General features: G+C 35.7%; 104 protein-coding genes, 1 tRNA gene and 2 pseudogenes (2 of these 107 running past the window's edge). 27 read left to right on the forward strand and 80 right to left on the reverse strand.

Annotation, left to right across the window (positions count from 1 at the left end; all coding sequences use genetic code 11):
* The 8 genes from JHT90_RS09885 to JHT90_RS09920 all read right to left on the reverse strand — a co-directional run.
* Positions 1–416, reverse strand: partial view of a hypothetical protein gene (locus tag JHT90_RS09885; RefSeq protein ID WP_201090613.1) — the 5' portion only. 373 nt of this gene lie to the left of the window's left edge; only the first 416 of its 789 coding nucleotides appear in the window; it begins with the start codon at positions 414–416; the stop codon falls past the left edge of the window.
* The gene (locus JHT90_RS09890) at positions 406–630 is read right to left on the reverse strand and encodes a Bbp19 family protein (protein ID WP_201090614.1); all 225 of its coding nucleotides are present in this window, start codon (positions 628–630) and stop codon (positions 406–408) included. Before JHT90_RS09890 ends, JHT90_RS09885 begins: the two co-directional genes overlap by 11 nt.
* 11 nt (positions 631–641) lie before the next feature.
* Positions 642–2,201, reverse strand: coding sequence for a portal protein (locus JHT90_RS09895; RefSeq protein ID WP_201090615.1), 1,560 nt, complete (start codon positions 2,199–2,201; stop codon positions 642–644).
* A gap of 4 nt (positions 2,202–2,205) precedes the next feature.
* Entirely contained in the window at positions 2,206–2,442 is a 237-nt protein-coding gene (locus tag JHT90_RS09900; protein ID WP_201090616.1) for a hypothetical protein, read from the reverse strand.
* The gene (locus tag JHT90_RS09905; protein WP_201090617.1) at positions 2,442–2,693 is read right to left on the reverse strand and encodes a hypothetical protein; all 252 of its coding nucleotides are present in this window, start codon (positions 2,691–2,693) and stop codon (positions 2,442–2,444) included. The genes JHT90_RS09900 and JHT90_RS09905 overlap by 1 nt, the downstream gene beginning before the upstream one ends.
* Before the next feature lie 75 nt (positions 2,694–2,768).
* Positions 2,769–3,233: a DUF3592 domain-containing protein gene (locus tag JHT90_RS09910; RefSeq protein WP_201090618.1), complete on the reverse strand. Its 465-nt coding sequence runs from the start codon at positions 3,231–3,233 to the stop codon at positions 2,769–2,771.
* Positions 3,234–3,313: 80 nt separating this feature from the next.
* The gene (locus JHT90_RS09915) at positions 3,314–3,685 is read right to left on the reverse strand and encodes a hypothetical protein (protein ID WP_201090619.1); all 372 of its coding nucleotides are present in this window, start codon (positions 3,683–3,685) and stop codon (positions 3,314–3,316) included.
* Between the two features lie 218 nt (positions 3,686–3,903).
* Positions 3,904–4,539: a toxin-antitoxin system YwqK family antitoxin gene (locus tag JHT90_RS09920; protein ID WP_201090620.1), complete on the reverse strand. Its 636-nt coding sequence runs from the start codon at positions 4,537–4,539 to the stop codon at positions 3,904–3,906.
* A gap of 137 nt (positions 4,540–4,676) precedes the next feature.
* Here JHT90_RS09920 and JHT90_RS09925 point away from each other — a divergent pair, with 137 nt between their 5' ends.
* Positions 4,677–5,318 (forward strand): toxin-antitoxin system YwqK family antitoxin, encoded by a 642-nt coding sequence (locus JHT90_RS09925; RefSeq protein WP_201090621.1) that lies wholly within the window; start codon positions 4,677–4,679, stop codon positions 5,316–5,318.
* A gap of 86 nt (positions 5,319–5,404) precedes the next feature.
* On the opposite strand, the gene JHT90_RS09930 is transcribed toward JHT90_RS09925, so the two are convergent.
* From JHT90_RS09930 to JHT90_RS09940, 3 genes are read right to left on the reverse strand one after another with little or no spacing between them, the layout of a single operon-like run.
* Positions 5,405–6,250, reverse strand: a complete 846-nt coding sequence (locus tag JHT90_RS09930) for a hypothetical protein (RefSeq protein ID WP_201090622.1) — start codon at positions 6,248–6,250, stop codon at positions 5,405–5,407.
* A gap of 11 nt (positions 6,251–6,261) precedes the next feature.
* Positions 6,262–7,128: a pilin gene (locus JHT90_RS09935; protein WP_201090623.1), complete on the reverse strand. Its 867-nt coding sequence runs from the start codon at positions 7,126–7,128 to the stop codon at positions 6,262–6,264.
* A gap of 43 nt (positions 7,129–7,171) precedes the next feature.
* The gene (locus JHT90_RS09940) at positions 7,172–8,017 is read right to left on the reverse strand and encodes a toxin-antitoxin system YwqK family antitoxin (protein WP_201090624.1); all 846 of its coding nucleotides are present in this window, start codon (positions 8,015–8,017) and stop codon (positions 7,172–7,174) included.
* A 189-nt stretch (positions 8,018–8,206) separates the two neighbouring features.
* Between JHT90_RS09940 and JHT90_RS09945 the strand changes: the two genes are divergently transcribed.
* A complete protein-coding gene (locus tag JHT90_RS09945; RefSeq protein ID WP_201090625.1) occupies positions 8,207–8,509 on the forward strand; it encodes a YceK/YidQ family lipoprotein in 303 nt (100 codons plus the stop codon).
* A 64-nt stretch (positions 8,510–8,573) separates the two neighbouring features.
* Here the strand turns inward: JHT90_RS09945 and JHT90_RS09950 are convergent, their stop codons facing one another.
* The 5 genes from JHT90_RS09950 to JHT90_RS09970 form a co-directional block, all read right to left on the reverse strand.
* On the reverse strand, positions 8,574–8,936 hold the full coding sequence (locus JHT90_RS09950) for a hypothetical protein (protein WP_201090626.1): 363 nt from the start codon (positions 8,934–8,936) through the stop codon (positions 8,574–8,576).
* Positions 8,937–9,072: 136 nt separating this feature from the next.
* Positions 9,073–9,321: a hypothetical protein gene (locus JHT90_RS09955; protein ID WP_201090627.1), complete on the reverse strand. Its 249-nt coding sequence runs from the start codon at positions 9,319–9,321 to the stop codon at positions 9,073–9,075.
* 17 nt (positions 9,322–9,338) lie between these two features.
* The gene (locus tag JHT90_RS09960; protein ID WP_201090628.1) at positions 9,339–9,683 is read right to left on the reverse strand and encodes a Mor transcription activator family protein; all 345 of its coding nucleotides are present in this window, start codon (positions 9,681–9,683) and stop codon (positions 9,339–9,341) included.
* Between the two features lie 38 nt (positions 9,684–9,721).
* Complete coding sequence (locus tag JHT90_RS09965; RefSeq protein ID WP_201090629.1) at positions 9,722–10,411, reverse strand: replication protein P; 690 nt, start codon at positions 10,409–10,411, stop codon at positions 9,722–9,724.
* Positions 10,335–11,084 carry a DnaT-like ssDNA-binding domain-containing protein gene (locus JHT90_RS09970; protein WP_201090630.1) on the reverse strand — a complete coding sequence of 250 codons (750 nt, stop codon included), beginning with the start codon at positions 11,082–11,084 and terminating at the stop codon, positions 10,335–10,337. Before JHT90_RS09970 ends, JHT90_RS09965 begins: the two co-directional genes overlap by 77 nt.
* A gap of 288 nt (positions 11,085–11,372) precedes the next feature.
* On the opposite strand from JHT90_RS09970, the gene JHT90_RS09975 reads away from it, so the two are divergent.
* Positions 11,373–11,996 (forward strand): tetratricopeptide repeat protein, encoded by a 624-nt coding sequence (locus tag JHT90_RS09975; protein ID WP_201090631.1) that lies wholly within the window; start codon positions 11,373–11,375, stop codon positions 11,994–11,996.
* 107 nt (positions 11,997–12,103) lie between these two features.
* Here the strand turns inward: JHT90_RS09975 and JHT90_RS09980 are convergent, their stop codons facing one another.
* The 4 genes from JHT90_RS09980 to JHT90_RS09995 form a co-directional block, all read right to left on the reverse strand.
* Positions 12,104–12,295 carry a hypothetical protein gene (locus JHT90_RS09980; protein WP_201090632.1) on the reverse strand — a complete coding sequence of 64 codons (192 nt, stop codon included), beginning with the start codon at positions 12,293–12,295 and terminating at the stop codon, positions 12,104–12,106.
* Positions 12,296–12,411: 116 nt separating this feature from the next.
* Positions 12,412–12,735 carry a hypothetical protein gene (locus tag JHT90_RS09985; protein ID WP_201090633.1) on the reverse strand — a complete coding sequence of 108 codons (324 nt, stop codon included), beginning with the start codon at positions 12,733–12,735 and terminating at the stop codon, positions 12,412–12,414.
* Positions 12,736–12,833: 98 nt separating this feature from the next.
* The gene (locus JHT90_RS09990) at positions 12,834–13,601 is read right to left on the reverse strand and encodes an XRE family transcriptional regulator (protein WP_201095832.1); all 768 of its coding nucleotides are present in this window, start codon (positions 13,599–13,601) and stop codon (positions 12,834–12,836) included.
* Between the two features lie 205 nt (positions 13,602–13,806).
* The gene (locus JHT90_RS09995) at positions 13,807–14,220 is read right to left on the reverse strand and encodes a hypothetical protein (RefSeq protein ID WP_201090634.1); all 414 of its coding nucleotides are present in this window, start codon (positions 14,218–14,220) and stop codon (positions 13,807–13,809) included.
* A 414-nt stretch (positions 14,221–14,634) separates the two neighbouring features.
* Here JHT90_RS09995 and JHT90_RS10000 point away from each other — a divergent pair, with 414 nt between their 5' ends.
* The 8 genes from JHT90_RS10000 (at position 14,635) to lysC (ending at position 18,561) form a co-directional block, all read left to right on the forward strand.
* Positions 14,635–15,294 carry a hypothetical protein gene (locus tag JHT90_RS10000; protein ID WP_201090635.1) on the forward strand — a complete coding sequence of 220 codons (660 nt, stop codon included), beginning with the start codon at positions 14,635–14,637 and terminating at the stop codon, positions 15,292–15,294.
* Between the two features lie 123 nt (positions 15,295–15,417).
* Positions 15,418–15,606 (forward strand): Com family DNA-binding transcriptional regulator, encoded by a 189-nt coding sequence (locus tag JHT90_RS10005; RefSeq protein ID WP_201090636.1) that lies wholly within the window; start codon positions 15,418–15,420, stop codon positions 15,604–15,606.
* Positions 15,554–15,874, forward strand: a complete 321-nt coding sequence (locus JHT90_RS10010) for a phage holin, lambda family (protein WP_201090637.1) — start codon at positions 15,554–15,556, stop codon at positions 15,872–15,874. Before JHT90_RS10005 ends, JHT90_RS10010 begins: the two co-directional genes overlap by 53 nt.
* Positions 15,871–16,290: a structural protein gene (locus tag JHT90_RS10015; protein WP_201090638.1), complete on the forward strand. Its 420-nt coding sequence runs from the start codon at positions 15,871–15,873 to the stop codon at positions 16,288–16,290. Before JHT90_RS10010 ends, JHT90_RS10015 begins: the two co-directional genes overlap by 4 nt.
* Positions 16,291–16,390: 100 nt before the next feature.
* Positions 16,391–17,128 carry a hypothetical protein gene (locus JHT90_RS10020; RefSeq protein WP_201090639.1) on the forward strand — a complete coding sequence of 246 codons (738 nt, stop codon included), beginning with the start codon at positions 16,391–16,393 and terminating at the stop codon, positions 17,126–17,128.
* A 359-nt stretch (positions 17,129–17,487) separates the two neighbouring features.
* On the forward strand, positions 17,488–17,847 hold the full coding sequence (locus tag JHT90_RS10025; RefSeq protein WP_201090640.1) for a DUF1353 domain-containing protein: 360 nt from the start codon (positions 17,488–17,490) through the stop codon (positions 17,845–17,847).
* Positions 17,848–17,987: 140 nt separating this feature from the next.
* Positions 17,988–18,338, forward strand: a complete 351-nt coding sequence (locus JHT90_RS10030) for a hypothetical protein (protein WP_201090641.1) — start codon at positions 17,988–17,990, stop codon at positions 18,336–18,338.
* Complete coding sequence (gene lysC / locus JHT90_RS10035) at positions 18,325–18,561, forward strand: Rz1-like lysis system protein LysC (RefSeq protein WP_201090642.1); 237 nt, start codon at positions 18,325–18,327, stop codon at positions 18,559–18,561. The genes JHT90_RS10030 and lysC overlap by 14 nt, the downstream gene beginning before the upstream one ends.
* A 70-nt stretch (positions 18,562–18,631) precedes the next feature.
* Here lysC and JHT90_RS10040 read toward each other — a convergent pair whose 3' ends face one another.
* The 3 genes from JHT90_RS10040 to JHT90_RS10050 form a co-directional block, all read right to left on the reverse strand.
* Positions 18,632–19,654 (reverse strand): DUF4272 domain-containing protein, encoded by a 1,023-nt coding sequence (locus JHT90_RS10040; protein ID WP_201090643.1) that lies wholly within the window; start codon positions 19,652–19,654, stop codon positions 18,632–18,634.
* 36 nt (positions 19,655–19,690) lie between these two features.
* Positions 19,691–21,298 (reverse strand): glutamate--cysteine ligase, encoded by a 1,608-nt coding sequence (gene gshA / locus JHT90_RS10045; protein ID WP_236253907.1) that lies wholly within the window; start codon positions 21,296–21,298, stop codon positions 19,691–19,693.
* 226 nt (positions 21,299–21,524) lie between these two features.
* A complete protein-coding gene (locus JHT90_RS10050; protein WP_201090645.1) occupies positions 21,525–21,929 on the reverse strand; it encodes a DUF2388 domain-containing protein in 405 nt (134 codons plus the stop codon).
* Between the two features lie 212 nt (positions 21,930–22,141).
* On the opposite strand from JHT90_RS10050, the gene JHT90_RS10055 reads away from it, so the two are divergent.
* From JHT90_RS10055 to JHT90_RS10070, 4 genes and pseudogenes are all read left to right on the forward strand, one after another.
* Complete coding sequence (locus JHT90_RS10055; protein ID WP_201090646.1) at positions 22,142–22,774, forward strand: FMN-binding negative transcriptional regulator; 633 nt, start codon at positions 22,142–22,144, stop codon at positions 22,772–22,774.
* A gap of 606 nt (positions 22,775–23,380) precedes the next feature.
* Positions 23,381–25,324, forward strand: a pseudogene (locus tag JHT90_RS10060) (TonB-dependent receptor); the annotation flags it as partial.
* A gap of 307 nt (positions 25,325–25,631) precedes the next feature.
* Positions 25,632–26,693 (forward strand): catalase family peroxidase, encoded by a 1,062-nt coding sequence (locus JHT90_RS10065; RefSeq protein ID WP_201090647.1) that lies wholly within the window; start codon positions 25,632–25,634, stop codon positions 26,691–26,693.
* An 8-nt stretch (positions 26,694–26,701) separates the two neighbouring features.
* Positions 26,702–27,268 (forward strand): cytochrome b, encoded by a 567-nt coding sequence (locus JHT90_RS10070; RefSeq protein WP_201090648.1) that lies wholly within the window; start codon positions 26,702–26,704, stop codon positions 27,266–27,268.
* Between the two features lie 127 nt (positions 27,269–27,395).
* On the opposite strand, the gene JHT90_RS10075 is transcribed toward JHT90_RS10070, so the two are convergent.
* Complete coding sequence (locus tag JHT90_RS10075) at positions 27,396–28,124, reverse strand: hypothetical protein (protein WP_201090649.1); 729 nt, start codon at positions 28,122–28,124, stop codon at positions 27,396–27,398.
* A gap of 203 nt (positions 28,125–28,327) precedes the next feature.
* Between JHT90_RS10075 and JHT90_RS10080 the strand changes: the two genes are divergently transcribed.
* Positions 28,328–28,912 carry an ATP-binding protein gene (locus JHT90_RS10080; RefSeq protein ID WP_236253909.1) on the forward strand — a complete coding sequence of 195 codons (585 nt, stop codon included), beginning with the start codon at positions 28,328–28,330 and terminating at the stop codon, positions 28,910–28,912.
* Positions 28,913–29,022: 110 nt separating this feature from the next.
* Here JHT90_RS10080 and JHT90_RS10085 read toward each other — a convergent pair whose 3' ends face one another.
* The 3 genes from JHT90_RS10085 to JHT90_RS10095 all read right to left on the reverse strand — a co-directional run bounded on the left by JHT90_RS10085 (position 29,023) and on the right by JHT90_RS10095 (position 31,760).
* Positions 29,023–29,427, reverse strand: coding sequence for a hypothetical protein (locus JHT90_RS10085; protein ID WP_201090650.1), 405 nt, complete (start codon positions 29,425–29,427; stop codon positions 29,023–29,025).
* Positions 29,408–30,643, reverse strand: a complete 1,236-nt coding sequence (locus JHT90_RS10090; RefSeq protein ID WP_201090651.1) for a hypothetical protein — start codon at positions 30,641–30,643, stop codon at positions 29,408–29,410. Before JHT90_RS10090 ends, JHT90_RS10085 begins: the two co-directional genes overlap by 20 nt.
* Positions 30,644–31,238: 595 nt before the next feature.
* Entirely contained in the window at positions 31,239–31,760 is a 522-nt protein-coding gene (locus JHT90_RS10095) for a cysteine hydrolase family protein (RefSeq protein ID WP_201090652.1), read from the reverse strand.
* Positions 31,761–31,911: 151 nt separating this feature from the next.
* On the opposite strand from JHT90_RS10095, the gene JHT90_RS10100 reads away from it, so the two are divergent.
* Positions 31,912–32,286: a winged helix-turn-helix transcriptional regulator gene (locus JHT90_RS10100; RefSeq protein WP_379971679.1), complete on the forward strand. Its 375-nt coding sequence runs from the start codon at positions 31,912–31,914 to the stop codon at positions 32,284–32,286.
* A gap of 81 nt (positions 32,287–32,367) precedes the next feature.
* Here JHT90_RS10100 and JHT90_RS10105 read toward each other — a convergent pair whose 3' ends face one another.
* The 3 genes from JHT90_RS10105 to JHT90_RS10115 all read right to left on the reverse strand — a co-directional run bounded on the left by JHT90_RS10105 (position 32,368) and on the right by JHT90_RS10115 (position 34,212).
* Positions 32,368–33,363, reverse strand: a complete 996-nt coding sequence (locus JHT90_RS10105; protein ID WP_201090653.1) for an MBL fold metallo-hydrolase — start codon at positions 33,361–33,363, stop codon at positions 32,368–32,370.
* Between the two features lie 118 nt (positions 33,364–33,481).
* Entirely contained in the window at positions 33,482–33,862 is a 381-nt protein-coding gene (gene yecR / locus JHT90_RS10110) for a YecR family lipoprotein (RefSeq protein ID WP_201090654.1), read from the reverse strand.
* A gap of 47 nt (positions 33,863–33,909) precedes the next feature.
* Positions 33,910–34,212 (reverse strand): hypothetical protein, encoded by a 303-nt coding sequence (locus JHT90_RS10115; protein ID WP_201090655.1) that lies wholly within the window; start codon positions 34,210–34,212, stop codon positions 33,910–33,912.
* A 200-nt stretch (positions 34,213–34,412) separates the two neighbouring features.
* On the opposite strand from JHT90_RS10115, the gene JHT90_RS10120 reads away from it, so the two are divergent.
* Together JHT90_RS10120 and JHT90_RS10125 are read left to right on the forward strand one after the other, a co-directional pair.
* Entirely contained in the window at positions 34,413–35,810 is a 1,398-nt protein-coding gene (locus tag JHT90_RS10120) for a M48 family metallopeptidase (RefSeq protein ID WP_201090656.1), read from the forward strand.
* 165 nt (positions 35,811–35,975) lie between these two features.
* Positions 35,976–36,596 (forward strand): hypothetical protein, encoded by a 621-nt coding sequence (locus tag JHT90_RS10125; protein WP_201090657.1) that lies wholly within the window; start codon positions 35,976–35,978, stop codon positions 36,594–36,596.
* 15 nt (positions 36,597–36,611) lie between these two features.
* Here the strand turns inward: JHT90_RS10125 and JHT90_RS10130 are convergent, their stop codons facing one another.
* From JHT90_RS10130 to secA, 6 genes are all read right to left on the reverse strand, one after another.
* On the reverse strand, positions 36,612–37,616 hold the full coding sequence (locus JHT90_RS10130) for an asparaginase (protein ID WP_201090658.1): 1,005 nt from the start codon (positions 37,614–37,616) through the stop codon (positions 36,612–36,614).
* A 50-nt stretch (positions 37,617–37,666) separates the two neighbouring features.
* Positions 37,667–37,981: a putative quinol monooxygenase gene (locus tag JHT90_RS10135; RefSeq protein WP_201090659.1), complete on the reverse strand. Its 315-nt coding sequence runs from the start codon at positions 37,979–37,981 to the stop codon at positions 37,667–37,669.
* Positions 37,982–38,143: 162 nt separating this feature from the next.
* Complete coding sequence (locus JHT90_RS10140; protein WP_201090660.1) at positions 38,144–39,091, reverse strand: Nudix family hydrolase; 948 nt, start codon at positions 39,089–39,091, stop codon at positions 38,144–38,146.
* A 34-nt stretch (positions 39,092–39,125) separates the two neighbouring features.
* The gene (locus tag JHT90_RS10145; RefSeq protein ID WP_201090661.1) at positions 39,126–39,434 is read right to left on the reverse strand and encodes a hypothetical protein; all 309 of its coding nucleotides are present in this window, start codon (positions 39,432–39,434) and stop codon (positions 39,126–39,128) included.
* A gap of 42 nt (positions 39,435–39,476) precedes the next feature.
* Positions 39,477–40,700, reverse strand: a complete 1,224-nt coding sequence (gene argJ / locus JHT90_RS10150; RefSeq protein ID WP_201090662.1) for a bifunctional glutamate N-acetyltransferase/amino-acid acetyltransferase ArgJ — start codon at positions 40,698–40,700, stop codon at positions 39,477–39,479.
* A gap of 84 nt (positions 40,701–40,784) precedes the next feature.
* On the reverse strand, positions 40,785–43,541 hold the full coding sequence (secA, locus tag JHT90_RS10155) for a preprotein translocase subunit SecA (RefSeq protein ID WP_201090663.1): 2,757 nt from the start codon (positions 43,539–43,541) through the stop codon (positions 40,785–40,787).
* 465 nt (positions 43,542–44,006) lie between these two features.
* On the opposite strand from secA, the gene JHT90_RS10160 reads away from it, so the two are divergent.
* Positions 44,007–44,552 (forward strand): TIGR00645 family protein, encoded by a 546-nt coding sequence (locus tag JHT90_RS10160; RefSeq protein ID WP_201090664.1) that lies wholly within the window; start codon positions 44,007–44,009, stop codon positions 44,550–44,552.
* 84 nt (positions 44,553–44,636) lie between these two features.
* Here JHT90_RS10160 and JHT90_RS10165 read toward each other — a convergent pair whose 3' ends face one another.
* From JHT90_RS10165 to JHT90_RS10195, 7 genes are all read right to left on the reverse strand, one after another.
* Entirely contained in the window at positions 44,637–45,125 is a 489-nt protein-coding gene (locus tag JHT90_RS10165; protein WP_201090665.1) for a hypothetical protein, read from the reverse strand.
* Between the two features lie 166 nt (positions 45,126–45,291).
* Positions 45,292–45,663, reverse strand: a complete 372-nt coding sequence (locus JHT90_RS10170) for a hypothetical protein (RefSeq protein WP_201090666.1) — start codon at positions 45,661–45,663, stop codon at positions 45,292–45,294.
* 629 nt (positions 45,664–46,292) lie between these two features.
* Positions 46,293–46,733: a hypothetical protein gene (locus JHT90_RS10175; RefSeq protein WP_201090667.1), complete on the reverse strand. Its 441-nt coding sequence runs from the start codon at positions 46,731–46,733 to the stop codon at positions 46,293–46,295.
* The gene (locus tag JHT90_RS10180) at positions 46,730–50,212 is read right to left on the reverse strand and encodes a peptidoglycan DD-metalloendopeptidase family protein (RefSeq protein WP_201090668.1); all 3,483 of its coding nucleotides are present in this window, start codon (positions 50,210–50,212) and stop codon (positions 46,730–46,732) included. Before JHT90_RS10180 ends, JHT90_RS10175 begins: the two co-directional genes overlap by 4 nt.
* A gap of 82 nt (positions 50,213–50,294) precedes the next feature.
* Entirely contained in the window at positions 50,295–50,765 is a 471-nt protein-coding gene (locus JHT90_RS10185; protein ID WP_201090669.1) for a hypothetical protein, read from the reverse strand.
* Between the two features lie 20 nt (positions 50,766–50,785).
* Complete coding sequence (locus tag JHT90_RS10190; protein ID WP_201090670.1) at positions 50,786–52,888, reverse strand: type VI secretion system Vgr family protein; 2,103 nt, start codon at positions 52,886–52,888, stop codon at positions 50,786–50,788.
* A gap of 157 nt (positions 52,889–53,045) precedes the next feature.
* Positions 53,046–54,269 carry a DUF3426 domain-containing protein gene (locus JHT90_RS10195; protein ID WP_201095836.1) on the reverse strand — a complete coding sequence of 408 codons (1,224 nt, stop codon included), beginning with the start codon at positions 54,267–54,269 and terminating at the stop codon, positions 53,046–53,048.
* Between the two features lie 156 nt (positions 54,270–54,425).
* On the opposite strand from JHT90_RS10195, the gene ttcA reads away from it, so the two are divergent.
* Positions 54,426–55,250: a tRNA 2-thiocytidine(32) synthetase TtcA gene (ttcA, locus tag JHT90_RS10200; protein ID WP_201090671.1), complete on the forward strand. Its 825-nt coding sequence runs from the start codon at positions 54,426–54,428 to the stop codon at positions 55,248–55,250.
* Here ttcA and hemH read toward each other — a convergent pair.
* From hemH to JHT90_RS10215, 3 genes are read right to left on the reverse strand one after another with little or no spacing between them, the layout of a single operon-like run.
* Positions 55,247–56,281 (reverse strand): ferrochelatase, encoded by a 1,035-nt coding sequence (hemH, locus tag JHT90_RS10205; RefSeq protein WP_201090672.1) that lies wholly within the window; start codon positions 56,279–56,281, stop codon positions 55,247–55,249. The genes ttcA and hemH overlap by 4 nt on opposite strands.
* Before the next feature lie 59 nt (positions 56,282–56,340).
* Positions 56,341–56,655 carry a BolA family protein gene (locus tag JHT90_RS10210; protein WP_201090673.1) on the reverse strand — a complete coding sequence of 105 codons (315 nt, stop codon included), beginning with the start codon at positions 56,653–56,655 and terminating at the stop codon, positions 56,341–56,343.
* Between the two features lie 9 nt (positions 56,656–56,664).
* Positions 56,665–57,225 carry a DUF2059 domain-containing protein gene (locus tag JHT90_RS10215; protein WP_236253911.1) on the reverse strand — a complete coding sequence of 187 codons (561 nt, stop codon included), beginning with the start codon at positions 57,223–57,225 and terminating at the stop codon, positions 56,665–56,667.
* A gap of 312 nt (positions 57,226–57,537) precedes the next feature.
* On the opposite strand from JHT90_RS10215, the gene pgsA reads away from it, so the two are divergent.
* The 4 genes and pseudogenes from pgsA to JHT90_RS10235 all read left to right on the forward strand — a co-directional run bounded on the left by pgsA (position 57,538) and on the right by JHT90_RS10235 (position 59,976).
* Positions 57,538–58,140 (forward strand): CDP-diacylglycerol--glycerol-3-phosphate 3-phosphatidyltransferase, encoded by a 603-nt coding sequence (gene pgsA, locus JHT90_RS10220; protein ID WP_201090674.1) that lies wholly within the window; start codon positions 57,538–57,540, stop codon positions 58,138–58,140.
* A 48-nt stretch (positions 58,141–58,188) separates the two neighbouring features.
* A tRNA-Gly gene (locus JHT90_RS10225) sits at positions 58,189–58,264 on the forward strand.
* A gap of 346 nt (positions 58,265–58,610) precedes the next feature.
* Positions 58,611–58,850 (forward strand): annotated as a pseudogene (locus JHT90_RS10230) (tyrosine-type recombinase/integrase); the annotation flags it as partial.
* A gap of 199 nt (positions 58,851–59,049) precedes the next feature.
* Positions 59,050–59,976 (forward strand): DUF6602 domain-containing protein, encoded by a 927-nt coding sequence (locus tag JHT90_RS10235; RefSeq protein WP_201090675.1) that lies wholly within the window; start codon positions 59,050–59,052, stop codon positions 59,974–59,976.
* Positions 59,977–60,014: 38 nt separating this feature from the next.
* Here JHT90_RS10235 and JHT90_RS10240 read toward each other — a convergent pair whose 3' ends face one another.
* Together JHT90_RS10240 and gapS6a are read right to left on the reverse strand one after the other, a co-directional pair.
* Complete coding sequence (locus tag JHT90_RS10240; protein ID WP_201090676.1) at positions 60,015–63,266, reverse strand: tetratricopeptide repeat protein; 3,252 nt, start codon at positions 63,264–63,266, stop codon at positions 60,015–60,017.
* 20 nt (positions 63,267–63,286) lie between these two features.
* Positions 63,287–63,613 (reverse strand): GapS6a family protein, encoded by a 327-nt coding sequence (gene gapS6a / locus JHT90_RS10245; protein WP_201090677.1) that lies wholly within the window; start codon positions 63,611–63,613, stop codon positions 63,287–63,289.
* A gap of 181 nt (positions 63,614–63,794) precedes the next feature.
* Between gapS6a and JHT90_RS10250 the strand changes: the two genes are divergently transcribed.
* Positions 63,795–64,280 carry a hypothetical protein gene (locus tag JHT90_RS10250; protein WP_201090678.1) on the forward strand — a complete coding sequence of 162 codons (486 nt, stop codon included), beginning with the start codon at positions 63,795–63,797 and terminating at the stop codon, positions 64,278–64,280.
* A 37-nt stretch (positions 64,281–64,317) separates the two neighbouring features.
* On the opposite strand, the gene JHT90_RS10255 is transcribed toward JHT90_RS10250, so the two are convergent.
* The 15 genes from JHT90_RS10255 to JHT90_RS10320 all read right to left on the reverse strand — a co-directional run bounded on the left by JHT90_RS10255 (position 64,318) and on the right by JHT90_RS10320 (position 82,771).
* On the reverse strand, positions 64,318–64,818 hold the full coding sequence (locus tag JHT90_RS10255; protein ID WP_201090679.1) for a hypothetical protein: 501 nt from the start codon (positions 64,816–64,818) through the stop codon (positions 64,318–64,320).
* Positions 64,819–65,183: 365 nt separating this feature from the next.
* Positions 65,184–65,729 carry a recombinase family protein gene (locus tag JHT90_RS10260; protein WP_201090680.1) on the reverse strand — a complete coding sequence of 182 codons (546 nt, stop codon included), beginning with the start codon at positions 65,727–65,729 and terminating at the stop codon, positions 65,184–65,186.
* Positions 65,730–66,253: 524 nt separating this feature from the next.
* Complete coding sequence (locus JHT90_RS10265; RefSeq protein WP_201090681.1) at positions 66,254–67,078, reverse strand: hypothetical protein; 825 nt, start codon at positions 67,076–67,078, stop codon at positions 66,254–66,256.
* A gap of 11 nt (positions 67,079–67,089) precedes the next feature.
* Positions 67,090–70,431, reverse strand: a complete 3,342-nt coding sequence (locus tag JHT90_RS10270) for an N-acetylmuramoyl-L-alanine amidase (protein ID WP_201090682.1) — start codon at positions 70,429–70,431, stop codon at positions 67,090–67,092.
* A gap of 49 nt (positions 70,432–70,480) precedes the next feature.
* Positions 70,481–72,628, reverse strand: coding sequence for a type VI secretion system Vgr family protein (locus JHT90_RS10275; RefSeq protein WP_201090683.1), 2,148 nt, complete (start codon positions 72,626–72,628; stop codon positions 70,481–70,483).
* A gap of 215 nt (positions 72,629–72,843) precedes the next feature.
* Positions 72,844–73,170, reverse strand: coding sequence for a hypothetical protein (locus JHT90_RS10280; RefSeq protein WP_201090684.1), 327 nt, complete (start codon positions 73,168–73,170; stop codon positions 72,844–72,846).
* 116 nt (positions 73,171–73,286) lie between these two features.
* A complete protein-coding gene (locus JHT90_RS10285) occupies positions 73,287–73,508 on the reverse strand; it encodes a helix-turn-helix domain-containing protein (RefSeq protein ID WP_201090685.1) in 222 nt (73 codons plus the stop codon).
* A 135-nt stretch (positions 73,509–73,643) separates the two neighbouring features.
* On the reverse strand, positions 73,644–74,036 hold the full coding sequence (locus JHT90_RS10290; RefSeq protein WP_201090686.1) for a hypothetical protein: 393 nt from the start codon (positions 74,034–74,036) through the stop codon (positions 73,644–73,646).
* A gap of 3 nt (positions 74,037–74,039) precedes the next feature.
* The gene (locus JHT90_RS10295; RefSeq protein WP_201090687.1) at positions 74,040–74,216 is read right to left on the reverse strand and encodes a helix-turn-helix transcriptional regulator; all 177 of its coding nucleotides are present in this window, start codon (positions 74,214–74,216) and stop codon (positions 74,040–74,042) included.
* 446 nt (positions 74,217–74,662) lie between these two features.
* A complete protein-coding gene (locus JHT90_RS10300) occupies positions 74,663–75,934 on the reverse strand; it encodes a tyrosine-type recombinase/integrase (protein ID WP_201090688.1) in 1,272 nt (423 codons plus the stop codon).
* A gap of 1,229 nt (positions 75,935–77,163) precedes the next feature.
* The gene (locus tag JHT90_RS10305; protein ID WP_201090689.1) at positions 77,164–79,752 is read right to left on the reverse strand and encodes an autotransporter outer membrane beta-barrel domain-containing protein; all 2,589 of its coding nucleotides are present in this window, start codon (positions 79,750–79,752) and stop codon (positions 77,164–77,166) included.
* Positions 79,753–79,996: 244 nt separating this feature from the next.
* Positions 79,997–80,188, reverse strand: a complete 192-nt coding sequence (locus tag JHT90_RS15225) for a hypothetical protein (protein WP_236253913.1) — start codon at positions 80,186–80,188, stop codon at positions 79,997–79,999.
* Positions 80,113–80,646 carry an MBL fold metallo-hydrolase gene (locus tag JHT90_RS15415; protein ID WP_407926492.1) on the reverse strand — a complete coding sequence of 178 codons (534 nt, stop codon included), beginning with the start codon at positions 80,644–80,646 and terminating at the stop codon, positions 80,113–80,115. The genes JHT90_RS15225 and JHT90_RS15415 overlap by 76 nt, the downstream gene beginning before the upstream one ends.
* A 482-nt stretch (positions 80,647–81,128) precedes the next feature.
* Positions 81,129–81,920: an aldo/keto reductase gene (locus JHT90_RS10315; RefSeq protein WP_201090690.1), complete on the reverse strand. Its 792-nt coding sequence runs from the start codon at positions 81,918–81,920 to the stop codon at positions 81,129–81,131.
* Positions 81,921–82,159: 239 nt separating this feature from the next.
* A complete protein-coding gene (locus JHT90_RS10320; protein WP_201090691.1) occupies positions 82,160–82,771 on the reverse strand; it encodes an NAD(P)H-dependent oxidoreductase in 612 nt (203 codons plus the stop codon).
* A gap of 280 nt (positions 82,772–83,051) precedes the next feature.
* Between JHT90_RS10320 and JHT90_RS10325 the strand changes: the two genes are divergently transcribed.
* Entirely contained in the window at positions 83,052–83,819 is a 768-nt protein-coding gene (locus JHT90_RS10325; protein WP_201090692.1) for an AraC family transcriptional regulator, read from the forward strand.
* Positions 83,820–84,315: 496 nt separating this feature from the next.
* On the opposite strand, the gene JHT90_RS10330 is transcribed toward JHT90_RS10325, so the two are convergent.
* The 17 genes from JHT90_RS10330 to JHT90_RS10410 all read right to left on the reverse strand — a co-directional run.
* Positions 84,316–85,419: a DUF6708 domain-containing protein gene (locus tag JHT90_RS10330; protein WP_201090693.1), complete on the reverse strand. Its 1,104-nt coding sequence runs from the start codon at positions 85,417–85,419 to the stop codon at positions 84,316–84,318.
* Positions 85,409–89,149, reverse strand: coding sequence for a toxin VasX (locus JHT90_RS10335; RefSeq protein ID WP_201090694.1), 3,741 nt, complete (start codon positions 89,147–89,149; stop codon positions 85,409–85,411). Before JHT90_RS10335 ends, JHT90_RS10330 begins: the two co-directional genes overlap by 11 nt.
* An 11-nt stretch (positions 89,150–89,160) precedes the next feature.
* The gene (locus tag JHT90_RS10340; RefSeq protein ID WP_201090695.1) at positions 89,161–90,036 is read right to left on the reverse strand and encodes a DUF4123 domain-containing protein; all 876 of its coding nucleotides are present in this window, start codon (positions 90,034–90,036) and stop codon (positions 89,161–89,163) included.
* Between the two features lie 19 nt (positions 90,037–90,055).
* Entirely contained in the window at positions 90,056–90,553 is a 498-nt protein-coding gene (locus JHT90_RS10345) for a hypothetical protein (protein ID WP_201090696.1), read from the reverse strand.
* Positions 90,554–90,570: 17 nt separating this feature from the next.
* The gene (locus JHT90_RS10350) at positions 90,571–91,494 is read right to left on the reverse strand and encodes an alpha/beta hydrolase family protein (RefSeq protein ID WP_201090697.1); all 924 of its coding nucleotides are present in this window, start codon (positions 91,492–91,494) and stop codon (positions 90,571–90,573) included.
* Positions 91,494–94,079, reverse strand: coding sequence for a type VI secretion system tip protein TssI/VgrG (gene tssI, locus JHT90_RS10355; protein WP_201090698.1), 2,586 nt, complete (start codon positions 94,077–94,079; stop codon positions 91,494–91,496). Before tssI (JHT90_RS10355) ends, JHT90_RS10350 begins: the two co-directional genes overlap by 1 nt.
* A gap of 1,566 nt (positions 94,080–95,645) precedes the next feature.
* The gene (locus JHT90_RS10360; protein ID WP_201090699.1) at positions 95,646–95,804 is read right to left on the reverse strand and encodes a DUF2283 domain-containing protein; all 159 of its coding nucleotides are present in this window, start codon (positions 95,802–95,804) and stop codon (positions 95,646–95,648) included.
* 989 nt (positions 95,805–96,793) lie between these two features.
* The gene (locus JHT90_RS10365; protein WP_201090700.1) at positions 96,794–97,099 is read right to left on the reverse strand and encodes a toxin C-terminal domain-containing protein; all 306 of its coding nucleotides are present in this window, start codon (positions 97,097–97,099) and stop codon (positions 96,794–96,796) included.
* A gap of 136 nt (positions 97,100–97,235) precedes the next feature.
* Positions 97,236–97,601 carry a hypothetical protein gene (locus JHT90_RS10370; RefSeq protein ID WP_201090701.1) on the reverse strand — a complete coding sequence of 122 codons (366 nt, stop codon included), beginning with the start codon at positions 97,599–97,601 and terminating at the stop codon, positions 97,236–97,238.
* Positions 97,602–97,801: 200 nt separating this feature from the next.
* Positions 97,802–98,362, reverse strand: coding sequence for a hypothetical protein (locus tag JHT90_RS10375; protein ID WP_201090702.1), 561 nt, complete (start codon positions 98,360–98,362; stop codon positions 97,802–97,804).
* Positions 98,362–102,531, reverse strand: a complete 4,170-nt coding sequence (locus JHT90_RS10380) for an RHS repeat-associated core domain-containing protein (protein WP_201090703.1) — start codon at positions 102,529–102,531, stop codon at positions 98,362–98,364. The genes JHT90_RS10375 and JHT90_RS10380 overlap by 1 nt, the downstream gene beginning before the upstream one ends.
* Before the next feature lie 27 nt (positions 102,532–102,558).
* Entirely contained in the window at positions 102,559–103,008 is a 450-nt protein-coding gene (locus tag JHT90_RS10385; protein ID WP_201090704.1) for a DcrB-related protein, read from the reverse strand.
* Positions 103,009–103,030: 22 nt separating this feature from the next.
* Positions 103,031–104,971 (reverse strand): type VI secretion system tip protein TssI/VgrG, encoded by a 1,941-nt coding sequence (gene tssI / locus JHT90_RS10390; protein WP_201090705.1) that lies wholly within the window; start codon positions 104,969–104,971, stop codon positions 103,031–103,033.
* Positions 104,972–106,153: 1,182 nt separating this feature from the next.
* The gene (locus JHT90_RS10395; protein ID WP_201090706.1) at positions 106,154–110,332 is read right to left on the reverse strand and encodes an RHS repeat protein; all 4,179 of its coding nucleotides are present in this window, start codon (positions 110,330–110,332) and stop codon (positions 106,154–106,156) included.
* Positions 110,325–113,435 carry an Ig-like domain-containing protein gene (locus JHT90_RS10400; RefSeq protein WP_201090707.1) on the reverse strand — a complete coding sequence of 1,037 codons (3,111 nt, stop codon included), beginning with the start codon at positions 113,433–113,435 and terminating at the stop codon, positions 110,325–110,327. Before JHT90_RS10400 ends, JHT90_RS10395 begins: the two co-directional genes overlap by 8 nt.
* 151 nt (positions 113,436–113,586) lie before the next feature.
* Complete coding sequence (locus JHT90_RS10405) at positions 113,587–114,441, reverse strand: hypothetical protein (RefSeq protein ID WP_201090708.1); 855 nt, start codon at positions 114,439–114,441, stop codon at positions 113,587–113,589.
* 173 nt (positions 114,442–114,614) lie between these two features.
* A protein-coding gene (locus tag JHT90_RS10410; RefSeq protein WP_201090709.1) for a calcium-binding protein crosses the window boundary here: on the reverse strand, positions 114,615–115,343 show its 3' portion. Its footprint extends 3,423 nt past the window's final position; the window shows 729 of its 4,152 coding nt (coding positions 3,424–4,152); the start codon falls outside the window, past its right edge; the stop codon is at positions 114,615–114,617.

Genomic DNA, 115,343 nt, shown 5'->3' on the forward strand with positions numbered 1-115,343 from the left:
ACCAGTTCAGGCAATCGTTTTGCATATTCACCTAACACAAACTCCACTTGTTTTTGAGTCATTCCCAGTTCATGGGCTTTACCTAAGAACTCACGATTCTCTGGATCTTGTTTAAAATCATCAAAGGTGAATAGTTCAGACTGTAGATCAACATCATATTCATCCACTGAGCGAGGTGGAATATCACCTGTGCCTAAACGTCTTTCTAAGTGGCTATAGCCTTCTGATAATTTACGGGCGCTTTGTTCTAGGTCTACACTACCATCTTGGTTAAAGACTTGGTATTTTTCAGGTAAAAAACCTTCTGGTTGTGCAACTTCGCTAGTGGCTAGTACAGAGCCTGCGCTCATTGCCTCGCCTAAAGCATCATCACTGTAGGCTTCGTTTTGGTAGAAAGTGATTAGTTTATTCATCATGTTCAGATACTCCATTCGCTCTGTTAATACGGGAAAGAATAAAATCGATAACGCTACGTTGCCCTGCTCGGTAGTAGGTTTTGATTTCTGCATTATGTTCATCAAAAGAAGGCGGCAATGAGAAACGAGTGACAAGGTCTTCTAAAATTGCCTCACCGCCTACCGTCTGCTCAAAAAGCCGCTGGTAATCAAATTCATCCACTGGTTTATTCATTATTCACCTGTTTACTGTTGCGCCATTGCTTGTTGTGCTAACTGTGCTTGCAGCGCTTGTTGCTCTGCTTCTATACGTTGTTGCCTTAAATCTGCCACCTCTTGTTCGGTACGAATCAACTGGGCAGGTACGCCTAATGCTTCGCCTGTAAAGCGTGTGGCTTTATCAAAATCAATGTTATCTAACACTTCTTGGTTAACCTGCGAGTTCTGCAAAGTCATTTGTACAAAGTTGCTTATAGCGGTGACTTCATCAAACTTTTGAGCGCGCGCCATTGGGCTAACATATTTAATACTGATATATTTATTTTGCAGGGTTTCAGGCGCTTCTGAAAAAATACCTGCTCGAAAGGCAATACCAAAACAACGCTCTACCAATGGCTGTAGATATTCAGCCTGCATCCGTCCATAGATAGGCCCTAATAACTGCCTAATCAATTGTTGTCGCATATTCACTTCGGTGGCTGTCATGGCTGGGCCATTTTGCGGTTGTAGTTGATCCGCCAGCATAATTTTACGAATAGCCGCTTGTAGCTGCTCACATTTGGTAAACGACACATTAAAGTCAGCACCACTGTGCAATGGCCGCATACTATCCACACTATTAGCCACAATCACTTTACGCGGCCCTACAGTAATGGTACGCGGATTTAGCACACCATCATCTTGCGCAATCCACATGCCGCTAATCGCCAAATCAGCATTGGCTAGCTCCATGCGTTTAATTTCATTAAGTGTTTTCGCATCTGGCAAGGCATCGGAAACAGGGCCAATGGCATAAACACTTTGTGGAATTTGCATCCAACGGGGTACGACTACAGGCATTTCGTTATAGCCACTTTCCCGTACAATCAGTTTGTTATCTAAATCCACATGCACTGAAGCAATCGGTAATTTTTTAGCCACCTCGCCTAGCTTACCCCCTTTGCGCGGATAGATGGCATGTACAAATTTAACTTTACTACTGGGATCACGCTGCGCCTGCTTTCTCACTTTTTCTGATAAACCATCAGCAAATTCATTAACCGCTTGTTCTGCCGTTAACTCATAACTGTGATAAACAATATCAATTTGCTCGTCGGCACGACTACTATCACAGTAGACACTGGCAATAGGCCATAACTGAAAAATAAAACCACCCTTTTCTCGATCACTATCCACATAGAGGGCAAACCATCCTGCACTCATTAAATCGAGGTTGCCTTCGTAAGCGGCTGAATCAAAATTGGAGTTGTGAATATTACGCCACAATACATCAGCGGATTCATCTAACCAGCGTTTTTCTTCATCAGTAGCACGGTCTACATCCAAACCAAACCAACGGGAATTAGCAGGAGTAAGGCCGCTAATAATGGCGCTTGCTTGGGTGCGTGCTGCGTCCGTTAAGGTGGAGTCGAGTAACTGTGATTTCTTACGTTGAATAGTGGCAGAATTCACAACCTCACTATTAAAGCCTGTGCCACGTACAGGAAATGAAAAATCAAAACACTCTTTCCACACTTGCTCATGGGGTTTACGGAGTGATTTTAGTGTTTCTAAGCGACTATTGATTTTATTTGCTAAATTATCCATCGTATTAGCCACCTAATGTCTGTTTAGCGTTACCTTTTTCTCCACCTGTAGAAAGTAAACTGTTTGCTCTACGTTGTTTTTTCTTTTGCGCCAGTTCTACATTGGCCTTTTCAGCAGCTTTGTTAGCAGCTTCATCAGCTTCTTTTTGCGGATCACGTTGTACTACCTCAGGTGTTTTTGGTGAACCACCTAAGCCCACTAAGCCTGCTGCTTTTTTTAATGCTTTTTTTGCTCCACCCATTATTTTTCTCCTGTATTTAACCAACCCTCTTTTGTCAGGGTAAAATGGAATTTGCGAGCTTTATTAGAAACCATTGAATTGGTTGCTTTCACAACCTTTGGTTGGTTATCAGATTGAATTTGTTGATTAAGTTGTTCAGCTTTGACAATGGCTTGCTGTTTTGACCCCAAAAAATCTGCCAACCATTGATTACTAGGAGTAAGCACACCATATCGGCCACGTGCTTTGTGCTTTGCTTGATATATAGACATAAAAAAACCCTCTTGTGAGGGTTTTAGTGTGGATTAACTATCTGGTCAGTTTTCCAACTGTCCTTAATATATTTTTTATTCCAATCCACCTGATACTTTATAGCGAAAATGACCCAACCAAAATAAAATAATCCCCATTACCATACACCAACCAAACAACGGCCAATTTAGCTCCATTTCTTCCTTTGGAGCTATTCTAGCTTGTTGGGTATTTTCTGGGTTGTACACAATATTAACCAGATCCCCTTCGTTGTAAGCTATTTTAGTTAATAAGATATAGGCTTCTGCTCGTTTACCTTCTTGCGTAAAAAACTTAACCAATAAATTACGCGCTAATTCTGACTCATTAATCACAGCAGATACCACCGCTTTAGTGGCTATTCCAGCTTCTTCTAACTGTTGGTAAATAGTGCTTTCATACAGTTTTCTTTGTTCAAAACTAGAAAAGCGCATTGGTTTACTGATAAACAATGACACCATAGCTATAATCATAAATAAAATACCAACCGCTTGTAAAAGATGGCTTACCCTTGCTTTCATCCTATCTGCATACTCCTACTTTTTTATCTTGCGCTATAAACAATCATTGAAACTATCTAACTTGCTTATTTTATATTAAATCAAAAAGGATTAAATAAACTAATAGCAAAACTAATTAACATATTAAAAAAGAAAGACATCCCAACAAAAATAACAATATTTTTATTGCCCTCTATTCCTAGTTTTTGAACTAATTTATACATTACCCAACTTATAATACCCAACCAAAGCAACATACCAAAAAAACCATTTAGTGCATTGCCTGTTTTGATTATCACTAAAACAATCAGAAAAAAAACTATATATCCCCAAAAAATAGTCTTAAATGTCTTACTATAATCTGGGTATTCTGCTTCTGCTAATGCAGCAGCCCAATGAGCAGCTAAAGCATTTATAGCACTAGCTATGGCTGCAACAATAGCAATAATCAAACAACCGAATATAAATCCCATTACCCTTTCCTTATAAATCTATTTTTCCTGTGTATTTCTATACCAACATATTTGTTGTCAAACACAGAATAATTATATATTTCACATGTAAAAATGTAAATTGATTACATGTAAAATATTTCAATAAATTTATTTAGCTGAATAAGAGTAAAAAACTTCATCAATAAATGGCTTAATAATAAATAACTTGCTTTAAAATAGCTGACTTAAGAACCACTTTATTCCTCATCAAAACTACTCCACTGGGCTATTTTCTCATCCTGCTGGAATTGCATTTCTCGTTCTTTAACACCATTAACTTTCCATACAGTCCATAAGCCTTGCCGTTTTCCGTTATCAAATCCACCTTGCCAACGTTTGTTACCATTTTCATACCAACCTGTCCAAACGCCGTTTCTTTCGCCTTGTTGAAAATAGCCCTCCAATCCTTTTTGACCATTTCTGTGCCATCTTATAATGGATTGTATTTGACCATTTTGATAATAGCTTTGCTCTTTTTTAAGGCCATCCTTAAACCATACCACTACCTCTCCTTTATTGGGTTTAATATGGCCATGCAAAATATCAGCTTTATTAACCACTAAAATCGGATCTGTTTGCTTGGTATGGGTATCACTATAAAAATCCTGTATCCAATACCCTTGCTTGTCATCAATAGCGATTAATTTACGATAATAGAATGCTTTTTTATGGGCGGGCACTTGCTGCCAATCCCTGTTGTAATAGGCAATAATGCTGCCTTGTTGCAAAGTAGTATCTGCTACAAAATCAGTCTGATTAATTGGGGAAGCCTGTTCAGCGGCTACGCTAACAATACTCACTAAAAATAATATAACTAATAAAGCGTTTTTCACTCTATACCCTGTCATTCAATTAAATTTTATACTGAAGTATAACCAATTTTAGCCCACCCATGCCTACTCTTTATTTAATTTACTTGGCTTTTTCTGTTAGCATAAGTCAACTAGCCTGAATAAATGGAAAATTTACTATGCTAACACTATTATTTCGCTCTGTTGCCTTGGGCTGTATTGCGTTGCTTATAACCGCTTGTACTCAAATACCACAACTGGTAGAAAATACCACTATTGCTTATTTTGATGAGCGTGGAAATAACATCAGCAAACCCTCACCTAGAGGCAGCTACCGCCAGCTGTTAAAAATTCAATCCAATGGTTATTTAGTGCAAAGCTTTTTTGTTAACACCAATACTAAACAAACAGATCCTTTTATCATTCATAATAAAGAAGATCTTACTGCTATTGATCCTCTAAGTATTGATGGTTTTTTTGTGCAATGGCATAGAAATGGGCAGAAAGCAGGTTCAGGCCACTTTATCAATGGTAAACGTCAAGGCACATTTACGGAATGGACAGAGCAAGGAACTAAATGGGCAGAAATGCAATTTGAAAACGATTTAGCCAATGGTAAAGCAAACCTCTGGTATGAAGATGGCAGTAAATATATTGAGGGACAATACTTAGCAGGCAAAGAAGAAGGCGAATGGAGAATTTGGCAGCAAAATGGTCCTATACGTTTTAAAGCAACCTTTGTGCAAGGCAGCATTATTTCAGCAGTAGATGCCAATGGCAAACCCATCAACCTTAGCAAAGACGATTTTACTACCAAATAATGGATCCAATGGCTAAGTTATCCTAATTAAAGAGCTTAGCCATTATTTACTGTTGTTATTAACGAAACTAATAATTTAGCAATCCCTTATTGTTTTAAAAATAACTGCAATACTAATACAGTTACCATTGCTACTAACAAATAATAAATAACTAACACACCCACTGCACTAATAGAACTAATAAAAAAATGGCTAAGCGCTAATAGCGCCATATCTGCTAATAGCATAATTAACCAAATAGTTATACTAACCCATACTAAGCGTTGTACTTTTTCAAACCATTTTTCCTGATAAAATACCGCAATGGCTATTTTAATAAGGATAAAAACAGCGATTAATCCTCTATATAGCCACTGTACTCCATTTTCATTGCTAATAGAGAATAGATTCGCCATATCAAAGCTTAAGGTTTTTAAGAGGGAGGGTGTCAGATAGCAATCTAGGCCCATAGTCCAAGCACTAAAACCAACCCATATAGCCCATGGCGACAGCTCATAAAAACCAAATACTACAAAGCGTTTCATCAGCCTTAATAATAACCAACAGGTTGCTATTAACAATAAAAGCGCCAATAACGCCCAACACGTTAGGTAATAAACACGACTAGGCTCAGCCATGATTGACCAATAACGTTGCCGCCCTATTATATCGATAAATAAAGGATCCCAATATTTTAACAGTAGCTGACAACAGATACTCAGTATTATGGCAATAATAAATACACACCATCGCGGATAGGCATATTCGCTATTTTGTATCCGTGTAAATAATGATAACAATAAAACACCTATTACTAACAAGCTAACTAATGCACCATTAGTTATTAAGTGATAGGTGGTGGGTATTAAATAGACTGTTAGATAGCTTATTGCAGTAATAAGCCCTATTAAACCTAGCAACCACACAATGGATTGTTTGTGACTATTAATCATCTATTAAAATCCTACAACGATTGACATTGTTTAGGTAAAAATTTAAGCGCTGCATCTGAGCCACATTGCCAGTTAAAAATACCTTGTTGTTGAGTGGGTACCATTCTTAGAATTAAAGACTTTCCCTGTAATTCTGGAAATAGGTTTTTTTGTTTTTTTAATGTTGCAATTATATCGCATCCCTCAACACTAACACTTTCCACAAAAGCGCCCTTGATTTCCATAGCAGGTAAAATACCTAATACTTGGTTGTTTTTAGGACATTGACCATGTTTAATATAATAATTGGTAAGCTGTTGTTTTTGCTCATAGGCAAGTATTACTGCCTCATTCATAGGGGCCTTAAGGCTAGGAACTGCTCCTTGCTCACTGTACAGTTTACTGTACCAAGTGCCTAATGCTAATATTTGTGGTGTCAATGCTGCTTGTTGCTTCGCTGTTAATTGACAGTCCTTAGCAGGTGCATAACGACTATCACCATTAAAACTACATTCCCCTGTAAAACTTTGCTGCTCTTTACCTGAGGTCATCGCTTCTTTAATGGTTAATGTTTTACCCCGTAAGCCTTCTGCAATCGTCGCATCTTTTTTATAGTGAATAGACAGGGTACATTGTTTAGTAACACTCACTTTCTCTAAAGGACTATCCGCAAAGAAATTCATATCGGGTAAGTTTAATACCTGAATATCTTCTGGACATTGTTGATAATAACTATAATAGTTATGTAACGCATAAGCCACAACACTACCTAGCACAAAGCCTGTTACAAACTGCTGGTCGCCTTTATCTTGTATAGTAGGGGGATTAACAGCTGTCCAACTATTGTTAGCTACCAATAAACAACTCGCCACTACCATTAGAGATCGAATGAGTCCCATATTTCACTACCACTATCTTGTTCTGTTTATTTTAATTAGTTGCTTATAGTTTCTGAGGCCACAATACATGGCCATTTTTATAACGATGAGTATAAAGCAAATTACCTTGTTTATCCCAGCCTTTTGCCTCGCCTATTATTTTGCCCGCTTTATAGGTTTTTTGCGAAGCAAGTTGTCCATTATCATGCCAGGTTTTGTATATCCCCTCAATCTCACCATTAAGACGTATATATTGTTCCTTAAGCTGACCATTCTCATACCAAAAATTTACTGTGCCAGACTCATGGTCATTCTCATAGTTGGCTTCATAAGATAACTGACCTGAACGATACCATTCTTTATAACTGCCATGTAAGTTATCATCCACATAAAAAAATTCTTCTTCTTTTTCTCCTGTTTCATACCAAAAAGTATAGCGCCCTTGTAGCTTATCCGCTTTATAAAAGCCTTCTGAACGCAATGAGCCTGAGCTATACCAAGTTTGATAAGTACCTTCTAACATCCCTTGTTGATAAGTTGTTTCAGCCTCTTTACTACCATCAGTTCTCCAATAGGTTATTTTGCCCTGTATACTTTTTGGTTGCCAACTATAGGCATCTGTGACATCAGTTAAAGTAATTGGACTTATTTGCTTGGCATTATTTTTTGTGTAAAAATCTTGTACTTGATAGCTTTCTGTATTATTTAGTTTGAGCAGTACACGGTAATACATACTTTCTGAACGAGCATAAGTACGCTCCCCATTCTTTTTAAAATATGCAATAACCAATCCTTGTTTTGCTGTCAACTCTCGCCACGCTTTGTTATCATTATTTTGCGCCATAACTAGAGAACAAAACAACACGCATAAACAGATGATTAATCTTGTATACTTTTTATATAACACCATTGATACATTCCTTTACTTACTACTTACCACTGCGTAAGTTTAGCTGATTTACTGATATTATAAATAACACTATTTTTTTATGCGCGAGAATAAATTATATTTAAGAGGATGCGACCTTTGATTATACTGTTAAAGACAATTAATTAATGGATAATGAAAGAAATAATTTAAACACTGAGCGATCATGCTATGCGCATTTTTTTACACAGCCTTTTATTAATGCTGGTTTTATCACTTGTGGGGTGCGCCAGCTCTATTACCCATGGTATTAATTATTCTTCAGGTAACTACCAACCACCCTTTTATTCTGGCATTGCTGCTGATGCCAAAATTATTAATGAAGGGGTGCAATGTACTTGGAATGATGACTGTGCTAACCGAGATACTGTTATGATATCCTTGGCCCCTTTGGCTGTATTAGATTTTCCTTTATCTTTAATTTTAGATACTTTATTGGTGCCTATCGATGCACTGATTTACTATAACAAATAATTGATTTAAATTTAGCAGCTTAATGTGTTATTTACATTAAGCTACTAAATTCTTAATCAAAGAATTATAAAATTCCTTGTGAGGCCATCTCTAATTCACTTTTAAAATTTAAGGCTGCTTTGTTTACACAAGCAGTATTTTGCTTACCACTATTTGGATCATTCATAGCAATATCTATTGCTTGTGAAATTTCGCTAGCCAATTTTAATAACCAATGTTTAGAAAAAGCTGTTAATCCTCCAACAGTAGAGTTTAAGGTAGAAAATAATTCCTCAATTTGTTTAGAACAATTCTCTATAGCCTGTAAAACTTTATTTACTACATAGACTACATCATCGTTAACATTTATTTTTTTTGCCACTGTATCTGACCAAATTACAGTGATAACAGCTTTTATAGCTTGTACTTCTTCTGCTGTATAACTCATAATAATATCCCATTATCATAAGGTACTCATGGAACTCAATTAATTGAAAATTTACTTAGTACAACCATTACTAAGTCCTAGTATCATAAACAATACACAACGAAATATATGCTTGCTTCAACAAAAATATACTCAATCAAAAATGGTAGCTCCACCAAGCATCTTTACTAATTCCTGGTAGATCAGTCCGTGAACCACCCGTTACGCTACACCACAACTTCACCAACTTTTCGCCATCACCGTGCTTTGGCTCTGCACCTTGTTTCCAGCCTACAATGGTAGGCTTGGGTACTTGGATTATATTAGATATAGCTTGCAGGGAAAGATTGAATTTATTTAAATCACAAATCACTCGGAACCAATCAGTATCACAACGTTTAGACATTTTATATCACCTCTTTGTTAGTTATTAGTGGTATCTGTTTGTTGTTGCTTATTGCGTAAATGCTCTCTGTTCCAACGGTATAAAATATTTTCAGAGATTTTATATTTACGTACTATTTCGGTGCTATTACGACCATTAAACTCCGCTAAAATCTTAGTTTTTAACTTTTCCATATAGCGCTGTGGATTCATTGGAAAAACAATCGAAAGTCCTCGCCAATTTTCATAAAGGTTAAAAGTAATCTCTTCAGCTTTTTGTCCAGCTTCATTTTCAGCCAATCCTGTTTTCATCAATTCGAATTTGATATTTTCGGCTAGCTCACTAAAAAGTTCATTTTTACGCTGTGCTTGAATGGATGCCATTGTTATGCTTCTCCTTTTATTCATTCAATATGCTTGTACTAGTGACGCTTAATACCTAGTAATGCTAAACAAGTTGCTCTTGCATTCTGTTCATTAATACCTTGCTGCTTAATCCGTTGTTTAACTCTATCCTCTAACTGTTGCTCCACTGCTTTAAGAATACAATCAGTTGTGTTATTTAAATTTTTCTCCACCGCTTTCAGTGGATTACCTTTGGTAAAGTTTTCAGTTACTTGAATAAAGTAATATTCAAACCGTTTTTTTAACGAGAGATTGTCATAACTCGCTTGTTTTAATTCAAAAAGACCTGTTAACTCTGCTGCTGCTTTGATAACTGAATGACTATAACGACCTATTAATGCTTCACCCCATGCCACATCTAAACAAGCTAGTCCATCTACTCGTTTACTGAGCTGCATAAACTCCTTTAATTTGGGTGGAAATTCACACTCCAATACCATGCGATGTAAACCATTATTCACTTGCTGAGTGGTTAACTCCTTAATACCCGTTAACCAAATACGTTTCGCTACCTGCTCACTTTTCTGATCACGATAATATTTCTCATACCACGCAGGATAAGTAGCTCTTATGGTAGTAAAGACTGTATTAACATTTATCATCGCTTGTTGGTTCTCTAAAGTTTTACTTTCATAGCCAACTAAGGTCGTTGGCTGTGGTGCTGATGCTGGCAGTGGCTTGTTGAGCAGATCGCTTAGTTTTTCCATAATACTTTTCTCGGTTTAAGGCATATTGATAAGATTGGGCTAAAGCGTGGTACCACTGTTGTTGCGTTTTTTTAATGGTAGGTTTAGTACACCAAAAGCAGACAAATTCTTGCAGAACTGTTTGGGGAATTTGTTGTTGCTCAAGGGTTATCCCCAGTTTTATTAAGTAATTAGAAAAATCATCAGTAGGTTGCCAGCTATCAAACATCGCAAAAGTTTGCGCAGATGGTTTTTCTAAATTAGCCTTAGAGAGAGTATTTATTTCTGTATCTTTTTCTTTATCTGTATCTTTATCTTGTAGTTCAGTGGCGTTCGTTTGTGTTGCTGATTGTTTTTTTCTCCCTTCTCGCCATGCTTTTGCTCGCTCCGCTGAACCATCTTCCTTTAATGGTTGACGCTTACCCCAACCTATTAGCTTATTACCTTTTAATAGCCTTCCTTGCATCGCACTGAGAATAGCTTTTATCTCCTCTGGTTTTATATCTAAAGCACTGGCTAAATCTTCTTCATTTATTTGTACAGTCCCTCTTTCTTCTGATAAAGAAGCCGCTACCAATAAATGAATATAGGTTGCCATAACAGTAGCAATTGGCTGTTTCGAGACCTTACTAACAGTACGCCATTTAGGATCATTGGGCATATCATGCCAGAGTCTTAACCATTGATTTGCCATTTAACACCTCTTAATTATTAACTTTCCTATAATTTATTTAATTTTCACTCCTTTACCTATATAAAATATAGGTAAACAAAGCAAACGAATTCGCAACCCTTATGGATTGATATACAAACGAGATATTGATTAAAATAAGATTTAAAATATTCTTTTAAATCGGAATACCTATATTATAATTATAGGTAAACAGATATGCAACCCTTTTTTTATAGTTATAAAAGCATTTTATTTTGTGACATTAATGTTAAAATACTTCCCTAGATCCTTAATAAGGGATGATTAATAATGAAAAACTGGTTAACCATCTTGCTACTTAGTTTTTCCTCTATAAGCTTTGCAGCTAATAATATTACTCATCTATTAGCCGAAGGCAAAAAAGCTTATTTAGCTAAAAACTATCCTGAAGCCTTTCAATATTTCTTACAAGCTGCTGATAAAAATAATGCTATTGCCCAAGCAATGGTAGCTATGTATTATCAAAAAGGGCTTTACATTGAACAAGATTATGAGCAAGCATTAGCTTATTTTTTAAAAGCCGCACAACAAGGCTATGTCTCTGCCCAATACAACGTAGGCGATTTTTATTTAAATGGTTTAGGCACTGAGATTAACTATAAAAAAGCATTTTATTGGTATTGTAAAGCGGCAAAACAGAATCATAAAGAAGCACAATATTATGTAGGCTATTTTTATTTGCAAGGGATAGGTGTTAAACAAAATGATAAGGAAGCTTTTCAATGGTTTTTAGAAGCAGCAAAACGTGATAATCCTATAGCTCAATATTATGTTGGTCTTATGTATCAGAATGGTCAAGGTGTTGCTAGGGATCAAGAGAAGGCAATAAAATGGCTACAAAAAGCTGCCGATAACCAGCACGAACAAGCTATGCTAGCGTTGAATGCACCTTAAACATTGAAAATTATTATGTTAATAATAAACAATAAAATATTTTAAGGTTATATTATTAAATTAATTATACTGTTCTGAAGATAGCAACTTATGGAATACGTGCAGTATCATTCATCATCAGTTGATTTAATAAAGTTATTAACACCTTGCTTAACAATGCGTTCCATAAATGCTACACCCAATTGTTGAGCCTCAGTAAACGAATCTTTATCACTACCTTGTAAAGGTGGTATTGCTTCCATAATAAGACTAACATTACCATTATCATTATCAATAATTCTTATAGTTACTTCTGCCATGATAATTGCCCTTTAAATATTTTTGATTATTTTAAACTGTTATGTTGTGATTATAATTCTTCTGTCTATTAATAAAACTGATCTTAGCTAATATTTTATTAGATTATTGTTAGGTACTAATATTTATTAAATTGCATTATATTGATCACAGCTTGATAAGCCACTTGGTAAATACTAGGACGAAAAACCATTTGATAAAGTCTTGTTACTTCCTGCCAGTCTTGACGCTCAATCGCCGCATAAAGATAAACATCTGCAGTTTCATACTCATTTATTAAGCCATTTACTGCTTGTGCCGCAACTTCTAATTCATAATCTTTACCAGCAACTAACGGGCAACTACAGGTTGTTAGCAGCTGCTTCACCTGTTCAGTAATATAGTTATCTAGTGTATTGTTAGATGGCAAAGCTAAATCATAGCTTATTTGTCCATTTAGCATAGTGATTTACTCCCAATGAAACCATTGAGAGTAATTATATAAGGAATGCCTATCAAAGTAAATAGGTATACCTATATTTAATAAGCGTTATTTTATGTCTATAGCAGCACTGAATACCAGAAGACACGGCCTATTACTTTAATATCTTTAAGATCATAGGTTTCATCCTCATATTCGTCACGATTATAAGAACGAACACGCACATGGCCGTTAGCTAATCGATAAAGTAATTTAACCCTTAGCAGTTCATCATCAATAGCGATTGCATAAATTTTACCATCTACAATTGCTGTATTTTCTGTATCAACACCTACAGTAGAGCCATCCAAGATAACAGGTTCCATACTGTTACCTTTTACTGTTACACAAACTATTTTATTAGGATTAATACCTTTATTGCGAAGTGTACTTTTACCAAATCGTAATTTAGTTCTGGTATGACTTTCTGTAATCGCAAACTTACCTGATCCTGCAGCAAGCTCTACCTCTTTTAGAAATGGAACTTCTGTTTCATCATCATCAAGCGGTGTATTATCATCCCACGCTTCAATAGGTAACATTTCTGGATGAGTCAATAATTGGGGATCAGTAGTATTTTCTTCTTGGTTATTATGATGATAACGTCCTTGACTCTCCGCCGTCTTTACCATGGTAGAAGGGTTAACCATCTTATCTTGACCAGATTCAAGCCAAAAAGCGTCTACCCCACAAGCTCTCGCGATGGAAGCAATATAAGATGTGGATTGTGACTTTCCTGTTTCTAGCTCAGAAAGTGAAGGCTGTGTAATACCAATTTTATCAGCTAATTCCTTTTGGCTTAACTTGGCGTGTTTACGTGCTTGTTTAATACGATCTTTAAGTTGCATCATAACCTTTTCCTATTTTAAGTAGGAATACCACTAGGTGAAATATAACCATAGCTATTTTATAGGTAAAATAGTCAGAATTCCATATTATATTAGTATATCTATTGCCAAATGTCACGCATTTTCATAAGCATACTGATAATTTAACCTATTAATTAGGTATATCTATTTTTATTTTATAGGTGATAGGTGTGTTTTTAATATATCAGTCACTAATTTTAGGATCTATCCATAAGCGCCAACTAAAACATAAAAATAATGTAGTAACAGCTGTTACAGTTAAAATAATAGGAATATAATCAGCTTTAACAGATAATAATTGACAGTAAATAAACTCTAACACAATGCCTACCAATACAGTGGCAATTATAAAAATTGGCATGGAAAGACGATTAAAGTAAGCCATTGAAAAACCTGTTAATACAACAGGAATACCCGCTAATAGACTGCCTGCTACAGCTGCAATAAATGGGAAAATAATAATACTTTGCAATATACTTACAAAACCTTTGTCACCTTGTGCAAAAGCCATTATCTGTACAGGCACCATAATTAATAAAGTAGCAAACAATAAGCCAACAACTACAAAATATGCCGTTGAATAAAGATATTTCTTCACGTTATATTTATTTCCGTAACTTTAAACTTATTAATATCATACACTGAAAACTACAATAAATCTTTCAAATTAGAGCACTTTTACTGAAGATAGTTATTTATTAGCTAATAAAAATATATTTCTGTATATGTATTGCTACTCCACTACTTCAAACTTATAAGTGAATAAAGCTACAGCGAACACTAATTCACTTAGCAAAAAGCTCAATCAGTGGTGATTTTCGCCCTAAAAAATCTTAAAAGCAAATTTAAACAGCCCTTTTATGATTTAAATAGGAGTAAATCTACAAAATAGTAGATTGAACATAATTAGATAAAACATTTGTTTGTTTTTTTAATTGTAGTATTTATTATCTTAGCAAAATACTTTAAACTCAAAATGTCATGTACAACCCATTTATTGGGGGTAAATAAAATGAATACATTACAAAAATTAACCGCTACTATTGCCCTTATTGCTATGCCCATCAGCATGGCTTATAGCAGCCCTTGCTATACTAATACAGAAGATGGTTGTGGCAACAGTAATGAAAAAGTTATTCATGTACAAACAAAAGATACAGGCTTTGGTTTTTGTACCGAATACTTAAATAATAATAATGAAAAAGTGACACGCTGCCACTCTGAACTTTCAGAGGAAGAAAAATTAATTGCGCAACAAAAAGCTATTGCAGAAGCCCAAGCACCTAAACAAACAACTAGTACTACTTCAGTCAATAATTATAACTATAATTACAATGTTGTACCTAATTCAAACCAAGTAAGTAATACCTACAGTACTGGTTATAACTATGGTTATAGTTATGGCTACAATTATTATCGTAATAATTATAACTACTATCCTAACTATTATTATAGTAATAAATATCATCGCCCACGACCACCAAATCATCATAACCACCAACGCCCACCTCATAAAAACCAAAATATTACATTGCCCTCTATTTCCTTTGGGCAAAAAAATAATATGACTCCAACAAGACCTCGCAACAACAGCAATATAAGCAGGCCAGCTAATCGCGGCTCAGGTTCGCATTCTTCTCCACGAGCTACTTTACCCAGCACAAAAAGATAATAAATAGACGCAACAAAGGCACATAACAATGTGCCTTTTTTTATGCTCAAACAAAAAGAATTTTCCCTCATCTACTAGCATAATAACTTTCTAAAACAACTTCTAAAGTCTTGGGAGCAAACCATGCTAAAAGAATTTCGTTGTAAAAAGTGCCAAAAACTACTCGCTAAAATTAGTGATTATTCAGAAGTAGAAATCAAGTGTAATCGTTGTAAACAAATCAACTATTACACCCAATCTACTAAACAGGAAACACAACATGCCAAACAAAGACCCATCATTCTTACAGATACTTTACATAGCCATAATTGAAAGCACTACAGTACAAGGAGCAATTATGGCCTCAATCATCGCTATGCTGCGTGTTATTTATGATGATAAAAATACAAAACCTACCAGAGTAATGTTGGAATCTCTTATATGTGGTGCCTTATCACTATGCATAACTAGTTTAATTGAAATATTTAGCCTTCCAGATAGTGCTGCTATCACCATTGGCGGAGCCATTGGCTTTATTGGTGTTACAGCGCTCAGAAATTTTATTTTAAAAACGATTAATAAAAGGATGGATGATCAATGAGCCTACCTAGAGGTATTAGAAACAACAACCCTGGCAATATTCGTTGGGGTAGCAACTGGCAAGGGCTTGTTCCCCAAGACAAACGTACTGACAAATCATTCTGTCAGTTTAAAGACTCAATTCATGGGCTGCGTGCGATGGTGAAGATTATGTTCACCTATCGAGATAAATACGGATTAAATACAGTGGAATCAATCATCCATCGCTACGCCCCACCCAATGAAAACAACACGCAAGGTTATATTATGCGTGTTTGCAATACCTTAGGCGTATTACCAACACAAACTATAACCCTCAGCAACTCTGTACTAATAGAATTAGTGAGGGCGATTACCGCTGTAGAAAATGGTAATCTCTATTACCATTACTACAGCACAGAGCTTATTGAGCGAGCTATTGAACTAGCAAAAAACTAATTTTTTGCTGGAGCAAAAAGAAAAACAACCTAACTACTTTTATAATTACACCAGAACTACTCGATAGTCTTCTTAAACTTAAAAAAATATGGAGATTTAAATGTTTACAAGAGAAGACTTAATTAACGGTCCTAAAATCTATCAAAGCCGTAGACGTGAACTAAGAACTACGGAAATAAATAACACAGCCACCTTACAAACCATCATGAACGAATATGGTGCAGATGGTTGGGCATTCTACAACTACGAAGAAAATAGTGGCGTTATTACCTTTAACTATGTAGGGCGTGTTATTGAATACCAAGTACACGAATTAAGTACGATTGGTCTAATCAATAAATTTAACGAACTAGGTAGTCAATTCTTACTATTCTTAGGTTCAGTTAATAGAAATGCTATTTTTGCTTATATTGGTTACGATGGCTCTGCGGTAAGCTATAGCACTTTAAACCTTGAAGAAATCCCTGAAGATGGCATTCGTCAAGCATTTGAAGTACATGGCCAACAAGGTTGGCAGTTTATTGCAGAATATCGTGAGCGTCCCATCTTTGGTTATGCCAATGGCCCAGTTACACAATTCGTAAGCCCAGTACATCCAGATATTGATCCACGTTTACAAGAAGAACTAGATGCATTAGGAGAATATGGTTGGCAATACATTGGCAATATGCCATCAGTAGAGCACGCTGTATTTGCAATGGGAGATCATCCTGTAGCATTTAGCTTTGATCGAATGGGTAATCCTCAAACAGACTCAGAAGAATACTTTAACCAAAAAGGCAAAGAGTCATGGAAATATGTAGGAAGTGGTTTTAGAGTTAACTTATTTATGAAATAACCATAACCTACTATTAATAAAAATTACGATTAATTTTTAAGGCTAACAATGGTTAGCCTTTTTTTATCCCTCAGCAACAGGCATTAAAACACCTCAAACAAAAAACAAATTTATTGCTATGAAAATATAGCTTTAACTCAACACCCATTCCACATAAATATTATTTACAACCAACAAGCGCCAGCCTTTAGCATAGAAATGATAAAACATCTGCAAAAAACGCTTTTTGCAATCGCTGTCTAACCATACCCCTTTTTAAACCACATTTTTTCTTGCCACAGCAACAATCAAATCCCTATCGCTCCTATTAAGCTAACCATCATACCCATTATTTCATACTTAACTTAGAGGTAAACCTAATGCCTTTTTTAAACGACCTAATTCTTAAAGTAATTCCAAATGGCACATGGCAACTAGCCGAACCACTAACCTATGACCACCCCAAATATGGTCTTATTAATGTACCCAGTGGTTTTACAACCGATCTAGCAAGTATTCCACGTATTGCTTGGCGCATTGTTAATCCAAGCACACCAGGAACACGTCGCCCTGCAGTCATCCATGACTACATTTACAACCACCTAACTCATCGTTTTGGCAGAAAACAAGCTGATAAAATTTTTTATGATGCACTCAGAGAATGTGGCACTAACTACCTACTAGCTAATAGCATGTACTTTGCTGTGCGCATTGGAGGCAAAGGCAGTTGGCAAGACTAAAAGCTACTTATTGTTAACAATAAGTAACCACAGGCATTATTGTTGCTCAAGCCACAATAAACAACCGCTTATTTTAGTGATAATAACAACCTGAGTTACTCGATAACCAAGTACTAGCCAATAACCGCTAGGAGCAACCAATGCAAAAACTACTCAACTACCCCATTATTGGTTTAATTATTATCCTGCTGCTATTAATCATCCATACATCCACCGTCAAAAATCAGCGTGATAAAATACGCAGCGAACTGAGCCAAGCAGAACAACAAATAAACCAACTACTGCACATCAATAAAAACCTCAATGGCACTATTGATTTACTAGAAAAACAGGCCCAACAAAACAGAAATTACATTAACGACTTAGAACAAAAACGTCTCGCCACTCAGCAACAAGCAAACCAACTAACACAACAGTTCAAAAGGCAACAACATGAAGATAAAACTATTTATAATTGGGCTAACCAGCCTATTCCTGATGGCCTGTACTGATAAACAAATCATCACCAAGACTCAAATTATAAAGCTTACTCCACCACTGATTACAGCTTGTCAACGCCTTTCCATTAAAGACTGTCAACCAACAACCAATGGCGAACTTTATGAATGCGCTTTATTAATCAGCAAAAACCTTGCACTCTGTGCAGATCAAACGGATGCACTTATCAACTGGCAAAACAACAACTCACCTAGCCAACAAGAGAAAATAGACTAACCCATTTAATACTAAACGGTAACAACAATATACGCAGAGAATAACTTCCCAAACAGCCAACTAAATACTATCAAGTAGGTGTATCAACATCATCCCAATCAGCATTTTCAAAACATGTTAACCAATTTAAAGTATGGTGGCGTTCTTGAATAACACCCTCCAAAATAGAAGCAGGTGGTTGTTTTTCCTTAATGCGAAAATTCCTTGCTATCCAATGCAAACGATAATGTAAATCTAAAGCATCCAACAACTCACTGGTTGACCTCAAGGTAACCGTAGTAATTCCCTGCTCACTATATTGCATACCTTTTTCAACCAATGATGAAACATCACAAATAGTATCAGCAAAAGGCAACTCTGCTTGCCAGTTTATCGCCCATTGTAAAGGCAACAAAGCCTCATAACGCCAAGACATATTCACTATATCTTGTTCTGTGGGCTGCTTACTCTCAATAAAATCACGTTCATTCGCAGATAAAGCAGCTACACCCAGAGGGCAACGCTCAGTAAACTCCGCAGGATCAATAGCTTCATCATCCCTAAAACTTTCTGCTTGAATAGACGTCAACATCACCGCCAAAGCTCGTTTAGCTACTTCATCTGGCGCTCTTAATACCACCTCAGACTCAGCCACCACTGGCGGCAAACTAATAGGTGTACTCAGTCCCAATGTTTGCAAATACTGCTCAGATCTTGCTTTACGTTGCAATGCTTCTGCTGGATAAGGGACATCTGCATCTAAATCAATATTACCATCAGCATACTGTAAAACTGCCCCATTAGGATTACGGAGAGTTCCATCAGCCATAAACACAATCACATTTGCCTGCCAACCCCATGCTGCAAACTCATTCAGCTTATCTTTTTCAATCTCAAAACTAAACTGATGCTTAACCCGTTGAATATGACGATACAACGCATAACGACGCGCATTCATTTGCCCATCCCCTGCATTCATCACATAACCTACAAAACCATTAAGATGTTCCAGCAACTCAGCATCATCTAACCCTCGTTGATGTAAGCGCTCGCACGGAAAATGAATAGCTGGCGGATTAGTTACTGTAGAATAAGCATTGACCAAAATTGACATCACACACCTCGTTATACTAATCCAACCATTTAACGACTAAACATTATTAATATATTCAGAAATATACTCATCTAATGTTTGACTATTGTCTTTTTCCAACGCCGCCTGCTCAGCTAACGACTCCTTAGCCAAATCAACATACTGTTGCTTAACCGCTGCGTCTAAAGTTTGCTTTTTAAAATACTCACTATGGATTTTACTTTGCTGCAAAGAAAACTCAGTAAAACTTAATTGTTGTTCTTCCATAGCAAACATCACCTGTGCAGATGGCAACAAATTCGGATTAGTTACCTTCGCCTGCTGCACCAATACCGATAAACTATGCTTATCCGTACCACACGCCTTATCCAGCAACTCTGCTGTTTTTGCAATATCAGCCAACAACTCCTGCGCCCAGTCTGTTAGCGATACATACTCATCATCACGCTGCAACATCAAGCCAGGCTTACGCCCTTCTTTCACCGTGGTTAAAAAATTATCCGTCGCCAAACGGCATTCAGACTGAACAATTAAAGGGCTGTGTTGAATAGCACAATACAACAAAAAACTATTTAAAAAATGACTAGTGGTTTCATCAATACCCAGAGGCATAAATGGATTAATATCCATACAACGCACCTCCACATACTGAATACCTGCACGACGCAAGGCTTGAATAGGACGCTCACTGCGTTTCACCACACGCTTAGGACGAATACTTGAATAGTACTCATTCTCTATCTGCAAAATATTTGTATTTAACTGAATCCACTCACCATCTTGTTTAGTCCCTAACTTCTCATAGGCAGGATAAGGTGTTTTAATCGCCTTATTTAAACTATCGATATAAGTGGATAAATCATCATAACAAGGCGTTAAACCTGATTGAGCATTAGATTGATAACCTAAATCACTCATCCGTAAACTAGTCGCATAAGGTAAATAAAAAGTATCTTTATCAAACTGTTGTAACTGATGGTTAGGATAATGCGCTAAAAAACTAGCATCCAAAGCAGGCGACGCACCAAACAAATACATTAACAGCCAACTAAACCGCCTAAAATTACGAATCAATGCAATATACTGTGCCGATTGATAATAAGAAATATCCTGCTTATTTTCTTCAGACTCTTGCAGAATTGGCCATAACGCCTCAGGTAAAGAAAAATTATAATGAATGCCAGCAATACACTGCATCGTTTTACCATAACGCACAGCCAGACCACGCCGATAAATATGACGTACTTGCCCAGCTAAAGAAGTACCAAAATAAGCAATTGGAATATCCTTCTCATCAGGCAAAGGACAGGGCATAGACGAACTCCACAACAGCTCATCTTGTAACGATTGGCCCACAAAGGCATGAATATCTGCTAAATCCTGAATTGTCTTTACTGTTTCTGGCTCAGCAGGCGTGATAAACTCCAACAAAGCCTCAGAATAATCAGTCGTAATTTTAGGGTTTGTTAAAGCCGAGCCTAAAACAATGGGATGAGGTGTTTGCGCTAACTTACCTTCTAAAGTCACCCGTAAACTCTCTCTTTCAATACCATGTAGACATTGATTAAGCAATTTTAAAGGTACTGCCTCATGCAACAAATTTAGACGTTCTGTAAATAGTTGACTCACAAAAAACCTCTCTGAAAAGCCTCTGTTACTAAGCATAGCTAACGCCTTTGCCACCTCAATAGCAAAATAACTATTACTCAAAACCAAAAGTTAAGTATAAAACAAATGAAGGGGTGTGATACAGCAAAAACGCACTAAACAACTGAAAGATTAATTTTTAAAAAAAAGTATCAAGCTATCTTTAACTCAATAAAACAACCAAATGACCAATCTAATTATTTGAAATTAATAGACTATTTTTATAATAACTTTTCCATAACTATTAAAGATATACGAGGAAAGCATTATTATCATTATTAAAACTAATAATTATCATCGCCAACTGATAATCATCCAACTCTTTAAAACTGTCTAGCCGCTCTCTCAACAGATTAAACGCAGCCTGCAAATAAACACCTTGCTGCTTACTCTCAGTAGCAATAAAAAATACAGCATCATTAGCCGCCTTTAAAATTATTTTTTTATCTTGAGGTGTTATTTTTTCTGATATTTCGTATTCAGTATATACAGAAGTAGCTATAGTTGCCACGGATGGTAAAGCTACAGAGAAAAATGCTGTTTGGCATAATAATAATTCTAATCCATCTTTACGAGTACACATTCCAGCATCACTGTATAGAGGAAAACCAAATACTAAACAAATAATTAACCTACCTATAGTTTTCATTTCTATGCCCCATTCCATATACTACTTAAACAATTATTTTCTATTTATTAAAACATCATTTATTTCCTTAAGTTATAGCCAGCTTATCATTTAAACAACTGTTTTAAAATAGTGTACTATACAAAATTAAGTTTTGCTTAAGATAAGAGTATTTACTACTATAATGAGTAAACAAACAGCCCAAATTGCATAGAAGCCTACAAGGTAACATCATGTATATTCCAAAACATTTTCAAGACAACGACCAACAATCGCTATTTAACACCATACAGCAAATCCAAACCGCTAACTTAGTTACACAACATCCTTCAGGGTTAATAGCTACCTATCTGCCCCTTTATCTTGAGCAAGCAGAAGGCGCACAAGGTACACTCTATGGTCATATAGCGAAAGCCAATACCCAATGGCAACAACCGCTTACCACCACAGAAGCACTGGCTATCTTTACAGGGCCAGATGGCTACATCACCCCCTCTTGGTACCCCACTAAAAAAATTCATCACAAAGAAGTGCCCACATGGAACTATATTGCTGTACACACCTATGGCACCATCGAATTTATAGAAGAACCTAATACCCTACTAGATATCGTCACCAAACTGACCAATGCCAACGAAGAAAACCGTCAGCAACCTTGGCAAGTCTCAGACGCACCTCAAGAGTATATACAAGCCATGCTAAAAGCCATTATTGGAGTAAAAATAACCATCAACAAAATAGAAGGCAAACGCAAGCTAAGCCAGAACAAAACACCTGAAAACCAACAAGGGGTTATACAAGGATTAACAAACAGTGAAAAAGCAACCGATAAACAACTAGCAGCCTTAATGCAGAATAAACCCTAACCATAATAAAAAATGCTACTAATACAGATCCACTTAACCATACAAAGTAGGCATTTATTAAAAATTTTTGGATTAATTAAATTCAAATAATAATTTACGATAACAACAACACGCTAAAAACCTCACTTAACAAGTGGCTACAAATTTTAGCGTGGTTCTTATTAGCTGCCCTGCTGATAAACCAACTTGGCAGGCTATATTGGCTATTTAAATTACTCACTCACATTATACTTTTATTACCCCTCTCCACAAACCATGCACTAATATCTAAACTCAATAAAGCAATAACTTCAAGCACTTATAGCTGGCAAGGCTCAGACCATAATCCTATTTGGATCATCTATCTTCCTTAATACCACCACCTATAAACAACTGATAAACACAAATATCACTATATCAATCAATCCAACCTATAAATAAATTTAACAGTGCTATCTTGCAAATATTTCAAAATGTAATATTATAACATTTCATTTTAAATTGTTATATTATAACATTACAAAAAGCTCAATTATGAAATACACCAACTCAAAACTACCGCTCACACTCTTTGGTTTAATCATGGCTGATTTCAGCATAGCAGAAAATGATAAACAACTAGCAGATATCACCTTACCTACCATCACCATCTCAGCCGACCCATTGGCTACAAGCCAACAACAAATGACCACCCCCTCAGAAATACTGGCAGGCGATAAGCTCACCCTCAATAAACAAGCTACCTTAGGCGAAACAATCAATAACCTAACAGGTGTACGCTCCAGTAGTTTTGGAGCTGGCGCCAGTCGCCCCGTTATCAGAGGGCTAGATGGCGCAAGGGTAAAAGTGCTTAGTAATGGCATGGATATAATGGACGCCTCCACCATCAGCGCAGACCACAATATAGCCATCGAACCCATGTTCGCTAATAAAATCGAAGTGCTAAAAGGCCCTGCCACCCTACTCTATGGCGGTGGCGCTATTGGTGGCGTAGTCAATGTAATTGATAGCAAAATCCCTAGCTATGTACCTGCTAAAGGTTATGACGGTGATATTGAATATCGTATGGATCATGTATCCAATGAAATCACAGGGCTACTGGGTATTACCGCAGGTACAGGTAATCTGGCTATTCGTGCTGAAGGATTAAAACGTAACCAAGATGAATACCGAATACCAAGCCATGAAGACAAACAAAAAGGCTCTTACAACGATATCAATAATGGTAGTTTAGGTATTAGTTGGATTACTGAACAAGGCTATATAGGTACCTCTTTTAGCAGACAATACAGCCGCTATGGCCTACTTGCCCATGAACACGCCCACTGCCACACCCACGGCAGCCAATGGCATTGCGGCAGTCATGGTGGCGGTGGTGGTCATAGCCATGACCATGATGACAGTGGTGTTCCCTATATTGAAATGGTACAACGTCGTTGGGATTTACGGGGAGAATACCAAGACCCCTTGGCAGGTGTTGAAAATATCAAATTTAGTAGCGCACACACCGACTACCAACACGATTAAAAAGAAGGTGGCATAGTGGCCACACGCTTTAAAGGCAACACCAACGATATACGCCTTGAACTTACCCACCAACCACTTTGGGGCTGGCGTGGGGTAATGGGTGGGCAAAGTTACCACCGTAATTTTAGCGTTAAAGGTGAAGAAGCCTATATCCCCTCCACCACCACAAAAAACCATGCTGTTTTCTTATTGGAAGAATACACCCTTAATGATTGGCGCTATGAACTAGGCGTACGCCATGAATGGCAAGCTATCACCACCAACAACCAACAGCCCAATAAAAAACATCATGGCACCTCCTTCTCAGCAGGTACTGTTTGGAACTTTATAGACGACTACTCACTAGGCTTATCCCTCTCCCGTTCACAACGTCTACCCACAGTAGAAGAACTCTATGCCTATGGCCCACACGCGGCTAGCCGTACCGTAGAAATAGGCAATAGCAAACTCAATGTGGAAACCTCCCACAATATCGACCTAACCCTTCGTAAATATGCAGGCGATAGCCAATTTACCCTCAGTGTTTATCGCAACCAAATTAAAGACTTTATCTATGCAGCCGATACAGGTAACGACATAGGTGGTGGCTACCAAGAAATTGCCTACACCCAAAAAGATGCCGTATTAACAGGGTTAGAAGGTGATATTCGTTTGCAACTAACAGATCGTATAGCCACCACCTTATTTGGTGACTATGTGCGTGGTAAACTAACAAATGGTGGTGGCGATATTCCTCGTATGTCCCCTGCTCGCATAGGTCTAAGACTAGACACCGCCATTAATGATAAGCTAACTGGCGCACTTGGTTACTCCCACAACTTTAAACAAACCAAAACCGCCCACTATGAAACCAAAACCAGTGGCTATAACCTAGTAGATGCCAGCCTTACCTACCATGGCAAACTAGCGCAAACCGATTACCAACTGTACTTAAAAGGCAACAATCTACTCAACAGCAAATACCGCAACCACAACTCGTTTATCAAAGATGACGTACTACAACCAGGCAGAAATTTCACCTTAGGGGTAAAAGTAAGCTTCTAATACTAAAAATAGCCACTTTGGTGTAATTGACAAGTATATCGCTGTAAACTATAGTCCTCACCAATCTTCGCTATACGCACTGCTATGCTTTGCGACTTTTGAACTGTTCACTTTTTGCGTCTCTCAGCTTAAGAAATAGCCCGATTATGTTCTATCAAAATCGGAATAACTTTTAAAAGCTAATATCAAACTAGCGCACAGCTCCCTATCTACTGTAGCCAGCTTGGTAGTGCACAACTCAAATAGTCGCTTACACAACAAGCCGTGTGTAGCATTCACAGCAAATTTTTGGAATAAAATACCCTCTATGTCACAGCTTAATTTGAGATCAAAGCGCACTTGGCTGGCTTTAGCATTAATCGCCGTTATCGCTACAACCTTAATAACTGCCTTCGCTTGGACCGCAGGTTGGATTGGACAGCGCAAAACCACTGAAAACTTAGTAACAGAAGCCGTACAACCATTCCCTGCAGGCTTCCGCCGAGCCCATGGCAAAGGTATATGCTATGTTGGTAACTTCCGCCCTAATAAAGACATCATGTCACTTTCAACAGCACGGGTTTTCAGCCAACCGAATATACCGATTATTGGTCGCTTCTCAATTGGAACAGGCGATCCACACGCAGTTGATAGCTCCACCAAAACCATTAGCATGGCTTTATTGCTTACTACAGATGACAAACAGCAATGGCGTATGGCAATGAACAACGTGCCATACTTCCCAACCCATAACCCTGAAGGTTTCTTGGCAATGAGAAAAGCCACAGCGCCAGATCCAGCAACGGGCAAACCCGACCCAGAACGGGTTGCACGCTTTTTACAGGAATACCCAGAGGCCGAGAAATTTCTTAAAATGACCGCAGCAGCAACCCCACCAGATAGCTTTGCAAGTGCTACATTCTATAGCGTCAACACCTTCTTACTAGTCTCTGAGAATGGTAAAAAACAACCAATACGCTGGATGATGCGGCCCCATGAAGCACAGTTACCTCTAGCTGAAACAAAACAGCAACAGTCTACCGACAACTTCCTATTTGACGACCTACGCCACACCTTAGAAGAACAACCACTGATGTGGGATTTAGTGCTACAACTCGCACAACCAAACGACCCAACCAATGATCCCTCACAACCATGGCCACAAGATCGCCAACAAATCATCGCTGGCACACTACAAGTAACAAGCGTCATCGACCAAGCCAAAGGCGCTTGTCGCGATATCAACTTCGACCCCTCAATTGTACCAGCAGGTATCGAAGTTTCTGATGACCCCATACTTAGCGCACGTTCAGGCGCATACTCACACTCCTTCAACCGTCGCGAGCGCGAGATTGGTTATGGTAAAGCCACTGATGCCGTTGGTAAATAGGAGGTCAAATGAACAATCAAGAAAACACACCCATAACAACCCATAACCATTTCAACCTAACTGCACGCATACTGCACTGGCTAATGGCTGTTATGATTTTAGCAATGCTATTTATTGGGGTAGGTATGATGTCCTCCCTACATTACCGACTATGGCTGATTAATCTACATCGACCACTAGGCATAGCCATTTTATTACTGGTAATCGTTCGTCTTATCAACCGCCTACGCAATCCGCCACCTCCACTACCTGCCAGTCTTCCACAATGGCAAGTATTGGCCGCCAAGGGATCACATATACTGCTGTACTTATTAATGTTTGCACTTCCCCTGATTGGTTGGGTAATGCTCTCCGCAGCAGGCTACCCCATTGTACTCTTTAAAGGCTTTAACCTGCCTGCAATTGCCCCCACAAGCCCCGTATTATACGCATGGCTACGTGATGCACACAGCATACTGGCTTGGCTACTATTCGTGGTGGTAATAGGTCATCTTTCAGCGGCCTTAATGCATGCCTTAATCTATCGTGATGGCGTTTTTTCAAGCATGGCAAAAGGTAGCAACCAACAAGAGTAACGTTAATACACCAGCTTGTTATTAAAACCATATAAAAGGGCGACACTGAGTCGCCCTTAATAATCTATATACTTACCAACTACTAAAAGTGATTGTTAGCACCCACTTTCAAATTACATTTTACTTATTATTCACTGTAATTATTAATTACGATATAAGAATCACCTATCGACTGTAAAACAATTCCTGCATCCTTTGTATAATAAGAATACTTAATCTCACCCCTTCTATTACCAAAAGAAAGCTGTGACTTAACCCTTAAAACATCCTCTACCTTCTTACCATTAGGTAAAATCAGCGTACCCTCACCTACTACCTCACCAACCACCTGCGTTTTTGCCTTATCGCCAGAACCATTATTGCAATTGAGCACAATATTATATTTTTTACCATAAAAAATAGGATATTGCGTATCCTCTACCACATCACAATCACTAATACTTTCATTCTTTTTGCCTGCAACGGTCACTTGTCCCAACAGAACACCAGGGGTTTTATAATAATAAATTTTCGCTTTATCACCACCCGAATCATTGCTAGAAACTAAACAATCCTTAGCTTGCGGGAAAGAATCCTGATAAGGCGTATCCTTACAATCCACCGCTTCAGTTGAGATTTTTATCACCTTTGGTGTGTGTAAATCCAACTTAGAAAAATCCCAAACCACCCCTTTACCAGTGGCAAACAGATTAAAGTTATACCTATTTTGTAACCCATAAAAATGAGTGGTAGTAAGCTTTAAATCACTTTTTTGAGTATCCTCTAAAGTAATTTGCAAAGCTGGCGCCACCTCTGCAACACTAACTAACGATACAAAACTTAATAACACCAAACCAACAATCTTATCTTTTGCCATAAATAAACCATTCTCCAAAACTTACTACTCATTAACACCCTAGTAAACCATAACTATATCTAAACTACCAATAATCTATACTAAAAAAGCCTGTTAGTCTCCAGAAAAATAACTCTATTCTCTGGCTAAATAGTACTATGTTAAATCGAATATGCTTAATAGTCCTTATACAAGGGCGTATTTGTAGTGATACACAATGAATATTGGACGAAATAGAACTGTTTAAAGAGCTGGCGCTAGAACAAAACTGCCTCTACCAACCACGTTCCTTTGCAGATGACTATACCCGTATCCACTATTTTCGTGGCGCGAATGTGCAACCAGACTATAGCCTTTACCCTACAGAAGGGTCACAAGTGATTATGATGGCAGGTCTACCAGCCAGTGGTAAAAATCATTGGGTAGCTAACCACTACCCTGAACTACCTGTGGCCTCCTACGATGATGCAAGGGAAAAACTAGGGCTAAAATATGGACAAAATGAAGGTATGGCAGCACACTATGTGCTAGATAATGTAAGAGCATGGCTAAGGGCAAAACAGCCCTTTATTTGGAATGCCACACACCTTACCCGTGAGGTAAGGCAAAAAGCATTAGACTTGCTTTATGCTTATCATGCCAATGTGCGTATAGTCTATTTAGAACATCCTGAAAAGGAACTCTATAAACGCAATAGCAAACGAGACACCAGTCTCACCAACAAAAAAATCCAAAGCATGTTCTACAAATGGGAAGTACCCCTTCCCACCGAAGCACAACAAGTGGATTATATTATTAACCATTTATAAAAAAACCACCCATTATTGGGTGGTTTTCTCATTACTTAACTAACATCTTTCAGGCACTAATAAAAATAATCCTAATAATAGGAATTTATAGTATTTTAGTAACAATAAAGTTAGTCCTTAGCCTCTTGCTCAATAGATGGATTTACTTTAAGAATAAAGGTTTTATCAAAAAAACAAATTGGAGGACCAGAACCACCGCCATGAAGATGAATAGTTATCTCTCCTTGCTTTTTTGGTATTCCAGAAATTTCTATCCCTCTATACCATCCTAAATTGTCATCTGTAAGTCGCCTTATAGTTAACCCTGAATTTTCTGGTATTATTTGCCAATTAATACTATTTTCAGTATTCATCACTCCCCCTACTATTTCAATTTCTTGTAAATAAGGTTGATTAAGAGTAGCATTAGAGAGTTCCTCTATACTAAATTTTGATTTACAAGGAAAAATCTGAAAACAGCCTGAGATTAATAAAAATAATCCTAATGATAGGATTTTAAAGTATTTTTGTAACAACGAAGCCTCCAAACATATGCTCTAATACGTCATCTAATGTTAGCTCTGGTCGAATATAATTTTCCTCTACTTTTCCCCAAGAAAAAGCTTTTAATTTAACTTTTTCAGTTAGTGGTGTAGCTTCAGTAATTTCTTCACCATCTAATAAAGTGATTTTACTTTCCCACACTACCCAATGGTCTTTTGATGGTTTTATATAACCATTTTCATTATATGCACCAAACATCCCAGAACCAATTAAAACAACTACATGGTAATTTGCTTTATCTGCATAAAGATTTAAATCCAGAAGATGTTTTAACTTAGCATGATTAAGTCCAAAAGGTGTCCATAACATCGTATTATCAAAAACACAGTTAGCGCCTACTTTTTCAAACCATGATTTTGCCGCTGATACCATGGTTATCCCTGCTAATCCCTCAAAAACAAAGCCTGTTCTTGCTTTGTAACTCATTATTGTGTTTTCAGTATCCCTTAAACTCGCTAAGGTTATCCAATCTAAACCTGATATACCTAATCTATATATTCCATTTGGATACCTACAGCCATCACTAGGCTTAATGGTTAAATTGCCTATTTGTACATTACCATAGTGCCATAAATCTTTAACTACTTGTTTATAAATATCAGGTTGATCTTTTAGTAAACAATAAAAAAACGCTGCTGCTCCACAAAGTGAGGTTCTTTGTTGATGCGGATAATTAAACCCCATTAATCTATCTTGCAATTGTTGTTCTATCTTATCTTTACTAAAAGGGTCTTTATCTGTGCCCTCTTTATGTAATTGATCTTCAAAGGGTCTTTTTTGAGCCGTTATTTTAACGACCGTAGTATTAATTTCATGGTTAGCATACTGTGGTTTACTAACACCTTTGGTTTCAAAGTAACGAATATTCTCTATTTTGTTATCAGATAAGGTAGGTGGATTTTCTAAAGAGTAGACTTTGGTTTGTGGTGTATCAAAAACGGGTGAATAGCCCTCACTGCTTTTGCGATAAAGCATAAAATACATTACAAAATGCTGATCTTTGCTAGGGTCTATAGCTAATGATTTATGGAGTTGTGTTTTATAATCTGCCTGCAAAGAGGTAATAGGTGTTTGATGTAGGGCATAGCGAGGAATATCATTGACTGTTTTATAAACCTCTAATTGATACCCTAAATCCTCTACTGAGGCATTGGATTGTATTTGAAATTGTATGGTATAAATTGCCATTTGATTATCCTTAATCTTATCTCAGTTAATTGATTTATTTATTAAAACTAAATACTGAAAAAGTAAAATAGCAAACCTATATTCGCTATTTAAGGTATATCTATTATCAATAATGGCTTGTAGTTCAAAATAAGGGTGTACTGGATTACTATTGCTGTTCATGGCTTTAATCCTTTTGATTAGTTTAGCCCCTAATAACAGCATAAATAATGGGGGCGGGCTATAAGCGGGTTGGTCGACCGAAAGAGACTAACGGCACGCTTGAAAGCGTCCCACTCATAGCCCGCCATAGAACTACGTACAACAAAGTGTGAACAAATACACTAAATTGTATCTATGACGGTATAGTCTCTTGTAATGAGCGACCAAGCCCATACCCTATTAATTCAAATAGGGCGCATTAATTAAACATCACATCAAACTAAAAAACAAGCCTTTAATCATCCCTGATTATGTATTGTTGTAAGTGGTGACCTAAAGTATTTAAGCTAGGCTGAGGCTAACGATCCTTATATAAAGTTAACTAAGCTATCCAGTGATTACTTACCTATAAAAACCATCTTACTAACGATGGTTTTTATAATTCACCCTACTATTAATTTAAAACCTCTGTACTTTGCACCATAGGCACAATATCGCCAAAACCAGCTAATGCAAATAAATGGACATGTTGTGCTTCTGCGGTACAACAATCCGCTAGCACACTCACCTTATACTGTTTAGCAAATTCTGAAATAGCCGTTAACCCTACACAATTAGAGGTTTGCATACCACAAATCAATAACTCGGTAGCCCCTAACTTATCCACTACCTCATTTAAATTAGTTTTCCTAAATGAATCCGCCCTTGTTTTAGTTACAATCGTGGCATCAGGTACTGCTTTTAATAATTCAGGGTGAATTTCAGCCCCATAGGTATCCTTAATAAATAAATCAGCGCCACTATTTTCAGGCGATATATGCTGCACCAGAATAATAGGGATATTTGCTTGTTTAGCTTTTTTTACCACGTTTAAAATACTTTGTAATGCCCCATTGGCATTCCATAAAGGAACTACACCACCGGGAAAATAATCATTTTGAACATCAATAATAATCAGTGCCTTATTGTTACTCATAGCCTTTCACCTCTATACTTATAAAATTTCATTATTTAATAACGCTAAAACAATACTTACTTTGTTATTGTTTTGGTTTATTCTAGCTATAAATATCAATCCCACAAGAATGCACTTTTTTGTAATATAGTACCCAAAAGGATACTAAACAATGTCAAAAACCTCTAAAAAATCAAATACTAACAATATATTACCAATGGATCACACACCATTAGCCGCTACAATTAATTTAATAGGTGGTAAATATAAATCACTTATTCTGTGGAAATTAACCAATGGTTTGCTACGTTTTTCAGAACTGCGTAGAGAAATCCCTTGTGCTACACCGAAAATGCTTACTCAGCAACTACGCGAACTCGAAACAGATGGCTTAATAAATAGAAAAGTCTACCCTGTAGTTCCCCCCAAGGTAGAGTACTCCCTCACTACTCTTGGCAAAAGTTTAAAACCCGTTTTAGATACCATGTATATATGGGGAACTGACTACCTATCTAACAAAGGAATAGAGAACAAAAACACACTATAAATTTACTTGATAATTGATTTAAACAACCTAAAAAAAAGCCTCTATTGAGAGGCTTTTTATTTACAACTTATCTATTTACTATTAATTTTGCTTTTTCAAAATAGGACTATATTCCACAGGTACCCATGTATAGCCATTATCATTAGCTCTAACATGCCCCAATCCCGGGAAAGGCAAATGCGCACCAGCTACCCATAATTTATTTTTAGCTGCATAAGCCAAAATCTTTTTACGGCTAGTAACTGCTTGCTCACTATCAGAATCATATTCTATTGCCACTTCTGGTCTTGCAAACTGCAGAGCATGACTATGAACTATATCGCCCCAAATTAATAAACTATTGCCTTTTGAGGTAACTAAATAAGACATATGGCCAGGAGTATGACCAGGTGACGCCATTAACTGTATTTCATTAATGGGTAATCTATCAGTAAAAGTTTTAAACTTGTTAGCAGCTTGATAGGGTGCAACTGCTTGTTGTGCCATTTTAAATACAGCTTTACCCGCTTCTGGCGCTTGTTCTTCTGATTTTTTACTTAACCAATAACCCGCTTCTGCTTGAGCAACATATAAAGTGGCATTAGTAAAAATTCTTTTACCATCCTTAGTAATACCACAGGCATGATCAGGATGAAGATGGGTTAATAACACCGTATCTACTTGCTCAGGGGTATAACCTGCGGCTCTTAAATTATTTTCAATAGAGCCTAATGTATCCCCAAAACAACTTTCAGCACCTGCATCAATCAAAATCAAATGCTTATTTGTATGCACTAAAAAAGCATTTACAGCAGTTTGTACACCATTACTATCATTAACATACATTGCTTGAAAAAGTTTATTTACATCGTTAGCGGTAATGCCTTTTAATAGTTTACTCTCGATCTGTACATAACCATCATACAAAGCCGTTATTTCATAATCTCCTAACATCATTCGATAATAGCCTGCCACCTGTGTCTGCTGCTGTACGGGCAACTTTTCCTCTGCTAAAACAGTGTTAGCTGAAAAAGCTAAAGCAGCTCCTAATAGGCTTCTCGCAAGAATATTGATCAATGGTTTTTTTAGTGCGGCCATTCGCTCACTTCCTTATAATTGTTTGTTAAAAAATAATAACCATCCTGCTAGCTTCACAAAAATTTGTCAAGCAATGGCTTTTGTAATTAATAATTAATTAATACAAAGGCATAACTATTTATTGGGCTGTTTGCTTTTCTTCCATTAAATCAAGATTGCCCTTCTCATAAGCCTCTATATCTTCTGCTGTCAAACACTGATAGGTATAAGCCACAACATAACGCTTACAGTTTTGCTCTGTACCCTCACCGCACTTAATATCATAATCTGATTTTAAAGTGGCTGATTTGTAGCTCCAACGTTGACATTGAATAACAACCTCTCTCATGGCTCGTTCATGATTTACTATTGGAATAATATCAGAATCATAGTCAAAGCCCATAAAGACTTGACCTTTAGCCTTATCAGTACCCACCACACTAAGATCTTTATAAACAGTGGTTGTTACACAAGCAGTAAGTCCCCCTAACACCATTATTAATAATAACTGCTTTATCAATCCTTTTCTCCTTAAACACTCACTGCTTATCAAACAATCATCGTTACTTAACGCTGTGGTACACCTGTTCTGATATTACCTGATGTGCCACCTGTGGTATTAGCCCTAGGCAATGGTTTAGCAATGCCATCAACTGTGCCAATAGGCGCTTGCTTAACATTACCACTATAAGCTTTACCTTGCGTATCGTAAACCTTACCGGTTGGTAATTTATCATAAACACTACCATCACTACCATAGACTCGGCCACTCGGTTTTTTCTCATAAGTAACCCCTGGCTTTTCCACTGGCTGTGCCCAACTATAAACAGTTACTAAAAACAGTGCGGCTAACCATAACTTATTCGTCACCTTCATCAGCTACTCCCTTCATTTTTTACTACTTTTTTATTAGACCATAATTTCATAAGATTGTTTTAAATCAATTATTATAATTACTTAAACTCATTATAGCTAAAAATTATATTGGTATAATTTGAAATCAATTGAATGTCTATTATAATGACCTAAAATGCAGTTAAATATCCACATATCAGAGAGAGGAACATATTTTGATTGCAGCGGCCAATCTCCCTAACTACAAACTAGTTAGCACGCTTCTAGTATTACCTATACTCATCATTGCTATTATTTTATGGCAGTATCCACACTCTATTCAAGATGTTGTAGAGAAATCTCCTGTAGAAACACTACTAACAATTCATATGAATTATGGCGAAATAATTCAGGCTTCAACCACGGAAAATCTCAAAGCCATTATTAGCCAAGAGGGTCTCAATATGCTTGCTACTTACTGTGCACTGTTTCTTAGCTTTTTTATTTTGTTAATAGGCGGTATTGGTTTACTTCTTGACCACAGTATTCAAAATAGAAAACAACTTAAATCCAATAAACAACTTTATAACAGCCTGTATTTAGCAAAGCTGTTATTTCCTATTATTTTAGTCTTATTGTCTAGTGGTTCTATACTGCTTTTGGCGTGTTTACTGACAATTTTTTTAGCAAAATATGTCAGCAGCATTTTTGCACTCACCTTATTTGCCATCATGGTCATTATTATCATTTCTTTATCATGGAAAATTTTTAAAAGCTGTACCGAAAAAACAGATGAAGAAACCCTTAACCTGATAGGAATTAATTTAACCAAAGCAGAAGCCCCTGAACTATGGCAGTTTGTTCAATCCATAGCGGATAAAGGACAACTACGTATGCCAGACTATATTGTGATAGGTATGAATCACTGCTTCTTTGTTACCGAATCACCGATCAGTTTTTGGAATGGCAAAAGCCTTTCAGGTGGCGCAACCCTCTACTTATCTATTCCCTATATGCACTATATGAGTGAATCAGATGTCGCTGCTATTATCGGCCATGAGTTAGCACACTTTACCTATGATGATATCCAATATACCCATCACTTTTTTACTATTTCTAAACGCTTAATAAGAAATACCAAGGCTATCAATCTACAACCGCTCGCACATAATACCAATGTATGGGATTGGTTATATAGCATACTCACCTACCCTACTTTGGTTTTTGCTGAACATTTTCTAGACAGTTATCATGAAACCGTGCAGCAATGGAAGCGTTGTCGAGAGGCAAATGCTGATAAGATTGGCTCCAATGCTTCCTCTACCAAAAAAATGGCACAAGCAATGTTACGTGTTGCCATCATAACACCCGCCATTGAATATATTATTGAAGAATTTTGGTTTGCTGGCGGTAAAAAAGAAAGTGTACTTAATAGTATTCAACAACTGATTAATCGTCACGGTCTACCTGACCCCTTAATGTTGCTACAAAGTATCCAAAGCCATCCGTTGGATAATCACCCAACATTACAGAGACGACTAGAGTTGTTAAATATAAAACTAACTGACTCAATGTTAGAAGAAGCTTGCAATACTCAACATAGTGATTTACTAAAACAACTTAAACTTATTTAATCTTCAGCTACTGTAATAGGAGCTAGATCACATTGTTAAGTTTTTGATTAAACAAGCATAAATAATTTATGTAATAATTCTAAGAAATTGATGATGACAGCAACACCTATTTCATAGACCTTACCTTTAGTCAAGGTAACGTCTTAATGAAACGGCGAGGCAAACATGAAAAATGACAAAAACAATCCTATTATTAAACAGCTAGAAGCAAACTATAAACAAGCTGCTGCTGAATACATTAATGAAGAAATGGAAGTACTTTCCTCATTAGCCAGTAAGAACAATCGTCCCATTACCATTCGTGAAGGGGGTAAAACCAATCTCATACTAATGATTTTGGGCATGCTTGCTTTAACCATCTTTATTGTTCATGCCATACTCTCTGCACAATATATATTAATGGTTATTTTAATCATTATTATTACCCTGATTAGCTGGCAAACCATCCAAACCTGTCGCAGAATTGGAAAACCACTACTTACCCTCAATGAACAAGGTATACAACTCCCAATATTTGATAAAGTTATCTATTGGGAAGATATCGATCACTTCTATATCTCACAGACACAAAAATTAATTTTTAATTTCCGAATCAAACCAGACCTTGAACTAGATATTACCCAGCATAGTGCATTAAAAATAAACTACTACCCTGAAAAACACCATATACAAGCCATTATGCTAGACTTTAAAAGTAAGAAATACAGCAACTACTACCGTAATTTACTGATGGGTTATTGGGATTCAGGTATGGCAAGAGCACGCTTGAAGGAACTTATAGAGTAACGCCTTAATTCAGCGTTACTCACCAATCCCAAACTCACCACATAGATTTTGCGAAAAATAATAAGCTACCTCACTGGCGCTTAATCCTAAGCCTAATAAACGGCCTAATTTAGCCAGTGCAGCTTCTCGTGGCATACAACCACCACTAATTACTCCAATTTCTTGAAAAGTATTAGCAGCTTCATAATAAGAAAAATCGACACTACCTTCTGGACACTGGCTAATCGCCACCACTACTACACCCTGTGCGATTAACTGCTGTATACAAGTAATAAACGCCTCATCATCATTAGGGCCTGTACCACTGCCATAACATTCGATTACCAAACCATGCAAAAATAACCCCATTAATCCCTGCAACTGATATGCAGTAAGCCCAGGAAATAACGGCAAAATAGTAACCGTAGGCAAACTACCCACAAATGGATAAGTTAACTCCTCAGGCATCCTTGTTACCAAAGGTTTAGGTTGTAAAGCAGGTAACGATACAAAAGGACTGCGACCAACACTACGCCATTTTCGGCAACGGGTGCCAGACAGCAATTCACCATGGAAAAACACTTGTACACCGTTCACTTTACCTTGGCTTAATGCAGCCATCGAACCACAAATATTCTCTTTAGCATCACTACCTTCTACAGCCGCAGGTTCCATGGCACCCGTCATCAACACAGGCACATCAAACCCTAATAACTGAAAAGATAAAGCAGCAGCACTATAGGCCAGTGTATCCGTTCCTTGTAAAATCAACACACTATCACACTCAGCACAAGTAACCGCATCAACCACAAAACCCACTAAATTCTGCCAATAGGTAGGCGACATATTAGCGCTATCAATCAGCGGCTCAACCTCCTGATACTGCCATTGATTATTACCAATTTCTGCAAAATCTTTTAAATAATCCTGCAAATAATGCTCAAAGCCAGCACTGGCAATCAACCCCTTATCACTGGGCATCATGCCAATCGTACCACCAGTATATAAAATCATCGTTTTTTGATAAGGGAATATTGCCATCTTTAAGCCTCTAATTATTATTAAAATTCCAATTTACTTACATCAATCCACTAGTTATCTGCTGATTGCATGACATAAATAGCACTATCTGCCAACAACTCCTTAGTGCTCTCACCATACGCATTCATATGTGGTGTTGCCAAATGAGCTTGCAAGGCTGCCATACTTTCCCACTGCTCAACAAAAGCAAAGCTATCCTCGCCTAATGGTTTTTGGAAAGGGCCAGCATTGTTCACATCTTCTACTAAACGATATTCATGACAACCTTGCTCCGCTCTTACCGTGGCTAAGTTAGCACGAGCAATTTGCAATACCTGCTGTTTTTTACCTGCTTTTGCTGTCATTACTGCAAATACACTAATCATTATTCTACCCTCGTCTTAGAGCCTAACTCATTAGGCTATTTTATTTGTCATTTTGAACGAGAGCAGTGCTCAAAATCCTCACATACCGCATGTATGCTGTGGTTTTTCCGCGCTGTTCCTATTCAAACTGACGGCAACAATTGCGCCTACTGAAATAGGCTGTTAATCCAACTCGTAAGGCCATAACCCACGTATAGCCGCCACACCCTGCGCTCCTGCTTGCTGCGCAGTGGGTACATCTTGCCCCGTTAAACCACCTAATACAAAAACAGGGCGATCAAAATCAGCGATTAACTGTTTGGCACGCTCCCAACCTAAAGGTTCCACATCAGGATGGGTAGCCGTTTTCTGAACAGGCGAAAGGGTTACAAAATCCACCCCCATCTTCTTAGCCAAAGCCAACTCCTGCTCATTATGGCAAGAAGCCGCTAACCATCGATTAGCAGGCAATGGCCGCCCTTTATCTGCTAACTTACGTAACTGCTCAGCAGTGACATGCCAACCTGCACTGGGGAAATCCCCTAACCACTCAAAGGCACCTTTTACCAATAAATCTGCACGCCCTGCACATACCCCAACCGCATCTATTGCCAAATCACGGTAATCAGGATCGAAAAAATGAGGTGCGCGTAAACAAATCAGCTTAATGCCCTCATCCAAGGCAATACGAATACCCTCAATAATCTCAGCACGATCCAAATTTTCAGGGGTAATCAAATAACGATTAGATAAACGCGCTGCTGTAATAATTGCTTTATTGGCAGCAGGGAAATCATACTGCAACAAATTTTTAGGCTGCACCCAAATAACCTCTTGCCCTTCTGCGCCCCCAGCCTCACCTTCAAAAGCAGTCACTTCCCAAATATCTAAATGCACACCGTATTCAGGATACTGATGACTGGTCTGAAACACAGGGTTCAGCTTGGTCACCTCAATCGCCAATTCCTCTTTTAACTCGCGTTTTAAAGCTTGTTCAGCTGATTCGCCTGCCTCAATCTTACCACCAGGAAACTCCCATAAGCCACCTTGATGTTTATGCTTAGCTCGACGTGCTAATAACACCCGCCCATTTTGACGAATAATAGCAGCGACTACCTTAATTTGCTCCACATTTTATCCTCTAGCATGGGTAGTATCTTCATACTTATAAATAAAACCCCAATGCATTTAATACAAACAAAGCCATAATGATTGATACAATATTAGCTAACCAACACCATCCCATATTAATAGCCCACTTTCTAGCCCAAAAATGGCACCCAATCATAAATACCATAGTAACCAGAAAGGCTCCACAAACAGCCATTAAAGACTGTTCTACTTTATGGCTACCGCTAGGATCAAAAGTATCAACAGGCACATAATCTGCAATATAAATTGCTAACAGAAACAATAAAAGATAAAACACCATAATAACTAAAAAAAATATCCATTGTTTTATTGCTATTGGCATCTATCCTCCTTGTTTTGCTATGTTATTAATCTCACTTAAAATTTATGAACGATATTCTGCATTAATCTTCACATACTCATGGGATAAGTCAGTAGTCCAAATAGTTTCTTGGCAAGCGCCACGATTTAACTCAATACGAATTGTAATCTCAGCTTGTTGCATAGCTTTTGCCCCTTGCTCCTCAGTATAACTAGCGGCACGCCCACCTGCGTCAACAATCTGCACATCACCTAAAAACACATTAACCTTGCTCACATCTAAGTTAGCCACTCCAGAATAACCCACTGCGGCTACAATACGTCCCCAGTTAGGATCAGAAGCAAATAATGCCGTCTTTACCAAAGGCGAATGAGCCACTGCATAGGCTACATCTAAACACTCTTGATGAGTACTACCACCATTTACCTTAACCGTTACAAACTTAGTAGCGCCTTCTCCATCACGCACAATCGCTTGCGCTAACTCCATTGCCACCGAAAATAAGGCTACTTTTAGCTTATCATAATATTCGCCACTGGCCTGGGTAATTTCAGGCAACTCTGTTTCGCCTGTAGCTACTAGCACGCAACTATCATTGGTAGAAGTATCACCATCAATCGTAATCCGATTAAACGACTTATTAGTAGCATCTTCTAATAAAGCCTGTAAGACAGGTTTAGCCACCTTGGCATCAGTTGCAATATAACCCAACATAGTGCCCATATTAGGGCAAATCATCCCAGCCCCTTTACTAATACCTGTTACAGTAATGGTTTTACCCTCATGCTGAAAACGTACACTTGCCCCTTTAGGGGTTGTATCCGTTGTCATAATACCTTCAGCCGCATTTAACCAATTATCTTCTTTTAAATCAGCCATCGCTTGTGGAATAACAGCCATAATTTTTTCTATGGGTAATGGCTCACCTATCACCCCTGTAGAAAAAGGCAAAACAGCCTCCACAGCAGCCCCTGTAGCATTAGCCACTGCCTCACATACTGCATGAGCTGATAGTAAACCCTGTTGGCCTGTCCCTGCATTAGCATTACCCGTATTGGTAATAAAATAACGAGTTGCTTGACCTGTGGCCAAATGCTTTTTCGATAAAATAACAGGCGCGGCACAAAACGCATTGCGGGTAAATACCCCCACAACCTGTGCTTGCTCACTGCAACGCATTAGCACTACATCTTTACGGCCAGCTTTTTTAATACCTGCAGAAGCGATACCTAACTCAAAACCTTTGACAGGACTTAATACTGAAGGGATTTCCAAACCTACTGCCATTTTAAGACTCCTCTAAGCCTAAAACAAACACACCACAAAAGATGTGGTGTGAAAGATAAATAACGGTTACTGCGTGATTAAAATTTATTCAATACGACCACAACACTGTTTATATTTTTTACCAGAACCACAAGGACAAGGATCATTCCGTCCTACCTTAGCCCCTTCACGACGCACTGGTTGCTGTGGCTGTGTTGGCGCCAACTCTTCAATAGCTTGTTGCTCTGGGCTTTCATCCAATGATGAAGTTGCCTCATCATGCTGGAACACCATACTTTGTGCAATACGCTCAGCTTCTTGGTGAAGACGTGCTTCCTCCTCTTCTGCTGTATGGTGGTTTACCTGTGCATTAGCTAATAAACTCACTGTATTGTACTTAATGGTATTCAACAAACGCTCAAATAACTCAAACGACTCACGCTTATATTCTTGCTTAGGATTCTTCTGCGCATAACCACGTAAATGAATTCCTTGGCGTAAGTGATCCATACGGGTTAAATGATCTTTCCAAAGCTCATCGATCTCTCTTAACAACACATATTTTTCAAAGCCACGAATATTTTCATCGCCTGCTTCTTCTTCAACTGCCGCGTATTTCTCAATAACCGCTTGCTCAATACGCTCTCTTAAAGTTTCTTCATAGAGCTTATCATCTTCATCTAACCATTGTTGGATAGGTAATTCCTGCCCAAAATCAGTGCGTAAAACTTGCTCTAAGCCTGCAATATCCCACTGCTCAGGTAATGACATAGGCGGAATATAATCATTAATAGTGGCAGTTAACACCTCATTGCGGAACTCTTTAATAATATGGCTAATATCATTAGTTTCTAAAATAGTATCACGCATATGATAGATAACTTTACGCTGTTCGTTAGCCACATCATCATATTCAAGCAATTGCTTACGAATATCAAAGTTACGGCCTTCTACTTTACGTTGCGCTTTCTCAATGGCATTGGTTACCATACGATGCTCAATCGCCTCGCCTTCTTTCATACCCAGCACTTGCATAATGCTACGCATACGATCAGAAGCGAAAATACGCATTAAATTATCTTCTAATGACAAATAGAAACGGCTCGCACCAGGGTCACCTTGACGGCCAGAACGACCACGCAACTGATTATCAATACGACGTGACTCATGGCGCTCAGTACCAATCACAAATAAACCACCTGCTTCCAATACCGTTTGGTGATCATCACGCCATTGTTCTTCTAACGCTTTTAACTGCTCAGCAGTTGGCTCTTCTAACTTAGCTGCTTCTGCTTCCCAATTACCACCTAATAGAATATCCGTACCACGACCCGCCATATTGGTTGCAATCGTCACTGCACCAGGGCGACCAGCCTGTGCAATAATATCTGCTTCCTTATCATGGAACTTAGCATTTAACACATTATGTTTAATACCAGCCTTCTCAAGCACAGTAGATAACAATTCAGAGGTATCAATCGAAGCCGTACCCACTAACACAGGTTGCTTACGCTCTTGTGCTGCTTTAATCTCCTGAATAATCGCCTCATACTTCTCTTTTTGCGTCATATATACCAAATCATTAGCATCTTTACGTGCTAATGGGCGGTTAGTAGGAATAACCACCACATCAAGGTTATAAATTTGACGGAATTCAAAGGCCTCAGTATCTGCTGTACCCGTCATGCCCGACAACTTATCGTACAAACGGAAAAAGTTCTGGAAAGTAATAGAAGCCAAGGTTTGGCTTTCTGGCTGAATAGGTACTTGCTCTTTTGCTTCAATAGCTTGGTGTAAGCCTTCTGACAAGCGACGCCCTTTCATTGGACGACCGGTATGCTCATCAATCAACAACACCTCATTATCCTGAATAATATACTCAACATTACGGTGATATAGTACATGGGCTCTTAATGCTGAAAGCACATGGCTAAATAACGTAGCATTATTAGCAGAATATAGGCTATCACCCTCTGCTAACAAACCATTCTCCATTAATAAATCTTCAACGTATTGATGACCTATTTCTGTTAACTCAGCGGTACGCGACTTCTCATCAACTGTATAGTGACCTTCTTTTTTGATTTCCTTAGCAGAACCTTCGCCCTCTTCAATCTGTTGCGAAAGTTTTGGAATCAACTTATCTAAACGAATATAAAGCTCAGAACTATCCTCAGCTTGACCTGAAATAATTAATGGCGTTCTTGCCTCATCGATTAAAATAGAGTCAACCTCATCCACCACAGCGAAGTTAAGCACTTGTTGGAACTTATCTTCTTGGCGGAAAGCCATATTATCTCTTAAATAATCGAAACCAAACTCGTTATTAGTACCGTAAGTAATATCAGCGCGGTAAGCAGCGCGTTTTTCTTCTGGGTCTTGGAAAGGAACGATAACACCAACACTCATCCCTAAGAACTCATATAACGGTCTCATCCAATTAGCATCACGTTTCGCTAAGTAATCATTCACCGTTACAACATGCACCCCTTTACCCGACAAAGCATTTAAATAAACTGCTAAGGTACACATTAAGGTTTTACCCTCACCGGTACGCATCTCAGCAATCTTACCCTCATGCAACGTCATCGCACCAATTAACTGCACATCAAAGTGACGCATGCCCATTACCCGCTTACTCGCTTCACGGGCAACTGCAAAGGCCTCAGGCAATAATTTATTTAAACTCTCACCCTTTGCTATACGCTCTCTAAATTCTACTGTTTTGGCACGTAGTTGATCATCATGCAAAGCAACCATGCTCTCCTCAAGAGCATTAATAGCCTTGACCATTTTCGACATGCGTTTAACTTCGCGATCGTTTTTGCTTCCAAAAAGCTTATTCAGTAAAGGACCAAGCATATTAACAGAATCTTCCTCAAATATTTCGTGGCAGGATCAAACCTAACAGACCCTGAGCAATGACATGCAATTGCTATTAACAATTAATTCAACTAAATTTAGTTATTATAAAATAACTTTGTCGCTAATAGTGAAATAAAAGCAATTATTTTACTCCGAATTGAAGATTAAAATACATAATAATAACTGTTACCCTACAATTTTAACTAAAGTGAATGACTGAAGCCGCTACAACCATTAACACCACGTCATTTCACCTGCCAGCAAAATAAAGCACAACTATTACAGATATTTTCTATAACAAATTGTTCAACAACACATATTTCAAAAAACTTAGCAAAACAAACCAATAACCATATACAAAATGTTTATATTTTTATCTAATTGCTAACTAGTCTATTGCTCACAGTATTCGCTATACTACGTGCCTTACTATTGATTACTAAGGTTTAGGGAATATTATCAATGAAAAAAGCAGAAGTTATCTTAGAAAACTTAATGTATTCAACTCGCTGGATACTTGCCCCAATATGCTTTGGACTATCTATTGCGCTGCTTGCCCTAACCATTAAATTTTACCAAGAACTATTTCATATACTACCTGCCATTTTCAACCTGCCTGAAGCAGAACTTATCCTCAAGCTACTATCATTAATTGATATGGTACTGGTAGGCGGGCTACTGGTCATGGTTATGTTTGCTAGCTATGAAAACTTTGTTTCCCAAATGAACATCCATAGCCATCGGGAAAAACTAGACTGGTTAGGCAAAATGGACTCAGGCTCCTTAAAAACCAAAGTATCTGTCTCCATTGTCGCCATCTCCTCCATCCACCTATTAAGAATGTTTATGGATGCCCAAAAAATAGAAAACGACAAACTCATGTGGTACGTTATTCTTCACCTAACTTTCGTCGTTTCCGCCCTAGTAGTTACTTATATGGACAACTTAGGCAAAAAAAGCAAAGCCAAAATAAAACAGATCAACAACTCACAAGATGACGAATCATAGACAAACCCAAGCTAGTCATAAAAAGAGAAACATGGAGGGCAGAACGCTCCTCCATTAGAAATATAAAAACTTAACTAAATAGGCTTAACCTGCTATATCCATCTTAGCAAGCACCACCTTACCATCTACCTTCTCAAAATAATAAATATAAGACTGCTCAGCATAAGGGAAACTAGCTGCATTAGTGGGGGTTAGCACATTTAAAATAATCCTAAAATCATCCTCATTTTGCAAAATAAAATGACACTCAAAACTACCCTCTTTATAACTAACCATCCGATAAATAGAACCAGATAACTCACTACTATCAACCAGATACTGCAAATACTTAATAAAATAGTGGTAAGATAACCTATTAGGAAACAAAGAACTTATGCCCTGTTTTTTTATTATTGCCAGCATCTCACCCTTACTTACAAATCCCTTTTCTTTTAAATCAACAAAAACGCCATTATCCTTAAGAACATCCCTACCCCTTAAAAAATCTTGCCGTAACGCAGTTATATCCTTCCGCGTAAACTCATCAGCTCCCTCCCCCTGAGCACTTACAACACCTACAAACAAAAAACACATTATTAAATAAATCAAAAAATTAATACAACTTCTCATGTTTTTTACAGCTCAGTAATTAACACGATAGATAATCACCACCGCATTACACAAAAGTTAATGGCCATTTTTAAACAGCTCTTTCTATCAATAGTATAGCCCCAATTACCCCTAAATAAATAGCATATATCTATAAAAATACTGGACACTTTTCTTGCTTTAATCCTTTAATTTTATTTTCCTCAAATACAAAATAACAATCTTGATACTCATCAGAATCTATATTTTTGTAATAACGAGCAATTAATAGGTAGCTACTAGGCTGATATAACAACTCAATAAAATAGTTACTGTTTTTATTAGTTTCAGGATTAAATGTAAAACGCCCTAGCTCATTTGAGTAATCTTTATTTTCAGCTAAGTTATTTAATGTGTAATAACGACAACTATAACCACAGCTATGCAAACCAATATAATATTTTCCTGAAAAGTTAATGACTACAGGATTAACTACTTTCCCTAAATGATCAAACCAAATATTACCCTTACTAAGTATACTCACTAGGAATCTTTATATCACCTTGATAGCTAGTGACTGAATACTTTTCAAAAAGATGATCATTTTCGTTATTATCAGTATCAGATTCAATATTCTCACCATATGTTTCTAACTTTTTAAGAATACTAGTATTATCTTTGTACTTACTTTCTAATCTCAATAATGCCTGATCCGTTCCTTTACAATAGCTATCCAGCTCCGCATTTAAGTTTCTAGTATTATCAATCTCTGGCTTACCCGAAATTTCACCACGTAGATGATCACATTGATCTCTTTTTTATATAAAACTAGTAACATCTTGTGGATATACCTCTTTAGAAAAAGCATTTTGTGAAATAGAAAATATCATCAAGATTAAAATTATCTGTTTTAACATCATTACTTATTACTATCTAAACTTAATGACTAAAAGTTGTTATTCAACTAATATAATGAATCTGAAACTAATTTTCCATATACTATACTCAATTAATATGCAGCGAGCCTTATATTACAAGCAAGAATTACAAGAGTATAATATTCGTTCTGTTATAAAGATGCAGTCATAATATCAGGTATAACCCTTTCAAATAGAGTTAAATCAGAATTAAATAAATTCTATGAAATATAAATAACTTCAAAAGATAATAGTTTTATTCCTTAAGGACATAGTTATGACCATTCCATCTAAGTACATAAGATGAACCACAAAAAATATCTCTCATTCCTTGAGATATAATGTTCATAATACCTATTGATGTACACATATAGCTAACATGAATTTCTTCATCCGAATTATCAAGAACTATACTAAAAGTTAGTATTGGCTGATTACCATTCTCAATATTACTCTTTTCACATTCTTTATCACCAAAATCACAAGCAACTGCTGGCATTATGTTACTATAAGAATACTTAATTACATCAGCTAAGTTATTATCATTAACATTTACTTGAACTTCTCCATCTAACATTGTTATTTCAGGATTTTGTTCTTTTATTGTATTAGCACTAATTAATATATTAGCTTCTTGTGTATCTGCTAATACAAACTGTGTTAGAAATAGAAAAATTAAAATTATAACCCTCATCATGCTATCTCCTTAAATCCTTCTCTATAATATATTTGGATATTTTGAGCAATCTCTCGTTTTGTAATATTACCATCTTTATTTCTATCATGCCCTTGATTCTTTTCATAAGCCTCACTACCTCTAGAATAAGCAATATAATCTAAATTTTGCTTTATTAAAGAAGGAGTAAAAATCGCACAGTACACATCTTCTAAAACCCAATCTTTTGTTGGAACACCTACATTTTTTGCTGTCATAACAAAATATTTTTCAACATATTCTAATTGAGCTATCACCCCCATTGTTGCCAACGCTTGAGTAGTAGTACCTAGAGCTATAGCTGTACCTCTCATAAATTGGATTAAACCCGTTGCAGTCGAACCAGGGTTTTTAATAGCAGAATCAAAGGTTTTAACAGTTTCTAAAGCCATACATGCCATAATAAAATTAGGGTCAATTTGTAAGTCCTTTCCCATTTTTATAATTCTTGATCTAAATTGCTCTGCAACTGTATTACCATAACGCTTAATCACTCTTTTCATCCATATGAGTTTCATATCAGTAGATGTAGTTGATATATACTCTACAAAAGTAACAGGATGAAAATGATAAACTTCTGTACTATTGGCATGTCCCACTTTCTCCCAAAAAGATAGTTTTAACATACGCTTTGTTTCTTGATCAAGTAATGATTGACCAAACAGTAATCTAACGCCTGTAATAAACGGAGAAATTAGAATTTTTGTAAAGCATGCAATTAATGAACTAGTATCTACTCTCCACTCTGTAGGGTGATAAGCTATAAATTTACACCATTGATCCCGTAAATCTGAATCTTTTAATGCTGTTTGTAATTCGCTTTCATCTATCTTGCCATCCTTATTAGTATCTATTTGAGTATGTATATCTTTAAAGATTTGTGGCATTTTATCTAAATCTAAATAGCCATCAGAGTTTGAATTCGTTTCTTTAACTACTTGGAATCCTAATTTTGTCCATTCATACTGATTAACCACTTCTGGACTAGTTGCAGTTTTTTGAACACGCCCTGAATGCTTTTCAGCAGCTATTACATACCACTCTTTACCATCAGGGTCTTTTTCTAGGGTAAGTTTATCAATAGCAAATACGTGATCTCGCGTTAAAGTATAACTTGCAGCAGGACTAGCTTGTGGTGTAGTAGTAGCAGGCTGAGTACCTGTAGCATTTGCTGTGGCAGGTGATTGTGGTATAGGCTTATCAAATAAACCTGTGCCTTTTGGTAATCTTATATATTGCTTACCATCAGTTAATTTTAAAGGGTTATTTAGTAAAACATTTACATCTTTTTCATCACTAATAAACACTTCAACATGGACTTGTCGCTTGCTTTTTTGCTCACCTGTTTGGGTGGGAGTTTCATATAGCCCCATATAGCCTAAAGCATCGCCTGCTTTTATATCAATATCGCACTTAATAACAGAATTAAATTGTTTAGGCTCTAACTTTTCAATAATAATTGATTTACCTGTGTCTACTGTAGTCCAAAAAACGCTAGGTATTGCAACAGGTTCACCTTTAGCGTAGGAAAATTGTGCACCAGCAGCAGGTTTACATTCAGCTAATAAAACTGATGGTTTTCCATCTGTACTTTGAATTAATTCAACTTTATCACTTTCATAAGTAAATTTATTGCTAGCATTAGCGTTAAGTACTGCTATACGATTAACACGTTTTTCTAAATCTGCTTTGCTGGCATAAATTTCTAAGCCACTAGCATTTTGTTGGTCTTTGCTAGCAGGGCTTACTCCAGCAGTTACTGTACCCTGCCAATAGTTGGGTCTCGTTTTTTCTTTTGGTGGTGTAGGTAATTGCGGTAACGCTTCAACAATATAACGGTTATTACCTGAACGAATAGGTACCCATATAACATCACCTACTTGCTTTACTGTAGTAGAACCTTTAGTAACACTACCTGATTTAATAGTGGCTTTAAGGTCAGTTATATTACCTGTTGTTTTTAAGGTATCAGCATTAATTTCTGCTTCTATAGTTGCACCATCAGAAATGTAGCCTATCGCCTGGCCACCTTCCCCTCTAAACTTTTCTCTAACATTTAAATTAGTAGCTTTGATAGTAAATATTTGTTTTTGTACTTGTTTCTTCTCTCCTTTTTTAGGCAAATAATCTTCATAAGCACTAAGATGCATATAAAGGCTATAGAATGTTAGTTTGTAGCTATCTGTGTTTTTCTTAGCCTTATCACCATCAGTATTAGATGGCTGATTATTATTAGTTGTTTGTGCCGTTGCGGGTTGAGTAGGAGTATTTGGCGTAGCAGCTTGTGGCATATCAAAGAATGGATTTCCTCCACTTTTTAATGGATTACCCTCTTTATCTAACAAAGCAATAAAAAATTCTTCTGTAATATTTTCTTGTTGTACTTTAGCGTAATAGTAATCACCATGCAAAGTTTCACTCACATTAATAATATTTAACCTTGTACCACCTGCATATTTATCATTGTTTGCACCTACTTTGCCATCAGTAACTGAGTATCTATTACGAGAGCCACCTTTTATAGTAATTTGTTGACCATTTAATTGTGATGCTGTTTGCTGTACCCTTTGTTGAACTTCCTGCTGCTTTTTAGCTTCTGCTTCTTGTACTTTTTGTGCCTCTGATTTTTTAATTTCATATTCATGTTTTATTAAGCAGAAACCTGTACTATAACGGTGTTTAATTGGTTCAGCCAAAGTTTCGCCAGTAACTGAAATCGTTTGCTCAACATACTCATGTACATCATTTAGTCGATAGGCAACTACCTTTCCATCAGCAATAGCTCTAATAGGTACATCATTCACACACTGAGGAAATTTCTTATTAGTGAAATGAACACCACCATGCCATAATCTATTAGCACTTAATAAATAGTAACCACTGTCTTCATCTGCTAATAAACCATAAAGCTCATCTGCCGTATATTCTTTACCATCAAGTTGAGCAACTGGAAATTTAAGACTACTATTTATAGCTGTATTTTTTTTCTCATTTCCATTACCAGTATTGTTAGGATCTATCAATCCTGAAATGTCATAAGTTGCAGGATCTACAGGCGTACCTGATAAAGGAGCACCTGCTGTCCCCCCAGTTCTAATTTCAAAATGTAAATGGTTACCTGTACTACCACCTGTAGTTCCAACAGGTCCTACACTACTATTTTTTGTAACATGGGTTCCCTTTGCCAATGGAGACCTTGTTTGCATATGAGCATACAATGTATGTACTATACTTCCATTATTATGATGTTCTAATACTATATAATTACCATAACCATTTCTATCAAACCCCAGATGAATAACTTCTCCATCTGCAGCTGCAGGAATAGGGGTTCCCGCTGGAGCAGGCCAATCATCTCCCTTATGAGGTCTTACACCTCTTGTTCCCAGTGGGTCATTCCTAGCTACTGAAAAACGACTTCCTCTTCTGAAAGGTGTCCCTGGATTATAGTATGTAGCCATAATTACTTCCTTCCTTAAGTACTAAATCTTAAATTTTCCTATTTAATTTCTATAACAAAAATCTTGCTTAATTTGTTCTCAGTTATTCATCATAAAAATCACAAAATAAAATAGATTTTTTGTGGTCATTCTGATTAGGTATTAAAGAGGGATATTTAGGAGATTTAACATTTGGGTCAAAATTTATAATTTCCATATAATTACTTAATTGTTTCTTAACTGTTTCAACATCATCTTTAAAATAAATTGCATAAATTGACATATTATGAGGTATGGATACTTTTTCTACAGCTAAACCATAATAAGTATCGTCAATACAATAAGTGGCTAGTGAATCTAACTCACATGGTCTCAGTTTTCTTTCTATAAAATAGGGTGTTCTAGATAGATTAACCTCTTGACTATATTGATCAAAATAAATACCTTTTAACTTTCCCATTTGATCACAATGTAATAATCCCTCAAATTGTTCTTCCAAGGTAGTAGCAGAACTATTAATAACCCAAAAAACAAAAGTTAAACTTATTACTATTTTAGAAAAAAAGTTAGCCATTTTTACCTCCTATTTAATAACTACTCAGAAAACAATACAAACCCTTTCCAAATTGGTGGGGTATCTGTCTCTTCAACTGCTGCCTCTTTAGCAAAAGGCAATAATGGATTTGCAGGTGTACCTACCATGGGAGCACCACCTGTAAATTGTGGTGTTGTCATCCATATACCTGCTGGGTTTAACACTATATGTTGGCCACCTGCTTTCAGTGTTAGAGATAAACCGCCATCCACTACACATTGCTCACCTGCCTTAAGATGAATTTCCATACCTGCTTCAGAAGTATAGATGGTACCGACACTGGTATGCTCTTCTTGAGCCACTGTCTTATGATCGTTCATTAGTATCTGTGTTTTACGATCCAATTCTGTTAAGTGATGTTCTTCACTTTCATTCTTGGTATATCTGTTTTTAACGATAGTCTCACTGTGTTCATTTTGCACTTGTAAATGGCTATTATTTCTAACTTCTATGGTGTGGTTGTTTTTGGTCAATTGGTCGAAGTCTTTTTGGGCTTGTATAAAGATTTGTTCTTCATCTGCCTTATCTTCAATTCTAAATTCATTGGAGCCTACACCACCTTTCGAGGAGGAGGTTTTGAATACTGATCTGGTTTTGTTCGCTGGTAAATCATAAGGAACTTTGTTGACTCCATTATGAATAGCACCTACAACTATAGGGAAATCTGGATCACCTTCTTCATATTCTACAAGTACCTCCATGCCTACTCGAGGAATTACCACAGCACCATAGCCATCATGTGCCCAATTAGAAGCCACTCTTACCCAATGACTTGAATTTTCATCATAATTACCTTCTCTATCCCAATGACATTGAATTTTTATTCTGCCATATTCATCACAGTAAATTTCTTCACCTGCCGCACCTGTTACTATGGCCGTTTGTGCGCCTAGCACTTTAGGTTTCGGATGCAGCTTTTGTGGTCTATAAGGTACATCTTGGGGAGTTAATACTGCTACATTTCGATAACCCTGCGAGAAGTCCTCTAAAGGAAATTGCAATTGCGAAGAAACAGGGTAATTAAAATATTTATGGAGCTGGCTTGTTGCCATAGTACTATTAGCTGATGTTGTATCACCAAAAGCTTCCAGTACCGCAGGTTGTTTGCCTGCATGTCTAATTTGATTGATTAGCCAAGGTTGTTCTGTATCAGGTAGAGGGTGGTTATCTACAGTAATGTAGAGTCCTGCATGCAGCCCTATTACATCACCATAGGCTTCGGCAAGGATTTGACTTGCTCTTAGTCGTTCTATTTCTACTTTGGCTAGATGGTCTGCTCTAGCTTTGTCCATATGACGACTAGGATAATCATAACTTTCTAAACTTGGTTCTATCGCTTCATTGGCTTTAGCACTTTGAGTACCTGCAAAATTGCCTTCTGGAATTTTCATGTTTTGGAAGTTGTAGTTACGCCATGAGGCTTCGGTGGTGCAGCTAGATAGCCCTATATCAAAACGTTTAAGCACTCTTTCATCGGCTACAAAGCCTGTATCACTAATATATTTAATAGCTTGAGCTAAGGTAGGAAAGAAGGGATTTGCGTCAGCAAAGGTGAGTTTGTGCTGTTCTTGACTATGTTCAAAGTAATAAAAAATACCCTCACTTTCCGCTAAGTGGTTGATAAATTGATAGTCTGTTTGGTCGTATTGAGTGCAGTATTCTCTGATTGGGTAGGTGTCTTTAAGTTTGAATTCAAATTGAGCACCTTCTTGCATTCCATATTCAGTAAGAATTGCTGAGATAATTTCAGGTACTGTTTTATCACGGAATACCCGTTGATTAGTACGTTTTTTAAGATGGGTTAAGGTAGGCGTTAGGATAACTTTGTAGGTGGCATAGTGTTGCCCTACTGCGCCGCGCTTAACCGATTGGATTACACCATTGATTCCTTCTGATTTGTCTGGATTAAAGGCTAGAAAAGCAGGTTTACTAAGCAGTTGGGTAATATCAAAACGGATATGGTTACAAACTAAGGTAATTTCAAAGGCATAATCGCTAGAAATAGCTTCTATTCCTTCGAAAGCTAGCACTTGTAGCTTGGCATTACTTTCTACGCCTTCAACATCTAAGCTAAAATGCGTGCTATTAGCTGAGTCAAACATAAATACTCCATTATATCTCTTAATCCCTAGGTACTACTCAACCCTAAAGTAAATCACTTAAATAATATTTTTGAATACTAGTATTAGTTTTACTTATCTGCAAGTTAATTTTATTATAATATGGTGATGATTATCACTTTTTTAGATTAATTAAAGCTTAATTTGATTGTACAGCAGGGTAATAATACAGCGAATGACCTACGGCTTCTTCGCCTGGATCGATAATTTCAAATGAGATATAAATTGGAGTCTGTGGGGGCATTTTATTTTTCTTTAAGGTTTCGTGAGATAAGTATTCATCAGGTGAAAAACGACGACTAGCCACTATCTGCCCATTTAAATCAGTAAAACGTAACTCTATTACTGGGAATGGTTGGAAAACGGTTAAATCATTACGAATAATCGCATCAACATTTAGCACCCCGTCATGTTGTGGATTGCTTCTTACCAATAGCTGACTGGTGATAATTTTTTGCACATCTACTAAATCAGGTATATCACACCACAAATAACTACAGACTTGCTCAGCCCAAGCTCTATTAGCTTCTATTTTTGACATTTCAGGGGCTGCATAGCGTAAATACTGCCCCAATAATACCAACACTGCCAGTAAAGTTAATATAGTCCATAATAGGGTATGTTTATTGACTATTTTCGACTTAGATTGACTAGGTATTGAAAAATCCACATCTGATACTTTTTTAAGGCGATTACCATAAATATCAGTGGCTACACCATCTTCTATAATTAGCTGATGTTTTTCATCAAGGGCGGATGACTCCTCCTCAAGCACTAATGCTTGCTGAGAATTAACCGTCTCCAACGATGAAGCATTAATATTAGTTAATACCGTGGTAATATCTTTACTTTGTTTAGCAATTAATTCTGCATCATCTAATTGTAATAACTCATCAAAATCAATCTTATCCAGAGCCGCAACAATATCAGCATCAATATATGTTTTATTGGTGGACACTTCCTCAGCAGTAAATAAACTTTGTTGGGTGGCTAGCTCTTCACTAGCAAAATTAAATTCACTAGCTTCTACCGCTGATTCATTAACCGATTTAAAATCCACAGAAAAAGTAGTCAATGTATCAACTACTTTATTCCAATAATCATCAGCATGATCTGTTTTAGCTTGTTGTGTTTTTTCTGGTTGAGATGCTTTTTGTTGATGATTGGTAGAAGCTTGCTCAATGGTTGACTCAACAGGCTCTGTGACAGATCTTAAGGTTTGATAAACAATATAATCATTGCCATTAAAGACATGCTTACAGAATCCGCAACGCAATGCTCCGCCCGCAGCAGAGAGCAAATCATCCGTGACGAAGAAGCGCACCTTACAACTAGGGCATTCAATAATATACTTATCAGTCATTGCGTATTAGTTCTGGTTACAAGCTCGACATTTTAACGACTTATTCATTAAAAAGAAATGCTGTTACCACAACCCATTAAGAAAAATTAGTGTTAACTGAAAGATACAGGTAAAATACTGCTTTTTTCTTGTCAGTAGTATTAGGTAGCAACTTCCATGACCACACTTTCAGTCAATCAAAACAAACTACAAAAACGCCTGCGTCGCTTAGTAGGTGAAGCTGTGGCTGACTATAATATGATTGAGCAAGGTGATAAAATTATGGTCTGCCTTTCAGGGGGCAAAGACAGTTATACCCTACTGGATATTCTACTATACCTGCAAAAAGTAGCGCCCATTCAATTTAGCCTAGTTGCTGTTAATTTAGACCAAAAACAACCCGGCTTTCCAGAACATATATTGCCTGCTTACTTAAGCTCGATAGGTGTTGACTACCATATTATTGAAAAAGACACCTACTCAATTGTTAAAGAAAAAATTCCTGAGGGAAAAACCACCTGCTCACTTTGCTCACGCTTAAGACGCGGCGCACTTTATACCTATGCCGATGAAATTGGCGCCAATAAAATAGCCCTTGGTCATCATCGTGATGACATTGTAGAAACTTTTTTCCTTAACCTATTCTACGGTGGTACTTTAAAAGCAATGCCGCCTAAACTATTAGCAGATGACAAGCGTAATATTGTAATCAGACCGCTAGCCTACTGCATGGAAAAAGATATTGAAAGCTATGCAGCTCTTAAAGAATTCCCTATTATTCCTTGCAATCTATGTGGCTCTCAAGACAATCTACAACGCCAAGTAGTAAAAGAAATGCTAAATAAATGGGAGAAAGACCATCCAGGCCGTGTTGAAATCATGTTTCGTGCATTAAAAAATGTTGTACCTTCCCAACTGGCTGATACAAAACTCTTTAACTTTACCGACCTAAAAATAGACGAGCAAGCCACTCCACGATTTATCGACTTAATGCAACTCTAATTAATCATAAAAGGTTTCGTTTCTTCAGGCTGGCACAACTGATTTAAAGCAACCACCCAAGAAGGTGTATCGTTTAAACAAGGAATCAACTCAAAACTGCTTCCGCCAGCCGCTAAAAACTGTTCACGACCACGAATTCCAATCTCCTCCAAAGTCTCTAAGCAATCAGCCACAAACGCAGGTGACATCACCAATAAACGTTTTACACCCTTAGCCGCTAACTCATCCAAATGCCTATCCGTATAAGGCTCAATCCACTTAGTACGACCTAACCGAGACTGAAAAGAAACCGACCATTTATCATCAGGTAAGCCTACCCGCTCAGCAAATAACTCGGCTGTTTTTAAACACTGTGTACGATAGCAAACATCAATATGCTTTTGATCTATCTGGCTGCTATGGGTTGCTTGCAAATTATGCTGACTATCCTTAACCAACTTATGAATATGCCGCTCAGGAACGCCATGAAAGCTAAACAACAAATGATCAAAATCCTGTTGCATTACTTCCTGCGCACTACTTACCAACGCATTAAGATAACGAGGCTGATTATAAAAAGGCGCTAACAACTTAAATTTAAAGGACAAACCATGCCCCTTCACGACCCTTTTCACCTCTTCCAAGGCAGTAGTCACCGTACTCTCAGCAAATTGTGGATAAAGCGGTGCCAATGTCACCTGCTCTACACCTTGCTTTTTTAACCCTAATAACACCGACTCAATACTAGGCTCACCATAGCGCATTGCCAATGCTACTGGCCCATGCTGCCAATGTAACTCCATCATCTTCTGCAAACGCTTACTTAACACCACTAATGGAGAACCTTCACTCCACCATATACTTTGATAAGCATGCGCCGAAGCCTCTGGACGCTTGATTAAAATCATTGACACCAATAGCTTACGAATAGGCCAAGGCAAATCAACAACATAGGGATCCATTAAAAACTGCTTTAAATAAGGCTTAACATCCTCTGTTTTTGGAGACTTTGGTGAACCCAAATTCATTAACAACAATGCGTGATTTGACATAAAATTCCTCAAAAGAACAGCTACCACATCACCATGCAATAACTGCTAATCAACCCAAACTACTTATTCATATCGTGCAAACTGCCACCTTTACAAAGCGGGCTTTCAGGAACTGTTGACAAACCTTCACGCTGCCACTCACTCATCGTATAAGCATGAATAGCCAAACTATGAATCTGCCGCATAATATCCCCTAATGCAGCATAAACTTGCTGGTGGCGCTTAACCCTAGGCACACCCTCAAATAAATCACTTACTATAATCACCTTATAGTGCGTTTCCTCACCTCTATGGTGAAAATGGCTTTCATCCTCTACCACAAAGTGCTTAGGTGAAAAAGCCGCTACTAGAGCGGCATCAATACGATCTTGCATAATATCTACTTAGCGTGTTCTCTTTAAAGGCACTTTTAATTCCTTAGCCATACTTTCAATAATATTGTTAATTTGAGGAGCTGCATTCTCCATCACCTTCTTATGAATCAACTGCTCAGTTTGCATCGTAACCACAGGTAATTGCTTCAACATTTTTTGGCCAGTTGGCGACTCATAAAACTCAATCAACTGAGCTAACTCAGCATCAGTAAAATTAGTAGTATATAACTTAACCACATCTGGCTTAATCACATCCCAACCAATCGCCTTATCTAACACAGCATTTGCTTGACCTTGATAACGCTCCAACACAGATAACTTACTTTCAGGCGCCTTACTTACCTCAAACAACTGATTAAGCATAGTTTGCACTTGCATATAAGCAGGTGTAGTCAGCTTATCAGCATGAATAATTTCTAAAAATTTAGCTGCTTTCTGATCATAAGACATTGCCGCAATAGACTGCTGCGCAGGTGTTAACTTTGGTTTAGCCGACTCAGTAGCACAACCAGCCGCCAACACAATTGCACCAGCAACACAAACATTACGTAATAGGGTTGAAATCATCATTCACATATCCTTCTTTATACTGGGATGTTTCTATACAAAAACATATATTAGATTATTTTACTGCCCAACGTCCATAAAATACTCCACTCTTTAACAACCAAATGTAACAATATTAATCCCACTCAACACATTGTAATAACTTCTTCCTATACTCCCACTCTCACCTAGACAATCGTCTAAAACAGATATTTATTTAACGCTAAATGTAATAAATTATGCACTAACCATTAACCAACCTGTAAAAGATTGTTATCATAGCCATCGACAAAGACTATAGAGATAAACCATAGCCTACTCAAAAAAAGGTTTGCAATGAATATTCCCAACTTACTAACGGTTGTTCGCGTTGTTCTGATACCGATATTTGTACTTATCTACCTACTGCCGTTTAATTGGGTTTACCTTGTCGCTAGTATCATCTTTGCTATTGCCTGTATCACCGATTGGTTTGATGGCTACCTAGCCAGACAATGGAACCAAACTACCCCTTTTGGTGCGTTTCTAGACCCTGTAGCAGACAAACTAATTGTAGCAGTAGCCCTTGTACTACTAGTAGGTAGTCATTCACGTGTCATACAAGGCACCATGGTAAATCTCTGTCTAACCCTCTCCGCAATCATCATTGTTGGCCGTGAAATTGTAGTATCTGCCCTCAGAGAATGGATGGCCGAACTAGGTGCACGTACCAACGTGGCTGTATCCAAACTAGGTAAATGGAAAACTGCTGCCCAAATGCTCGCACTTATTATCCTACTAGCTAACCCTCCTAAACTTACGACATGGGTAATTACTGGCTACATACTACTAGGTATAGCCGCCATTCTTACCATTTGGTCAATGATCCACTACTTAATGGCTGCATGGCCTTACCTTACAAGCGAAAAGACAACTAAAAACGAACAAACCGACAAATAACTATTGACACCCATAGTGGTTACTATAAAATTAGCAACCTCAAATAAAGCGGAAGTAGCTCAGTTGGTAGAGCATAACCTTGCCAAGGTTAGGGTCGCGAGTTCGAATCTCGTCTTCCGCTCCAATTATTTATATAATTTATTGTTTTAGTTAGATTTTATCTAAAAAGATATAAAAACAACCCCTAAACAGACCCCTAACTATATATCCTTATATAGTTAAGTTTTTAATTGATCTAATCATTTGATTTTATTCTTATCTATATCATATCCAACTGCTTTCATTTCATTTGCTAAAGCATACTTCCATGAATCACTAGAGTCATTAAGAGTCTATAAAATCCCTTGAAGATTGTAAGGTAATTCTACCTGTGACATATATTTTTATGAGGAATTTCCCTTACAAGCTTTGATCCGAGCATAGAACTATAGCTAAAACTCATTAAATAGAGCTGCAATCACATTATTGAATTAGCTCAAAAACAAGGATTACCACTAGGAAAGTTTGTTATTCATGATATGCGAAGAACAGCATCAACTATCTTACATGAAGAGGGTTATAACTCTGACTGGATTGAAAAGGCATTAGCTTATGAACAACATGGAGTACGTGCTGTATATAACAAAGCAGAATATTCTGAGCAAAGAAAACAGTTATTACAAGATTGGGCTAATATGGTTGATAGTTATATTGATGAATTTAAATTATAAATAACACAACCTTCTCATTAATTTAGCTTTTCAATATATCTTATTGTTATAATTTTAGCTCATTTTATATCATAAAACTTAGCTGCTTAGTTTTTTTATTAAAAAAAATATATCTTGTATAATGGTATTGTTCATAAATCTTTTCAGCGTAGCTAATTATAATATCATCCAAATCAACTAATTAATTTATTAGGTTTATATGGAAAAAAATATACCGCCAAATTTTGTAAGTTTTACAGATATTCCTACACCTGGAGAGCAAAACTTTCTAGATCATTATTTTTTGAATATTTACAATAAATTAGAAGCAGATGCTCTATTATTTAATAGAAAGCTTCCACATACAGGTCTTATGGGCTCAGAAAATGAGAATGCTATTGGAGATGTGTTACGTCAGTTCCTTCCATCTAAATTTGGAATCGATGTAAATGCTTTAGTAATAGATAGATTTGGACAAGTAAGTCGTCAAGCTGATATTGTTATTTATGATGCAGAAAATCAGGCTAACTTTTTTCGTAAAGTTCACCCCATTGAAACAGTTTATGCTGTTATTGAAGTTAAAACAACATTATCTGCAACAGAAGCGATATCTGCCATGAATAATTTAGCCTCTGTTTCTGAGCTTGAGTTTCGTCCTGCCCTTACTCCATATTGGGAAACAAGAACTAAACAAGAAGAAATTCATCATAACCCACCTAAACTATATATTTTTGCATATCGAACAACATGTGAATCCTTTGAAACTTTTGCACGTTGGTTTGATTTACAATTTGTACTTCGAGGAGTAAATTTACGTAGCGAGGCTCCTAAATATCCAGAAATTAGGTGTTTTCGTGTATGCGCTCTTGATCAAGGAGTAATTAATATGGCAAGTAGTAATGGATATGTTCAACGCTTTGTTGCAGAAGCAGTAGGTAAAAGTATTGAAAGAGCATTTACTACAACTTTTCAGGGACAATCAATATATGTTGATCCTGCTAAATCATTGTTCTTATTTTTACATCGCCTTTGGTCAGATCTTCAAGTAAGTGAATTACATCCTGGATTCGATATTCGCTCCTATATGAGTAAACAACTAGACCTTGTTCTTGAAGTCACAAATGATTTTCTATATTCTAATAAGTAAGAATACTTTAAATATTATAATAAAAAATTAGACAACTTTTATTTACTGTTTTGACCTTTTAAATTAATGTTCTGAATACATTTATTAATATAAACTACATCCATAAAATGCCCTTTAGCAAACTTAGTACCTAAATATGATAATTTTTTCAAATAGAATTCATTATTATTAATATCTCTAGCAACAACATTAAGAAAAATAGCAAATTTTTCTTCTACATTTAAGATTATATTATTACCAATTGAGGAATAAATAACACTTTCTAAAATACCATTAAATACATGTTCTAAATATATACTTTCTATATTTAAAATTGAAAATATCAACTGAATAAAAAATGTTGTTGTTCTACTGCCAAACACTAGATCAATACAAGTATTTCTTATCAGTTTAGATGCTAATAAGTGGTTTTCAGGATTAATACTTGCTAATAGCTCTGTAATATCCTCATATAAAAGTGGAAATGGTAGTTTTGTTTCAACACATAAATATAATCCTAACATCTTACTTTTATGACTACTTTCTGCATTTAAGTTACTCAAAAAAGAAGCTGCATTAACAATAATCTCTCCTTCATTATGAAATATAGCCGAAAGCGCACCATCACAACATAACCATGGCTTTTTAGTAGAAACCACTATCTGTACTGTAGAAAATAAAATAGGATCATAATCCTCTAACGCCACTAATCGAGTATCTATTAAATTAGGGAATAAAACTTCAGAATGCTCTAAGAAAATTTGCAATCCATCTACAACAAACTGCTGTTGCTGCTTAAAATCACTAGCAGTTATCATTGAAACTGGCTGTTCCTTATCTAAAAAAGGTATAAAACCAGCATAACTACCTTTATTTATATAATTAATAAAATTATCAATTTCTAATTTAGTTTCTAAAGAGATATAAAATTTAACATCAATATTACCAATCCCACTTATAAGTCCTGTTATCACTAGATAACAAATAGTATAAAGATCAACTATAACTTCTTTTGGATCTTCAATACCTAAATCAAATAGTGCGTGCTTATAAACATCTTGGCTACGCAATAAATCAATCGCTTTCTTAACACTACAATCCCTTTGAAAAAGAGGAGCTTTTAATAACATAGGAATGTCATTATTTGCTAATAACTCTTTTTTTCCATCAAGTTTATTATTTTGATAAACCATAATTTCTTGAATTTTTTTAAGTGCTTTTTCAGGGTTATTTTCATCAAAATTGACTACTCCGAAAAAATCTGTTCCATCATTTTTTAATTGTCTAATTTCTACGGATATATGTAATGCGGCAATAAATGGTTTTAGCTCTTTGAGTAACTCAATTTCAATTAATGGATCTATTATTTTTTTTTCTTTTAAGCCCAGCAATAATGCTTTTCCAATAGGTGTTTCATCGCTCAAAATATATGGGCTATTACCTTTATACTCCTTAACTATTAACTGTGTTAATTTTTTACCATTTTTTATATACTGGACAGCTTTAATACAATCATCAACAGTATCTGAATATTGATTCTCACTATCTTTTCTAAAAGATAGCAGATTAACCCAAATATTCATTAAATAACGTGCAGAATTTTCTGGTGACTGTATAAACCATTTAATAAGATAATGTTCTGTCTTTTTAAAATTGCCAATTCTTGCTATTTCGAACAAAAGGCTTGAAGCAAATTGTGTTGGTTCTTTAATAAAACTCTCTGGAATATCATCTAATATTTTAGATACTTCTGAGTCAGGCAACTTATCTTTATGACATAACATCAATAAAGATTGCCAATACTCCTGCACTTGAGAATTAATTTTTATAGCTTTTTGTATAGAACTTATAGCATCTTTTAGATTACCCTGTCTTTCAAACACAATAGCTTGGGCTTGATATAAATAATCATTCCCTTCATTATTTATTTGCTTTAACAATTCATTGAGTGTTTTCATAGACCTTGAATCTAATAAAGCCTGAACATATAATAAAACAAGAGGAGATGCCCATAAATCATGTTCTGGCAATAGTATTTCTAGAATTTTACAGGCTAAAACATATTCTTTTTTTATTATAAGTTCATGAATAAACTTTCTTAAATATTCCTGATTTATTTGTTTTAATTGCTCCTTATATTTATTAATTAAACTTTGAGTCTGTGTATGTAATTTTTTTTGTTTATCTAAATTATCTATATAAGAACAACATAGTAATAATATAGAAAAAAATTCTTTCTCTAATTCGTTATCTGTATCAAACTCAATTTCATAACTATCTAAAATATTAGTAATTTCCTTAGGTGAAGAACGAAATACTAGTATAAACAATTGACTAATTGTCACTTTACCATTAATAACTACAGCATGGCATTCTAAAAAATCCTTTTCTTCCGCAGGATTATTCAATTTCTCTAGATATTTTATATAATCCTGACAGTAAACATAGTACCTTTCTAACTTATCAATATACCTCCAACAAGTTTTATCTAAATCTTTATAATCTAAATCAGCAAAGGCTTTTTTTAAGCCTTGTGCAATAATAAATAAAATTAAATTATCACCTGAAGTTTCTTTAATTTTCTTAATAGCTTCCTTGATTAACTTTTCTGCTTCTTTTTTTTGAGAATAAGTTAACAACCAAGTTTGATCCGTGGCTACTACTAAAGAGTTATATCTACTCCATAGTAAGCAAAGAGAAGCATTGTATGAATCAGGAAATATCTCATTAAACTTTCTTGCTATATCAGTTGCTAATTCAAAATCATTAAGTTTTGTTATGCCTGAAAATAATCCAAAAAATTCTTCTTGAGAGAAGTTAAGATAGTTTTCCTGATAAACTTCACATAGTTCTTCTCTAGTTGCAAGAAAAGAGTAATAAATTTCTTTTGTATAAATACCTAATTTTTCTTCTTTCTTTATCCGAAAAATAGCATCATCTTTATTAATAGTAAGTTCAATACTTATCAATACTGATAATATAATATCCCTTTCCCAATCGCCTGTTTCTTTGTTTAGGGCTTCTATCAATTGAGCGCGAATATTATCAGGTATTTTTTCATAATCTGCTATTTTTGCTTTTAATTCGACTACATCTAATAAACTTGATAATTCATCTGTTAAGTTTGCTGTTTGTTTAAGTGCTATTATTCTGTCTTTTGCTGACTCAACATGATATTCAGAAAGTAAACGTAATATTCTATTAATAGCTATCTTGAAGTGACTAGAATCTATATCTTTCTGAACGTTATAAATTAAAAAGTTATCTCCGTTTCCAAAGTGTTTTTGAGATATAGAATCATTATCACTCACTTAATCAAGTCCTCTCATATTTAATTTTTATTATTTATAGTTATAACATTATCACCATTACCACTATGATTCTGTTGAATATCACCAACTTTATTAGAAACTTTTGTAGCTCTTAAAGTCCTCATCAACTCCACAGATGCTTCTATTTTCTTTTCTATAGCTTTAGCACTCATGTCTTCATTAATATCTAACTCCTCTATTAATTTAGATGTCCTTTCGGCATCAACTTCTGCTATAGAGTATTTATTTAATAATAATTCTTTCATTTTAGTTACTGAATATGATCCTGCTGATCTGAAAAGATCATATACTAGCCCAGATAATACTGCCGCAGTTATAAAATCCATCTAATTATCCTTATATACCATTATAAATAGATTATGTTATTCACCATGTTAATACAAAAATAATTACTCTTCACGCTCTTTTATAGTTATGTATTTATTGTTCGTATTTAAAATAGTCGTATATTATTAAAGAATAATATATCATTCTTTAAATAACGTTTATAAAACAGGATTTTATCAGATGTCTGAAGCATTTATTGGAGTAATAGTTGGTGGGTTAATTACTATAGTAACCAATATTACTATGAGTTATTTCCAAAGATGTAATGAAGCTAAAAAACTTCTAAATGCGTTAAAGGCAGAAATAAATGTGATTATCTCTTTAATCGAAGCAAGAAAATATATTGAAAACTTAGAATATAGTATAAATGAGTATCCTGAAGAAGCTCAACTTGAAGAACAAATCGAACCTTTTGAATTTATTGTTGAAGTTCCTGATATTTATAATATGACCTTTCGAACAAGTATTGAAAAAATAGGATTGTTAAAAACAGTACATGCAACAAAAATTATCAAGTTTTATAATCTAATTGAATCAATATCAATAGACATTAAACCCAACTCTACTCGTAATACACGTGGGAAAATGACACGAGAAATTCTTAGCACTAATTTGGCGCTTTTAAAAGAAGCATTAATAATTGGAAAAGATATTAATTGTCATTAGAGGATATGCCAATTCATGTATGAATGAGTTAATACATTTAATTATTAGTTATATCTTCCCCTAAACAAATATTTCTCACTCTCAATTGAGCCTTATTGATAATATTATATCGTCTTATCTTCTTACCCAATAGGCTTTCTATATTATGTAAGCCCTGTTTCTTAATACTATTGTAGTTTCTAAGTAACTCTCTGTCTGTTACTTTACTATCTAACATTCTTGCTTCGCTTTCATAAACATTTTCAACTAAACATTCTACTTCTTTGTAATTTATTTTCTTACTACAATGGATAACCATTATTATTTGATGTTTTTTATACATTCGATTGAAATGACGTCTAATCTCAACTAAGAAAGCTACATCAGGGAATGATCTCATTAACTTATTTTTAAAGTTATTCATGTATTCAGGGATTATTTTTATAAAACTTTTATCACTTTCCGCTTGAGGGAATAAAGATATTTTTTGTTCCCATATATAATCTTTATAATAACTTAATAACTTTCTTTTTGTTTTATCTTTAGATGTTTCTGACATAATCTTATCTTTTTGTTAATAACATAATTAATTTATATAAACACCATAATATATTAATAACTAATAACTAATAACTAATAGTAAGATATATTACATACTGATATATACATATCAGATATTCCTATACTACATTTAGTTTTTTTACTAAACAACCCCTTATTTCTTTACTATTTTAACAAAATGGAAGCCTCTGGAATATAAGGTATTAAAGCATCTTTTATGTAGTATAATATTAGCTCATTTATCAGCTATACTTTTTTAACAGCTTGTATTATTAGTGCGGTAAATATCAGCTATCTATCATCGAGGCTTAATACTCCTTTGAGTAGCTATAATCAAACTTCATTAATTTCAAAATATCAAGGCTATGACTTATTCATAGCCCTTTGTACTGTTGAAAGGCTTACACATAGTTCTTTAGCTACTTTTCTATAACTTGCTCCCTTTTTGTTCATTGCTTCTATAATGGCAGTGTCATCTATTGTTTTTCTTCTACCTTTGTATTTACCTGCTTGTTTAGCTTTGGCTATACCTTCTCTTTGTCGTTCTTTAATTAAGCTCCTTTCAAACTCAGCAAAGCTCCCTAGCATTTGAAACATGAGTTTTTGAATGGGGTCATGTTTACCTGTAAAGATTAGGTTTTCTTTATGGAAGTGTACAGTAATGCTCTTATCGTTAAGTCCTTCTACTAAGCTATTTAGGTCTGCTAAGTTTCTAGCTAATCGATCAATACTATGTACATGGATTGTATCTCCCTCTCTTACATAGTCCAACATAGCTTGTAGCTGGGGTCTGGCAGTATCAACGCCACTGAGTTTATCAGTAAAGATTTTATCTAGTTTTATATTATCTAATTGTCTTTCTGTATTTTGATATTCAGAACTCACACGAATATAACCTACATTACTCATAACATCCTCAACTGTATTCTTTTATATCTTAGATGTTATTATATTATTATGTGTTCTTAAATAAATCAATTTAAATGAATACATACTTTAGTTGTTTTTGTATTCACACCTCTGTATTCTTTTAAGTTTACTTATATGATTACAGCAACAATCATCATTATATGTCTTTTGACTTGAACCTTATGAGTAAGATGTTATAATTAAATAATTCTTATTAAAGCCTATTTATCAAGACCTTCTAGCAAATCAATTTTAAGACACTAAAAATGTTTTCTAAGCGATTTTGCCTATATTGCTATAGGGTATTGCCTATCATATAAACTCTTCTTTAATGAGATATTAGAAGCCTTAATGAAGGTTTGTAAGTATAGTGTTAGCCTTTGTTTACTTCCTGTTTCTTTATCAGTTTATTTCAGTGTATTTTTATAGCAGTCCTTTGCTATTACTAGATATTCGTAGAAAATTTAATACTTTTTAATAAGTATAAAGAAAAGAGTGTAGTGTGTTTAATATTTTCTCTTTTTTTACTTCACACTCTCCAATTTATTTACTATATTCAAGTTACCTGCTTTATCAATCTTTAATATAAAGTCACCATCAATAAATCTAATATTATTTTCCTGATATTTGATATCTATATATCCATTAAGTGTTGTAAGATCATTATAAACGTATAATGTTTCTTCAGCCTCAAAAGCATAACAAGAGGATCTTTTTGCATTTGTTGTATTGGTTATCGTACATTTCCCTTTACTAAGAACAAGAGTATAGTTTGGTATAACTGAATAAGTCCCAAACCATTTATCTGACAATTTTAATTGCTTTATTTTTAAAGGTTGTTTTACTTTACTTCTATTATTATTAAACTTTTCTATTAGTTTTTCTTCAAAAGAAACTACATCTTTTTCGTCCACTTTGGATAGAAGTTCTTCAGAAATATAGTTTCCTAAAAAAAACTCACTGCAACTTGTATTTTGGCAAGAATAGTACTTTATTTCATCATTCTTTTGATTAAGCAAAGAAAGCCAAGATGTTGCATATATGTCCAAATTATATGGCTCTCCATCTAATACTATTTCACCCTCATAATATATATTCATATCTGTTAGTGTCATGTCTCTAATGGGGTTAGCAATATTTATTTTTTCTTTATTTTTTAAGATCGTAACAATATCACCTTCACTTAATTCCCAGCTATTACATAGACTATAATCAAGAATATTGATATTTAGTAACTGGCTACAGTTCTTTGTTACTGACTTAATAACTATGTTTTCTTCTGAAGCTATTGAGAAGCTACTAATACCAAAAGCAAATAACATAAATATATATGTAATAATTTTATTCATTTTATTAACCTTTATTCCCAAAGTTTTATCATAGCATTATATACATCTCTTCCTTCATTGACTGTCTTAGAGCAGAGATCCTCATGGCATTTAACATCATCTATTGTTAATCCAAAGTATCTTGTTAAATACCTAACTAGACATGCAACTGACTGAGCCTGTGCATCCGTCACTTTTTCCCAATAACTGTGCTCATTTTTTGCACCTACATTAAAACTACCATCAGCCTTAAAAGAATAACCACAAACTTCTATACCTATTGAACTTTGATTTCCCCATCCATTTTTTTTGGTTTCAGCAAACTGTCCAACTCCCATATGTGAGCCTGGTCTATTAATAGATATTGCTTGATGGATAGTTCCATCCACACCACGCTGATTATCAACAACAAAATGAGCCCCATAGCCTGCATTATTCATATGGTTAATTATACCTTGAGCAGCACCAGAGGCAGTTCTATGAAGCACTATTATTTTTACTGCTTCACGGCTAAATCTTGCGCTTGTATTACAACTCGGAACTCTAGAGTTTGTCACTTTGTCATGAAGCATGAACTTTTCACTATTTAAAGAGACATCTTTAGTACAAAAACAATTGATATCTCCACAACCATAGCGTGGCAAATAATCAATAAATGCAATAGGATGAATATGACAAATTTGTGGGCTTAGTGATATTTGATCCCAGAAAATCAACTTGTCAATTCTCTCTTTTTCATGCCTTAATAACTCTGGTTTATTTCCAAGTATATCATTTAATCTAGACCACTTAGCGCTTTCTGAAGTGGCTTCCCATTCTGTAGGATGAAAACCTATTAACTTAGACCATCGTTGTCTTAAATCATTATCTGTTAGTGTTCTCTGTAGCTCTGATCGATCCACTTTTGTATCTTTATTAACATCTAATTGATTATAAAGTGCTTTAAAAAATGGATTCATATCATCTTTATCAACAAATCCATCACTAACAGGATTATTTTCCTCAACAATAGTAAAACCTAACTCTTCCCAATCATTTTGAGTAATAATTTTCGTATTTGCTGCATCAATACGAATACGACCTTTTATCTCTGTTCCTTCTTCTACTAAGGTAATTAAATACCAGTCATTCTTCGCATCATCTTCCTCAATCGTTAACTTAGTCAATTCAAATATATGATTCTGTTTTGTAGTATAGCTTGTTATAGCTGATACATTGCTAGCATTTGATGCATCTTGTTTCTGTTTAGGTAACTCAATAACTGCTCCTATGGTTAGCTTAAGATATTTTCTACCTTTAGTTAGTTTTGCTTTATTTTGGATAAAATTCTCAAGCTCCTTTTTATCAGGAACAAAAATTTCTAAGTGAAGTTGAGATTTATCACTTGCCTCCATTATTGGTGTACTTTTCCCAGAGGATATTTCCATTATTTCATCAAGAACTCTTTTGGGTTGACCAACTATATCTTCCAGATTAGTATTTTCTGCATTACTTTGTTGTAATAGTATGCTCTTAGGTTTAGGTATTTGATATTTCCCTAAATAACCTATTGACTCTCCCCCTTTTATTGCAATCTTGCATGGGATAGTTTCATTAGGAGTATTGGGTTTGAATTTTATAATTTGAGATGTTGCAACATCTATTACAGCCCAAAAGCTATCATTAGCTGTTAGTGATGTATTACCTTTAAAATTACCACTTATATAAGTAGCTTTTGTTAATAGCAGGGTTGCTTGCGTATTATTTGCTGTAGTTATTTGATGAGTTGTTGTTTCACTAGGATCATATTCAAAAATACCATTAGCCGAGATAATTGCACCTTTAGTTTTAGTAGCATCATCACTATAAGTTTGTAATCCATTACCTAATACTTTTGCTGTAGCTTTACCTTGCCAGTAATGAGGAAATTTCTGTGAGTCTATATATTCATCTGAAGGCATCAAATGCATATAAAGACTATAAAAGGTTAATGAATTATATAGTGGATCAGGATTATCTGTTTTGACAATACTTTCTTGTACTTCTGGTTTTAAATTACCATAGTAATCAAATAGATCCACTTCTAAAATATTACCTTCACGAAATAAATATTTCCTATCTTCAGCTATATTTACATTAACATCATGAAGTAACTTAACACGAGTAAAATTACCTTCATTTGATGGAGGATCTGTATCTAATATCTGTACTTTTGTTCCTACTGGTAACTGAAATTTGTGAACACCAGTTGTGGATAACCTATCACCTTCTGCTGAAATAATAGCAGTTGTTTCCTTATTCAAAATAACCATTTGATCTCGCCAACCCTCTGGGGAGGATGTTTCTTCCATGATAGGGGCATTTTTGGCAGGAGTACTTCCCTTAGCAGGTGAAGCTTCATAAGTAATCATTGACTCATGATCAGCTCCAAATAATGTAATTGTAACTGTTTGACCAGCAGGTAATTGCACTTGTGTTGAAGAATTTGAACCTATTAACTTAGCAGAAACTGGTCTACTTATTTTGACATTTGCATTAACATCTGTAGAACTTAAAAACTCTACTTGCATTCCTTTTGGTAAAGTTGTTTCACATTCTCCTTGATTAACTAAGGTAGTTTTAGCAGGTGTATCCACTTTTAACACAAATGTTTTATTAACCAGTGTTTCAGTAGGTGTATATTCAACTATTATAGGTTTTCCATTGCTACCATTTACTATATCGCATTCTTTATTAAAAACAGCAATATAAACCTCATCATTAACAGTTTTTTTAATATCCTTAGTATCTGCTGTTTTATTAGGATGTATATTTGCCAACTCTGTAGATGACATTGAGACAATATTTACTTTTGCAATAGTTAAATTTCCTGTTGCGCTACTTGCAACTTCTAAAATTTGGATTCTACTGTCTTTAGGTAATTGTCCCTTAAATATACATTCACTATCCCTTAGCGTTGCAACATCCCTGACCTCTTTTGCTTGTTGCAATATAAAATAACGCCCTACCCACTGTTCATTTTTTGGTATAGGTTCTTCAGTTTCCTCCCTCGTAAGAGGTTGATATTCATGCTTTACTAAACAAAAAGAGTTACTATAAAAAAGCATTAAATCATCTGTAGTACAAATATTCTTATCTCTTTCGTGCAAATACTCTGAAACGAGATATTTATCATTAACTCTATAGGCAACTATTTCACCATCAGCAATACATCGTACTGGTTGATCTGTAATACAATGAGAAGCACTTTCATTTGTAAAATGAATACCACCATGCCAAAAATTATGGTTTCCCAATAAGTAATGACCTGTAGACTCTTTAGATAATAAATTAAATAATTCTTCTACGGTATATCCCTTACCATCTTGTTTATTAATAGGAAAAGTAAGATTCATAATTAATTTCCATACACTATAATAATTTTAAAAATATATTTTTATCTACTTATTCAGAAAATAAGAAGTATCCAATATCATCTGATTCTTTTTTGCTATTCAACGCAGTTGGTGTCAAAAAAGCTACAGGTGGTGCTGTCACTTGTTCCACTGCTTTGTTTTTGGTCAGTGGTGGAAGTGGTACAGCAGGAGTACCTTCCATAGATACACCACCTGTCCATACGGGCATGGTCATCCATATTCCTGCTGGATTTAGCACTATATGTTGTCCACCTGCTTTGAGGGTGAGGGATAATCCTCCATCAACTACGCATTGGGCACCTGCTTTGAGGTGTATTTCCATACCTGCTTCGGTGGTTTTAATTGTACCTATACTGGTATGTTCTGCTTGAGCTACTTGTTTGTAGTCGTTTTGCAGGACTTGGGTTTTTCTATCGAGTTGGGTAAGGTGGTGTTCTTCACTTTGATTTTTGGTATATCTGTTTTTAACAATAGTTTCACTGTGTTCGTTTTGAACTTGTAGATGGCTATTGTTTTTAACCTCTATGGTGTGGTTGTTTTTTGTAAGTTGGTCGAAGTCTTTTTGGGCTTGGACAAAGATTTGTTCTGAGCCTGCTTTGTCTTCTATTCTAAATTCATTAGAGCCTACACCACCTTTTGATGAGGAGGTTTTGAATACTGATCTGGTTTTGTTAGCTGGTAGGTCGTAGGGTACTTTATTGACTCCGTTGTGGATAGCACCTACTACCATAGGAAAATCTGGATCACCTTCTTCATATTCGACAAGTACTTCCATGCCTACTCTGGGGATTACGACTGTACCATAGCCATTATGTGCCCAGTTGCTAGCGACTCTTACCCAATGGCTTGAGTTTTCATCGTAGTTGCCTTCTCTATCCCAATGGCATTGGATTTTAATTCTACCGTATTCGTCACAGTAGATTTCTTCGCCTGCTGCACCTGTTACGATAGCTGTTTGTGCACCTAGTACTTTGGGTTTTGGATGAAGTTTTTGTGGTCTGTAGGATACATCTTGAGGTGTTAGTACTGCTGTGTTTCTATAGCCTTGGGAGAAGTCTTGTAGGGGGAATTGGAGTTCTTCAGCTATGGGGTAGTCTATGTATTGGTGTAGTTGGCTGGCGGTATTGCTGGTATTAGCTGAGGTGGTATCTCCAAAAGCTTCTAGTACTGCTGGTTGTTTGCCTGCATGTCTAATTTGGTTAATAAGCCAAGGTTGTTCTGTATCGGGTAGTGGATGGTTGTCTACATTGATATAGAGTCCTGCATGTAAGCCTATTACATCGCTGTAGGCTTCGGCTAGGATTTGGTTAGTTCTTAGACGCTCTATTTCGATCTTGGCAAGGTGGTCTGCTCTTTTTTTGTCAGTGTGTCTACTGGGGTAGTCATAGCTTTCTAGTGAGGGTTCTGTGGCTTCGTTGGCTTTTTTACTTTGGGTTCCCTCAGCATTGCCTTCAGGGATTTTCATGTTTTGGAAGTTGTAGTTGCGCCATGAGGCTTCTGTAGTACAGCTAGATAAACCAATATCAAACCGTTTAATTACTCGTTCATCAGCTACAAAGCCTGTATCACTCATATATTTAATGGCTTGTGCTAGGGTTGGGAAGAAGGGATTAGCATCAGCAAAGGTGAGTTTGTGTTGGTCTTGACTATGGGTGAAGTAATAGAAGATACCCTCACTTTCTGCTAGGTGGTTGATAAATTGGTAGTCGGTTTGGTCGTACTGGGTGCAGTATTCTCTGATTGGATAGGTTTCTTTGAGTTTGAATTCAAATTGTTGTCCTTCGCTCATTCCGTATTCAGTAAGTACAGTTGAGATAATTTCAGGAACTGTTTTGTTACGGAATACCCGTTGGTTGGTTCTTTTCTTTAGGTGAGTTAGGATTGGGGTTAGGATTACTTTGAAGGTAGCATAGTGTTGCCCTACTGCGCCACGTTTAACGGTTTGTATTACGCCATTGATTCCTTCTGATTTCTCTGGATTAAAGGATAGGAAAGCTGGTTTGCTCAGTAGTTGGGTAATATCAAAACGGATGTGGTTACAGATAAGGGTGATTTCAAATACGTAATCACTGGAGATGGTTTCTATACCTTCAAAGGATAATACTTGTAGCTTGGCATTACTTTCTAGTCCCTGCACATCTATGCTGAAATGTGTGCTATTTGCTGGGTCAAACATAAATACTCCTAATCCTTAGATACTGCTTAACTCTAAAGTAATTCTTTTATATTAATTTAACCTGAATATTAGTCTTACTTTTGCTGGTCTGCAAGTTTATTATTCTATATCCTCAAAATGATATATTGCTTCACTTATTGAGTTTTCTTTGAGGGTATATCTTATTTTCGTATCTTCATTATAGTTATTTCGCGTCTCTCTACACACCTTAATTATTAAATAGGTTCTACTTTAATCATTAACTCACCCATACTGTTTCTGAATGTTGAGTAACGGTATCTGGCTTTACTCATGTCATTCCATTGAATTGTACCTTCACAAATAAGCTGTTGAGTATCCTTATTAAACTTAATTGTTTTAAAATTATACAAATCAATAGCTTCAATATTCCGTGACTTAACTAAGCCATTAATATCCTCTCTCATTCCCATCCTAGCTTCAATTGTATTACAAATATTATCTTGTGCTACAACATTAGATGAAGATAGCGCAATTACAGCCATAACAGATAAAAGTAAAGTTTTACTCTTTCTAATTTCCATAAAAATATCCAAGATGATTAAAATCACAAAAAGAATACTATAAGTAGCGTTTTTGGTAAAGAGTAATCGAAAAGATTCATGTTGAGTCTTTTTGTTATCAGTGACAAAAATACTGTTTAATTAATGGTATCATTATGAAATAAATGGGCAGGGCTTACACCTAAGACTTCTGATAATTTGATGATATTCTCTAAAGAAATATTCCTCTCTCCTCTTTCTACAGAACCTATATAAGTTCTATGTAAAGAAGCTTTTTCTGCTAATTGTTCTTGAGATATTTTCAACTGTTTTCGATATTTTCGAACATTCTTACCGAAAATCTTTTTAATGTCATTCATCCATATGATTATGGTTTGAATGATGACTTTGCATCTACAGACTTTAAGTAGCATTAAATAAAAACATGAATATAGTGACTGATAGCCTCTATATTCTATAAACAACAGTATCTAATATATAGTTAAAAACTCTGTCTAACTCAGCTTTAATGGTAATAAATCACCTAAATAGAGATTAACAATAAATTTTGCTCCTTTTTTTGTAAGCAAAGGCATACGCTCCTTCTTCTTATTGTAGAGATAACCATTCTCTAAAGCTTTTTGTGTAACGATCCAATACCCTCTTAGGTTAACTACCCAACCTATTTCTTCTAAGCATGAATTAATTTTTCTGCTATTAATTCTTGGAAGTTTGTAAGCAAGTTCAACTGTTGTCATATTTTCTTGAAAACAATCTTTCATTATCTTATCAATCTTATATTTGTGAGACGATTTCTCTACTTTTTCTAGCTCATCTGCAAGATATCTAAAAAAATCTGGTGTTAGCAAATCAGTATATGAGCAGTTTTCTTTTTCTATTGTTATCATATCTTACCCCATTACCCCAGAGATCCAACCCTGAACCTCATTAAATGACCAAAAGCTGGATTTACCAAACTTTCTATTTTCTGGAAACCTTCCTTGTTTCATATAGTTATAGATACTGCTTCTTGATAATCCTGTATATTCCATAACCATTTCAATTCTAATCAATTTTTCTTCTTTCATTCTTAATTACCTCTCTATCATTTATTTCATTTTAATTTCCTCATTTTGGAAAACGTTCAAATTGACAAAAATACACGTAGCACACTAACTCATTTGAGTCTCCTTTTTTTAAGCAATAAAAATCCCCTTATAAACCATAAAATGGTAATAACATAAAAATATCATTAGATTGTATAAGTGATCTGTTTAGTTAATTATTCTCTTTTTTTATAACTATGCGTATCTGCAATTCATTTACAGTTATTAGAAACGCAAAAATACCATGTAATAATTATTTTTTCTGATAACTCTAAAATGGTATATGTGTTTTATATAAGAGATGAATAAGGTTTATTTTTATACCTTATTCTAAAATTATACCATAAACTAACAAATTGTCAATACAAACTTATTTGCAATAAATAAATTATATACTATAATGCAAGGTTTATTTTTTCTTATATATTTTATTCTTTAAATTTGTAAGGGGCTGTATAGCCTTTTGCTTTTACATGTTCTATGTAGTTACTCCACCATTGCATCATTTCCATACGTTCTTCTAAATGCTTTGCTTTGTTTGTGTAAGCTGCTCTTACATTGTTGCGTTCTTGATGACTCATTTGACGTTCTATGGAGTCTTCTGTGAACTTACCACTTTCATTGAGGGCACTACAGGCTAGTGTTCTAAATCCATGCCCACAGATTTCTGTTTTGGTGTCATAACCAAGTTTTCTAAGTGCTTGGTTGATACAGTTTTCAGAAAGTGGTTTTATTCCATCATAGGTGAATATGAGGTCGTAATCCCCTGTAATTTGTTTTAGTTCTGTAAGCAGGGTAATAACTTGTTGTGATAAGGGGATTAGGTGAATATCTTTCATCTTAGTTCCTCGCTCTGACCCTCTAGCATTTTGAATGGGTTGTCGATGAGGAGGTATTGTCCATATTTTTTCTTGAAAGTTTATTTCTTGCCATGTAGCAAATCTGAGTTCGCTAGAACGTACAAAGAGGTGAAGACTTATTATTAAAGCATAACGAGTTACTAGATGGTTAGGATAGTTGTAGATAGCTGTTGTTAGCTCTCCTATTCGTTCTATAGGTAAAGCAGGTCTATGTGTCTTTTTTGCATTCACTTTGAATTGGTCTAAATCTACAGCAGGATTAGTATTGATGATGTTTCTAAAAAGAGCAAGACTCATAGTACCTCTTATTATTTGCCTTACTGTTTTAGTGACATCTAGATAGCCTTTGTCTTTAACTGCTTGTATTACCGCCAGCAGTTCTTGGAAGTTGATATTGTGAACTGGTCTTTTACCCAGTTTAGGTAGGATGTAGTTTTCTACTATTCTAGTCATTTTCTTAATATGTATAGCAGACCATTGTTTAGCTTTAGCTTCTTCTATTAACCAACTTCTAACCAATGGTTCAAAAGTAAGTGCTTCATCTTGGTTTTTAGTTTTCTGTTGTTGTTTGAAGATAGCGGGGTCTATATGTTGGCTGAGTAGTTCTTTTATCTCTTGCCTTTTTTCCCTTGCTTGTTTAAGTGAAACTGTTGGATAGTTACCTAATGACATTAAGCTTTCTTTACCATCTGGCTTATAGTATTTTATTTTCCAGATTTTTTTACTATTGGTTCTAACCAATAGAAATAATCCTTCACCATCAAATAGTTTGTAGTCCTTTTCTTTTGCTTTAGCATTATTGCATTTAGTATCTGTTAGAGAAGCTACAGGTCTTGCCATATTAATACTCGAACTCACGACTTTATAAGGTTAATAATAAGGGTTATAAATATGACCCCTATAATAACCCCTATTATATTGTGCTGTCCATAAATACACCATTGTGTATTATTGTATAAAGTCTCAATATACCAATACATATAAAGTAATCTATAATTAATACAGAATAATATTAAACATTATATTGGCGCGCGTCTTCCGCTCCATATTCAATTTCTTATTAAAAATCAATAGCTTATATTTAGCTATTATTAGCCTAATTTTATTAGTATATCACCATCTTAATTTATCTAATTCGTTGATATTTGGTATTTTTTAGTACTTTTCTAAAGTGTTTTTTTAATTTTTAATAAACTATTATTAATCAAATGGCACTATAAATGATACTAAATTTAAAAAATTCATTATTAATTAAAATAACCATTTGGTAATTCAATTATTTTTCCTATGATTCTGAGTAGTACGTTACGCGCTACCTTTATCTAGAGATATTTATAGCTTTATTTTTAACCATTAGATCTATTATCACTACATCCTCTTTTTAGCAGATATATTTCAAAGCTGGCAATCCCAGAAATAAAAAACTTCAAATTTCAATGGTATGTACTGTAATGTTGGCTAATTTATGTTATCAGTCTGGTCAAACAAACTTACTTGAAGTACTAGATACACAATGGGCATTATTTAACTCAGAAATAGAGTTAGTTAAAAGTACAACTTAATGTAGTGACTAACCGATACCAAGTATTAGGAAAGTACTGGAAATAAACCAAAACAAGTTATTTAGTTATATTAATCTATTAATTTGTACTGTAGCAGTGAAACTCAAAAATCATAGCAATTATTGTAAAATAATGCCATTTTCATTGTTACTAAAGTAAATTTAGAGAATAAGAGACTTAAAAGTCAATTGAGGAAATAATAAAAATAAGACTTTTCAATTTTTATAAAAATACTTAAAAAACTATTAATTGAACTTAATCAAAAAATTAACTATTAATCAATCAGTCATAAATTTGAACCATACACTAGCCTCCAACTACTACTTTTTACTTTCAGAACATTACTGTTCTATAAAGTTAAATAAAAACTATAAAAGCATCTTTACCTTCTTTTTTTATTGCGGCAGAAGCGCTTGAAGGTTATGTACGTACGTATAACACTTGACGCCTACCGCGACCTTGACAAAGAACAACGCAACGCATAGCGACTGTTTAAGGAACATTGCTCTAAAAAACGAAGCGGTAGCCAACGTTTACCTGCTTCTTGTCAAAACGGCTGCCACTTGCATAGTCCACGTCCACATAGAGGGAATGACGGTTCGCGATCTCGCCCGTTACCCCCAGCCCTACGTCCAGCCATTCTCCCTTGTAGTTGTAATTATTGTGGAACACTTTGTTGTAATGCACGTCCACATCGGCCGTGAATTCCCTCACATAACCGGCCTTGAGATAGACATTCAGCGGTATCTGGCTTTCCTTGAGGTTATAGCCCATTAGCCCGCCAGCGCGAAACAGTGTGGAATCATATGCGCTCATCTTCGTATCCAAGCCGTTGTTGGAAGAAAAGGATACCTTATTTTGATACGTATACACCCCCTGCACCTGCGGTTCCACGTAAAAACCCTGCCGATTTTCGGCAAAGTAAAACCGTTTACCGATTTCCAAGCCGAAAGTGTAGGCGTTGCTCGAACCATCTCCTTTAACCGTCATGCCTTGGCTGTCCGAGGTCTTAAACTGGTTCCGGATATGCGATACTTTGGCAGTGGCGTCGATATAGAGATCGTCCTCAGTACCCCAAAGAGCATAGAGACCAGCATGGAAGCTCTTCATATCACTGCTGGACTTGTCATGCTCTGGGCTGCCCCACGTATAGCCACCCATAACGCCCACAAAAAACTTGTCACTGATCGAACTCAGGTTTTTATCAGCCCCGAACTGAATTCCGTAATAATCCATGGAATATTTGGAAAGTTGATGAAACTCTGTGGCGTCCAAACGGCCGACAAAGCTCCTTGCCCATACGTCACCCTCTCGAGTGTGTCTAAGATCGCCCATCCTTTGCAACAATGTCTGGAGCTCAATATAGGTTATAACGTAGTTGGTGGTTATGAAGTTGGACGATGTTTCGGCTGGTCTGTTGAGATCGGGTGGAACCCCAGTTCCAGTTCCACCTCCACCGCCACTACCACTGCCGCCACCTCCACCGCCGCCACCCGGATTAGTCACGCCCCCGTCGGCCACGAGATACCAGTGTCCATCGCTGTTTTGAATGAGCTTGTAAGTGTATTGGCCTATGTCCACAGATTTTCCCTGATAGAGCGAGAAGCTCCCGCCGCCATCAACGCTGTGCACAAGCTTCAATACTTCCTGCCCGTTGACAGCCACGCTACCGAGTCCGAGCTGGGCACTGGGGACAAGCAAACTGTGGCTGCCGCCGGTGTTGGTGACATGAATAAGGTCACCGTCATTGTAAGCACCTACCCCAATCCCATTAACATGAGGCCGCAATTCAAAATTACCGTTGCCTGATAAATTGAGAATGTCCAGTTGAACCCTGTTGGCCGCCCCATTCATATTGTAGTTCTGCGCCCCTAGATACACCCAAGCTCCGTCGCTCAGGGAAAGATTGGACACAGCGGAGGCGTATTGGGTGCCTGTGGCCCCGTTGGCCGCCGATATACGGTTGGATTGGGTGACATACCAGGCAGTTCCTGAGCCATTCAGAGAAATATCGGCATTCCCCCACTCAATCGCGCTGGAGCCCTTAAGCCAACTGTTGCCGTTGAGAGTAAACGTGGCTGTCGTGCCCGCCCCAGTGAAAAGGTCGCCCGTCAGATTACTACTGTCGTTAAGGGTCACCGTCGTGCTTCCGCCAGGCTCCGTATTGACATTCCCGACCCAGCGGCTGGCGTCGTTAAGGGTAAATGTTGACTGACTGCCACCCAAAGTGGTCAGGTCGCCACTAATCGTGGTGTTATCATTGGTGGTGAAGGTCAGTATGCCGCTCCCGCTCACGTCCATGTTACCAGTGTATGAAGCGCTGTCCCACAAGGTGAAGTGCGAAGTGCCACTGCCTTGTACAGTAAGGTCGCCATCCACGAACGAAGTGCCGCTGGCATAGAGATCAAGGACCGAGGAACCGCTTTCGGATATGATTGGGCCGTGCAGGCTGGCTGAGTCACTGAGATAGAGTGTGAGCTTGCCGCCAGAGGTCACTGTCAGACCGCTGGACATCGTCGTCCTGTCCCTTGCGCGGACAGTGATGTTGGTTGAGGAACCTCCAGTGATCTGACCGCTAATTTCAGCGTCATCTGCTAAATTCAACTCCACCATGCCACCAGAACTCTCAAGAAGTAAATCGCCGATATAATGTGCGTTTCCGTAGAGGTAGATGTTCGCGTGCGCTCCATTGTTGATGTCCAGAACCCCGTGAAAGGTCGAGTCGCCTCCAGCCGTCAGGTATAGATGCCCTCCCAAGGTGCCTTCTATACGTCCGGTGACGGAAACGTCGTCCAGAGTCGAGACTCTTACTATACCAGTGTCGTGAACCGTGAGGTTGCCCTGAAGAATATCGTCCCCACTAAAGGTATAGGACAAATCCTGGCCAGAACCGACATCAATGTCTCCAGTATAGACAGTCGCTACGGACGAACCAGCATGGAAGAACAAAGCAAAAAACAAGGTCGCGATACAGCTAGTAATTTCAACATCATGTGTATGAGTATTAAATATCTCTTTTTCTTCATAAATCTGCGCTGTATTCTTCTTAATAGCAGATTCCAGATTTTTTAATGAAAAAGTTTTCACTATTGTCATACACCATATCCCCAAAAATATTCTTAACATTACATACAGGTGATTTTATCTGTATATTCATATTTAACTCTTAAAATAACGATTTAGATTATTTTTTAAGTAAAGCATATTTCATAAGATTTATTAGAGCAATGCGACGATATGCTTAAAATTTAAATGAATATCTTGCAAATCACACATAGATATATTTGGGAATAGTCCAATATAGTTGTTCGGGTTTTTATTTGTTTGTTGTTTATCTAGTCTAGTTAGCTTTTGCTAATTTAAAGACTTCCTTCCACCAGTTAGCAAAATTGAGTTTATGCCCATCAAGCCAAATGGGTTGTCCAATAATCGGGGTTATAAGTTGGAATTTTTGTTTTAGTCTTGCCTCTGTAATACCAATAAAAGACTCATTCCATGTATGCCTTGATATCGAAAATTTACCAATATGCATAGCAATAAAATCTTTGTATGTAAGTCATCAGCAGGTTGTACTGCTTCTTCTGGTATCATATGGATAAAGAGCCAACGTGAATCATATTGGCTCCTATCTAATATAACTAAATCAAACTCACCTAATGCATCACCAATTTCTTTAAAATGAGGATCATAGCCACTGCCCTCCCTGAAGAAGATTTTATGTTGAGGTGTTTGTAGTGCAAAAGCTGCCCATAATGTTTTATTTTTATCAAATAATCGACCTGAATAATGACGAGTAGGAAGTATATAAACAGTAAGCTCAGAATCAGCATGAAAGGATGTTTGCCAAACAACTTCATGGATGTTCTCAGATAGATAACCCCAATACTCTAAGTGTGAACCAATACCTAATGGTGTAATTACTTGACGGTCTTTATTACTTAATTGGGTGATAGTTGGATAATCCAGATGATCCCAGTGGTCATGTGAAATTAATAAATAATGATTTCAGGTATATCTTTTACAGTATAGATACTCGTGCCATTAAAAACTTTGTTGATAAAAGATAGAGGTGAAGCAAAATTGCTTAACATTGGATCTATCAAAATCCGCTGTCTATTTAATTGGATAAAGTAAGAAGAATGTCCTAACCAGATCACAACATCTCGACTTTTACATAAAGTATGTAAATTAGTTTTAAAAGTCGGAATATCAGAAAATGGTGTTGTTTGTGCTTTTTCTACCCAAAATTGCTCCAAATAATCGAAAGACTGGTTGCTCCCTCAATTAACGTGGATGTTGGAATTGTATTTTGAAACTCACCATTATGGAATTGATAGATTGCTGAAGTTGTTCAAAGTGTACACCAATAGGATTTTTACCAAATTTTGGATAATGTAAAAACACACGTACTCCTAATATAAAACAGATGAGCATAACGATAAAAATAAGTAAAAACTTAGTAAATATTTTAATTAATACCAGTCGTGCTTTTCATTACGGTCAAGAGTATTGATTTTAGCCATTTCCTCTTCCGTCAGCTCAAAATCAAATATATTTAAATTTTCTCTGATATGGTCTGGATTACTTGAGCCTGGTATGACAACCACACTTTTTTGCAAATTCCATCTAAGAATGACTTGTGCAGAAGACTTGTTATGTGCCTGTGCAATCTCTAAGATAGTGGGATTATTGAGTAACTCTTTAGTATGACCACGTCCGCCTAGTGGATACCAACCCTGCACAACAATTCCTTTACTCTGTATAAAAAGAATCACATTATTGTCCTGATAATAGGGGTGTATTTCGTTCTGGACCAGCGCAGGTGTGATCGTAATTTGTGGGAGAAATTTATCTAGTTCAGTAATATAATAACAAGATAGTCCTATGGAGCGTATTTTACCGTCTTTCACTGCCTCTTCCATTGCTTTGTAAGCTTCTACATCTTGTCTACCAGGATGATGCAATAACATCATATCAATATAACCAACATCAAGTTTTTGAAAGGCTTCTTCAATAGCCGCTTCAGCACGAGCATACTGGCTTGGATATAATTTAGTAATGATAAAAATTTCTTCACGGGGAATACCAGATTGTCGGACTGCCTGCCCAACACATTTTTCATTGCCATATATAAATGCAGTATCAATTAGACGGCCACCTGCTTTGAGGTGTTCAGAAACAGATCGAACACAAACCTCTTCTTTTAGGCTATAGGTTCCTAATCCTGAAATAGGCATTCGATAGCCACTGTTAAGTAAAACCATTTTTGTGGCAAAATTAAAAGAACCAATATCTTGAGAATTTTTTGCTAGTGTTCTTTTTGACATTATTGATATCTCCCGACTTTCCTCAGCCTGACATCCTACCGATACTAACAATATTATAATAAGTATAAAAATATTGATTTTTTTATTAGTCATGGCTAATTTTCCATAATGCTTTGTAGGTTCCTTGCTTAGTAACCTTTTATCATCAAGTATAAGCTTGGTTCATTTTTAACACGCTATTTCTCCAGACGCTCAATCAACTGTTGCTGATATTCAGATAGTTTTGAACTCGATACCGCTTGAAACACCAAGGGCGGTAAATATGTCATACCTGTATGTAGGGCGCTTGCTTGCATAGGAGTAAATACATCTTCTAGATTTATACCGACTCTGCCTGTTTTTCCATAAGTAGTACTACCTCCCGCAGCAGTGGTTACCACTAACATTTCCTTCCCTTGCCATGATCCAGGACCTACACTCCCCCAAACATCATTCATATAGGCTTTCATCATGGGAGTGATATTGAACCAGTGGGTTGGGAACATAAATACAATACGGTCATGCTGACGAGTAATTTCACGTTCCTTTTCTCCGTCAATAGCACGTGTATCATAACCATAAATGCTTTCCAGATTACGTATGGTAACGTTATCAACGCTTTCTGCAGCCTGTTGTAACCCTTTGATCATAACTGATCGTTCAGGGTAAGGATGGGAAACAATAAGCAGAGTTTTGATATTAGTTTTATATGGTTTGTCAGCTGCCAGTGCACTATTGGTGCTGAATAAACCGCAAGCCAATGAAAATACTAAAGCTAATCCTGTTTTCAACAGATTATATTGTTGCATAGTTAAACTCCTTTAATAAATTGACCATCTAATTAATAAGCTGAGTATTGTATTTGTAACCTTTGCTCTAGCTGCTTAACGGAGGCTTTTCTATTTTAGGGAAATTAATGGGTTTCTGATAGACATAAATCTGCTTGATTATTGCCTAATCCAGCCAAAACTTTATGGTTTATTCAATGACCAAAATGTGTCGGAAAATTGCTTTCACGATTTGGGCTAATTTAATATAAGGGAGAGTGCTATGAATCAATATTTAAACGAGATATAGACACATGCACTGTTGAAAGAAAAACTTCTCAACTTAGTGCCACATCAGGATCGTATTGCGACTACGATTGTTGGCTTGATGTTAAGCCGCATAAATAATAGCAATGCAGCTGAAAGCTGCTTTTATCAACCCATGGTGGCGATTATTGTTCAAGGTTTTAAAAGTTCGTTGATCGGTAATGAAGAATACAATTATGGTGAAGGTAGCTGCATGGTGGTGGGTGTCCATATGCTAGGCATTTACTACATTTTAGAAATATCGCTAGAACAACCCTTTTTATCCATGTCATTAAAGTTAGAACATTATATCAACTCTCAACTGTTAGCTAGATTACCAGCACTGACTCGTCCTAAGTCAAACTCGCCTAAAGCGAACGTTGTTTCAGAAACGCCTTTTGCTGTATTAAAAGCGTTTGTTCATTTGATTGATCTTCTTAATACGTTGGAAAGAATCCCAGTGCTTGCACCAATGATTGTTCGAAAAATTCACTTTCATCTTTTGGCTGATATTCAACTTCCTTTAGAAAATATAACACGAGTAGATGGACTTAAAGTACTTCGCTCAATTGAAAATATAGGGGCTTTATCCATTTCTGAAAAGTGTAGAGGTTGGCTCAATGAACTGTTTCGTCATGCTATTGTAGAGGGGCTTATAAATCATAATCCAGCAGCCGATATAGACATTGTGGCATTACCACAAAAACCAACCCAAAATAATCCCTATTTAAAAATGGATGAACTACCAGATTCTATAAAAACACTCAATAACTATTTTATTTAATTCTTTAATAATCTCATTGGCTGTCTAATCTACCTCTAACATTGTCATAGTCTATTCATTCAAATGAAATGATAAATAAGCAAATTATCACATTTTGGGATAATTATGAGCGTAGCTGATATTCGATTTAGGATTTTTATGAGATAACCATAACAACTAGCTGATGTTTTTGGTAAACCACAATCATTTGAAAATAGTGTAAAACTATTAGATATTGTAGAGTTTATGTACATTTCTTAGCTATGAGCGCTTGACCCTTTTAAAACACTAAAACAACTTACAATAAAGATAAGCTACTTACCCCTGCCAAATTTTCATGACTGAAAAAAACAATCTGATTACATAAAACCATTCCTTAGCATTCTCCATATCTAGTTGCTGTGAAATAGTTAATTGTTTGGTGGGAATATGGGGTGCAGCGATCCCATAACTTTGTAATAATAGTTTAGTTTGTTATTCACCTAATTGGAGTTGCTTGGTAATAAATAAAATACTATTACTGTTGTTTATACTGCTCAGCATAGTCCTTGATGGTTAGTCCTTTTAGGTAGGCTGATTGGGCGCGTTGGCTTTGCTTTTTAAGTTCTTCTGTTGGTTTTACCCATTGTTCTGGGGGAATAGGTTTTGACCAGTTAAGCAGTGGTAGTGGTCGAACTATTTTGGGGTGCTTATTTAGCCATGTGGCAATATAACAGGGTAAAGTCCAAGCACTGCAAATATGAATGATTAACCACCAGAGGTAATTAAGGGGTTTGCCCTCTTTACGCACTCTATTTTTCACTGCATAAAAATAGGGTACACTGCCTTCAGGGTATTGAAAGCTTAATTGCTCATAGTATTCAAAACTATCCTTTGGTAAATCTTCTAGCTTGATACTGTCTTTGTTTAAGGCTGCGGCTGTTTTAGTTTTTTTGTTTAAAGCGTCCAAGCCCTCTTCCATATAGACACGAATTGCTTCCCATTCACCAATGGCTAACTGTTCCATTGGATAGTCCATGGTTAACTCGCCTTGTTCTTGACTTTTTAAGTCAGGAAAACCTAAGGTTAACGCTGCACCCTCAATCGCATAATACATGGTCACTTGTTGTTTACGGGATATGGTAGCCTGTATTTGCTCCCAATTGGCAATAATATTTCTGCCTGAAGGTAAAATACAATAGACCTGACGTTTTTCACGGTTAAAACGAATAGGGACTTGGTTATTTTTTTGCGCCCAACTGTATACTGAGAGTACTAGTAAGAGTAGAGCCATTCCTCCAACAATAAGAGGATATAAAAACCATGACTCTATAGTTCCTATCTTAATCGCTTCCCATATACCAAAAGATTTCTTTGTATAGTAATAATAAATAACTACTAAGTGAGTGAATAGTACAGGTATTGTTAAAATAGAAAGATTACCAAAACACAATCTGCTACCAAATTGAAATCCCCAATAATCCGCTTTACCATAATCAATATAGGTATTAGTGGCATTCTCTATATCCAGTTGTTGCGGAATCGCTAATTGATTGGTGGGCACTGGAGGTGGAGCTATCCCATAGCTTTGTGATAATAGTTTAGTTTGTTGTTCACCTAATTGGGTTGGGTTATTCGCCATAACTGATAGCACCGTAATACATTGAAAGTTGCGTTAAAGAGGTTTTTTTTGATTGCTTTTTACCTTGAATAATAACAGGTTGTTCCTTATTGGGTATATCCCAACTATCAAAAACCAGTTGATATTCTAAACCCTTATTATGTACTTCAACGGGAAATTCTGGTGCTAGGTCTGTTTCGTGCATTAAGTTAATGGTTAATATCCCTTGTTGTGAGTCATCCCATTCTCGCTCACTTAGCCAAGGTAATCGCCATTCTAATGTCATGGGGCCCATTGGTTGAATAATTTGGGTATTTTGTTGCAAGTAAGTCCCTAAATGCTCCGTATCAGGGGTAGAAACGGTTTCACCTATGCTTTTGGCTGACTGCCATGCACCATAAGGGAAAAATGCAATTCCCAGTGCTTGTTGAGTATATGTAGGCTTATACGGTATACCATTGCGCCATAGTGCTTGCCATGCTATTGAACGTTCAGGCAGGGTGGACATATCTTGCCCAGGAACCCTTAACCTTAAAACTCGCCAGTATTGCCCATTATCTTGTACTGTACCATGATCTTCTATCCAAGGCATCAGGAGAATATTGGCTAAATATTGGTTATGTTGCTGTTCTGTCCAACCTTGAATATCGCGTCCCCAACAGCCTTTATGAAGCCACTTTTGCATTTCAGTTAGGTTAAAGTAGTTATAGGCATATTCACCAACTACCTGCAATATAGTTAGCGCTATACCTATTGGGGTAAGTCTAGCTAGTGCTGTAGTAAATTGAGCACCTCGTAATGCCCAAACCACAGCACGTGCTGCTGTATAAGCCTCTCTTGCTTGCCCCACCAAAGCAGCACTACGAACTGCACCATACGCTTGATTGACACCCCGCAAATCGCGCCATAAACCATAGCCTTGTGTAACTACATGCTTTGTTCCAACACCACTAACACTCGCTGAAAGAACACTGATACCTAATTGGCCAAAAGCAGTGACTTTAGCTGCTGCATCACCATAATAAATGGAATCAATCCAACGGGATTGATTAAGGTAAATATTTAATAAGGCAGCAGGTAAACCAAGTAACTGGGCTGCTGAACCCACTATTAAGGAGAAACGACCTAAACGGGTGGCTAACTGAATACCTGCGGCGTCATCTAATTGTTTGATATGGGCAATTGCATGATTAGTAATACCCACATACATCGCTTGAACAATACCAAGGGCCGAGGAAAGAGTTCCTGTACCTGTTGCAGCTACAGACATGATATCTATTTTTGAAGTATTTTCTTTATTAAGAAATTCACTAAATGTTGCTTGAAAATTATTCCATTGAAAAACAAACAATACCGCAGGTAGCCATGCTGAATTAAAGGCTTTAGCCGCACTGCCTGAAATACCATAACCACGTAATACCCCTTTACTAATTAGGCTTTGCTCTAAGGCTACAAGCTGTGATTGTTGACTGGTAAGCCCTCGCCCTCGAAAGCCAAAAGCTACTTCCCCCTCACGCAATGGACTGGTACTTTTCTGTATTTCTTGTTCTGCGCTTATAATGTCATTGCTTAGCCCTGCAATTTGTTGTTTTTTGGCTTCAATCTGTGCTTGTTTCTGATCCCTTACTTCACGCCAATTGGGTGCAAAATTGGTTTTCATGCGGTTAATACGTTTAATTTCTCGCATCAGTTGGTTAATATCACGATGAATACCATTAATGGTGGCACTGGCTGTACCTATCCGCTCGAAATGTTGATAAATTGCAGTAAGATCACTTGGATTTTGAGTGGTTACAATAAAACCTTGTTTTTGGATGGCAATTAAAAACGCTGCTCGTTGCCTTGGTTTTAGTTCTCCCATGATTTTTTCAAGCTGTTGTAAGCTATTGATAACCGTACCCTGTTGCTCAGGCGAGAACTGTTGAGTACGCATTTCATCTAGTTTAGCCATCAAGCCTTCTTGGATAGCAGGGTTGATATTGACTTGAATAGTTTTTTCAAGGTTACGTATATCTAAGTCATCACTAGTAAACATACGCATATAGTCTTTACCCAACGCATTACTCATTGCTTGTTCTGCACTAGGCATGCCTTTTATAATATCCATTAAATCACCTTTGTAATCGATGATTCCTTTAATGGCAGGGGTTAGATAATTACTAGCAGAGAAGTTAGTTTGAAAGGCAGGGAATAAGTATTGTGGGTATAGATCAAAAAAATCAGCTAGTTTGGTAATTAACTCATCTGTTCTTAATAAATCTTTGGTACAAGCACATTCTACTTTTAATGCAGCTTTGTATTGCTCCTGTTGGGCATTATCGAAATACCAAGTAGCACGATGGAAATGGGTTGTATAAAGGTAATAACGGTCTTCACTGATTTTATCTAGACGATCCCCCCAATATTTCATTCTTGGCTTTTCTACTTTTAGGTAGTTTTGCATTTCATGAAGGTTGGATAATTTATTTACACCTCTATGTCCCCATACACTACCATAAAGGTAACGAAGCTGGTTATCTTTTAATGTTTCTATTTCATCTTTATGGCTATTGTATATTGCTTCAGTAAGAGCTGTGACCATAGCTTGTTTCTTTGCAGCTAGCTCTTGCTCAAGTTCTTTATACCACTCAGCTACAACCATATAATTTTGTAGCTCATGATCGGACAGTTTAGTACTATCTGTCCCTTCTGGAATATCTAAGGTCCATTTAAAGCCTGCTTTATATTCGGCATCAATTTTAATCGTAATATAGTCAAAAACTGTTTGTCGCTGTTCTGCTGTTAATTCTTCCATCCAAGATGGAGCACCTTTTGTTAAGGCATTTGTTTCGGTTATTTGTAAGGTTGAATCAATATAGTTGGCTATACTGTATTTTAGGAAGTTATCACCTTGTTGGTCTTGGATATTTGCCCAATCGTCCATCCATTGTACGACAAGTTCTTGTTCATTAGCTAAATCAAGCATCATGCCAATATAGTCTTCTACCGCGACAAAAAGATAGTTACCATTATTGTGTTCAGGAAGTACTTGTTGAGTTAATTTACCAATGGCTTCCTGTTTATATTGGCTATTGTTCTTATCTTCCCAACTAAATGGCTGAGATTCAGTTTCAAAAATAGGGGTATATCCTGCTGGAAGCTGTGTTGTTTGCTGTACAAACTCAGCAATCTCTGTTTCTGCTTTATCTTTAGTTAGTAGATGTTGACTCTGGTAGCTACAATTCACTCCCTTTAGATCAACAGCTTGCATAAATAGATCACGATCAGCTTTTTGACGTACTTGGTTGCATTTTTCATCGGTCCACTGAATTTCAGAGAAGGCAAAATAAAGTATTCTATTTTTTTCAAATATTAATGCTTTATCTTTGGCTGAACCTTGATAAATTTGGTGATAAGCAGCACGACTGGCAGGTTCCATATAACCGCCTTTGTAAGTACGCTGCCTAACAATACCAGCAGATAGGGAGTATTCATAGATTCGGTTGTCAGTATCATCAACAACATATAACCAGCCATCACGCATAACCCGATAGCCTATTTTATGGCTATGCATGGTATGGTCAGCGATTAATGCAGAGGCACTGCTATTTTGTTGATTATTTTCAACAAGGGCATATCGTATAGGGATAAGTTGTACCGTGTTCGCAGTTAGTGGACAGCTGCCAGACTGTGTAGGCTGGCTGGCATCCATTTCGGCAGCAGCTTGATTTGCATCTAACTTTGAAGTATCTAGGATAGTATCTGTTGTCATAATAAATTCCTTTATGCCCTTGCACTTTTAGCCAGAAGCTGAGCAAGATCAGATGCCTCTTTTAGTGAAGAAACATCTTTTTTATTTACTAATTGTGAAAGTTCTGGATAGTTTTCTAATGTCTCATCACCTAAATAACCATGGATATTAAGGTAATAGGCCTGTGCCATTGGGGTGCTATAAGTTAATTGATTGGCTTCATAAATCAGATGGTCAATGGCTTGTTTTTTAGTTTCTTTAGGATAGTGAGCTAAGAAGTTTGGGAAATAACGATCCATGTGTTGATGAAGTTTGTGATTAGTTCGTTTTATTTCTAGTTGATCTAATGCTTCGTTTTGCTCATTACTTAGTTGATAAGGTATTGTCAATGGATGAATATCTTTTTCTGGTCGTTGGTAAGTATTTACCTGATTATCAATGATGTTGGCGGTAAAAACCTGCTTGAAAGGACCAAAAAAAACAGTATCTGCTTGCTTTTCAGCTAGGCCAAAAAGGGCATCAGCTACCATTGGATCAGCAATTTTTAAGATAACTTGTTCCTCATTAGGTTGCTTTACAATGAGTAAATTTCTTAGGTGTTTAACTTGCTCTTCCCATGAAGCATCACTAATCAACAAATAGCCCCATTCCTCACCCAAATGAGATAAATAATTTTTTAGGTGAGGATTATTGCTGTTATCTATTTTTACTAAACAAGGCGAAACTTCATAAAGTTCAGCAAAAGGAGTCTGTAAATAAAGCACTTCAAATTTGGACTGATTGCGTTGACTATAAAAACCATGCAACAAATTTTTAATCGTAATACCATCTAGCAATAGGCTAATCGATTCAGCTTGCCAAGGAAGCTGTTGTATTCGCTGTATCAGCGTTGTTTGTAATGTTTCCATTAGTTACTCGACCCTTTATTTACTCAGGTATTCGCTTTTTAGTGATGTCTTGTTTAGGAATAGAGATGGTAGGAGTGTTGTAATCTTTATAATGACTACCACTATAAATAATTCGGCAAGTAGGATCATTTACAACATAGAATTTATCATTTTCGAAAATATAGCCTTTGTAGCGATCTTCTTGTTGGAGGTTTAAAAAACTAAAGTCTATCTCTGCAATATAGGTATATTGATTATCTATAGCAGGAGTAACTCTACCATCAATATATTTTGTTTGTTGTTGGCCATTATTTGATAGTTCAACTTTACAAGCAAACAAAGGGACAGCCAAAACTTGGGGACGTATTTGTTCTTTATCATAGACAAAAAATACACCATAATCACGATCATCGTATGTAATAGGATCATATCTATTTTTTATTACATCGTAACCATCATATTTAATATGTAAAGACTCAACGGAGCTACAGCCCAGCATTAATAAACTTGCCGCTATACAAATAATTATTTTCTTCATGGTATGCCCTCTTTACCTTATTTATTCAGCCACTGTAATAAACTTTGCTTTAAAATTTCAATAGGTGTTTGTTCATCCTTTGATATAACTGATAGTTTTTCTTCCTCATCTCGATCTCTTGGCTCTTGTGATGGGGAAACTTTAATTAAACCAGCTCTCCATTGCACTGCATCTTCAGCATAAGCATGGGATACCTTTGAAATATATGAATGGGTAGGTAATAAGGCCGTTGTTGGTTGGTAACTACCAAGAAACGGTTTACGGAAACCTGGTATCCATCGTTCTCCCATTTTAGCTATAAAATTATCAAATCCTTTACCAATTAGCTTTATATTAATCCAAGCATTTTCAGTTTTAGGGCTTGGCGGATCATCGGTAATAACGCGGCTAATTAGTCGCACAATAGCACCTAGACCTACTGGATCTATTGTTATTAAATAATGCACTGGATAATCATTTTTTACTAGGTAACTGGCTAAATGAGCGCCATTCCACCCCCCTAAACTATGTCCAATAATTACTATCTTAAGGTTTTTAATCTCATCCTCTGTTCTTGCATTCAATTCTGAGTTTGCAACTGGTGCTGGTGGTATACCCGATTGCTCGTAATTTTTTTTATGACAAATATAATCCTGGATAATAGTATCCATATGTTTTTGTCTAAAAACCTCGTTATACCCTAAATAAGCACAATAATATCGACTATTATCAATTGTTGTTTCTTTTAATATTATTCTCTGTTCTATATAGCGCTTAACACCAATAACATTGTAATAAGGCCCTGCGAAAAAATAGCTTTCTTTGTCACCAGCACCACCAATATAGAGTATTAACACATCCGTTGTAGGGCGATTTTTACCTAACTTTTGAGTAGTGATAGTACCTTCAGGAGAGGTAAAACTACTAGTCAGTTCATCTTTGAATTGATCTTTTAATGACATTATACGTTTCCTTCAATATCTTGGTCTTGTTCCATCACTAAATGCACTGAAATTTCTTCTTCTTTATTGGTGTAAAAAGTTTCTGTATAGCCGTTATTATCAGTGATACCTTTTTTGACGATATTGTTGGGTAAAAACGCTATGTACTCTTTGTTTATATAAGGCTCATCATAAGCATTCACCAAACGGAATTGAGCACTAAAGCTATTGGTGTCTGTAGTCAATGATTCTTCAATTGAAGGTTCGCTTAGATTTGTGACATCAGTTATTGGTTGAGCTAATGGGCAAATCGATGTTCTTACTTTACCTTGTTGTAAAGCTGCTAATTGTGTGGCTGGAGATATAGTGGCATCTACAACTTTTTCTATATTCATTGGTAACAATGGTGCTGCAGGTGTTCCTTCCATCGGTACACCACCAGTCCATACTGGCATGGTCATCCAAATACCTGCTGGATTGAGTACTATATGTTGACCACCTGCTTTTAATGTGAGTGAAAGACCACCATCTATTACTGTTTGTAAACCCGATTTAAGATGTATTTCCATTCCAGCTTGTACTGTTTTAACTGTACCAATGGTTTCATGCTCAGCGATACCCACCGTTTTATGATCGTTCATCAATATTTGGGTTTTACGATCCATTTGTGTGAGGTGATGTTCTTCCGCTTCATTTTTGGTGTAGCGGTTTTTAACAATGGTTTCACTATGTTCGTTCTGAACCTGTAAATGGCTGTTATTTAGTACTTGTATAGTATGGTTATTTTTTGTAAGTTGATCGAAGTCTTTTTGGCTTTGCACAAAGATTTGTTCTTCACCTGCTTTGTCTTCTATTCTTAGTTCATTAGAACCTACACCACCTTTTGATGAGCTTGTTTTGAAAACACTTCTGGTTTTATTAGCAGGTAGCTCATAAGGTACTTTGTTAACCCCATTATGCACTGCTCCTTTAATGAATGGTTGGTCTGGATCTCCCTCTAAGAAGTCTACCATCACTTCCATACCTACCCTGGGTATTACTACCGTACCATAGCCATCATGTGCCCAGTTACTGGCTACTCGTATCCAATGGGATGAGTTTTCATCCATAGTACCTTCTCTATCCCAATGAAATTGTACTTTGATTCGTCCATATTCATCACAGTAGATTTCTTCACCTGCTGCACCTGTTACTATGGCTGTTTGACCACCGAGTACTTTTGGTTTTGGATGGGTATGTTGTGGTCTAAAAGGTACTTCTTGGGGTATGGCATTAAATACATTAAAGTAACCCTGTTGTTGATTTTGGGCAGGAAACTCTAGTTCTAAGCTGGTATTGGGATCAAGGTATTTATGCAGTTGGCTGGGTAGGGTAGTGTTGGCTGCACTTCCCGCTCCTCCAAATGCTTCTAATACTTGTGGTTGGTATGCTTTATGTTTAATCTGAGTAATAAGCCAAGGTTTAGTCGCATCTAGGGTATCTAAACTAGGATGATCTTCTATACTGATATAATAACCACTATGTAGGGTAGGTATATCACTATAGCCTTCTGCTGTTAGATGTTCTACTCTTAAACGTTCTATTTGTACTTTAGCTAGTTGTTCATTTCTCGCTTTATCCATCCCAGTGGAAGGATAATCATAACACTGCAAATTAGGTTCTGTTGCTGAATTACCTTTTTGACTTTGTTTACCATGACTGTTCCCTTCAGGGATCTTCATACTGGTAAAGTTATAATCGCGCCAAGCCGCTGTTTGGGTTTTAGAGGCTAAAGACACATCAAAATATTTTAAAGACTGAGTATCAGCCACCATCCCCGTATCATTCATAAACTTAACGGCTTCAGCCACACTGGGGAAAAAGGGCATGGCATCAGTAAAGATCATTTTATGACTAGTGCTACTGTGTTGAAAATGGTATGCAATGCCTTCTTCTTGGCAAAGACGCGATACAAAATGATAGTCGGACTCATCATATTGCACACAGAAGTCTCGTATAGGATACATACTAGCGTCTTTAAATTGATACGCAAAGCCTGATTCAGCTCCCTCCATCATACTGTGTTCTTCTAAAATAACTTTAATAACCTCTGGAGTCGTTTTACCCACAAATTTACGCTGATTAACTCTTCTCATCAGATTAGAAAAACGCGGAGTAATCACCATAGAAAACGTCGCATAATGCTGCCCAACAGCACCACGCTTGACTGACTGAACAATTCCATGGATGCCAGAGCCAGACTTACCATCAGGGGTAAAGGCTAAGAATACAGGTTTACTCAGTAACTGAGTGATATCAAAACGCACATGCTTATTGACTAACACCACTTCAAACGCATAAGGCGAAGAAATACCTTCTGTACCTGTAAAGGATAAGACTTGTAATTTATCTAAAGCAGTTTCAACAGTAGCATTAGAAAGCGTATCTTTAAGGCCAACACTTAACGCAGTAGTAAGCGTTGAAAAGGGATTTAAGGATTTTGCACTGCTAGCCAAAGAAGAGAGTTTATCACCTATACTACTGCCTGTATTACTAAATGACCCTGTAGCAGAATTTGATTCATCCCAAAACAACTGGAAGTGGCTGTCATTCGCTTTAAAAAACATTATGTAACTTCCCTAATATAATTTTAGTATAACAGTAAGTGTCATAATTCCACTTACTGAGAGTCTCCAGATTGACTCCATTATTAAGTTTAATTATAAACTAAAATGTAAAGTTATATATAGACTTTAATAGAAGTAAATTCAAATAAGTATTTATAGTAAAATTAAGAGCAAAGGCTCTAAAAACTAAAAGTGTTAAGGGAAAGGATATTAAAGGTTAAAGAAATTATCTTGGAAAGGCTTTTAAAAGATCTGTATACAATAAAAAATGACATTGCATTGATTCTTAAATCTATATAGAGTTTAATAAATAACAACAAATCAATTTGATTTTCATAGTAGTTTAACTTATACATTAAAATTGATAAGTTACTAAAACTTCTTAAGGAATTAATAGGCTAGACAATTGATAAGAGTTTCGTTTTCCGCTCCAAATCTTCTTACGAAGAAGTCAATTAATTCCAAGGTTCAAGAGATTTTGCTGGTGGCTTTAATTTAACATCATTAACTTCTATTAGAATCCAAGAGATACCATCTCAATTTGGCACTTCATTTTGCATTTTAAAATCTGGAATTGGCATGTTGTATTTTCTAATGTTTTCAACTTTTGAAGATTGATAATTCAAACATTACAAATTCTGTTTTGAGGACATTTATCATGATTACAGATACAATTATTCAAAATGCTAAACCTAAGAAAACCTATTATCAATTATAACATATTAAGGTATTATCTATTAATATTACGCCCGCAGGAACCAAATCGTTCAAGTTCAGAATTATGAAGAAGGGTAAAAAATATAATTTAACTTTAGGTCAATACCTATTCTTGAGCTTAAAAGAGACCAAGCAATTAGCTAAAGATAAACTGTTTTTTTAAAAATTTTGGTAATTATATATATCTTAAAATTAAAAATTTAATAACTTCTTTAAACATTTTTGTTCATACATTAAATCATTTAACACTGCATCATTTTCTGAGATATTAGCATTATTTAAAATTTCAATAGAATTAGTAAGTAATTCAAATAGATTTATTAATAAAGATTTATAAGAGATTTTTTCTATTAATAAATCATTTACAAAGAAAGCTCTCTTTTTTCATTAAAAATAAATTGAATACTAGATGAAAAATTATATATTTTCTTTTCTCTAATACTAAATAAAAATTCAATAATTGATATAAAAATCATTTGCAAATCTTTACTTAAGTAATCATATCTTAAAAAGTTTGCATTCCCTCCATAGAATTCTAATCAACCTAAATCAAAAGAAGATTCTATTAAGTTATCAGTAAAAATATTGATTTTCATAAATTAATGCCCTCTCAAGATTGGGAAATTGTAATCATTCTATTACCATCAACAGAATCAACAACTAGTTTATAGTTAGTTTTAAACTATTTATATTCAATCTCATTGTAAAAGCTTGAATAGTTTTTAAGGATCTGATTGACTTCTTCCACTTATAATTATTTCAGTTGCATATTTCTCAATGTCAGCTCTAGTCATACCCGCATCAAATAAATCATCATACCATTCTGGGAAAATTATAATCATTATTTAATTAATCTAATAATAGTTCAATACCTATTATTTCCCCTTCATGATCAAAATCTAAATAAATTTCAGGACCCTTATAATCATTGATAATAGAATGTAGAGCTATTTGTTTAGTTACTATTTTACTCTTACCAGGATGATTAGGTAAAAATAAATAAGCCATACCACCATCTTCATTAATATCCTAGTTTAACAATTTCTCTGGCATACCTAACCTCCAAAAAGAGATATTCTTACAGTTTTTTAGATTAGCTATTTCATTTTTCAATTTGATAAATATCCTATTTTAGCTTTTAATTCTTTCATCTTAGGTATCAATGCAAACTATCTTCAAGTGGTTCACCATCTAATGATCAATAATCCATAAGGGATAAGCGATCTTTATAATTAGCCAATAACAAATTTACTGCTTTAATTATTATTTTATCATCACTTTTAGATTCTGATATTAAATCATTCACTACATCAAGTATTAACTTCATTAATAGCTCTCTTTCAGAGCTTGAATACGCGTTAAATAAGCATACATATATTTAGTATGAAACTCTTCTGGTAATTCCTATGGCTAATCCTAAGTAAAACTATCACCTAATGGCAGTCTAAGATCTTTACATATATTATTGACAATACATATTTTCTTTTACTCGATCATTTAACTTGAAAGCCAGAAATTAAACAAGAAAAAACAATACCTTATCTAACTAAGTATTTAAATATGGTGAGATAAAGTCTTCAACATACAATCTAGTACTGATAGTATCTATACAGTTTGCAAGAGAGCTATTAGAAGCTACATACATATAATAGTCATATCCAAAATGAAACTCACAGCTTTCTCCTATTAGTTTTCACCATATTTGTTCTCTAAGTATATGTTTTATTAATTGTGGAAGCTCTTCATTAATATCTATTTGCTGATTTTCTTTATAGTCCTTAACATCTGAATAATTTTCTAACTCTCTAACTGAGAAAAACTTTTCTTCCATACAATAGGAAATTTTTTGAATAGTATCTATATAAGTATTTTCTATTACTAAATATTCTTATTTTGTAACATTCGTTCCTATATCAGAAAAACTTGTCCATTCTTTTTGGATATCAGCTTCATTCTTGCTAGGATCATATTTTGTAATTTTATAAGAGAAAATCATTTTAACCACCAATTCTTACAGTTAGGTCAATATTATAAGTTCCCGATCTAGTAGATTTACTACCTAAATTTCTTATACTACTTGCAGCATTCCAAAATCCGCCATTGTGACCATCTATATGAGGAGTAATATATCTTAAATCAATAGATGCTTTTGGATTATGATAAACTGCCTGACTATATGACCTCTCGTTTATTTTCCTGTATCCCATATCTTTGGCTTGTTGAGCATGTCTACACAAACCTAATGGATCAATCCAACCAATAGGATTCAAAGTATTAGTATATAAATTATTACCTTCTAACAATCCTATCAGATCTTAGGTAGTATACCATCCTACTTGTACATCATAAGACTTGAAAATACAGTAAAACTTTTATTTCATTATTTTGTAATTAACAAGTTATTGAAGTTCACTTTTCAGTATGTTCTGATATATCTAATTAAAAACTTTTGATTAATCTTTTTTGGTTAACAGTAAATTCAACTTCACTAATTAGCGCTTCATATGTTTTGCCAATTACTTCAAGTTTTACGTTGAGAATTATTAGGGATCCTGATAGTATAGAATTAATCATGCTTTTTGCCATTAACTCATAATCTCCTCGCAAATTTATTCTAAAATATATTTCAACAATAGTTTTATCTTTACTGTTATAACTTATCGCAATGGAATCATTATCATAGCTTCCAAAAAATATAGTATTTTTATTCCAGTGTTCATTTGAAACAAGATAATTTATTGAATTCAAGAAACTTTCTGATGAATAATTAGCAAACCAATTAATTGAGTTAAAATCATCATCCATAATTTTTTTGGGAATTCTATCATACTTTTTTATCAATGCTTTTTATGGTAAAGCCCAAAATGAAAATTGCCAAAAAGCCATAAAAAACACTCTCATAAATATTACTATTTCAATGCCATCACAAAAACCATAGGAATTATAAATAAATTTCTGTATGAACTATGTCACCAGACTTATTTATAGTGATAGTTTTAAATAATTTAGAGATTTACTTCAATTTTATTTATTTCTATTCCTTTAAATTTATACTCTTTAATATCTTTTTTTATTTGATTTTTTGTTTCTATTCCCAATATTATACTTGGAAATAATGTTTTGCCACTACCATAACAGCAACTAGTGAAATAAATATTTTCTTTAAGAATTTCTTTTGATTCATCATAAAAATCTGGATAAGGAACAACCTGATCATAGTATTGATTACATATATCACAAAAATTTTCTTTCTGTAATGCTGAAAAACTAATTTTCTTCAAAGGTAACATTAAAAAGAACTCATTAACAGGATCTAAAGAAATAAACTTTATACTCTTATCTAATTTAATTAAATATTCTTTAAATCTTTTACTAACAATAGGTCGACGATCATAGGTATAACTGAGATCATATTTTTTTACTAATCGAAAGTTTTTAGGATAATAATCATAATTTACACAACAACCACACTTTTTACAAAAAATATTGTTAGGTGCATCTTCTAAAAAATATGAATTATTATCCTTTGCGTCAAAAAAATATCCTATTGTCAATAACTTTGTCATTATATCAATCCTGGATGTTGCTTGAAGAAATCTGCTGCTGCATCTTTAAAACTTGAACCTGAGCCTTTATAAAAGTCTGCCAATGCATCTAGAAGCTCTGTTCGAGTGAAGTTACGTTGTATTACAGCGCCACTATTACCTCGTTGAGGTCTCATATGAACAGTATTATTACCTACTATTTTAGTTCTTCCAAATAAAAAATCATTTAACTTACGATGTAGAGATCTATGATCAACATCTGTCATGGTAGTTAAATTTTGCTTTGGATCTCCTCCCATAAATTTAGGATCAGAATGATGTCCATGATTACATAATCCCCAAGGGTCAACCCATCCTGTAGGATTAGGCGTATACCTATATAAATTATTACCACCTAATAGTCCAATCGGATCTTGAGTTATATACCTCCCTACATGGGGATCATAATATCTGAAAGTATTGTAATGTAATTCGGTTTCTTCATCAAAGTATTGACCCTGGTATCTTAGGTTTTGCTCTACTTCATTAAGTCGTAAACTTTCTATTTCACCCCAAGCTTTATAGTTAGCTTGCCAAACAATAGTACCTTGTTGATTGGTGAGCTCTAATGGTGTACCTATTTGGTCGGTATGGTAATAATAAATATCATCTATATCATATTCGGTATCTATTCTTGCTAGTGGCACATAACTATTAGGCTCATAGATATAGCTGATTTGTTTTTGCTCGGTTTGCTCTTGTAGCAATCGTAAACCTTGCCATAAGAAAGTAGTTTGTTTATTTTGCTGAGTTTGCAAATTATTGATTTGTTTTTTAATTCTGCGCCCTAAACTATCATAATAGTAATAACTCTCAGTTATTAGTTTATTATTTTCATACAGTTGGGCTTTTACCAGTCTATTTTCACAATCGTGGTTAAATTTTTGATATTTATTAAAGCCCGTAATTTTTTCTATAACATTACCCCATTGGTCATATTCTAAGTGAATATCACCATAGTCAGTAATACGGTTATGTAATGCAAAATGTTGCTTGGGCAATACTTGGCTGGGTAAAAAGTTACCTGCTGCATCACTACTAAAATACTCTTGACTATTAGGTGTAATAACAGTTTTTAGTTGACCATTTTCTTCGTAGCTATATTCTGTTTTACCTCTAGCTTTATCTAATAGTGCAGATAATTCACCTGCGGCATCATACTGGTATTGTCTAAAGATATTATTTTCACGGCTTTTTAGTTGCCTATCGATAGGTAGTTGTTGTTTATTTAGGGTTGTAAGCTCAGCTAATGGTTTTTGTGATGCATATTGCCAATGTTTGCGACCTTTTGCATCATAACCAAAACGACTGGTTAAATTGCCTTGAGTGCGTAGTATTTCCCTATGTAAGTCGTCACGCTCAAAATCGCTGATAATAAGCTGATCTAAACTAATTTGATGTAGATGACCACTACCATAATATTGATGGTTGATTTGCCTTTTATTAGGTAAAGTAAGGATAATTAAATTATCTAACTCATCATATAGGTAATTTAGCTCGCCTTGTGGCGTTTGTTCTTGAATAAGCCGTCCTTTTATATCGTAGGCAAAAGTTAGGATTTCTTCATTAATTCCTAACTCTTTACCTTTATCAGTTGGTTTACGTTCAAGCTTGATTAATTTATCTAATAGGTCATAGTGATAACTATAGCTCGCATCCTCTGTAGTTTTAGCAATTAAACGACCTACTTTATCTCTCTCCAGATAGGTGGTTCTACTAGTAGTTTTTAGTTCTTTATTTACACCAGATTCAGTCAGTTTATTAAGATAACCTGCCTCATCATATTCAAAGTTTCTATTAATTTGATCGATACGGGTTTCTTGGGTAAGACGATCAGTATTATCGTAGGTAAAACGATAGGCTTCATTATTTTCATTTAATAGTACAGATAAACGTTGTGCCGTATCGTATTGGTAAATAATGGTTTGGTCTTTAGGATCAAAACGTTTAGTTAGTAAGCCCCTAGGATTTCTGGAAAGGTAGGTAATTTGTCCTTTGCCATCAGCATGGCTTAGCAATTGCCCCATAGCGTTATAAGTAAAGATTTCTTTAATACCATCAGCATGTATAAGGCAAGTGATTTCACCCTGTGGTTTACGTTCAAGTTGAATGGTTTCATTTAATGCATTGGTAATAGCTGATAAATGAAGGTGTTCATTATAATGATAGTGAGTAATTTTCTCTGAACAATCAGTATAACGCTCTACCTGAGCCCATTTATTCCATGTAATGGTTTTACGTTTATCGAGTGGGTCTAGTATAGCATAAGGTAAGCCATCATCTGTATTGTAATAGTGTGTGGTATGACCTAAAGGGTCTATTTCTGCAATAAGTATGTTGTTTTTCTTATCGTATTCAGCTTGCCAAGTACTTCCATCGGGAAAAATGGTTTGAGTTCTAAGTGAGGTTTCTTTATGGTATTGATAGCTAACTTTTCTACCTAATGGATCTGTTTCTTCTATCAACCGAGAATATTCATCATATTTCAGTGCGATTTTGTTGCTATTAGGAAAAATATAGGCAGTTAAATTACCATTTTCATCATACTCTAGTTGATATTCCTCTCCCCCAAAATCTTTACAATAAGTCATTTGATGATATTCATCATAGCGAACTTCTGACTGGCGATTTAAAGCATCAGTTATCAAGGTTGAACGATTTTCTAGATCATAATTAAAGTGGTAGTGTTCACCATCATTGGTCCAGTGTTCAATTACTCTAGTTTGATTATCTATAATTTGCCAATGATATTCACAACTAAAGCCTAAACCATTTTGATGACGTACCATAAGATTATCTTTATAATCAAATAATCTAGTTGTATCCCCATTGCGATTAATGACAGCTATTAGTTGTCCATCACTGTTATAACGGTATTGCACCATTGTTTCTATAGGTTGATTATCTATAACACGAACAATCTCTGTGACTTTACCTTTGGGATGACGATAATGTAAATGGAGTCTATGCCCACCAGTAGCAGTAATATCAGTAAGTAAATTATTTTCATAACTAAAATGAATATAATGGCCTAATTTATTTTCAATACGTTGTAGATTGGCTTTTTCGCCATTATCTAGCACTTCACCAAAATAATAGAACTCGTCATCTAGCGTTTGGATAATATAGTGACCACCCTCAGTACAAATTAAATAGATTTGCTCACTGGCAATATAAACTTTTTGGCCCTCTGCTAGGCACTCAAAATCTAAAATACGCCCCTGATTATCTACATGGTAAAGTGTATTATTTTTTCTATAGAAATGTTGTTCATAGGGTAATATCCAACCTTTACCTAAAATACTTTCATAAGTAAGATCACTTGCATAAAAACGTGACCAAACAATAGGCATATAGCCAGGTAATGTAAAATCTATTTCATCTTCTGGCTTTAATATTTTACGCCCTGTTGTAGTATCTACAGGATTACCAGTAAAGGCTGAAACAATCTTCCCTCCTCCGTATTCTATAGCCTTACCGATTCCATAACTAATAGCCATACTTGCTGCTAATTTACTTACACAGGGTAAAGCATTTTTTAAACCTGCTTGGATAACATTTTTAATACCAGAAGCAAATCCAGCAATAAACATAGCAACTTCTACAGCTTTACGTAACCACGGTGGAACTTCATCTTGAACAGGAAGGTATTCATACTTATCTTGTCCCATATGAACATTTTCAGAACCTTCATCTATTTTTGCACCACATTCAGTTTTATCATCTTTACGAGCCGCTGGTCTGCTATCTATAAAAACTAAAGTTGATCCCTCTGCAACCTGTGGCTTTGGTGTAGAGGGATGTTTTGAACATATAACCTCACTACCTTTAGCCGTTTTCATACCCTCTGGATTACCTTCAACTGTTCCTGTATAAGCGGCAGGCCTTTTATTGGTATGAACTATTTTTGAGCCAGTGTCTATCTCACCTGTCTTACTAGAAAATTTACTGCCAATCCATTCACCTAATGAAGGTAACGCAGAACCACCTACGCTTAAAAGGGTTCCGACGATAAATGCACCAGCACCACCTGAACAGATAATAAAAGAAGCAGCGGCTACTACAGCTAAACCAATAATAGCGCCTGCTATAAATCCAGCCAACGCACTAGTATGAACAATACTGTCTCCAACACGTGCTGCTTCAAACATAGAAAACTCCTTTTATTCCTTACTTAATTATTTTGATTGTGTTGAATTTTCTCTTTGTTTATAACTAGCTAGTAAGTCTTGCCATAATTTATCTTGTTGTTTGGTAAATTGCTCTTGACTAGTACAGGAAAATACCAAAATACGTTTAGGATAGATTTCAAAAGCTGCTTGACGTTGATAGTAATATTTACCTTCTGATTTATAGTAAGCTTCTATATGTGCACCTTCTATATTAGGGTTACTAGGTAACTTCATTTCTTTATGATCTACCAACTTATAACCTTTAATATGCGCCTGCATTAATTGCATTTGTCTTTTAACATAGCTTGGCATAGTTTCATCTGGTAGCATGTTATCCCGAGCCACAGTTACACTTAAAGGTGCTGGAATAGTACTTCCCAATGCAAAGGTATTGACTGTACGGTCATAAAAATCGTCAGGTAATGTGATCGTGCCTTCTTGTAATAGATATTCCATATTTCAATTTCCTATAAAAAGCTTATTTACCGCCACTACGTGCTTTATCGCTAAATGGAACAACAGGAGGAGGGCTGGCCGAGCCACAATTTAAAGTTATATCTGTAGGGGCGTCTAAATTAATAGTCTCAGCTGCAGTTTGATGAATATGAGTTTTGCCATGAATAAATATTTGTTCGGCAGTGATAACAATTTTGCTTTCACCGACCTGCAGCACTATATTTTCACCATCCATAGCAATAGATGATCCACTACCTTGACCCACTACAATAGTTTTTTCATTACTAACAGCAGTAGACTGATTATTTAAAACAGTTGTTGATTTATCATGTTTAACAGTTTCTGATTGATCATTTTCTACAAGAGTATTAGCATCTTTTTGTGCATGGATATAGATCTGTTCTTGACCCGCTTTATCCTCAAAAGTTAATTCATTAGAGCCACCGCCACCAGGAGAACTATTAGTCTTAAATCCTGTTTTAGTTTTATTCGCAGGCATACCCTCTGCTTGAGTATTAATACCATTATTGGCACAACCTGTGATCATTGGTTGGTCAGGATCACCCTCTAAAAATGTGATCACAGCCTCCATGCCTATACGTGGGATAGTAAATGTTCCATACCCTTTGTGCGCCCAATTACTACCTACTCGTACCCAACAGCTAGAGTTTTCATCAAATTGGCCTTCACGATCCCAATAAAACTGTACCTTAACACTACCATACTCATTACAATAGATTTCTTCTCCAGCAGGGCCAACAACTTTAGCTGTTTGACTGCCAAAGATACGGGTTCTTGGATGAAGCAAAGGTGGACGCCAAGCAACATCTTTAGGGGTGGCAGTAAAGATATTGCGATAACCCTGATTAAACTCTCCATCTGGAAAGGTGAAATCACTATTTAATGAGAATTTATTTTTGAGTTTAGCATTATTTTCTCCACCTAATGCTTCGACTACCTGCGGTTGCTTACCTTGATGGATAATAGTATTAATTAGCCAAGGATCTGTTGCATCAAGACTTGGATGTTCATTAATAGTTATATAATAACCTGTGTGTAGAATAGGTACATCACTATAGCCTTCAGCTAATACATGTTCTGTTCTTAACCGTTCTACTTCTATTTGTGCAAGATGCTTACCGCGAGCGTTGTCCATAAAACGCCCAGGGTAATCATAAAACTCTATATCTGGTTCGGTTGCCCCATTAGCCTTAGCACTTTGCTGACCTTCGGCTTGTCCTTCAGGGATTTTAGTATTGGTGAAATTATAATCACGCCAAGTGGTACGTTTAGTTTTACTTGTTAAATTAACATCAAATGCTTTTATAACAGGTTCTTCTGAAACAAATCCACTGTTAGAAACATATCTAATAGCTTCTGCTAAAGAAGGAAAAATTGGATTACTATCACCAAAAACCATTAAATGATTATCTGATTTATGCTCAAAATAATAATAAATACCTTCCTCTTCACAAAGGCGCTGGATAAAATAGGCATCTGTTTCATCATACTGAACACAATAATCCCTTTCAGGATAGGTCTCTTTTAACCGAAACTCATGGTGTGTCCCTTCAAGTATACCATACTCGCTAAGTATTTGCGAAATAATCTGAGGGACAGTTTTATGCTGAAAAATTCGTTGATTAGTACGTTTTTCAAGATGGGCAAAACAAGGGGAAAGAATAATACTGTATTCAGCATAATCATTTCCTACGGCACCTCGTCTAACAGACATAATAACACCATGCACACCACTTTTTCCATCAGGAGTAAAAGCGAGATAGGCTGGTTTGCTTAATAGTTGAGTAATATCATAGCGAATATGTCGATTAACTAGATTAATCTCGAAGGTATAAGTTTGGCTAATCGACTCTTTCCCTTCAAAACTTAATACCTGTAATCCTGTTTTTTCTAAACCAGCAACATTTAAACTAAAGTGCGCTTCATTAGCGAGATTAAACATAGAAAATACCTTTAAAACTAAATCCTAGATAGTAGGGATGATATTATTATGTTAATTTAAAAGGCACATACTAGACTAAAGTCTAATATCTATCATAATAGAAAAAATAAATAACTTGTAAGCGTCTAGTACCAATTATGATATAGATTTCATAGGTTAAAGCTTGTGAAGAGAATTCAATAATATTTGTGAATTTCATCACAAAATTACTATATTTTGTAAATAACTTGTAGAAGATAATACAGACCATTAATTGAAAACAAATCAAAACAAGACAAAATAAGTTCATTTAGGGGGAAAGATCAATTAAAAACTCTTATTTTTCATCATGTTGTGAAGATTGTTGTGAGTGCGTTTCTCACCCCAATTTATACATCTAAACCTATGATTTATATAAAATTAAATTTTAAATCAAAAAACTCTTATTGTTACTCCACTATTCTATGTATTTTTATATTAGATACTAAGTAAACTGCTGATATCCTTACCAACAATATAATACATAACTTACAAATAAACACTTTTGAAAATATACCCTATTCAATTAGTTATGTAATAACTTTGTGTATTAGCTACTATAGAAGTGAAGAAATCAAAACTATAAAAAATTAATTTTCCTTTTAAAAATACTGTGATTAATTTTTGTATTTCTGCAATATTGCACTTTGATAATGTTAAGAATATTATTTAGGACTATAAGACTATAGTCTTATATGTTGAATGATAAAATTTCATGGTTTGATTTAAAAAATTATGAATTTTGAATATCAAATGTTACACTCAGAATTTTTATGTTAGTTGTATAATTGCTTCTTGTATTCACTATTGAAGATTAATAAGTCTAAACTCACGATAAGTGTTAACAGTATAATTTTTTCTGTAGCCAATTGCTTTAAAAAAAATCACTGATTTATTTTTGGGATTGTAAAATTATAGCTTTTACAAGTTAATTTAAAAAATTAGTGTTATAAGCTATTTTATTCAAAAAATTAAAAATATTTTAAATAAAGTTTTATAATATTTTCTATAACTTGAACTTATTTAACTAATATCAGTATCTTTATAATCAGCCCCTAAAAGAAAAGATAATATTTTGGTATACTACTTTAAGACAATACCATGCTAAAGCTAACTATTCATTTATTATATGTAAGTAGTAATACTACTTACATATAATATTCATTATCTACATTTAATTATGTTATTTATTTCATAACCTAATAAAAATACACTCACCCATGGAAGTTTTCTACCAATATGTCGTAGCAATTTTCTTTTATTAATACTGCTTATATTATTCCTTAGAATACCATTATGCAGAGATCTACTAAATACAGAAGTATGATCATGTTTACCATACCCGCCTAATCCAACTCTATCCTTCTTTATTGAGCCTCCAAATATACCATGAATTAATCCTGAAGCTGTTCCACCACTTGGAACTAAATCTATACTAGTACAATTATCACAATGTACCTCTTTAATCTTTTCAAGCCCGAGATCGATAATATAACCTACAACCATTCCACCTATAATAGGAACAAACCAAACTACCTGCCCTTGAGGATCAATATAATTAATTGGATTATTATATGTATATGTAAAAGTATTTATACCCCCTCTTAAACCTATAGGATCAGCTTGAATATATCGACCAGTATTTGGATTATAGTTACGGAAACCATTGTAATGTAGGCCTATTTCTTGATCATAATATTGACCAGGGAAACGCAGATTCATAGTAATTTGGTTAGTCGTATCTAACTGTGTTCTACCAAATGCTTCTGATACACCTTTCCAAGTTTGTTGCCCTCTTGAGTTTAAAGCTAACTGAGGCGTACCTAAATGATCAGTATAAAGGTAGTTATAATTAGTATTAGCCAAGGTTTGGTTTGCTATGATATTAGCTTGCCACAGTGGACTTGTTCCCCATACTGTATTAGGTTGCCAACCATAGGCTACTTTAACACTACCTGTCTCCTCTAACTCTGCAATTAAGCCTTCATCTGTATAGATATAATATGTAGTAGCGCCATTAACTATTTTACTTATACGACGCCCAAAGGGATCATATTGATAACTAACAATTTCTCTATCACCCTTTTCAATACTTGTTAAACGATCAACGGTGTTATAAATATAGGTAATTGTTTGCTCACTGTTAGTTTCAGTAGCTAAATTACCATTTGTTGTGTAGGTCAATATATTTTGTTTATCTCCCTCACCCCATTTAGTTAGTTGATTATTGCTATTATATTGCCATTCTCCAGTTTGATGAGAACTACCAATACGATTATCTATTGCATCATAGCTATAAGATTCAACAGGCAAGCCTTTTTGTTGCGATAGTTTTGATGGTGTTACTAAAGTTAATCTATCTAGCAAATCATAACCATATAGGCTCAAACCATGTTCACTATCTAGTTGAGTGACATTACCCACTTTGTCATAACTATAAGCACGATTCATTAATAGGTTATTATTAGTATCTTTTACTCGTATCGTTAATGGACGTTGTAATGCATCATAAGTAAAAGTTTGAGTAGCACCAGGGAAATTAATTTGGGTTGGCATTTGCCATTGATATTGTTGCCAAGTAATTTTCTCTCCATTTGCTAAAAGCACTTCTTTCAGTTGCCCATTTACATAACTATAATGGGCGGTAGTATTATCTGGATAGGTTATAGAAGCTAAGTTATCATCAATATCATAACTATATTGTAGTTCTTTAGTAATTTTATTACTGCCAATACCATAACTAATAGTTTCTTTAACAGTACGTCCAAGTGAATCTAAAGTATATTCAAATTCACTATTAGTATCACCAGATTGAATAACCTTTACTACTTGATTAGCATCGTTATAATGATAGTCTACTGTTTGGGATGGTGTATCCTCCCCTAATTTGGCATATATTTCTCTTACTTTACGACCTGCTGCATCATACTGATAGGTAATAATATTATTGCTAGCATCTTTTTGTTCTATTAGCTGGTTAGCTGAATCATAAGTGTATTCAACTATATTACCTAGAGCTTTAGTTTCACTAACTAGATTACCATTGTTATCATAACTAAATAAATAGGTATTACCCTTAGCATCAGTTAAACTGGTTACTTGTCCTAAGCTATCCCAAGTTTGAGTTGTTTCTCCTCCCAATGCATCTGTTAACTTGGTCACTTGCCCAAATGAATTATATTCTATTAAAGAAACACTATTATTAGGACGGGTAACACTAATCGGCAAACCTATTTCATTATAGCTAATGCTAGTTGTTAAATTATTGCTAGCATCTAATAGTTGGCTAATGACTGTTGGTAAACCTAAAGAGTTATATTTATAAGATTCACTATAGGTTGGATATAGGGCTTTTACTACTAGCCCAGATAAGCTTGTACCCTGCTGTCCATATTCTACAGATACATTATTACCCGCAGGGTCTGTTTGATTAGTTAATCTGCCTTCTGAGTCATAGCTTTGCTGTGCCTCTAATCCTGATGGTGATACTACTTTAACAGGCTTACCTACTGTATCATAATAATAAGTAAATGTTTGATTCAGTGGATTAGTTTGTTCAATTTTCCAACCATTACTATCAATTTGATAGGTATAGTTAGTTTCATTACCTAATGGGTCTATTACTTTGGTAATACGTCCTGCATAATCGGTAGTGTATAGAGTTGTATAACTTAATGGATCAGTGGTTTGGGTTGGATAGCCTGCTAAATTATATTCAGTTGTCCAAGTGTTATTTAATGGATTTTTTACACTTGTTACTTGACCTTGAATATCATAAGTAAACTGGTAAGTATTACCATTACCATCCGTAAAACTGGTGACATTACCATTTTCATCAAAAGTTTGCTGCAAAGTTATCGCCTTATCTCCTTCACCTATTACTACGGTAGTAGGCTGACCATAACTATCATATATCCAACTGGCTGTTCTTTGTTCAGATTTACCCACTGCTTCAATGGATTTAATTAAGTTACCCTTAGCATCATACTGCAAATTGGTTATAGTACCTTGAGCATTAGTATATTGAGTGACAACACCATAGGTATCGTTATATTGAAAACTTTCTGATAAGCCATCAGGTCTGGTAATTTTAGAGACATTAAGTCTATCATCAAGTTGTACAGTAGTTTCTAAACCACGCTCATCAATTAGTTTAACTTGTTTATTTGCAGTATCTCTTTTTAAAACTTCTCTGGTACTATCATTAATTGCAGTAGATAACCTTTTACCATTAGCATCAAAAACAAGATTGGTTTTTTTACCAACTGAGTCATTTATGGTAATACTATATTGTTTATTAGTACGACTATATTGCGTATTATAAATAGTAACTGCACCTGTTTTATCAGTAATTTTTCCTACCCGTGCAATTTTTGTATCTTTATCCTTCGCACTTGTACTAACCACACTACTTGCTTCCACTTGTAGTTTATTTTTAGCGCTATTCATAGCAGTTTCAGGAGCAGGTGCCGAATCAGAGTAATCTATTCTAATCATCCCACCATCAGGTTCAGTTTTTTGATTTAATTGACCATTACCATCATAACCATATAGCCACTCATTACCTAATACATCGATTACTTTAGTAAGTTTATTATCTGTCCACTGATAACTGATAGTACGTCCTATTTTATCCTGTACTTGTATAAGCCGTTCATTGCTGTCATAAATAAATGAATATACTAATTCACCATGATGATCTTTAATAGCTGTACGACGGCCTTCATTATCTAATACAAAAGATACCTTGATATTATTACGATCACCATATTCTGTAATTCTTCCATCATTATCATAAATAATCCAATTACCTTGACGATCATACCAACGCCACCCAGTATCTATTTTTTTTATATAAACTTGATTAAAGCTATACAGATCTGCATTACCTGTGCGTTGGTACAAGGTACCAGCACGATCTATCGTTTTTACACTATCATCTAATGGATCCGTAATAAAACGTAAATTAGCCCATGCAGGATTAATATACCAACGCCCATTAACCCATGTACGATTTAGTTTTACTTCACCACCTAATACCTTTACCCTAAGGTCAACAGTACTTTCTGTGTATTCAGTATTAGGTAACTTTACACTCGCATTAGAGACACCACTTACATTCTGTGGTTCCGTATCAGCAAACAGCTGAGCGAGTGCTATTTTAGGTAGTGAGATTAATGCCAATATTATTAATCCCAACGCCATAAATTTATTAATATATTTTGATTTAGTTAATGGTTTTGTTTTATCCATTTTCAATATTTTTATAGCCATTTTTTTATTCCTAGAATTATGCTGGTAGGATTGATTACTATTAGCTCTATTTGTAGTTGGCTTATTCATTTGCGCCTCCTGCACCACCAGTGCCACAACAATCATCAGTACAATCAGGCATACATCCTGAAGTTAAAGGAATAGCAGGAGGTGAAGTAATTGATCCACCACCAAAGCCACCGCCACCAGAACCAGCAGAACCACCCCAGCCGCCAATGCTTGAGCCAGAGCAATTTGAGCCTCTTAGCACATAGAATTTGCCATTACTTCCACCAGAAGAAATATCTCCATTAGCACATTCACTTTGATGAGCTTCAGAATAATTAGCCGAATAATTGGAACAACTTGTCGCAAACTGTGCAGTTGCTTTTAATAGGTTTGAGAATTGTGCGTTGTTATGCGTAGATAAACTCTCATCTACTGCAATCACTTTATAAGGGATTACAATTCTGGTTTTAGGGGGCAACACATTGGGTACTTCCCCAAAGAACTCATATATAAACTGACTATCTGAGTGAGGTGTTTTAAATACAACATTATCTGCTTGTACTAAACCATAGTTTGTTAAAGTAATTTCGCCTGTTCTTTCTTCCCCAGGTAACATACCTGCCAAGTTAATCGCCAGAGGCTCTAACAACACAACAGGTGCAGGTACTTGTGTATTAAAGGTGGCATTTACATCAATATCATAGATATCTTCAATAGTTGTTTCTGTTACACCAAACTCAATATTTACAGTTTGATATTCTAGAAATATATGCTCATTTACAGTCACATTAGGACGAACCACTACTCTACCGCTAGTATCCATGTGATTAGCTGCACTAGCGCGATAACGATAAATGCCTGGTGGTAACTCAGTTAATGTTGCAACACCTTGCTCGTCTGTAGTTATATTATATTCTTCTGTTAGAACTGCTTCATTTTGCAGTTTGATAGTGGCTCCTTTAACACCTAAAATAGGATTACCATTTTCATCTAATGTTGCTGTATAAATATCAGCCACATCAAAACGAACGATACCCTGTCCACTCTGCGTTACTGAAATAGCAACAGGAACTACACCACCATTACTATTTGTTGCACTTACATGAATATTAAAATGATAAATACCATCGGGCACACTACTATCAGGATGAGCGATAATTTGTATAGGTACAGTTTCACCAACTGCTAAGTTACCTATATCATTATCAGTTGCAATAAATATCCAACTAGGTGGTAGACTACCAGCAGCATCTAATAACGTTACCTGTACATCATTTGCAACAGCTAATCCTCTATTACCAATAATAATATTTTCAGTAATAGATTCTTGTTGTTGTAAACCTGTTTGAATATAAGTTGGACTAGCATAGATACTTGGTGTAGCTTCACCTATTTGATAATTAAGTTGTAGTCTTCCTCTCACCAAATCATTTGATTCATTAGCCAACGCAACCAAATGAATCACACCTTGGCTTAGCGCAGTTTCATCAGCAGTAAACTTAATTATAGTGGTAGCCGTTTTACCTGCACTGATATTTATACCAGAACCACTTTCTATATCAATACCTACAGGCAAACTTCCCGTTTCTTGATCTTCTGCTCTTGCTATCCAACGTAATCCTGTCGTAGCAGCAGAAGCAGTTGCATTAACTTTAATTTCCGTAGTTACATGACGAATAGCCTTTAAATTGTAACCCACTAAATTAAATTTAATACGGTTGATGGTGAAACCACCTTGCGAGATAGCTACTGTTTCATTAGGATGAATAATTGCTACCTGATATACACCTGCATCACTTTCCTGAGGTATAAACTTATAAGAGAAAACACCCTCTGCATCCGTAACAACATTTATTTTTCGCTCAAAGCCATCAATCATCAAAACTAATTTTAATGGCACATCAGCCACTAAGCTTTGATCAGCTCTATAAACTGCTTGACCCGTAATGGTAATAGGCTGTAAACCATAAGTAACTTCTGGTGTAATTGCTAATAACTTACCTGTATAAATGGTAGGTGGTGGAGCAGGTGGTTCCACTTTAACTGTTACTAGGCGCGTAATAGTAACTGTTTTATTACTTGTATTAGACACTACTGCTGTTAAAACATGCTCACCATTTTGTACGGATGTAATATCCCAATGCACAGAATAAGGCGCCTCAGTAACAGTAGCAAACAATACATCATCTACAAAGAATTCAACTTTACTAATACCAAGCTCATCAATAGCACTGACCTCAATATCTGTAGAAGTAGATAACTCAATCCCTTCAGCAGGCTTTACAAACACTGCTTTTGGTGCAGGCAATTGATAAGAAAAACTAATTTCAGAACTTAAACTACTTACTTCATAATCATTTTCTACAGTTGCAGCTAGCTTATAGTTGCCTTCAGCTTGTAATGTGATTGTTGCTGAGAACTTTCCTTCATTATCAACTAAAATTTCTTGGTCAACTAATCCATCATTTAGATAAAGTTTTACCTTACCACCTGCTTCAGCAGTACCTGTAACAGCTAATAGAGCTTGACGAATAACGGTATTATTAACGGGTTGTACGATAACTGGAACTGTGATTGCTACAGCTTTTGGATCACTATAATCTGATACATTGCCAGCATTATCTGCCACCTTAATACGAGCATACAATAATCTATCTGTTGGCAAGCCTTCTGTTTCAAAACTACTATTTACTACAGAAATGACTTCATCAAAAATAACACTCTCGAACAAAGCATCTTCAGCAATTTGTAAATGTCCATTCGCCACACCACTCAAATCATCTTCAGCTGTAAAATTTACCCTAACAACATCAGCGCGAGGACGTACAAATTCATCTACAGTAATTGTAGGCTTAACAGTATCAACAGTAGTCAACAACGAAAAATCTGACCACGCACCCCATGTAGCACCATTATCAATACTGCTACGAATTCGTGCTTTATAACTATTACCATGAATAAAACCATCAATAAAAGTTAACTGATCAATATCGCCTACCACCTCGTTATATACAGACTCACCTGCTAAATTTTGTATATCAACTTGATAAGTATTGTGCCAAATCCATTTTGGTGCTTTATTGGTATAAACACCTTCTACAGTAGGGCCAGCATGACCATCATTGCTTACTGAAGAAACATTATTATTTGCTAATATCGTCTGGCTAAAAAATAGCAACGACATTAATAAAACTGTTTTTAATAAAAACTTTAGCCTTAAAAACACCCTATATTTATACCTACAGGATGCCTTAAATAATTCCCACCAAAGATAGGAATTATAATAATTATAAGTATTCATTTTATTATCCTATTTATATAAAATTTCCCATAATTTAAAAAACTAACCCACACGACCTTGATAAACTAAGGCCAGCATTAGCTATAATTTCATGTTGTTGTTTAATGTAATTTTGATAATTACGAAATCCTCCCTGAAGCCAAACTAACTGCTCAGAAAGAGAAGAGTTATGTAATTGCTGTTTTAGATAATGAAGCGTTTTTTTATCATCAGTAACCAATACCCAATTGATAAATGAACTACTTACTAATTGTTCCTCATTGATCAATCCAATAAGCTCTTTAATAGAAGCAGCAGACACATCAAACTGTTTAGTTGGTTTCTCTGGTAAACTTTCGATATCCTGATCTGATAAACCAACAGTAATAACTTTCCACGGAATAGTTTTACCACCTAAAAAAAACTCTTCAGGTGAAATCTCATTATTTAAACTTATTTTCTGTTGCTTAAGGCTATTCCATACTCTTACACCACCATACAAAGCAAAGACGTGTTTAAAGCCTATTTGGCGCAAGTGTGAAATAGCATGATCCAACTGTAACTGATCAAAACCTGTACCAATCAATACCACAAAGTGATCAAATAAAAATTGGCTATCTCCCAATTTGATAAGAGATAAACTAACGACCCTCTCCAAAGGTACATCAATTTGTTTTGGCTTAGATCTAACATCAACCCATACAATATTCTTTACATCACCTTCTAAAATCTGCTCTACTGTTAACCAATTATCTGAAATTAACAGTTCCTTTTTATAATTAGCAGACCAGTGGTTTATTGCTGATTGTTTATGATTAGTTAGATAGCAACCACCAACATCCTGTCCATAACTGACACCCATAAATAAATACAATAAACTGGCTACTAAAAAGTAATTTATATACCCCATAACTAAAGCTCTTACCTCTCAAACAAGATTGCTAGAACAATGTTTCGAGCTTTAATGCTATTACCCTTTTTAATTTTTTTATTTTTGCTACAACCAGTAAATTTAAATTCTAGACATAAAAAAACCTGTACTCAAAGAGTACAGGCTTATAAATAAAATATCAGGCTTTGTTTTTATTCAATCTTATTTAACAAATCTGCTGTAGTTAACACCACCCCATCAGCAAATTGATAACTTGCTATTTGGTTAGTTGACAATGTTCTTCTCTGGAAGATTACTTTATCACCACTGCTAAAATTAATAACTAGGGTGTTATTATCTATTAACTCAACTAAGGCAATATCTGTTGAAGCTAAGTCCTCAAAAATCACTTTATCTTCATCTGAAGTGCTACCACTATCATAGATAGTTACTAAACCATCACCTCGATGAATAATATAGGTATCATTACCAGCCCCTCCTTGTAAGAAACTACTGCCAGGACCTGCTACTAAAATATCATCACCAGCTCCTCCATAAAGATAATCATCACCTTCACCTGCCTCTAAACGATCATCTCCATTTTCTCCATAGAGTCTGTCGTCTCCTGACCCACCAATAAGAATATCGTTTCCATCCCTCCCATAAAGAATATCATTACCTGAACTGCCTATTACATGATCATCTTTACTGGTAAAGGTATAGCTACCTGCTTGGGTTAAAGTAATGGGCTTATAGGTAAGTATATCTTCTGTAGTAAATACCACCCCATCAGCAAATTGATAACTTGCTATTTGGTTAGTTGACAATGTTCTTCTCTGGAAGATTACTTTATCACCACTGGTAAAATTAATAACCAAGGTGTCATTATCTATTAACTCAACTAAGGCAATATCTGTCGAAGCTAAGTCCTCAAAGATCAC

Origin of the sequence: Entomomonas asaccharolytica, assembly GCF_016653615.1 — a bacterium.
Classification (GTDB): domain Bacteria; phylum Pseudomonadota; class Gammaproteobacteria; order Pseudomonadales; family Pseudomonadaceae; genus Entomomonas; species Entomomonas asaccharolytica.

Coding starts and splice junctions, on each gene's coding strand:
- JHT90_RS09960 (WP_201090628.1), bottom strand. CDS start 9,683: ATGGCATCCATTCAAGCACAGCGTAAAAATGAACTTTTTAGTGAGCTA.
- JHT90_RS09930 (WP_201090622.1), bottom strand. CDS start 6,250: ATGATTAATAGTCACAAACAATCCATTGTGTGGTTGCTAGGTTTAATA.
- JHT90_RS10095 (WP_201090652.1), bottom strand. CDS start 31,760: ATGAGTAACAATAAGGCACTGATTATTATTGATGTTCAAAATGATTAT.
- argJ (WP_201090662.1), bottom strand. CDS start 40,700: ATGGCAGTAGGTTTGGAAATCCCTTCAGTATTAAGTCCTGTCAAAGGT.
- JHT90_RS10125 (WP_201090657.1), top strand. CDS start 35,976: ATGAAAAATGACAAAAACAATCCTATTATTAAACAGCTAGAAGCAAAC.
- JHT90_RS10345 (WP_201090696.1), bottom strand. CDS start 90,553: ATGAAGAAAATAATTATTTGTATAGCGGCAAGTTTATTAATGCTGGGC.
- JHT90_RS09950 (WP_201090626.1), bottom strand. CDS start 8,936: ATGAGTTATACAGCAGAAGAAGTACAAGCTATAAAAGCTGTTATCACT.
- JHT90_RS10255 (WP_201090679.1), bottom strand. CDS start 64,818: ATGTCAGAAACATCTAAAGATAAAACAAAAAGAAAGTTATTAAGTTAT.
- JHT90_RS15225 (WP_236253913.1), bottom strand. CDS start 80,188: ATGCATATTGGTAAATTTTCGATATCAAGGCATACATGGAATGAGTCT.
- JHT90_RS10260 (WP_201090680.1), bottom strand. CDS start 65,729: ATGAGTAATGTAGGTTATATTCGTGTGAGTTCTGAATATCAAAATACA.
- JHT90_RS10015 (WP_201090638.1), top strand. CDS start 15,871: ATGAGCCTACCTAGAGGTATTAGAAACAACAACCCTGGCAATATTCGT.
- lysC (WP_201090642.1), top strand. CDS start 18,325: ATGGCCTGTACTGATAAACAAATCATCACCAAGACTCAAATTATAAAG.
- JHT90_RS10360 (WP_201090699.1), bottom strand. CDS start 95,804: ATGGCTTATTTATTTTTACCTAATCATCCTGGTAAGAGTAAAATAGTA.
- JHT90_RS10040 (WP_201090643.1), bottom strand. CDS start 19,654: ATGTCAATTTTGGTCAATGCTTATTCTACAGTAACTAATCCGCCAGCT.
- JHT90_RS10000 (WP_201090635.1), top strand. CDS start 14,635: ATGAATACATTACAAAAATTAACCGCTACTATTGCCCTTATTGCTATG.
- JHT90_RS10265 (WP_201090681.1), bottom strand. CDS start 67,078: ATGAATAAAATTATTACATATATATTTATGTTATTTGCTTTTGGTATT.
- tssI (WP_201090705.1), bottom strand. CDS start 104,971: ATGTTTAATCTCGCTAATGAAGCGCACTTTAGTTTAAATGTTGCTGGT.
- JHT90_RS10350 (WP_201090697.1), bottom strand. CDS start 91,494: ATGTCATTAAAAGATCAATTCAAAGATGAACTGACTAGTAGTTTTACC.
- pgsA (WP_201090674.1), top strand. CDS start 57,538: ATGAATATTCCCAACTTACTAACGGTTGTTCGCGTTGTTCTGATACCG.
- JHT90_RS09915 (WP_201090619.1), bottom strand. CDS start 3,685: ATGGGATTTATATTCGGTTGTTTGATTATTGCTATTGTTGCAGCCATA.
- JHT90_RS10160 (WP_201090664.1), top strand. CDS start 44,007: ATGAAAAAAGCAGAAGTTATCTTAGAAAACTTAATGTATTCAACTCGC.
- JHT90_RS09935 (WP_201090623.1), bottom strand. CDS start 7,128: ATGGGACTCATTCGATCTCTAATGGTAGTGGCGAGTTGTTTATTGGTA.
- JHT90_RS09955 (WP_201090627.1), bottom strand. CDS start 9,321: ATGTCTAAACGTTGTGATACTGATTGGTTCCGAGTGATTTGTGATTTA.
- JHT90_RS10090 (WP_201090651.1), bottom strand. CDS start 30,643: ATGGCAATTTATACCATACAATTTCAAATACAATCCAATGCCTCAGTA.
- secA (WP_201090663.1), bottom strand. CDS start 43,541: ATGCTTGGTCCTTTACTGAATAAGCTTTTTGGAAGCAAAAACGATCGC.
- JHT90_RS10130 (WP_201090658.1), bottom strand. CDS start 37,616: ATGGCAATATTCCCTTATCAAAAAACGATGATTTTATATACTGGTGGT.
- JHT90_RS10010 (WP_201090637.1), top strand. CDS start 15,554: ATGCCAAACAAAGACCCATCATTCTTACAGATACTTTACATAGCCATA.
- JHT90_RS10370 (WP_201090701.1), bottom strand. CDS start 97,601: ATGGATGATGATTTTAACTCAATTAATTGGTTTGCTAATTATTCATCA.
- JHT90_RS10175 (WP_201090667.1), bottom strand. CDS start 46,733: ATGATGAGGGTTATAATTTTAATTTTTCTATTTCTAACACAGTTTGTA.
- JHT90_RS10280 (WP_201090684.1), bottom strand. CDS start 73,170: ATGGAAATTAGAAAGAGTAAAACTTTACTTTTATCTGTTATGGCTGTA.
- JHT90_RS10185 (WP_201090669.1), bottom strand. CDS start 50,765: ATGGCTAACTTTTTTTCTAAAATAGTAATAAGTTTAACTTTTGTTTTT.
- JHT90_RS10100 (WP_379971679.1), top strand. CDS start 31,912: ATGTCAAAAACCTCTAAAAAATCAAATACTAACAATATATTACCAATG.
- JHT90_RS10330 (WP_201090693.1), bottom strand. CDS start 85,419: ATGGCGAATAACCCAACCCAATTAGGTGAACAACAAACTAAACTATTA.
- hemH (WP_201090672.1), bottom strand. CDS start 56,281: ATGTCAAATCACGCATTGTTGTTAATGAATTTGGGTTCACCAAAGTCT.
- JHT90_RS09890 (WP_201090614.1), bottom strand. CDS start 630: ATGAATAAACCAGTGGATGAATTTGATTACCAGCGGCTTTTTGAGCAG.
- JHT90_RS10275 (WP_201090683.1), bottom strand. CDS start 72,628: ATGTTTGACCCAGCAAATAGCACACATTTCAGCATAGATGTGCAGGGA.
- JHT90_RS09975 (WP_201090631.1), top strand. CDS start 11,373: ATGAAAAACTGGTTAACCATCTTGCTACTTAGTTTTTCCTCTATAAGC.
- JHT90_RS09990 (WP_201095832.1), bottom strand. CDS start 13,601: ATGCAACTTAAAGATCGTATTAAACAAGCACGTAAACACGCCAAGTTA.
- JHT90_RS10050 (WP_201090645.1), bottom strand. CDS start 21,929: ATGAAAACTATAGGTAGGTTAATTATTTGTTTAGTATTTGGTTTTCCT.
- JHT90_RS10250 (WP_201090678.1), top strand. CDS start 63,795: ATGTCTGAAGCATTTATTGGAGTAATAGTTGGTGGGTTAATTACTATA.
- JHT90_RS10385 (WP_201090704.1), bottom strand. CDS start 103,008: ATGGAATATCTATTACAAGAAGGCACGATCACATTACCTGACGATTTT.
- JHT90_RS10105 (WP_201090653.1), bottom strand. CDS start 33,363: ATGGCCGCACTAAAAAAACCATTGATCAATATTCTTGCGAGAAGCCTA.
- JHT90_RS10375 (WP_201090702.1), bottom strand. CDS start 98,362: ATGACAAAGTTATTGACAATAGGATATTTTTTTGACGCAAAGGATAAT.
- JHT90_RS10135 (WP_201090659.1), bottom strand. CDS start 37,981: ATGATTAGTGTATTTGCAGTAATGACAGCAAAAGCAGGTAAAAAACAG.
- JHT90_RS10295 (WP_201090687.1), bottom strand. CDS start 74,216: ATGAAAGAAGAAAAATTGATTAGAATTGAAATGGTTATGGAATATACA.
- tssI (WP_201090698.1), bottom strand. CDS start 94,079: ATGTTTTTTAAAGCGAATGACAGCCACTTCCAGTTGTTTTGGGATGAA.
- JHT90_RS10165 (WP_201090665.1), bottom strand. CDS start 45,125: ATGTGTTTTTTGTTTGTAGGTGTTGTAAGTGCTCAGGGGGAGGGAGCT.
- JHT90_RS10290 (WP_201090686.1), bottom strand. CDS start 74,036: ATGATAACAATAGAAAAAGAAAACTGCTCATATACTGATTTGCTAACA.
- JHT90_RS10300 (WP_201090688.1), bottom strand. CDS start 75,934: ATGGCAAGACCTGTAGCTTCTCTAACAGATACTAAATGCAATAATGCT.
- JHT90_RS10065 (WP_201090647.1), top strand. CDS start 25,632: ATGTCACAGCTTAATTTGAGATCAAAGCGCACTTGGCTGGCTTTAGCA.
- JHT90_RS10400 (WP_201090707.1), bottom strand. CDS start 113,435: ATGTCGTTGCTATTTTTTAGCCAGACGATATTAGCAAATAATAATGTT.
- JHT90_RS09970 (WP_201090630.1), bottom strand. CDS start 11,084: ATGGCAAATCAATGGTTAAGACTCTGGCATGATATGCCCAATGATCCT.
- JHT90_RS10315 (WP_201090690.1), bottom strand. CDS start 81,920: ATGGTTTTACTTAACAGTGGCTATCGAATGCCTATTTCAGGATTAGGA.
- JHT90_RS10340 (WP_201090695.1), bottom strand. CDS start 90,036: ATGGAAACATTACAAACAACGCTGATACAGCGAATACAACAGCTTCCT.
- JHT90_RS09965 (WP_201090629.1), bottom strand. CDS start 10,411: ATGGAAAAACTAAGCGATCTGCTCAACAAGCCACTGCCAGCATCAGCA.
- JHT90_RS09945 (WP_201090625.1), top strand. CDS start 8,207: ATGCGCATTTTTTTACACAGCCTTTTATTAATGCTGGTTTTATCACTT.
- JHT90_RS09900 (WP_201090616.1), bottom strand. CDS start 2,442: ATGGGTGGAGCAAAAAAAGCATTAAAAAAAGCAGCAGGCTTAGTGGGC.
- JHT90_RS10235 (WP_201090675.1), top strand. CDS start 59,050: ATGGAAAAAAATATACCGCCAAATTTTGTAAGTTTTACAGATATTCCT.
- JHT90_RS10405 (WP_201090708.1), bottom strand. CDS start 114,441: ATGGGGTATATAAATTACTTTTTAGTAGCCAGTTTATTGTATTTATTT.
- JHT90_RS10020 (WP_201090639.1), top strand. CDS start 16,391: ATGTTTACAAGAGAAGACTTAATTAACGGTCCTAAAATCTATCAAAGC.
- JHT90_RS10075 (WP_201090649.1), bottom strand. CDS start 28,124: ATGGCAAAAGATAAGATTGTTGGTTTGGTGTTATTAAGTTTTGTATCG.
- JHT90_RS10190 (WP_201090670.1), bottom strand. CDS start 52,888: ATGTTTGACTCAGCTAATAGCACGCATTTTAGCTTAGATGTTGAAGGC.
- JHT90_RS10285 (WP_201090685.1), bottom strand. CDS start 73,508: ATGAATGACATTAAAAAGATTTTCGGTAAGAATGTTCGAAAATATCGA.
- JHT90_RS09980 (WP_201090632.1), bottom strand. CDS start 12,295: ATGGCAGAAGTAACTATAAGAATTATTGATAATGATAATGGTAATGTT.
- JHT90_RS10215 (WP_236253911.1), bottom strand. CDS start 57,225: ATGATGATTTCAACCCTATTACGTAATGTTTGTGTTGCTGGTGCAATT.
- gshA (WP_236253907.1), bottom strand. CDS start 21,298: ATGCTTAGTAACAGAGGCTTTTCAGAGAGGTTTTTTGTGAGTCAACTA.
- JHT90_RS10395 (WP_201090706.1), bottom strand. CDS start 110,332: ATGAATAAGCCAACTACAAATAGAGCTAATAGTAATCAATCCTACCAG.
- JHT90_RS09895 (WP_201090615.1), bottom strand. CDS start 2,201: ATGGATAATTTAGCAAATAAAATCAATAGTCGCTTAGAAACACTAAAA.
- JHT90_RS10180 (WP_201090668.1), bottom strand. CDS start 50,212: ATGGCTACATACTATAATCCAGGGACACCTTTCAGAAGAGGAAGTCGT.
- JHT90_RS10070 (WP_201090648.1), top strand. CDS start 26,702: ATGAACAATCAAGAAAACACACCCATAACAACCCATAACCATTTCAAC.
- JHT90_RS10305 (WP_201090689.1), bottom strand. CDS start 79,752: ATGACAATAGTGAAAACTTTTTCATTAAAAAATCTGGAATCTGCTATT.
- JHT90_RS10005 (WP_201090636.1), top strand. CDS start 15,418: ATGCTAAAAGAATTTCGTTGTAAAAAGTGCCAAAAACTACTCGCTAAA.
- JHT90_RS10145 (WP_201090661.1), bottom strand. CDS start 39,434: ATGCCAATAGCAATAAAACAATGGATATTTTTTTTAGTTATTATGGTG.
- JHT90_RS09925 (WP_201090621.1), top strand. CDS start 4,677: ATGCTAACACTATTATTTCGCTCTGTTGCCTTGGGCTGTATTGCGTTG.
- JHT90_RS10380 (WP_201090703.1), bottom strand. CDS start 102,531: ATGTTTGAAGCAGCACGTGTTGGAGACAGTATTGTTCATACTAGTGCG.
- ttcA (WP_201090671.1), top strand. CDS start 54,426: ATGACCACACTTTCAGTCAATCAAAACAAACTACAAAAACGCCTGCGT.
- JHT90_RS10030 (WP_201090641.1), top strand. CDS start 17,988: ATGCAAAAACTACTCAACTACCCCATTATTGGTTTAATTATTATCCTG.
- JHT90_RS09905 (WP_201090617.1), bottom strand. CDS start 2,693: ATGTCTATATATCAAGCAAAGCACAAAGCACGTGGCCGATATGGTGTG.
- JHT90_RS10055 (WP_201090646.1), top strand. CDS start 22,142: ATGTATATTCCAAAACATTTTCAAGACAACGACCAACAATCGCTATTT.
- JHT90_RS10210 (WP_201090673.1), bottom strand. CDS start 56,655: ATGCAAGATCGTATTGATGCCGCTCTAGTAGCGGCTTTTTCACCTAAG.
- JHT90_RS10195 (WP_201095836.1), bottom strand. CDS start 54,269: ATGACTGATAAGTATATTATTGAATGCCCTAGTTGTAAGGTGCGCTTC.
- gapS6a (WP_201090677.1), bottom strand. CDS start 63,613: ATGGATTTTATAACTGCGGCAGTATTATCTGGGCTAGTATATGATCTT.
- JHT90_RS09940 (WP_201090624.1), bottom strand. CDS start 8,017: ATGGTGTTATATAAAAAGTATACAAGATTAATCATCTGTTTATGCGTG.
- JHT90_RS10335 (WP_201090694.1), bottom strand. CDS start 89,149: ATGACAACAGATACTATCCTAGATACTTCAAAGTTAGATGCAAATCAA.
- JHT90_RS09985 (WP_201090633.1), bottom strand. CDS start 12,735: ATGCTAAATGGACAAATAAGCTATGATTTAGCTTTGCCATCTAACAAT.
- JHT90_RS09910 (WP_201090618.1), bottom strand. CDS start 3,233: ATGAAAGCAAGGGTAAGCCATCTTTTACAAGCGGTTGGTATTTTATTT.
- JHT90_RS10320 (WP_201090691.1), bottom strand. CDS start 82,771: ATGCAACAATATAATCTGTTGAAAACAGGATTAGCTTTAGTATTTTCA.
- JHT90_RS10270 (WP_201090682.1), bottom strand. CDS start 70,431: ATGAATCTTACTTTTCCTATTAATAAACAAGATGGTAAGGGATATACC.
- JHT90_RS10025 (WP_201090640.1), top strand. CDS start 17,488: ATGCCTTTTTTAAACGACCTAATTCTTAAAGTAATTCCAAATGGCACA.